The sequence below is a fragment of the Labrenzia sp. R5_0 genome (assembly GCF_017743835.1).
Classification (GTDB): domain Bacteria; phylum Pseudomonadota; class Alphaproteobacteria; order Rhizobiales; family Stappiaceae; genus Roseibium; species Roseibium algicola.
On the sequence record NZ_JAGHRK010000005.1, the window covers coordinates 286,606 to 401,948 of the forward strand.

Annotated in this window: 106 protein-coding genes (2 of these 106 only partly in view); 49 read left to right on the forward strand and 57 right to left on the reverse strand. The window is 59.4% G+C overall.

What is annotated here, in order from left to right; translation table 11 throughout:
- Positions 1-884, forward strand: partial view of a histidinol dehydrogenase gene (gene hisD / locus J7447_RS24680; protein ID WP_209171253.1) — the 3' portion only. Its footprint begins 400 nt before the window's first position; the window shows 884 of its 1,284 coding nt (coding positions 401-1,284); its start codon lies beyond the left edge, outside the window; its stop codon occupies positions 882-884.
- On the opposite strand, the gene J7447_RS24685 is transcribed toward hisD (J7447_RS24680), so the two are convergent.
- Together J7447_RS24685 and J7447_RS24690 are read right to left on the reverse strand one after the other, a co-directional pair.
- Entirely contained in the window at positions 875-2,254 is a 1,380-nt protein-coding gene (locus tag J7447_RS24685; RefSeq protein WP_209171254.1) for an amidase, read from the reverse strand. The two genes, hisD (J7447_RS24680) and J7447_RS24685, sit on opposite strands and share 10 nt — an antisense overlap.
- Entirely contained in the window at positions 2,247-2,387 is a 141-nt protein-coding gene (locus J7447_RS24690; RefSeq protein WP_189640200.1) for a hypothetical protein, read from the reverse strand. The genes J7447_RS24685 and J7447_RS24690 overlap by 8 nt, the downstream gene beginning before the upstream one ends.
- 207 nt (positions 2,388-2,594) lie before the next feature.
- Between J7447_RS24690 and J7447_RS24695 the strand changes: the two genes are divergently transcribed.
- The 15 genes from J7447_RS24695 (at position 2,595) to J7447_RS24765 (ending at position 18,164) form a co-directional block, all read left to right on the forward strand.
- A complete protein-coding gene (locus J7447_RS24695) occupies positions 2,595-3,779 on the forward strand; it encodes an ester cyclase (RefSeq protein WP_209171255.1) in 1,185 nt (394 codons plus the stop codon).
- A gap of 64 nt (positions 3,780-3,843) precedes the next feature.
- Complete coding sequence (locus J7447_RS24700) at positions 3,844-5,079, forward strand: extracellular solute-binding protein (RefSeq protein WP_031269434.1); 1,236 nt, start codon at positions 3,844-3,846, stop codon at positions 5,077-5,079.
- 65 nt (positions 5,080-5,144) lie between these two features.
- The gene (locus J7447_RS24705) at positions 5,145-6,176 is read left to right on the forward strand and encodes a sugar ABC transporter permease (protein ID WP_075283502.1); all 1,032 of its coding nucleotides are present in this window, start codon (positions 5,145-5,147) and stop codon (positions 6,174-6,176) included.
- Positions 6,176-7,054, forward strand: coding sequence for a carbohydrate ABC transporter permease (locus J7447_RS24710; protein ID WP_023001274.1), 879 nt, complete (start codon positions 6,176-6,178; stop codon positions 7,052-7,054). The genes J7447_RS24705 and J7447_RS24710 overlap by 1 nt, the downstream gene beginning before the upstream one ends.
- Positions 7,055-7,057: 3 nt before the next feature.
- Complete coding sequence (gene ugpC, locus J7447_RS24715; RefSeq protein WP_023001275.1) at positions 7,058-8,116, forward strand: sn-glycerol-3-phosphate ABC transporter ATP-binding protein UgpC; 1,059 nt, start codon at positions 7,058-7,060, stop codon at positions 8,114-8,116.
- Positions 8,117-8,168: 52 nt separating this feature from the next.
- The gene (locus tag J7447_RS24720) at positions 8,169-9,173 is read left to right on the forward strand and encodes a LacI family DNA-binding transcriptional regulator (protein ID WP_031269437.1); all 1,005 of its coding nucleotides are present in this window, start codon (positions 8,169-8,171) and stop codon (positions 9,171-9,173) included.
- Positions 9,174-9,574: 401 nt separating this feature from the next.
- A complete protein-coding gene (locus J7447_RS24725; protein ID WP_209171256.1) occupies positions 9,575-10,555 on the forward strand; it encodes a TRAP transporter substrate-binding protein in 981 nt (326 codons plus the stop codon).
- Between the two features lie 25 nt (positions 10,556-10,580).
- A complete protein-coding gene (locus J7447_RS24730; RefSeq protein ID WP_023001279.1) occupies positions 10,581-11,072 on the forward strand; it encodes a TRAP transporter small permease in 492 nt (163 codons plus the stop codon).
- Between the two features lie 3 nt (positions 11,073-11,075).
- Complete coding sequence (locus tag J7447_RS24735) at positions 11,076-12,374, forward strand: TRAP transporter large permease (protein WP_209171257.1); 1,299 nt, start codon at positions 11,076-11,078, stop codon at positions 12,372-12,374.
- Positions 12,375-12,495: 121 nt separating this feature from the next.
- The gene (hisD, locus tag J7447_RS24740) at positions 12,496-13,827 is read left to right on the forward strand and encodes a histidinol dehydrogenase (protein WP_075283498.1); all 1,332 of its coding nucleotides are present in this window, start codon (positions 12,496-12,498) and stop codon (positions 13,825-13,827) included.
- On the forward strand, positions 13,824-14,588 hold the full coding sequence (locus J7447_RS24745) for an SDR family oxidoreductase (protein WP_209171258.1): 765 nt from the start codon (positions 13,824-13,826) through the stop codon (positions 14,586-14,588). The genes hisD (J7447_RS24740) and J7447_RS24745 overlap by 4 nt, the downstream gene beginning before the upstream one ends.
- On the forward strand, positions 14,588-15,607 hold the full coding sequence (locus J7447_RS24750; RefSeq protein ID WP_031269438.1) for a LacI family DNA-binding transcriptional regulator: 1,020 nt from the start codon (positions 14,588-14,590) through the stop codon (positions 15,605-15,607). Before J7447_RS24745 ends, J7447_RS24750 begins: the two co-directional genes overlap by 1 nt.
- Positions 15,608-15,738: 131 nt before the next feature.
- On the forward strand, positions 15,739-16,701 hold the full coding sequence (locus tag J7447_RS24755; RefSeq protein ID WP_152507948.1) for a cupin domain-containing protein: 963 nt from the start codon (positions 15,739-15,741) through the stop codon (positions 16,699-16,701).
- Positions 16,702-16,762: 61 nt separating this feature from the next.
- Positions 16,763-17,461 (forward strand): alpha/beta hydrolase, encoded by a 699-nt coding sequence (locus J7447_RS24760; RefSeq protein WP_209171259.1) that lies wholly within the window; start codon positions 16,763-16,765, stop codon positions 17,459-17,461.
- A 7-nt stretch (positions 17,462-17,468) separates the two neighbouring features.
- Positions 17,469-18,164: an RraA family protein gene (locus J7447_RS24765; RefSeq protein WP_209171260.1), complete on the forward strand. Its 696-nt coding sequence runs from the start codon at positions 17,469-17,471 to the stop codon at positions 18,162-18,164.
- Positions 18,165-18,417: 253 nt separating this feature from the next.
- Here the strand turns inward: J7447_RS24765 and J7447_RS24770 are convergent, their stop codons facing one another.
- A complete protein-coding gene (locus J7447_RS24770; protein WP_209171261.1) occupies positions 18,418-19,347 on the reverse strand; it encodes a LysR family transcriptional regulator in 930 nt (309 codons plus the stop codon).
- A 134-nt stretch (positions 19,348-19,481) separates the two neighbouring features.
- On the opposite strand from J7447_RS24770, the gene J7447_RS24775 reads away from it, so the two are divergent.
- Entirely contained in the window at positions 19,482-19,811 is a 330-nt protein-coding gene (locus J7447_RS24775) for a nuclear transport factor 2 family protein (protein ID WP_209171262.1), read from the forward strand.
- Positions 19,808-20,590: an SDR family oxidoreductase gene (locus J7447_RS24780; protein WP_209171263.1), complete on the forward strand. Its 783-nt coding sequence runs from the start codon at positions 19,808-19,810 to the stop codon at positions 20,588-20,590. Before J7447_RS24775 ends, J7447_RS24780 begins: the two co-directional genes overlap by 4 nt.
- An 18-nt stretch (positions 20,591-20,608) precedes the next feature.
- Here the strand turns inward: J7447_RS24780 and J7447_RS24785 are convergent, their stop codons facing one another.
- Positions 20,609-21,079 carry a MarR family transcriptional regulator gene (locus J7447_RS24785; RefSeq protein WP_209171264.1) on the reverse strand — a complete coding sequence of 157 codons (471 nt, stop codon included), beginning with the start codon at positions 21,077-21,079 and terminating at the stop codon, positions 20,609-20,611.
- A 158-nt stretch (positions 21,080-21,237) separates the two neighbouring features.
- Here J7447_RS24785 and J7447_RS24790 point away from each other — a divergent pair, with 158 nt between their 5' ends.
- Entirely contained in the window at positions 21,238-22,008 is a 771-nt protein-coding gene (locus tag J7447_RS24790) for an alpha/beta hydrolase (RefSeq protein WP_286189590.1), read from the forward strand.
- Between the two features lie 30 nt (positions 22,009-22,038).
- On the forward strand, positions 22,039-23,628 hold the full coding sequence (locus J7447_RS24795) for a GMC family oxidoreductase N-terminal domain-containing protein (protein WP_152507943.1): 1,590 nt from the start codon (positions 22,039-22,041) through the stop codon (positions 23,626-23,628).
- A gap of 307 nt (positions 23,629-23,935) precedes the next feature.
- Here J7447_RS24795 and J7447_RS24800 read toward each other — a convergent pair whose 3' ends face one another.
- Positions 23,936-24,565 (reverse strand): NAD(P)H-dependent oxidoreductase, encoded by a 630-nt coding sequence (locus tag J7447_RS24800; RefSeq protein ID WP_209171266.1) that lies wholly within the window; start codon positions 24,563-24,565, stop codon positions 23,936-23,938.
- 111 nt (positions 24,566-24,676) lie between these two features.
- Here J7447_RS24800 and J7447_RS24805 point away from each other — a divergent pair, with 111 nt between their 5' ends.
- Positions 24,677-25,594, forward strand: a complete 918-nt coding sequence (locus J7447_RS24805) for a LysR family transcriptional regulator (RefSeq protein WP_083660739.1) — start codon at positions 24,677-24,679, stop codon at positions 25,592-25,594.
- A gap of 86 nt (positions 25,595-25,680) precedes the next feature.
- Here the strand turns inward: J7447_RS24805 and J7447_RS24810 are convergent, their stop codons facing one another.
- The 4 genes from J7447_RS24810 to J7447_RS24825 form a co-directional block, all read right to left on the reverse strand.
- Complete coding sequence (locus J7447_RS24810; protein WP_168687600.1) at positions 25,681-25,923, reverse strand: cysteine rich repeat-containing protein; 243 nt, start codon at positions 25,921-25,923, stop codon at positions 25,681-25,683.
- Positions 25,924-26,038: 115 nt separating this feature from the next.
- Positions 26,039-26,617 carry a hypothetical protein gene (locus J7447_RS24815; protein ID WP_209171267.1) on the reverse strand — a complete coding sequence of 193 codons (579 nt, stop codon included), beginning with the start codon at positions 26,615-26,617 and terminating at the stop codon, positions 26,039-26,041.
- Between the two features lie 56 nt (positions 26,618-26,673).
- Complete coding sequence (locus J7447_RS24820; protein ID WP_209171268.1) at positions 26,674-28,011, reverse strand: HAMP domain-containing sensor histidine kinase; 1,338 nt, start codon at positions 28,009-28,011, stop codon at positions 26,674-26,676.
- A gap of 1 nt (position 28,012) precedes the next feature.
- Positions 28,013-28,729, reverse strand: a complete 717-nt coding sequence (locus J7447_RS24825; protein ID WP_023001301.1) for a response regulator transcription factor — start codon at positions 28,727-28,729, stop codon at positions 28,013-28,015.
- Positions 28,730-29,024: 295 nt separating this feature from the next.
- On the opposite strand from J7447_RS24825, the gene J7447_RS24830 reads away from it, so the two are divergent.
- A complete protein-coding gene (locus J7447_RS24830; RefSeq protein ID WP_209171269.1) occupies positions 29,025-29,702 on the forward strand; it encodes an SH3 domain-containing protein in 678 nt (225 codons plus the stop codon).
- Between the two features lie 53 nt (positions 29,703-29,755).
- On the opposite strand, the gene J7447_RS24835 is transcribed toward J7447_RS24830, so the two are convergent.
- From J7447_RS24835 to J7447_RS24850, 4 genes are all read right to left on the reverse strand, one after another.
- Entirely contained in the window at positions 29,756-32,104 is a 2,349-nt protein-coding gene (locus J7447_RS24835) for a cytochrome P450/oxidoreductase (protein WP_209171270.1), read from the reverse strand.
- 117 nt (positions 32,105-32,221) lie between these two features.
- Positions 32,222-33,535 (reverse strand): TRAP transporter large permease, encoded by a 1,314-nt coding sequence (locus J7447_RS24840; RefSeq protein ID WP_023001304.1) that lies wholly within the window; start codon positions 33,533-33,535, stop codon positions 32,222-32,224.
- Positions 33,528-34,025, reverse strand: a complete 498-nt coding sequence (locus J7447_RS24845) for a TRAP transporter small permease subunit (protein ID WP_023001305.1) — start codon at positions 34,023-34,025, stop codon at positions 33,528-33,530. The genes J7447_RS24840 and J7447_RS24845 overlap by 8 nt, the downstream gene beginning before the upstream one ends.
- Positions 34,026-34,079: 54 nt before the next feature.
- Positions 34,080-35,096, reverse strand: coding sequence for a TRAP transporter substrate-binding protein (locus J7447_RS24850; RefSeq protein WP_077294514.1), 1,017 nt, complete (start codon positions 35,094-35,096; stop codon positions 34,080-34,082).
- A gap of 382 nt (positions 35,097-35,478) precedes the next feature.
- Here J7447_RS24850 and J7447_RS24855 point away from each other — a divergent pair, with 382 nt between their 5' ends.
- On the forward strand, positions 35,479-35,907 hold the full coding sequence (locus tag J7447_RS24855) for a thioesterase family protein (RefSeq protein WP_031269446.1): 429 nt from the start codon (positions 35,479-35,481) through the stop codon (positions 35,905-35,907).
- A gap of 218 nt (positions 35,908-36,125) precedes the next feature.
- On the opposite strand, the gene J7447_RS24860 is transcribed toward J7447_RS24855, so the two are convergent.
- Genes J7447_RS24860 through J7447_RS24895 form a run of 8 tightly spaced genes read right to left on the reverse strand, consistent with a single transcriptional unit; the run spans position 36,126 to position 44,399 of the window.
- Positions 36,126-36,851, reverse strand: coding sequence for an SDR family oxidoreductase (locus tag J7447_RS24860; protein ID WP_077294511.1), 726 nt, complete (start codon positions 36,849-36,851; stop codon positions 36,126-36,128).
- Positions 36,848-37,621, reverse strand: a complete 774-nt coding sequence (locus J7447_RS24865; protein WP_209171271.1) for a cyclase family protein — start codon at positions 37,619-37,621, stop codon at positions 36,848-36,850. The genes J7447_RS24860 and J7447_RS24865 overlap by 4 nt, the downstream gene beginning before the upstream one ends.
- Positions 37,618-38,874 (reverse strand): SDR family NAD(P)-dependent oxidoreductase, encoded by a 1,257-nt coding sequence (locus J7447_RS24870; RefSeq protein WP_209171272.1) that lies wholly within the window; start codon positions 38,872-38,874, stop codon positions 37,618-37,620. The genes J7447_RS24865 and J7447_RS24870 overlap by 4 nt, the downstream gene beginning before the upstream one ends.
- Complete coding sequence (locus J7447_RS24875) at positions 38,871-40,046, reverse strand: thiolase family protein (RefSeq protein WP_152507933.1); 1,176 nt, start codon at positions 40,044-40,046, stop codon at positions 38,871-38,873. The genes J7447_RS24870 and J7447_RS24875 overlap by 4 nt, the downstream gene beginning before the upstream one ends.
- Entirely contained in the window at positions 40,046-41,659 is a 1,614-nt protein-coding gene (locus J7447_RS24880) for an AMP-binding protein (RefSeq protein WP_209171273.1), read from the reverse strand. The genes J7447_RS24875 and J7447_RS24880 overlap by 1 nt, the downstream gene beginning before the upstream one ends.
- Positions 41,656-42,129 (reverse strand): aromatic-ring-hydroxylating dioxygenase subunit beta, encoded by a 474-nt coding sequence (locus J7447_RS24885; RefSeq protein ID WP_023001313.1) that lies wholly within the window; start codon positions 42,127-42,129, stop codon positions 41,656-41,658. The genes J7447_RS24880 and J7447_RS24885 overlap by 4 nt, the downstream gene beginning before the upstream one ends.
- Entirely contained in the window at positions 42,129-43,439 is a 1,311-nt protein-coding gene (locus J7447_RS24890) for an aromatic ring-hydroxylating dioxygenase subunit alpha (protein ID WP_023001314.1), read from the reverse strand. Before J7447_RS24890 ends, J7447_RS24885 begins: the two co-directional genes overlap by 1 nt.
- Before the next feature lie 27 nt (positions 43,440-43,466).
- Complete coding sequence (locus J7447_RS24895) at positions 43,467-44,399, reverse strand: PDR/VanB family oxidoreductase (protein WP_209171274.1); 933 nt, start codon at positions 44,397-44,399, stop codon at positions 43,467-43,469.
- 117 nt (positions 44,400-44,516) lie between these two features.
- Between J7447_RS24895 and J7447_RS24900 the strand changes: the two genes are divergently transcribed.
- The 4 genes from J7447_RS24900 to J7447_RS24915 all read left to right on the forward strand — a co-directional run bounded on the left by J7447_RS24900 (position 44,517) and on the right by J7447_RS24915 (position 48,363).
- Entirely contained in the window at positions 44,517-44,978 is a 462-nt protein-coding gene (locus tag J7447_RS24900) for a MarR family transcriptional regulator (RefSeq protein ID WP_286133830.1), read from the forward strand.
- Between the two features lie 518 nt (positions 44,979-45,496).
- A complete protein-coding gene (locus tag J7447_RS24905) occupies positions 45,497-46,063 on the forward strand; it encodes a MaoC family dehydratase (RefSeq protein WP_152507928.1) in 567 nt (188 codons plus the stop codon).
- Between the two features lie 6 nt (positions 46,064-46,069).
- A complete protein-coding gene (locus J7447_RS24910; protein ID WP_209171275.1) occupies positions 46,070-47,230 on the forward strand; it encodes a CaiB/BaiF CoA-transferase family protein in 1,161 nt (386 codons plus the stop codon).
- Positions 47,227-48,363, forward strand: coding sequence for a carbohydrate ABC transporter substrate-binding protein (locus tag J7447_RS24915; RefSeq protein WP_209171276.1), 1,137 nt, complete (start codon positions 47,227-47,229; stop codon positions 48,361-48,363). Before J7447_RS24910 ends, J7447_RS24915 begins: the two co-directional genes overlap by 4 nt.
- A gap of 76 nt (positions 48,364-48,439) precedes the next feature.
- On the opposite strand, the gene J7447_RS24920 is transcribed toward J7447_RS24915, so the two are convergent.
- Positions 48,440-49,276 carry an amidohydrolase gene (locus J7447_RS24920; protein WP_209171277.1) on the reverse strand — a complete coding sequence of 279 codons (837 nt, stop codon included), beginning with the start codon at positions 49,274-49,276 and terminating at the stop codon, positions 48,440-48,442.
- A 65-nt stretch (positions 49,277-49,341) separates the two neighbouring features.
- Positions 49,342-50,124: an IclR family transcriptional regulator gene (locus J7447_RS24925; protein WP_023001321.1), complete on the reverse strand. Its 783-nt coding sequence runs from the start codon at positions 50,122-50,124 to the stop codon at positions 49,342-49,344.
- A gap of 176 nt (positions 50,125-50,300) precedes the next feature.
- Here J7447_RS24925 and J7447_RS24930 point away from each other — a divergent pair, with 176 nt between their 5' ends.
- The 12 genes from J7447_RS24930 to J7447_RS24985 all read left to right on the forward strand — a co-directional run bounded on the left by J7447_RS24930 (position 50,301) and on the right by J7447_RS24985 (position 61,169).
- Entirely contained in the window at positions 50,301-51,617 is a 1,317-nt protein-coding gene (locus tag J7447_RS24930; protein WP_023001322.1) for a sugar ABC transporter substrate-binding protein, read from the forward strand.
- Between the two features lie 108 nt (positions 51,618-51,725).
- Entirely contained in the window at positions 51,726-52,622 is an 897-nt protein-coding gene (locus tag J7447_RS24935) for a sugar ABC transporter permease (protein ID WP_152507923.1), read from the forward strand.
- 2 nt (positions 52,623-52,624) lie between these two features.
- Positions 52,625-53,491, forward strand: coding sequence for a carbohydrate ABC transporter permease (locus J7447_RS24940; protein WP_031269448.1), 867 nt, complete (start codon positions 52,625-52,627; stop codon positions 53,489-53,491).
- A gap of 2 nt (positions 53,492-53,493) precedes the next feature.
- Positions 53,494-54,591, forward strand: a complete 1,098-nt coding sequence (gene ugpC / locus J7447_RS24945) for a sn-glycerol-3-phosphate ABC transporter ATP-binding protein UgpC (RefSeq protein ID WP_023001325.1) — start codon at positions 53,494-53,496, stop codon at positions 54,589-54,591.
- A 4-nt stretch (positions 54,592-54,595) separates the two neighbouring features.
- Positions 54,596-55,717: a mandelate racemase/muconate lactonizing enzyme family protein gene (locus J7447_RS24950; RefSeq protein ID WP_023001326.1), complete on the forward strand. Its 1,122-nt coding sequence runs from the start codon at positions 54,596-54,598 to the stop codon at positions 55,715-55,717.
- Between the two features lie 3 nt (positions 55,718-55,720).
- On the forward strand, positions 55,721-56,050 hold the full coding sequence (locus J7447_RS24955) for an L-rhamnose mutarotase (RefSeq protein ID WP_209171278.1): 330 nt from the start codon (positions 55,721-55,723) through the stop codon (positions 56,048-56,050).
- Complete coding sequence (locus J7447_RS24960) at positions 56,043-57,116, forward strand: Gfo/Idh/MocA family oxidoreductase (RefSeq protein ID WP_209171279.1); 1,074 nt, start codon at positions 56,043-56,045, stop codon at positions 57,114-57,116. The genes J7447_RS24955 and J7447_RS24960 overlap by 8 nt, the downstream gene beginning before the upstream one ends.
- A gap of 3 nt (positions 57,117-57,119) precedes the next feature.
- The gene (locus J7447_RS24965) at positions 57,120-57,572 is read left to right on the forward strand and encodes a MaoC/PaaZ C-terminal domain-containing protein (RefSeq protein WP_055661060.1); all 453 of its coding nucleotides are present in this window, start codon (positions 57,120-57,122) and stop codon (positions 57,570-57,572) included.
- Positions 57,573-57,590: 18 nt separating this feature from the next.
- Positions 57,591-58,325: an SDR family oxidoreductase gene (locus J7447_RS24970; protein WP_023001330.1), complete on the forward strand. Its 735-nt coding sequence runs from the start codon at positions 57,591-57,593 to the stop codon at positions 58,323-58,325.
- A 23-nt stretch (positions 58,326-58,348) separates the two neighbouring features.
- Positions 58,349-59,644: an L-fuconate dehydratase gene (locus J7447_RS24975; protein WP_209171280.1), complete on the forward strand. Its 1,296-nt coding sequence runs from the start codon at positions 58,349-58,351 to the stop codon at positions 59,642-59,644.
- A gap of 36 nt (positions 59,645-59,680) precedes the next feature.
- The gene (locus J7447_RS24980; protein WP_075284566.1) at positions 59,681-60,520 is read left to right on the forward strand and encodes a fumarylacetoacetate hydrolase family protein; all 840 of its coding nucleotides are present in this window, start codon (positions 59,681-59,683) and stop codon (positions 60,518-60,520) included.
- 82 nt (positions 60,521-60,602) lie between these two features.
- Positions 60,603-61,169, forward strand: coding sequence for an AAA family ATPase (locus tag J7447_RS24985; RefSeq protein ID WP_209171281.1), 567 nt, complete (start codon positions 60,603-60,605; stop codon positions 61,167-61,169).
- A gap of 33 nt (positions 61,170-61,202) precedes the next feature.
- Here the strand turns inward: J7447_RS24985 and J7447_RS24990 are convergent, their stop codons facing one another.
- From J7447_RS24990 to J7447_RS25050, 13 genes are all read right to left on the reverse strand, one after another.
- Positions 61,203-63,698 (reverse strand): DNA translocase FtsK, encoded by a 2,496-nt coding sequence (locus tag J7447_RS24990; protein WP_209171282.1) that lies wholly within the window; start codon positions 63,696-63,698, stop codon positions 61,203-61,205.
- A 222-nt stretch (positions 63,699-63,920) separates the two neighbouring features.
- Positions 63,921-65,030 carry a hypothetical protein gene (locus J7447_RS24995; RefSeq protein ID WP_209171283.1) on the reverse strand — a complete coding sequence of 370 codons (1,110 nt, stop codon included), beginning with the start codon at positions 65,028-65,030 and terminating at the stop codon, positions 63,921-63,923.
- Positions 65,031-65,294: 264 nt separating this feature from the next.
- Positions 65,295-65,639: a copper-binding protein gene (locus tag J7447_RS25000; RefSeq protein WP_023001336.1), complete on the reverse strand. Its 345-nt coding sequence runs from the start codon at positions 65,637-65,639 to the stop codon at positions 65,295-65,297.
- 40 nt (positions 65,640-65,679) lie between these two features.
- Positions 65,680-68,862 carry a CusA/CzcA family heavy metal efflux RND transporter gene (locus J7447_RS25005; RefSeq protein WP_209171284.1) on the reverse strand — a complete coding sequence of 1,061 codons (3,183 nt, stop codon included), beginning with the start codon at positions 68,860-68,862 and terminating at the stop codon, positions 65,680-65,682.
- The gene (locus J7447_RS25010; protein ID WP_209171285.1) at positions 68,862-71,063 is read right to left on the reverse strand and encodes an efflux RND transporter periplasmic adaptor subunit; all 2,202 of its coding nucleotides are present in this window, start codon (positions 71,061-71,063) and stop codon (positions 68,862-68,864) included. The genes J7447_RS25005 and J7447_RS25010 overlap by 1 nt, the downstream gene beginning before the upstream one ends.
- 86 nt (positions 71,064-71,149) lie before the next feature.
- Positions 71,150-71,524 carry a hypothetical protein gene (locus tag J7447_RS25015; RefSeq protein ID WP_139314303.1) on the reverse strand — a complete coding sequence of 125 codons (375 nt, stop codon included), beginning with the start codon at positions 71,522-71,524 and terminating at the stop codon, positions 71,150-71,152.
- A 261-nt stretch (positions 71,525-71,785) separates the two neighbouring features.
- Positions 71,786-72,499, reverse strand: a complete 714-nt coding sequence (locus J7447_RS25020) for an ABC transporter permease (RefSeq protein WP_209171286.1) — start codon at positions 72,497-72,499, stop codon at positions 71,786-71,788.
- Positions 72,496-73,830, reverse strand: coding sequence for an MFS transporter (locus J7447_RS25025; RefSeq protein ID WP_209171287.1), 1,335 nt, complete (start codon positions 73,828-73,830; stop codon positions 72,496-72,498). Before J7447_RS25025 ends, J7447_RS25020 begins: the two co-directional genes overlap by 4 nt.
- Before the next feature lie 95 nt (positions 73,831-73,925).
- A complete protein-coding gene (locus J7447_RS25030; protein WP_209171288.1) occupies positions 73,926-74,414 on the reverse strand; it encodes a cytochrome c in 489 nt (162 codons plus the stop codon).
- 20 nt (positions 74,415-74,434) lie between these two features.
- Entirely contained in the window at positions 74,435-75,325 is an 891-nt protein-coding gene (locus J7447_RS25035; protein WP_209171289.1) for a cytochrome c, read from the reverse strand.
- A 3-nt stretch (positions 75,326-75,328) separates the two neighbouring features.
- Positions 75,329-75,946 (reverse strand): cytochrome c, encoded by a 618-nt coding sequence (locus tag J7447_RS25040; protein ID WP_209171290.1) that lies wholly within the window; start codon positions 75,944-75,946, stop codon positions 75,329-75,331.
- A 52-nt stretch (positions 75,947-75,998) separates the two neighbouring features.
- The gene (locus tag J7447_RS25045; RefSeq protein ID WP_055661045.1) at positions 75,999-76,322 is read right to left on the reverse strand and encodes a hypothetical protein; all 324 of its coding nucleotides are present in this window, start codon (positions 76,320-76,322) and stop codon (positions 75,999-76,001) included.
- Between the two features lie 271 nt (positions 76,323-76,593).
- Positions 76,594-79,101, reverse strand: a complete 2,508-nt coding sequence (locus J7447_RS25050) for a heavy metal translocating P-type ATPase (protein WP_209171291.1) — start codon at positions 79,099-79,101, stop codon at positions 76,594-76,596.
- 161 nt (positions 79,102-79,262) lie between these two features.
- Here J7447_RS25050 and J7447_RS25055 point away from each other — a divergent pair, with 161 nt between their 5' ends.
- The 3 genes from J7447_RS25055 (at position 79,263) to J7447_RS25065 (ending at position 82,037) form a co-directional block, all read left to right on the forward strand.
- Complete coding sequence (locus J7447_RS25055; RefSeq protein ID WP_209171292.1) at positions 79,263-79,469, forward strand: heavy-metal-associated domain-containing protein; 207 nt, start codon at positions 79,263-79,265, stop codon at positions 79,467-79,469.
- A 66-nt stretch (positions 79,470-79,535) separates the two neighbouring features.
- Positions 79,536-80,852, forward strand: coding sequence for an APC family permease (locus tag J7447_RS25060; RefSeq protein ID WP_209171293.1), 1,317 nt, complete (start codon positions 79,536-79,538; stop codon positions 80,850-80,852).
- A 51-nt stretch (positions 80,853-80,903) separates the two neighbouring features.
- Positions 80,904-82,037, forward strand: coding sequence for a saccharopine dehydrogenase NADP-binding domain-containing protein (locus J7447_RS25065; RefSeq protein ID WP_209171294.1), 1,134 nt, complete (start codon positions 80,904-80,906; stop codon positions 82,035-82,037).
- Here the strand turns inward: J7447_RS25065 and J7447_RS25070 are convergent.
- Positions 81,958-82,554, reverse strand: a complete 597-nt coding sequence (locus tag J7447_RS25070; protein ID WP_209171295.1) for a hypothetical protein — start codon at positions 82,552-82,554, stop codon at positions 81,958-81,960. The genes J7447_RS25065 and J7447_RS25070 overlap by 80 nt on opposite strands.
- Before the next feature lie 52 nt (positions 82,555-82,606).
- On the opposite strand from J7447_RS25070, the gene J7447_RS25075 reads away from it, so the two are divergent.
- Positions 82,607-83,170: a Crp/Fnr family transcriptional regulator gene (locus J7447_RS25075; protein WP_209171296.1), complete on the forward strand. Its 564-nt coding sequence runs from the start codon at positions 82,607-82,609 to the stop codon at positions 83,168-83,170.
- Between the two features lie 251 nt (positions 83,171-83,421).
- Positions 83,422-83,895, forward strand: coding sequence for a fasciclin domain-containing protein (locus J7447_RS25080; RefSeq protein ID WP_209171297.1), 474 nt, complete (start codon positions 83,422-83,424; stop codon positions 83,893-83,895).
- 91 nt (positions 83,896-83,986) lie between these two features.
- Here the strand turns inward: J7447_RS25080 and J7447_RS25085 are convergent, their stop codons facing one another.
- Positions 83,987-86,680, reverse strand: a complete 2,694-nt coding sequence (locus J7447_RS25085) for a cation-transporting P-type ATPase (protein WP_286189559.1) — start codon at positions 86,678-86,680, stop codon at positions 83,987-83,989.
- A gap of 271 nt (positions 86,681-86,951) precedes the next feature.
- Here J7447_RS25085 and J7447_RS25090 point away from each other — a divergent pair, with 271 nt between their 5' ends.
- Entirely contained in the window at positions 86,952-87,794 is an 843-nt protein-coding gene (locus J7447_RS25090) for a universal stress protein (protein WP_209171298.1), read from the forward strand.
- 149 nt (positions 87,795-87,943) lie between these two features.
- Here the strand turns inward: J7447_RS25090 and J7447_RS25095 are convergent, their stop codons facing one another.
- The gene (locus J7447_RS25095; RefSeq protein ID WP_168687634.1) at positions 87,944-88,729 is read right to left on the reverse strand and encodes a DNA/RNA non-specific endonuclease; all 786 of its coding nucleotides are present in this window, start codon (positions 88,727-88,729) and stop codon (positions 87,944-87,946) included.
- A 565-nt stretch (positions 88,730-89,294) separates the two neighbouring features.
- The gene (locus tag J7447_RS25100; protein WP_187306630.1) at positions 89,295-89,816 is read right to left on the reverse strand and encodes a PRC-barrel domain-containing protein; all 522 of its coding nucleotides are present in this window, start codon (positions 89,814-89,816) and stop codon (positions 89,295-89,297) included.
- Between the two features lie 695 nt (positions 89,817-90,511).
- Here J7447_RS25100 and J7447_RS25105 point away from each other — a divergent pair.
- Positions 90,512-91,213 (forward strand): hypothetical protein, encoded by a 702-nt coding sequence (locus tag J7447_RS25105; protein WP_209171299.1) that lies wholly within the window; start codon positions 90,512-90,514, stop codon positions 91,211-91,213.
- 25 nt (positions 91,214-91,238) lie between these two features.
- Here J7447_RS25105 and J7447_RS25110 read toward each other — a convergent pair whose 3' ends face one another.
- The 17 genes from J7447_RS25110 to J7447_RS25190 all read right to left on the reverse strand — a co-directional run bounded on the left by J7447_RS25110 (position 91,239) and on the right by J7447_RS25190 (position 112,957).
- Positions 91,239-92,789, reverse strand: a complete 1,551-nt coding sequence (locus J7447_RS25110; protein ID WP_209171300.1) for a glucan biosynthesis protein — start codon at positions 92,787-92,789, stop codon at positions 91,239-91,241.
- Between the two features lie 322 nt (positions 92,790-93,111).
- Positions 93,112-94,386, reverse strand: coding sequence for a plasmid replication protein RepC (gene repC / locus J7447_RS25115; RefSeq protein WP_209171301.1), 1,275 nt, complete (start codon positions 94,384-94,386; stop codon positions 93,112-93,114).
- A gap of 373 nt (positions 94,387-94,759) precedes the next feature.
- On the reverse strand, positions 94,760-95,764 hold the full coding sequence (gene repB, locus J7447_RS25120) for a plasmid partitioning protein RepB (RefSeq protein ID WP_168687639.1): 1,005 nt from the start codon (positions 95,762-95,764) through the stop codon (positions 94,760-94,762).
- Between the two features lie 2 nt (positions 95,765-95,766).
- Positions 95,767-97,005, reverse strand: a complete 1,239-nt coding sequence (repA, locus tag J7447_RS25125) for a plasmid partitioning protein RepA (protein WP_023001362.1) — start codon at positions 97,003-97,005, stop codon at positions 95,767-95,769.
- A 491-nt stretch (positions 97,006-97,496) separates the two neighbouring features.
- Positions 97,497-99,737 carry a VWA domain-containing protein gene (locus J7447_RS25130; protein WP_209171302.1) on the reverse strand — a complete coding sequence of 747 codons (2,241 nt, stop codon included), beginning with the start codon at positions 99,735-99,737 and terminating at the stop codon, positions 97,497-97,499.
- A gap of 15 nt (positions 99,738-99,752) precedes the next feature.
- Complete coding sequence (locus tag J7447_RS25135) at positions 99,753-100,580, reverse strand: CbbQ/NirQ/NorQ/GpvN family protein (protein ID WP_209171303.1); 828 nt, start codon at positions 100,578-100,580, stop codon at positions 99,753-99,755.
- 189 nt (positions 100,581-100,769) lie between these two features.
- Complete coding sequence (locus J7447_RS25140) at positions 100,770-101,807, reverse strand: aliphatic amidase (protein WP_023001365.1); 1,038 nt, start codon at positions 101,805-101,807, stop codon at positions 100,770-100,772.
- Between the two features lie 33 nt (positions 101,808-101,840).
- Entirely contained in the window at positions 101,841-102,536 is a 696-nt protein-coding gene (gene urtE, locus J7447_RS25145) for an urea ABC transporter ATP-binding subunit UrtE (RefSeq protein WP_023001366.1), read from the reverse strand.
- Positions 102,529-103,290, reverse strand: a complete 762-nt coding sequence (gene urtD, locus J7447_RS25150) for an urea ABC transporter ATP-binding protein UrtD (RefSeq protein ID WP_075283434.1) — start codon at positions 103,288-103,290, stop codon at positions 102,529-102,531. Before urtD ends, urtE begins: the two co-directional genes overlap by 8 nt.
- Complete coding sequence (gene urtC / locus J7447_RS25155; RefSeq protein WP_209171304.1) at positions 103,287-104,405, reverse strand: urea ABC transporter permease subunit UrtC; 1,119 nt, start codon at positions 104,403-104,405, stop codon at positions 103,287-103,289. Before urtC ends, urtD begins: the two co-directional genes overlap by 4 nt.
- Positions 104,406-104,433: 28 nt before the next feature.
- Positions 104,434-105,303 (reverse strand): urea ABC transporter permease subunit UrtB, encoded by an 870-nt coding sequence (gene urtB, locus J7447_RS25160; RefSeq protein ID WP_209171305.1) that lies wholly within the window; start codon positions 105,301-105,303, stop codon positions 104,434-104,436.
- Between the two features lie 80 nt (positions 105,304-105,383).
- Positions 105,384-106,631 carry a transporter substrate-binding domain-containing protein gene (locus J7447_RS25165; RefSeq protein ID WP_023001370.1) on the reverse strand — a complete coding sequence of 416 codons (1,248 nt, stop codon included), beginning with the start codon at positions 106,629-106,631 and terminating at the stop codon, positions 105,384-105,386.
- 220 nt (positions 106,632-106,851) lie between these two features.
- Positions 106,852-107,505: an ANTAR domain-containing protein gene (locus J7447_RS25170; protein WP_168687642.1), complete on the reverse strand. Its 654-nt coding sequence runs from the start codon at positions 107,503-107,505 to the stop codon at positions 106,852-106,854.
- A gap of 56 nt (positions 107,506-107,561) precedes the next feature.
- Positions 107,562-108,704 carry a transporter substrate-binding domain-containing protein gene (locus J7447_RS25175; protein WP_023014441.1) on the reverse strand — a complete coding sequence of 381 codons (1,143 nt, stop codon included), beginning with the start codon at positions 108,702-108,704 and terminating at the stop codon, positions 107,562-107,564.
- A 65-nt stretch (positions 108,705-108,769) separates the two neighbouring features.
- A complete protein-coding gene (locus tag J7447_RS25180; RefSeq protein ID WP_209171306.1) occupies positions 108,770-109,792 on the reverse strand; it encodes an alpha/beta fold hydrolase in 1,023 nt (340 codons plus the stop codon).
- 57 nt (positions 109,793-109,849) lie between these two features.
- Positions 109,850-111,166: a cytosine permease gene (locus J7447_RS25185; protein WP_077294379.1), complete on the reverse strand. Its 1,317-nt coding sequence runs from the start codon at positions 111,164-111,166 to the stop codon at positions 109,850-109,852.
- A gap of 483 nt (positions 111,167-111,649) precedes the next feature.
- Entirely contained in the window at positions 111,650-112,957 is a 1,308-nt protein-coding gene (locus tag J7447_RS25190; protein WP_209171307.1) for an NtaA/DmoA family FMN-dependent monooxygenase, read from the reverse strand.
- A gap of 112 nt (positions 112,958-113,069) precedes the next feature.
- Here J7447_RS25190 and J7447_RS25195 point away from each other — a divergent pair, with 112 nt between their 5' ends.
- The 3 genes in view from J7447_RS25195 to J7447_RS25205 are tightly spaced (at most 38 nt apart) and all read left to right on the forward strand, a layout consistent with a single transcriptional unit that may run on beyond the window.
- Positions 113,070-113,855: an ABC transporter ATP-binding protein gene (locus tag J7447_RS25195; protein ID WP_286189567.1), complete on the forward strand. Its 786-nt coding sequence runs from the start codon at positions 113,070-113,072 to the stop codon at positions 113,853-113,855.
- Between the two features lie 38 nt (positions 113,856-113,893).
- A complete protein-coding gene (locus J7447_RS25200) occupies positions 113,894-114,868 on the forward strand; it encodes an iron ABC transporter permease (protein ID WP_209171333.1) in 975 nt (324 codons plus the stop codon).
- Positions 114,868-115,343: the 5' end (the start) of an iron ABC transporter permease gene (locus J7447_RS25205; protein WP_209171334.1), read on the forward strand. Its footprint extends 589 nt past the window's final position; 476 of the gene's 1,065 nt are visible here — the first part of the coding sequence; its start codon is at positions 114,868-114,870; its stop codon lies beyond the right edge, outside the window. Before J7447_RS25200 ends, J7447_RS25205 begins: the two co-directional genes overlap by 1 nt.

Sequence of the window (115,343 nt, forward strand, 5' to 3'; positions counted from 1 at the left end):
CGCTCCTGTCCGCGCCGATCATGTCGATCGTCCCGGCGAAGGTGGCCGGTGTCGGCGAAATCATCGCCTGCCTTCCGCCGAACGCCCATGAAGCGATGATTGCGGGCTGCCACCTTTCCGGCGCCGACCGGATTTTTCGGATCGGTGGGGCGCAGGCAATCGCTGCGATGGCGCTCGGCACGCAGTCCGTTCCCCCTGTCGACAAGATCGTCGGCCCAGGCAACGCCTTCGTCAATGAAGCAAAGCGTCAGGTTTTCGGCCCTGTCGGGATCGACCAGCTCGCCGGTCCATCGGAGATCTTCATACTCGCCGATCACACCGGCGACGCTGAGATGATCGCCACCGATCTTCTGGCACAGGCCGAGCATGACACCAGAACCCGGGTGGGCCTCATCACGACAAACGCGGACCTTGCGGAAGCGGTCCTGAGAGAAGTGGACGTTCAGCTGAAGAGCCTGTCGACGGCAGCCACCGCCGGCCAGGCCTGGAGAGACTACGGCGAGATTTCCGTCTGCCCGGACGAGGCGACAATGATCGCCTATTCGGACATCGTCGCCGCCGAACACCTGCAGGTGCACACCGAGGATGCCAAGACCTTCGCCAGGAAGCTGAAGCACTACGGTTCGCTCTTCATCGGCCCCAACGCCAGCGTCGTCTATTCCGACAAGTGCTGCGGCACCAACCACACGCTGCCGACCATGGGCGCCGGACGTTACACCGGCGGGCTTTGGGTAGGGTCGTACATCAAGACCGTAACCCATCAGTGGATGGACGAGGACGGCATCCGCGAGGTCGCGCCGCCGGCAGTCCGCCAGTCCGCCTCGGAAGGGCTTGAAGGCCACCGCCGCGCGGCGCAGCTGCGCCTCGACCGACTTCAGGGATAATCCAGCGATACCGGCTCGGCCCCGATCGCGGGCCGGGCCGAATGGTTGCTGGATTGTTCGAGCTGATAAGCGAGCCGGCAGAGCAACGCTTCCTGCCCGAACCCGCCGACAAGCTGGCAGCCGAGCGGCAAGCCGTTCGCGCCGAACCCGCAGAGAAGCGAAATCGCCGGATGCCCTGACATGTTGAACGGCATGGTGCGCATTGCCGTCCAGACCGCGCCGTCGGCAAAGGCGGTGAACTTCGGTGCGGTGCCGAGCGTGGTCGGCATGAGAAGTGCGCTGTGCTGTGCCAGCAATACGTCGACCTCCTGCCTGAAACGATGCGCAACACCACGGGCATGCACGACGTCCTGTGCGTCCAGAACAGCTCCGGTCAGAAGGTTCCGGCGCGCGTCCTTACCATAGGCATCGAACCGGTTGCGCAGACCCACCAAATGGTTCTGAAGAGCCTCCGCCTGCAGGATGACAGTGGCCGCATCCTCGAGCCTTTGATAGGGCGGCAGCGTCACCAGCTCTATTCTGGCACCGAGCAAGGAAAGGAGCGCGGCGGTGTCGTCCATGGCTTGGACAAGGCCAGGATCCGCCACAGGGTCATCAACGAACCAGTCGCGGGCGTAGGCGATGCGAAGTCCCGTGAGCTCCTGTCCGATGTCAGCTGCAGCACGGCTCGCAGGGGCGAGCGCCTCCAGAATGACGGCAGCGTCTTCGACGCAGGCGGCGAGGGGACCAATGACATCGAGGCTCTGCGACAACGGAAAACACCCTGATGCTGAAACCAGGCCCGTGGTCGGCTTCAACCCAACCACACCGCAATAGGCCGCAGGTGCACGGATCGACCCGCCGGTGTCCGTCCCGAGCGCAACGCGCATAAGCCCGGCCGAAACGGCCGCGGCGGAGCCCGACGAGGAGCCGCCGGTGATCGCGCTGGTGTCCCAGGGATTGCAGGCCGGCGGGTTGGGCTGGTCGAAGGCGGGGCCTGTCAACGCATATTCATAGGTTGCGAGCTTGGCCAGCGGCACCATGCCGGCCTGCCTGAGCGCCGCGACGCTGGCAGCATCAATGTGCCCGGCCTCACCGGGAGCGTGCGGATGGGCATGCGACCCGCAGCGGGTCGGCTGGCCCTGCACATCAATGATGTCCTTCACGCCGAAGCAGAGCCCGGCCAGCGGCGGCCGGTCGTCCGGCAGAACATTGTCCCAGCGAGACGCCTCGGCAACAGCATCCGGCGACAGATGCACAACTGAACGAATGGCATCGTCCCGCCGTTCGATGCGGGCAACCAGAGCCGACGCGATCTCGCAAGCCGACACCTGGCCAGTCGCGATCAGCTCCTGTTGACGGCGCAAGGGGCTGTCCAGAACATCATCCATGGTCGCGGTCATCCTTCAGGGCACGTGCCTGTTCGGCCAGGCGCTGCGCCTGTGCAACGGATGCTTTCAGATCCGCCTCGGGAACAGCCAGCCCCAGATCCGCGAGGCGCTTCTTGTATTCGGTCAGGGTCATCGGCCGCTCTCCTGTCGTCGTCTTCCGGTCGTTCCGGTGCGGTGAGCGCACGTCCTCCGGGAGTGATTTTCAACCGTGATAATTTCATTTTGCATAGGTATGCAGATTTTTATTGATCGGACTGAACATGTTTGGCAATATCAAAATGCAAGCGTATGCAAAATTCTGCAAGATGCGCGAAACAGCTTCGCTAAAAGGTACGATGAAATGGGAACGCAGGAAGTCTCCACCCCAAAGGCAAAGGACGTGAAATCCGCTCCACGCGTGAACGACGCGCCGCACAACGGCAATGTCATGCAAGTCGAGCGCGCCGATTTCACCGACCTGGTCCCGGAGGGGCGCGCCCCGGTTCAGGGCATGGAGGGTTTCGACCCCTGTTATTCCGATATCGTCGACTATATTGTCCGCTGCACGCACAAGATCTGGGATGAGCGCGACGTAGGCCTCATCTATTCGCACTACACGCATAACATCGTCCTCTACCTGCCGATGGGCACGATCTACAATCGTGAGGACGTGGTGCGCGACACCATCCAGAGGCTCGTCTCCCTGCCCGAACGCCGCGGCATGGCAACCCATGTCATCTGGAACGGCGACGACAAGGACGGCTATTACACTTCTCATCTGGTAACCGGCTCTGGGCGCTATACGCAGAACGGCCATTACGGTCCGGCCAACGGCCGCTCCTTCGTGTCCCGCACGGTCGCCGACTGCATGATCCATCGCAACAAGATCTACCGCGAATGGGTGGTTTCCGACCAGATGGCGGTCGTTCGCCAACTCGGCCTCGACGTTGACGCTTATGCGGGCAAGATCGCTGAAACGAAACTGAGCCAGGGCCTCACGCAGCTCGACATCGGCGAGGTCGGCCTCCTTCAGGGTCAGTATCCGCCGGCGGAAAAGGCCGACCTGGACATCGCCAACACAGATCTGGAACGCGAAACGCTTCAGTTCCTGCATGACATCTTCAATCGCAAGATGTTCGGCCGCATCCGCGAGGTCTATGCACCGACCGCCATGTACCATGGGCCGCTGATGAAAGAGCTCTACGGCACCGCGTCGGTCTCTCATCAGACGCTCGGCCTCGTGGGCAGCATGCCGGATGCGGTCTACGCTCCGCAGCACATCTGTTCCACGCCCTGCGTCGAAGGCGGCACGAAAGTCGCCGTTCGCTGGATACTCGAGGGTCATCACCTCGGCTACGGCATTCTGGAAAGTCTTGGTGCGCCCACCGGCAAGCATCTGCGTCTGATGGGCATGTCGCACTATCACTACAAGGACGGCAAGATCGTCGACGAATGGACGGTCTATGACGAACTGTCCCTGCTGGTTCAGGTCAAGCTCGCGCAGCTTGCTGACAAGGCATCCGCGGTGGAGGCCGCCGAAGCCTGAAAGAACGTCAAGAACAAAGAGAAATAGCCCGGGGCAATCGGGCATTCTTCCAATGGAGAATGAGATGAGCAAATTGAAGCTAGCCGTGAGTGCGCTTGCACTCGTTCTCGGGGCCGGCACGGCACACGCCGGGTGCGGCATCGAGGGTGGCAACGTCAAGATCCTTGCAAACGACTTCGATGCCCTCGGAACCGTTATCAAGGAAGCGGAAGCCTGCGCGGGAGACGGCGTCACCGTGGAAGCCAACATGACGACCGAGCACAAGGCACTTCAGGTGCCCGCGCTCACGGTCAACCCGGCCCAATACACGGTGGCGATGGTTGCCAACAATTCCATCGTTCCGCTCATGAACGACGACCTCATCCGCCCGCTGGACGAGCTGGTCGAGAAATACGGCCAGCAGCTTCAGCCGACGCAGCTCATCAAGGTCGACGGAAAGGTCATGGCAATCGCCTTCATGGCCAACGGCCAGAACCTCTACATTCGCGGCGACATCCTGAAGGAAGCCGGCCTCGAACAGCCGACGTCGCTTGAAGAGGTCATCGAGGCTGCCAAGGTGATCCGGGAGAAGGGCATTCTGGAATACCCGCTGGCGGCGGCAGACCAGGCCGGATGGTATCTCGGCAACGAGTTCGTCAACACCTACCTGGGCCTTGGCGGCACCTTCTTCGAACCGGGCAGCGCAGAGCCGGCCATAAGCGGCGAGGAGGGTCTGAAGACCCTGGCGCTGATGAAGGAACTTTCCGAATACATGGAACCCGAGTTCCTGACCTTCACGTCCGATGAAATCAAGGCGATGTACCTTTCAGGTGAAGTCGCGATCATCAACCAGTGGGCCTCCATGGTGAACGGTCACATCGACCCCAACGGCCCGGCACCGGAAATCGGGGAAGCCACCATTCTCGCGCCCGCACCGACCGTCGGTGGCGGCACCACGCCGGCCGCTGCGCTCTGGTGGGACGGCTTCACCATCGCCAAGAACATCTCCGACGAAGATGCAGCAGCCTCCTTCCAGGCGATGATGCACGGTATCCGGCCGCAGGTTGCCCAGGACAATCCGTCCGCAGCTGCCTGGCTGATTGCGGATTTCTCTCCTCCCGCCTCGGCAAAAGCGATCCTTGAAAACGCGAAGCTCGGGGCGAAAGCCTACCCGATGTCACCCTACATGGGGCTTCTGCATACAGCACTCGGTGCAGAACTCTCCGATTTCCTTCAGGGGCGCGAAAGTGCCGAACAGGCGTTGAACGACGTGGAAGCAGCCTACCGCGCCGCAGCCAAGGAAGCCGGCTTCCTCAACTGATACTGCCCTTTGCCACACCCCTGTCATGTCGATGACAGGGGTGTATCCTTTTCGGGGGAGACTTTATGCGCCACCGTGATTTTGCAGCGTTCATATGGCCATCGGCACTCGCCATGCTCTTGTTCATTGCGTTGCCGATCGTGTCCGTTTTCGTGCAGTCCATGTTCGTCGAGCATGAACAGGTTCTCGTGACCGTGGAAAACTGCGGCCCGTTCGGCTGCACCGACGAAACCAAGGTCGACACAGAGGCAACCCGGGTCCTGCGCGAAGAAGAGCCACTCGGGCGCTTCAACGCCTTTGGCACCTATCTCAATCGGTCCCACCTGGCGGTTGAAGAGATCGCCGAGATCCTGGAAAGCAGCAACGGTTTTGTCGATGTCGTTACCAGGATCTACAATCTGCCCTTTTACAAGGCGCTGTCCTTCACCCTGGTCTACACCTTCCTGGTGACACCGCTTGCCATGATTGCCGGCTTTGCCGTCGCTCTCGGCGTCAACAGTGTGCCCAGGCTGTTTCGCGGGCCGATCATCTTCCTGTCGCTGCTGCCCTACATCGTGACACCCCTTCTGGGTTCCCTCATCCTGTTCTGGATGATCAACTCCGACGGCATCATCGGAGCGACACTCCAGTGGCTGTTCAACGATCCGGAACTGTCGCTGAAGGCCAGCCCCGTGCTGTCGTGGCTCACGCTCATCACCTACGGAACGTGGCATATGGCGCCCTTTGCCTTCGTGGTCTTCTATGCCGGTCTGCAGACCCTGCCGATGGACACGCTGGAATCCGCCATGATCGACGGCGCCAACCGCTGGGAACGCATCCGATACGTGGTGATGCCTCACCTGACGCCGCTGGCGACCTTCGTCGGTCTTGTTCTGCTGATGGATAATTTCCGCGTGTTCGAACCGATCATCGGCTTCTCGTCGGAGGCCAACGCAACCTCGCTCTCCTGGCTGATCTACAACGACCTGACAGGGCAGGTGAACCAGCTTTTCGGCTCGGCCGCAGCCACCTCGATCCTGACCATGATCGGCGTGATCATCCTGCTCAGCCCGGTGCTCGTGCGGACCTGGCGCGACTTCAAGAGAAAGGCCCGGTGATGACCAGATCCATCGGCTATTCCCGCCCGCTCGCCATCTTCACCGGGGTCATCCTGGTTGTGTGGCTGATCGTTGCGGCCTTCCCCTTCATCTGGACCGTGTGGGGCTCGTTCAAGGTCCAGGCCGACTTCTTCAGCCGGGTCTCCTTTTGGAACGCCATCACGGGGCCTGCGACCGTGCGCCAGACTGGCGAGGCGCTGACACTCGACGGCTATCGTGGCGCCTGGATCGAGCGAGAGTTCTACCACTCGGTCTGGAACACCACGATCGTCACCATCTGCGTAACCTCCATCTCGCTCTTGTTCGGAACACTCGGCGGATATGCGCTTTCCCGCTCGAGCCGCAACTACACCTTCTGGATCCTGATCGCCGCGCTGGTCTTCCGGGCCATGCCGCACATCACGCTGGTTTCCGGCTTCCTGCTGCCGTTCTTCCAGCTCAACATCTGGGGCTATCTGCCGACAGCGATCATCGTCCTGGTGGCCATCAACCAGCCCTTCACGATCTGGATGCTGCACAGCTTCTTCAAGTCGATCCCGAAAGATCTGGATGAAAGCGCCATGGTTGACGGTTGCACCCGCTTCCAGGCGTTCCGGCTGGCGATCATGCCGGTGATGTGGCCGGGCGTGATCACCACCGGCCTGTTCAGTTTCCTTCTGGCCTACAACGATTTCTCGGTGACCGCGCTGCTGCTGTCCCAGGAAAACCAGACCATGGTTCCGAAGATCAATTCGTTCCTTGGAACCATCCAGACCGAAGGCACCATCATGTATGCGGTTGCCGCGACCGTGAGCGCCACCGTACCGCTATTCATCCTCGTGATGTTCTTCCAACGCCAGATTGTCAGCGGTCTGACCGCAGGCGCCGTCAAGGGATAGTCCATGGCCGAGATCCAACTGAAAAATGTCACCAAGCGCTGGGGCAATGTCTACGGCGTCAACAACTTCAACCTGCATATCGCCGACCGCGAGTTCCTGGTTCTGCTGGGGCCATCCGGCTGCGGCAAGTCCACCACCATGCGCATGATCGCCGGTCTGGAAGACATCTCCGAAGGCGAGATCATCATCGGCGACCGGGTCGTGAACACTCTGGAACCCAAGGATCGCGACATCGCCATGGTGTTCCAGAGCTATGGCCTTTATCCCAACCTGACGGTCTACGAAAACATCCGCTTCCCGCTGAAGGTTCGCAAGGTGCCAAAGGACCAGCATGATGCCCGGGTGATGAAGGCGGCGGAAATGGTCGATCTGACCGACCTGCTCGACCGACGACCCGCGGAGCTATCCGGTGGCCAGAGGCAGCGCGTCGCTCTGGCACGTGCAATCGTCCGCGAGCCGACGGTGTTTCTCATGGACGAGCCCCTGTCCAACCTGGACGCGAAGCTGCGCGTGTCGACCCGCGCCGAAATCAAGAACCTCCAGCACCGGCTGAAGACGACCACGATCTACGTTACCCACGACCAAATCGAGGCGATGACCCTTGCCGACCGGGTGGTGGTGATGAGCGGTGGCGTCATTCAGCAGGTGGCGACACCGACGGAGATCTATGACAACCCGGCCAACACCTTCGTGGCTTCCTTCATCGGCTCTCCGGCGATGAACCTGGTTAAGGGAGAGATTTCCGCCGGCGTATTTACGGCTCAGAACATCCGCGTTGAAGGTCTGCGCGGAGACATCTCCGGGCCGGTGACCCTGGGTTTCCGGGCCGAGGATGTGACCCTTGTGGACGGGGGAGGCGAGCTGTCGTCGACCGTTTTCGCCCTGGAACTTCTCGGCGACGCCTCCATGGTGGCCGTCGAGGCGGGTGGGGAACTGGTCAACCTGAAGGCCGCCAAGGACTTCCGCTCCGAAATCGGTGCGCCGATCAGCGCGCGGATCCCGATCGAATGCTGTCATCTGTTTGATGCGCAGGACGGCCGGCGGCTCACCGTGAAGGGGTGACAAGTTCGCGAAGCACGAGTACTCAGAACATGATAAAATCACGGAGGCCCGCTTGAACAGCAAACCGGTTACATCTGTAGACGTTGCGCGCAAGGCCGGCGTTAGCCAGTCCGCAGTCTCCAGATATTTTACCCCGGGCGCCTCCGTTTCCAAGAAGATGGCCGAGAAGATCCGCATCGCCGCGGACGAACTCGATTACCGGCCGAATGTTCTGGCAAGGGCGATGATCACCGGGAAAAGCCGGATCATCGGCCTGATCGTCTACTACTTCGAGAACCAGTTCTATCCCGAAGCGGTTGAAAAGCTTTCGATCGCGCTTCAGGAAAACGGCTACCATGTCCTCCTGTTCATGGCATCGAACACCATCAATGATGTCGAGCCCGTCATCCAGGAAATCATGGGTTACAGGGTCGACGGCATCATCATGGTGTCCGTGTCCGTTTCCTCGACACTGGCGGAACGATGCCGGGATCTCGACATCCCGGTGCTTCTGTTCAACCGCGATCAGCCGAAGGACAATCTGCGCGCGGTGACCAGCGACAATCGCCTTGGCGGCGAACTGGCGGCAAAAGCGCTTCTGCGCGGACAGCCGAAACGCGTTGCCCTGCTTGCTGGCTTTTCCGGAGCCTCGACGCAGATTGATCGCGAAGCCGGGTTCATGGCTGTGCTGCAGGAAGCAGGTGTCGAACTGCACTCCCGAGCGGACGGAAACTATCACTATACGGATGCCGCCGATGCAGCCCGCCAGCTTTTCGACGTGCCCGATCAGCCCGATGCTGTCTTTGTCGCCGACGACCACATGGCGCTCGCAGCCCTGGACGTAATCCGCTTCGAGTTCAAACTGAAAGTTCCCGAGGACGTGGCCGTGGTCGGATTCGACGACATCCCGCAAGCCGCCTGGCCTTCGTTCAACCTCACCACGATCCGGCAGCCCATCAACCAGATGGTCTCGGCGGCAGTCGCCATGCTGGTCGACGCGATAGAGGAGGGGAATACGGACGTCCGCAAGGTCCGCATTCCGCCGGTCGAGGTAATCCGCGGCACGACCCGAAGCTAGTATTCCCGAACAGAACGCTTACCAGCTGCGACCACTGTGCGGCCGACGCCGGTTCGCCAAGGCCTTCGCGTGTCACTTGTCGGAAAACTCCGCTTGCAAGCGTTTTCACAAATTTTGCAAAAATATTTTTTGCCTGCCTCAAATCGCGAATTTTTCGATCGTTTTCCAACAATTTAGAACGTATTTTGTGGGGTTTTTGCATCTCTGAATTTTTGGGAACGTTTGCAAAATCTCTTGCGAACTGACTCAATCCGGCGTAGGAACCGGGTCAAGGGCCGGGTCGCAGGCATACGGAGGTGCCGCGATCGTGTTCCGGGGAGGAGCCGGTGGGACTGCAGTTTGCAAGCGTTCCCAAATGCCGGTTCTCCCGTTTTCAATTTCGCTTCTCGGGAGGGAACAGAATGAAAGTCGCCGTTTGGGCTGCAGCAGCCGCACTTGCATTTGTCACACAGGCAGCAGCCGATACGACCATCCGCATCGGCCATGCCACGCCTGAGGTCTCGCCTGTCCACCAGGCTCTGAGCTACTTCGAGGAAGAACTCGAAAAGCGTTCAAATGGCACCATCCAGGTAGAGATCTTTCCGGGCGGCCAGCTCGGCAGCGTCAAGGAAATGACCGATCTGGTCCAGTCCGGCAACATCACCATGACCACGGGCGCGTCGGTTCATCTGAGCTCGACTGTCGATCAGCTGGCCGTGCTCGACCAATTCCTTCTCTTCAAGGACGAAGAAACCGCGCGCAGCCTTCTGGACGGCGACGCCGGCAAGACCATCTCTGCAGCCATGGAAGACCGTGGGCTCAAGAACATGGGCTTCATGGAACTCGGGTTCCGCAGCTTCACCAACTCCCGTGCACCGCTCGACAGCTACGAAGCCTTCGAAGGCCTGCGTATGCGCTCGGCAGACAACCCGATCGCCATCAAGGCCTGGCGGTCGGTTGGCGCTGTTCCGGTGCCGCTGGCGTGGGGCGAGATCTATTCCTCATTGCAGCAGGGCCTGATCGATGGCCAGGAAAGCGCCCTGAGCTCGATGATCATCGAGCGTTTCTTCGAGGTGCAGAAATACGTTTCCCTGACCGGTCACATCTATTGGCCGGAACTCTGGATGGCCAATCTTGACTGGTATAACGGCCTGGACGAAGCCGACCGTACGCTCATCGACGAAGTTGCAGTGGAAACCGTCAAGAAGCAGCGCGAGCTGACCGCGGCCGCCAATGCCGAAACCCTGGCCAAACTCAAGGAAGCCGGGCTCGAAGTGAACGAGCTGCCGGAGGCCGACAAGAAGCGCCTCGGCGAAACAATGAACGCCGCCATCGAAGGCGACATTCGCGCCAAGGTCGGCGACTCCTTCTACGACACCTTCATGCAGGCCGTCGCGCAGTAAGCGAACCAGGGGAGGAGAAGGCAAAATGCGGTTTCTCGAAAAATGGTTCGAGCCGGCGGTGATCGTCTCGATGCTTGGCATGATCATCATTCTGGTCTTCGCGGACGTGATTGCGCGGCTTGCCTTCTCCACCTCGATAGCTGTGGCGAACGAACTCGCCCGGTTTTCCTTCGTCTACATGATCTACTTCGGCGTGAGTTACGCAATCCGCGAGCGGCGGCACATGCGTGTCACGGTTCTGATCGATGTCATGCCGAAGGCGCTGCGCCACTGGATGTTCGTGCTCTCCGAGGTGATCTTCCTGATCTATTCCGTCGTCGTTTGCTGGCTCGGTGTCGTGATCACGCAGCAATCCATCGACCGCGGCAAGATCCTGAGCTCCACCGAGTGGCCTCAAGCCGTGCTTTACGCGGCGATCATCTTTTCCGGTGCCCTGAGCAGCCTGCGTCTTTTGCAATCCATCAAGGCTGCCGTCGTTGATGGCGACACGCGCCTCGGCCCCCAGACGGATATCTGAGCCATGACGACAGCCATTCTCTTCGGTAGTTTCCTGCTGCTGTTGCTCATCGGCGTCCCGATCGGCATTGCGCTCGGCGCGGCGAGCATGCTCGCAATCCTCTATATTCCGTTCCTCAGCCTCGACATGTATGCCCTCGGGCTGGTCTCGGCCATCGACAGCTTCACGCTCATCGCGGTGGTGCTGTTCACCCTGGCCGGCAGCCTGATGGCCGAGGGAGGCATTTCCAAACGTCTGATCGCCGTTGCGGACCATGCCTTCGGCGGCATGCCCGGCGATCTGGGCACCGTGACGATCATGTCCTGCCTGTTCTTTGCGGCCATCTCCGGAACAGGATCCGCGACGGTGGCGGCCATCGGCCTCGCCATGATCCCGGCTCTGGTCGATCGCGGCTACGACCGGGCCTATGCAGGCGCCATGGTGGCCTCCGCAGGCGGGCTTGGCGTCATGATCCCGCCGTCGGTGGTGATGATCGTCTATGCGGTCTCTTCCGGCGTCTCGGTGACGGCTCTCTTCATGGCCGGCATCGTTCCGGGCTTCGTGATCGCGCTGACCCTGATCGGCTACAACGTGATACAGCGTCGCTCCGGAAACCAGGGTGCGGGCAACCCGGTACCGCCAACCCGCACCGGCAGTCTCTGGGCCGCCCTTTGGGACGCGAAGCTCGCCCTCGCCATGCCGCCTGTTGTTCTCGGCAGCATCTATTCCGGCATGGTGACACCGACCGAAAGTTCCGCCGTCGCCGTCGTCTATGCCCTGATCGTGAGCTGCTTCGTCTATCGGGAGCTTCCGTTGTCCGCCGTTCCGAAGATGATGCTGGAAGCTGCGTTGCTGGTCTCCGCCGTGCTCGTCATCATCGGTGCGTCCTACGCCTTCGGCCGCATCATCGCTCTGGAGCGTATCCCGTCCGATCTCGCCCAGCTCGTGCTGTCGCTGACCCAGAGCAAGGTGGTGGTGATGCTGGCCGCGATCGTCCTGCTTCTTATCGTCGGAACCTTCCTGGAAACACTGGCGGCAATCGTCATCCTGACACCTGTCCTTCTGCCGATCATGCTGAAAATCGGCGTGGATCCGGTTCACTTCGGCATCGTCATGGTCGTGGCGCTTGCCATCGGCTTCGTGACACCGCCGCTCGGAGCAAACCTGTTCATGGCCGCCGCTGTCGGCAAGATCCGGTTCGAGGACATCGCCCGCAGGATCTTTCCCTGGGTGGTGACGATGATCTTCGCGCTCCTGCTGATCGCTTTCATTCCCGTCCTGTCACTTGGACTGCCAGAACTGTTCCTGGGCTACGGGCGCTAAACCTTCGGCGGTCAACCCGCTGAACCACACAACAGCGGCATTTCGGCCGCATTCGAAAGATGACGACGGACGATGCGGTTTCGCCGCGCAGAAAGTCGCCCGGAAAACTGAGGAACCTGAAATGACTGTCGAGTATCTGAAGAAAGGGAAGCCGGAAGCGGACCGTGTCGAGGACGACGCCAAGGTGCGCGCCGTTGTCGAGGCAACCCTGAAGGATATCGAGGAACGCGGCGATGCTGCCGTGCGCGACCTCAGCGAGAAATTCGACAAGTATTCCCCGGCATCCTACCGCCTGTCGCAAGAGGAGATCGACAGCCTGATCGCCCAGCTGACCGAGCAGGAACTGTCCGATATCAAATTCGCCCAGGCGCAAGTGGTCAATTTCGCAAAGGCCCAACGCGACAGCATGCTGGATATCGAGGTCGAGACGCTGCCGGGCGTCATTCTCGGCCACCGCAACCTGCCGGTTCAGTCCGTCGGCTGCTACGTGCCGGGCGGCAAGTTTCCGATGGTGGCCTCCGCACATATGTCCGTCGCAACAGCGAAGGTCGCCGGCGTTCCGCGCATCGTTGCCTGCACTCCGCCGTTCGACGGCAAGCCCAATCCCGCCGTGATCGCGGCCATGCACCTTGGTGGCGCGGACGAAATCTACGTGCTGGGCGGCATTCAGGCCGTCGGCGCGATGGCCATCGGCACGGAAACCATCGAGCCGGTGCACATGCTGGTTGGTCCGGGCAACGCTTTTGTTGCGGAAGCCAAGCGTCAGCTCTTCGGTCGCGTCGGCATCGATCTTTTTGCCGGACCGACGGAAACCATGGTGATCGCCGATGAAAGCGCCGCAGACGCGGAACTCTGCGCGACGGATCTGCTCGGCCAGGCCGAACACGGCTACAACAGCCCCTGCGTGCTGCTGACCAACAGCCGCAGGCTGGCGGAAGAAACCATGGCCGAAGTCGAACGGCTTCTCGCAATTCTGCCGACAGCGGGCACCGCCCGCGTGAGCTGGGAAGAATACGGCGAGGTGATCGTCTGCGACACCTACGAGGAAATGCTGAAGGTCGCCGACGACATCGCTTCCGAGCATGTTCAGGTCATGACCGACCGCGACGACTGGTTCCTGGAAAACATGACCTGTTATGGCGCGTTGTTCCTCGGCCCGCGGACAAATGTCTCCAACGGTGACAAGGTCATCGGCACCAACCACACGCTGCCGACCAAGAAGGCCGGCCGCTACACCGGCGGACTTTGGGTCGGCAAGTTCCTGAAAACCCACAGCTATCAGAAGGTCATGACCGACGAAGCAGCGGCCAGTATCGGTGCTTATGGCTCGCGCCTGTGCATGCTGGAAGGTTTTGTCGGCCACGCCGAGCAGTGCAACGTCCGCGTTCGCCGCTATGGCGGTGTCAACGTCCCCTATGGTGAGGCTGCACCGGTTCTGGAGAAGGCCGAATGAGCCTTCCGCGCACCCCGTCCTTCCGTCTCGATGGCCGGCGCGCCCTCGTAACAGGTGCGTCCTCCGGCATCGGCAGGGCGTGCGCTGTCGCGCTTGCGGAAGCCGGGGCGGCAGTAACACTGGCGGCCCGGCGGGCCGCGCCGCTTCAGGACCTTCAGGCAGAAATGCAGGCCGAAGGCTTGCAGGCGGACGTATTGGTCCTCGACATGGCAGATCATGAAGCGCTTGAAAAAGCCCTCGCTGACCTGTCGGCCTTTGACGTTGTCGTGAACTCCGCCGGCATGGCGCGCCATGGTCCTGCGCTGGAAACCCGGCCCGAAGACTTCGATGCAGTCATCGACCTGAATTTCCGGGCAGCCTATTTTCTCGCAGCCCTGGCCGCAGGCCGGCTGGCAGCCGAAGGCAAGCCGGGTTCGATCATCAACATCTCGTCCCAGATGGGCCATGTCGGCGGCATCGACCGCGCCGTCTATTCAGCTTCCAAGCACGCAATCGAAGGCATGACCAAATCGATGGCGATCGAGTGGGGCCCGAAGGGGATCCGCATCAATTCCATCTGCCCGACCTTCATTCGCACCCCGCTGACCGAGAAGACCTTCGAGAACCCCGAACGGCGCAAGTGGATCGAGGAGAAGATCAAGCTTGGCAGGGTAGGCGAAGTCGAGGATATCATGGGCGCGGTCGTCTACCTCGCCTCGGACGCATCCTCCCTGGTGACCGGAACGGCATTGCTGGTCGATGGAGGTTGGACGGCGGACTGATGAGCAAGGAAAAGGTCACACTCAGCGAAGTCGCAAAGCTGGCAGGGGTTTCCCAGTCGGCAGTCAGCCGTGCATTCACGCCGGGCTCCAGCGTCTCGCAGAAGACCCGCGACCGCATCGAGGCGGCAGCCGAGGAACTCGGGTACCGACCGAACCCGATCGCGCGGGCGATGATTACCGGCAGAAGCCGCATCATCGGCCTCGTCGTGGCCTACCTTGAAAACCAGTTCTATCCGCTCGCAATCGAGCGTCTCAGCCGGGCCTTGCAGGCCAGGGGCTATCACATCCTGATCTTTCTGGCGGAGAACCAGGAGGACGATGTCACCCGCGTGGTCGACGAATTGCTCGATTACCGCGTCGACGGCATCATCACGGCCTCTGTTGCGATCACCAACGACCTGACCACACGCTGCGAGGACGCAGGCATCCCGATCGTCATGTTCAATCGCGGTCAGGACGACAACCGCCTGTCGTCGGTAACCTCCGACAACCTTGCAGGCGGCCGGACCGTCGCCAACTTCCTGGTCGCCTGCGGACATGAACGGATCGCCCATATTGCCGGTTGGCAAGGATCTTCGACCGGGCGCGACCGCGCACGCGGCTTCACTGAGGCGCTTGCCGAACACGGCCGCGAACCCTGCGCCGTGCTCGACGGCAAATACAGCACCGATGTGGCGCGCCAGCTTGCGCGTGAGCTCTTCGGTTCAGCGGACAGACCGGACGCGGTATTTGTCGGCAACGACCATATGGCACTTCCCGTGATGGACGTTCTGCGTTTCGAACTGGGGCTTTCCGTACCGGGCGACGTCGCTGTGGTCGGCTACGATGATGTGCCCGTTGCAGGCTGGCCGACCTATGACCTGACGACAGTCCGCCAGTCGGTGAACCGCATGGTCGAGGCAACAGTCGAGACATTGCTTGGCCGCGTCGAGGGACACACAGAGCCCACACGCATCCTGATCCCGGGTGATTTGATCCAGCGCGGCTCCACGCGCAAGCTGGACCCGTTCGGCACATGAGGACACCCCTTCAGGCCGAGGAACGGCATCACACCTATCTGCAGAGCTTGAGATCACGGCGGCTGAACAACCACCCGCCGAACCGGCTGCTGGCCGCCCTACACTGACCAGATTTCTCAAGGATATTCGACATGAGTTCGATCAACGATCGCATCGTTCGCTACGGTGAACTGAAGCCGTGCAAGACTGCCTTCATCGACGCCCATACACCTGGCTCGAACCAGAAGGAAAACTTCACCATCATCGGCGGCGGGGTTTCGGAAAGTCCCGACCAGCACGTCCACATCACCGACAAGGTCGGCTTCAATATTGGTGCCGCGGGACAGCCGCCGCATTGCCGCAACTCGCTTCACAACCACACCACAGCCGAAGTCTTCTTCGTGCTGAAGGGACGCTGGCGCTTCTTCTGGGGCCGCTATGGCACGGCCGGCGAATTCGTTGCCGAGGAAGGCGACATCTTCAACATTCCGACCGGGATTTTTCGCGGGTTCGAGAACATCGGCACCGACTACGGAATGATCATGGCGATCCTTGGCGGCGATGATGCCGGCGGCGGCGTGACCTGGGCACCTCAGGTGATCGAGGACGCGCGGGAACACGGTCTCATCCTTGGAGAGAACGGGGTCCTCTACGACAGCAAGAAGGGCCAGACCCTGCCGCACAACGTGTCGCCGATGCCGCTTCTGACCGACGAAGAGCTGAAGGCTTTCCCGGAAACGCCGGTGGAGGACGTGGTCCGCGACTATGTTGCCCGCTACTGGGACCTGATGGCGCTGGCAGCGAAAAAGCCGGCCAAGGTGATCGGCGAGAACGCTCTCCTGAAAGACAAGCCCGGTTTCGAGGTCGAGTTCCTGACGCGCGGCTCACTCTCCAGCGACACCATCACACCGGAGAAGCCGACAGTGCTGATGCCGATGCGTGGCCACTGGGCGCTGAGCTGGAGCGGCGGTCAAACCGTGCTCAACCCGGGCGACACCGCCCTGATGCTCGCCGGAGAGGCTTACTCGCTTGAGCCGTCGATGACCGGCGAGGCATCGCTCTACCGGGTTGTCGCCACAGATGATCCCGCCGGCCTGACCTGGACCGGGAACTGACACCTGGCAGCCGGCGAGGCTATCCGGTCTCGCCGGCTGCCTTCTTGAAAAGGAAGTGGCCATGACGCGTCTCCCGCTAGTCCTGATCCCCGGCATGATGTGCGACGCCCGGCTCTACGGGCCGCAGATCGCTGCCTTTTCCGGGTCGCGTGCACTGCATCTTGCTCCAATCTGCAACGAGGACAATGTCGAGGCCCTGGCAGCGGCGATCCTTTCCGGTGCACCGCAACGCTTTGCGCTCGCGGGCCTTTCCATGGGCGGGATCGTCGCCATGGAGGTCGTGAGGCAGGCGCCCGAACGTGTGGAGCGTCTGGCACTTCTCGACACCAATCCACGTACCGAACTGGACACGGTGAAGGAAAAGCGGGCGCCACAAATGGCGGCGGTCCGCGCAGGTGGGCTCTCGGACGTCATGCGCCTCGAGGTCATTCCAAATTTCGCACATGACAGGTCGACCGCTGCCGACCTCGAGAGCCTTGCGCTTGACATGGCCGAAAGCCTCGGACCCGAGGTCTTCCTGCGCCAGTCGAAAGCGCTGATCGACCGCCCGTCACAGATCGAAACGCTGCGCGCCTACAAGGGCAAGGCTCTGGTCCTGACCGGCGAGAGCGACAGGCTCTGCCCCCTTGATCGGCATACACAGATGGCCGAACTGCTTCAGAACTCGGTTCTGGAAATCATCGAACAAGCCGGTCACCTGACGACACTGGAACAGCCGGCGGCAACGAATGCCGCACTCGCACGATGGCTTGAGGACTAGGATTAGAATGGATCAGGAACTTCTGGAACTGCTGAAACGCGTGGATACGCCGACGGTCTGCAATGCCATCGAGGTTGTCGAGGGCAAGCGCGGCTTCAATGGCTTCACACGAGGTACCATGCTGTGCAGCGCACCGGAGGGTGGCGCCATGGTGGGCTATGCCTCAACGGCCAAGATCGCCGCACTCGAACCACCCACAGAGCCTGCGGACGTCATCCGCGCCCGCCGCATGGAATACTACCGGCGCATGGCCGAGGCCCCCAAACCCTCGATAGCCGTAATCGAGGACGTGGATTACCCGCATTGCATCGGGGCCTACTGGGGCGAGGTGAATACTTCAATCCACAAGGCCTTCGGCATGTCCGGTGCCCTGACCAACGGGGTCATGCGCGACCTCGGCGATATGGCAGAAGGATTTCCGGTCGTCGCGGGTTCCATCGGCCCCAGCCACGGGTTCGTGCATGTTCGCGAGTTGGGCACGCCTGTCAGCATCTTTGGGTTGACTGTCCAGGATGGTGACCTGGTCCACGCCGACCGTCATGGCGCCGTGGTCATTCCAGTGGAGGTCATACCCGGCCTTAAAGAAGGTATTGCCAAGCTCTTTGCCTCGGAAAAGGTCGTTCTGGAAGCCACTGCAAAAGGAGCGATGGACTTTGCCGCCTTCGAGAAGGTCTGGCAGGCTTTCGAAGCTGCCCGCGTCTGAGGACACGGGCACAGCAAAGAGGACACGAAACAGGCTAATTGCTTTAGCTTGAAGTTCATTCTTTGCCTGTTGCCCGGTGGCCCCGGACTGGCTCAGACCGCGCTCGTATTAGCCGTCGAGATCGCGTTCGGACAGAATGCGATCGACCGGTCCAACGCCATCATCAAGGCATGGCCTGATCGTCAGAAACGTTCGGTTGCCGCTGATCGGCTGTCGCTGAAACCGCACGACACTTTCCAGAAACGGCAGTGGCTCATTGCTCAGCCGGAAATAGATCTCTTCGCGTGGCTGCCTTGCCAAGTTCCCGTGCCATATTGACGAAAGCCCGGAAGGCAGCCGAAGGGTTTTTACGCCCGGGATAATAGAGACACAGCGGCGACGTTGGCGGGGTCCAATCCTGCAGGACCCGTTCAAGTCGCCCGGCAGCGATGTCGTCGCGCACGTTGGCTTCCATGAAAAACCCGATCCCGATCCCGTCGAGAACGGCCATTCGTGCAAGCGAAGCTTCATCAAGTGTAATCGGACCCCCCACGTCGATCAGGAGGGCATTGCCATCCTTCTCGAAATGCCAGCGATAAAGTGCACCGTTTGGCAGTCGGACACGGATGCATTGGTGAGCCAGAAGATCGGGGGGTGCGGCCGGCCTCCCATGTTCTTCGAGGTAGGTGGGGGTGGCGACCACAGCAAAGCTGCGAGGCGCCCCCAGCGGCACAGCGATCATGTCACTTGGCACCAGGTCGGCGGTTCGGATTCCCAAATCGAACCCTTCGGCGACGATATCGACGATCCGGCCTTCGGTGACGAGATCGATGTGAACCTGTGGGTAGCGCTGCAGGAACTCCAGAACTAGTGGCGCAAACACTTCCCGGGCAGCTGTTGCGAAAGCATTGATGCGCAATGTCCCCGAAGGCGTGTCCTGTTGCGAGCGCACGGCTGCCATTGCGTCCTGGATGTCACGCAGTGCGGGGGACACCTGTTCGACGAAGGTTCGACCGGCATCCGTCAACGAAACACTTCGCGTGGTGCGATTGAACAGGCGAACGCCGAGTTGCCGTTCTATCTTGCCAATAAGGTTGCTGAGCGCCGTCGTCGACAGCCCGAGTTCGAGCGCCGCTGCACGGAAAGACCCTCGATTGGCGATGGCCAGAACCGCTTCAAGTTCTCCCAGGATCTGACGTGACATTGTTCCGATTTTCGTGACGTTACATCCAGCTTTATCCCAATTATCGCGATTAAGGTCCAGCCATATATTTCGACCATCGACGCCGGAACACACCGCTGATCCGGCTGGACCATCACCAGAAACGGAGATGTCAGATGGATATCCGGTTACCAGGACCGATTGCCGCCTATTTCGAAGCTGACGGAAACAGGAATGCCGATGCCGTCGCTGAATGTTTCAGCGAAGACGCGGTCGTCAAGGACGAGAAAAACGTGCATGCGGGACGCACCGCGATCCGCCGATGGAAGGCGGAAGCTTCAACAAAGTACTCCTACACGGTCGAACCTTTCGCAATCGAGGTGGAAGGAAATCGCAAGGTGGTGACGGGCCACGTTGTCGGGAACTTTCCCGGCAGCCCGGTCGACCTGAGGTATCTTTTCCGCCTGACGGACGAGAAGATTGCTGAACTGGAGATCCTGCCGTGAGCAAGTTCCTCAGTCTTGAAGGCAAACGGGCGCTTGTCACGTCCGGAACGCGAGGCGCAGGGGCTGCGACGGTCAGGCTATTCCGGGACCTCGGGGCCGAGGTGCTGACAAGCGCCCGGACCAGGCCGGACACGCTTGAAGATGGTGTCCAGTTCGTCGCGGCAGACCTGACCACGACCGAAGGCTGCGATGACCTTGTCGCCGCTGTCCGGGAAAGGCTGGGAGGCGTGGACATCATTGTTCATATGCTCGGCGGTTCCTCTGCTCCGGGAGGCGGGTATGTCGCCCTGACGGACGCCGAGTGGCACAACGAGCTCTACCTCAATCTCTTTCCTGCCGTTCGCCTGGACCGGCAACTCGTGCCGGACATGGTTGAACGGGGAAGCGGTGTCGTCATCCACGTTTCGTCGATCCAGAGGGAGCTGCCGCTGCCTGAATCGACAACCGCCTATGCGGCGGCGAAGGCAGCGCTGTCCACCTACAGCAAGGCCCTGTCGAAAGAAGTCTCGCCAAGGGGCGTGCGTGTGCTGCGTGTATCGCCCGGGTGGATTGAGACGGAAGCGTCGGTGCGTCTTGCCGACCGTCTCGCCAAGCAGGCCGGCACCGATTACGAGGGCGGCAAGAAGATGATCATGGATGCGCTTGGCGGAATACCGATCGGTCGTCCGACAAAACCGGAAGAGGTCGCAAACCTGATTGCGTTCGTGGCGTCCGACCGCGCGGCCACGATCACCGGCACCGAATACGTCATTGACGGGGGCACCATACCGACAACGTAGACATGACGAATGCGTGGATCAGGCGGGAGTACCCCACCCGCCGATCTGAGAATAGATCGTGTCACGAAGATTTCGGATGTTCTTGTTGAGACTCGCGAGGTCTTCGGTGCTTTGCATCGAAGCCGTCAGCAGAGCCTCGCCAAGGCATCCTGCCCTGGACTGAAGCGCACGGCCCTTGTCGGTCAAGGCCACGACAACCTGTCGCTCGTTGTTTGGATTTCGGGTTCTTTGCAGCAGTCCCGCCGTTTCGAGACGCTTGAGAAGCGGCGTGAGTGTACTGGATTCCAACGCCAGGGTCTCGGCGATTGCCCCGACTGTCTTCTGGTCGTCGCGCCAGAGAACATTGAGAACGAGATACTGCGGATAGGTCACCCCGAGCTCGTCAAGAAGGGGTTTGTAGACGCGCTGAATGGCAATCCCTGCCGAATAGATCGCGTAGCAGAGTTGATCGTCCAAAGGCGGTGGACTGTTCTTCCGGTCATTCGTCATGCGCTGCTCCTTTGCCCCCGTATATCAAACCACATCACGAGAAACAATATCGCGATAACATTTCTCTTGACCTGAAAATTCGATCCCTGTAATCACTCTTATCGCGATAACTGTTATCGCTACTTGTTTGGAGAAGAGCCATGAAGACCAAGACGAAAATGTTTGTTCTGGCGGCTGCCGCCGCTGCCGTCATCGGACTGAAGTCCGCGAATGCGTCAGACACCATTCCGGCGGATCAGACTGTCAGGAATGTTGTGCTTGTTCACGGCGCTTTTGCGGATGGCTCCGGCTGGCGCGGCGTCTATGACGAACTGACAACGCGTGGATACCGGGTCACCATCGTCCAGAACCCGCTGACATCTCTGGAAGACGATGTTGCGGCCACCAAACGCGCATTGGACCGTCAGGACGGCCCGGCCATTCTTGTCGGGCATTCCTGGGGCGGCACGGTCATTACCGAAGCGGGGATCGACCAGAAGGTTGCCGGGTTGGTCTATGTCTCGGCGCTTTCACCGGATGCCGGCGAAACGACAGCTCAGCAATATGATGGATTTCCAGCGGCTTCCGAGTTCGTCATCGACACTTCGGAAGACGATTTCGCCTATGTCGACCGGGAAAAATTCAAATCCGGCTTTGCCCATGACGTGAGCGACGCGGACGCCGCCTTCATGCGGGATTCTCAAGTTCCCCTCAACTTGGCAGCGTTTGGCACAAAGCTGAAGAATGCTGCGTGGCGCTCCAAGCCGAGTTGGGCGGTGATTGCAACCGAAGACAAGGCATTCGACCAGGCCATGCTGATCCACATGGCGGAACGTATCGGCGCAAAGATCACGAAGGTCTCTGCCAGCCACGCTCTCTTCATGACCCGGCCGAAAGTCGTCGCCGACACGATCGACGAAGCCGCACAAACGGTCTCGAGCCAGCATTAAACAACACAAGCATCGATAGAGGTCGATCACATGGACAAGACCATGCAGCTCGAAAAGACAAATGCCGAATTCGATTTCATCGTATGCGGTGCAGGTTCCAGCGGGTCGGTTGTCGCAGCCAGATTGGCCGAAGACGGCAATGCCAGGGTTCTGCTCCTTGAGGCTGGAGGCGACGATCTCGCCGAAAGTGTCATGGAACCGGCTCAATGGCCGTTGAACCTTGGCAGTGACCGTGATTGGAGCTTCATTGGTGAACCAACACCTGGGCTCGCCGGCCGCCGGCTTCCCTTAAGCATGGGCAAGGGGCTTGGTGGTGGTTCAAGCATCAATGTCATGGTGTGGGCCCGGGGCCACAAGGAAGACTGGAACCATTTCGCCGCAGAATCCGGCGACGAAGCCTGGGGATACCAGTCCGTGCTCGGATATTATCGCCGTATTGAAGACTGGCGCGGAACACCGGATCCTTTGCGAAGGGGATCCGGCGGCCCCGTCCACGTCGCGCAACCTGACAGTCCAAAGCCGGTTGCCAGGGCACTTCTCGACGCGGCGGAGCTGATTGGTGTTCCCGTCTTTGACACGCCCAACGGCGAGATGATGGAAAGTGCCGGCGGTGCATCGATCGCGGAACTGAGGATCCGCAACGGCAAGCGGGAGTCGGTCTTCCGGTCCTACACCCACAAGATGATGGCGCAACCAAACCTCACTGTGCTGACCAATGCATTGGTCACGCGGCTCCTTTTCGAGGGAAAGAAGGTGATCGGCGTCGAAGCTTTGGTCGATGGTGAAGTTCGGCAGTTCCGCGCGCGATATGAAACAGTGCTGTCACTCGGCGCTGTTCACACACCCAAGGTTCTGATGCAGTCCGGTATCGGTCCCGAGGATGAACTGCGGGTTCACGGCATCCCCGTTGTCCAGCATCTCCCCGGCGTTGGCCGCAATCATCAGGATCACATCGCGTTTGGGTGTACCTGGGCGTACCGCAAACCTCAGGAGGTCGGCGGGGGCGGCTGTGAAGCGACCCTCTACTGGAGGAGCAATTCCGGTCTTCAGCAACCCGATATCCTTCAGTGCCAGCTTGAGTTTGCCGTGCCCAGCCCTGTTGAAACGGACCTGGAAACACCTGAGCACGGCTGGACGATGTTTGCCGGGCTTGCACAGCCGAAAAGCCGGGGACGGCTGCGTCTATCCGGGCCGGATGCCCGCGACCCTATGCTCATCGAACCCAACTCCTTGAGTGAGCCGGAAGATCTGACGGCTGCATTGGCGGCAGTGGAACTATGCCGTGAGGCGGGAAACAGTGAAGCGTTCACGCCGCTGGTCAAAACCGAGACGGCACCGCGGTCTCGGAACAAGTCAGGCATGATCGACTTCATCCGGAAATCCGCTGTCACCTACTGGCATCAATCCTGTACGGCCAAGATGGGGCGGGACAGCATGTCGGTGGTTGATAATCAGCTCAAGGTGTATGGCATCGAAGGACTTAGGCTCGCCGACGCCTCGATCATGCCGCGCATCACGACCGGCAATACGATGGCTCCATGTGTCGTCATCGGAGAGCGGGCGGCGGATATGATCCGGCTCCAGCACGGGTTGTCCGATGCGCCCGACACCGACCATTGACACGTCCAAGGGACGTTTAATCTCTGATTGAAACATGGTCTGGACGCGGCGGCTGCCTCCGCCGCGTCCGCCTTTATTGATCACTCGGCCAAACTGAGCCGATCTTCATCTCGGGCAGGGCATGAAGGGACAGGTGTTTCCGAATGTGGATGCAGAAATCCGAACAGGAGAGACCAAACAGGCTTTCAGACGTTCGCTCACAACGGAAACCCCGCCCGCTGACATAGACAGGGGCGGGGGTAGAGGACGACGGTGTTGAAATATGCCAGTTTCGCTATCGCAACCGACGAAATCCGCTGCAAGGATGTCAGGCAGCCACCAGCAGCAAGTCGTCAACCACCTCATTGGCTGCCTTCTTGGCTGCGGCGATGGCCTCTTCCTGGAAAGAGGCACCGAAGGCAAGTTTCTCGGCGCGAATGAAAGTGACGTCCGTGATGCCGATGAAGCCGAGCAAGGTGCGCAGGTGAGGTTCCTGGGCATCCATGAGCTGCGCCGGTCCTTCGCTGTAGAGGCCGCCTCGTGTCAAGACGACGATAGCACGCTTGCCTTTCAGGAGGCCTTCCGGACCTGCGTCGCTATAGGAAAAGGTTACTCCGGCGCGCAGCACGTAGTCGAACCAGGCTTTCAGCGTGGACGGAATGCCGAAGTTGTACATGGGCGCACCGATGACCAGCAGGTCGGCCGCTTTCAACTCGGCAATGAGTTCGTCGGAGAGGGCCTGCGCGTTTGCCTGCACTTCGTTTTCAGCTTCGGGAACACGCAAGGCAATCGTGGAATCCTGTGTCAGATGCGGCACGGGATTGCTTCCCAGATCGCGGGCAATGACCTTGCTTTTGCCGTTCTTGAGACGCAACTGGTTTACGATGTGGGTGGTAAGCTGGTTGGATACGGAGGCATCGCCCAGAACACTGCTTGTCAGTACGAGAACTTTAGACATTGATTGTACGTCCTGCTTTTCATGTAAGAAATTCAGTCGTCAACTTGGTTCCCGGATGCCTTTTCCGGAACCGTCATTTTCCGCACCAGATTGTTGCTCTGAGAGGAACGCATGATTGATCTGGACGATATGCGATGCTTCATCGAAGTCGTGGAATGCGGCAGCCTGAGCGCGGCTGCGACGCGGCTCGGCATCTCGAAATCCATCGTCAGCCGCAGAATTGCGCGGATTGAAGACCTGCTCGGCACCCGTCTACTGGATCGGACGACCCGCGGCATTGCCCCCACGGAGGCTGGTCAGGAATTCAAATCCAGAAGCGAGGATCTTCTTGCCAACTATGAAGACACGCTCGAAGCAATCTCCGAGCACTCGAACGAAATCGTCGGAGAATTGCGACTGTCGGTCCCTCTTGCCTTCGGGACAAGACATCTTGGCCCGATCCTCGGATCTCTGGCCTGTCGTCACCCGCGGTTGAAAGTGGATGCCTCGTTTTCTGACCGTGTTGTCGATCTGATCGGCGAGCGGTTCGATGCTGCGATCCGAATTGGGAAGTTGCGCGATTCCAGCTACGTCGCTCGCAAGATCGCACCGATCAACTCGATCGTCGTCGCCAGCCCGACCTATCTGAAGCAAAACGGTACTCCGCAAACGCCTGAAGACCTGACCGCCCACGAATGCCTCATTTACACAGCTGCGCTTTCACCGGACTGGATCTTCCACAGTGGCAACGGGAACATCTCGGTACGCCCTTCGGGACGTCTGCGCACTGACAACGGAGACATAACCGTAGCCTGGGCGGTTGCGGGGCTTGGAATTGCTCACGCGCCCCTGTTTCTCGTCAACGATGCGGTTGAGCGTGGTGACCTTGTTCCCTTGCTGCTTGACTATCCGACACCGGAAGTCGGCCTTTTCGTACTCCGCCCCCCTGGAGCGAATACACCCCGGAAGGTCAGGGTCCTGATCGACGCGCTCGTCGAAACCTTTTCCGGCAAGCTGGAATGGAAAGGCTGGACCAGTCCGTCCGAATGAAACGACATGGGCCAGAGCCCTGCAAAAGGCAAAGTTGAATTGGCAGCGGCGGCATGGCCGGGAAGGGCCTGCCGCCGCGGCTTTTGTTATTGCGGGGGACGTGACGCCTGAAGTTCAAGAAGCTTGTTCGCGCAACTCGGCGACATGTTTGCCGCATTGGCCTGAAGGCACTGCAGAAGCCTGCCGCCGCCCGGCTGTATGCCGGAGCACAAGCTGCGCACGTCTGCTTCGCAGGCGGTCCTGATTTCCCGCATCTGCTGACGGGTCAGCTCCTGGGCATGAGCCCCGGAGACGCCCAGAAGCAAAAGAGCCGAAATCAAAAATCTCATGAAAATCATCCTATGTCTCGAGGGGGACGACGGGCGCGTGGAACATTGGCGGCCACGCGCCCGTCTTTGCCGATGCGGCGGGAGCACCGGCAATTCTGTCGTATTGAGATGCGGGTTATCTGAGGCTAAGGCGAGGAAACCGGGAGGCCTCAAGCTGTTCTTCCGTTAGCGCTGCGCGCAGGTTCTCGACTGCGGTTTTCAACGCTGCACCCTTTTCGCCATAGACGGAGAGGACGTCCGCCAGAGCTTCAATCCGGCCGAAGGCTTCCGGACCTGCCGGATCTTCGTCAGGCGCTCCTGCAAGGGCGCGCACCGTGCCGGCATCCGGGACCAGAGCGAGCATCGCAGCGGTATAGGCTCGCCATTCGTCCTGCTGGTCGGCCCGGATGCCGATTGCCGTTTCCTGCGAACTCAACGCGCCGGCCAGCCTGAACCTGGCGGCTTTCCCGGTATAGAAATGCCGAAGATGATCGAGGCGCTCCGCAACGTCGTAGATGTCGGGAACGCCCCCGAAGACGATAGGCAATTCGGGTGGATAGGCAGGGCCTTTGATGGCGAAGGGATTGTCCTGCGACACCGCGGCAAAAGGCATGACGGCAGCAAGCGTGACGCCGGCCACAAGTGACAAGGGGATCAGCTTCTTCACGGTACTCTCCAACTCGTTGTCGATGGAGAGATCCTGCAAATTCTGCATATCCGCCAGTTTTCCGGGTAATGGGAAATTGTAGCTTTTTATTTCCCGCCCGGTGGTCAGCTTGACTTGAAGAGGGGCAACGTCACCTTCACCCGACCACCCCGTGGGGTGTTTTCCAGACTGATGGCCCCGTCATGGGCTTCGGTCAGTGACCGGGCTACCGAAAGACCGAGGCCTGCACCGCCAGTTCCCCGGGACCTTGATGGTTCCGCCCGCACAAAGGGCTCGAGCAACAGCGATCTGGCTTCTTCCGAAAAGCCGGGGCCATCATCATCAATCAGGATCGTTATCCGCTCTCCGTCCTGGTCGAAGGTTGCCCGCGCGCGGGTGCCATATTTGATGGCGTTGTCGACCACGTTCAAAATGATGCGCCTGAGCGCGACACGATCGCCGACGATCCATGCCTGCTTCCGCGCGAAATCCTCGCTCGCCTCGGCAGGCAGACCTGCTTCCCTGAACTCGGCAAACTCCGCGCTGACAAGTTCGCAGAGATCAAGCAACTCCTCGTCGAGTACGCCGACGCCGGCCCGGGAAATCAGGAGAGCATTGTCGAGCAGGGAAATCATGTCCGTGATATCGGACGTTGCCCGCTCTCGCTCCGAGGCGTCCGGCAGATTTTCCAGACGCAATCTGAGGCGGGTGGCGAAGCTGCGCACGTCGTGCTGGAGCCCACCGATAAGCGCCATTCGCGAGCGGGTCATGGTGTGAAGCCGCTTTTGCAGCCTGTCGAACGCCCGGACGAGGGCTGAAATTTCCGGCGTACCGGCGCGGGTGTCCGGCAAGGGAACAGGTTCGGTAGACGGATCGATGCGGTCCACCGCCGCCGCCAGCATTGCAAGCGGCCGGATCTCACGGTGGAACAGAAGCAGCGCGATAAACGCGAACACCGTACCAAGCAGACCTGCCCCCAGGCCGACAGGCAAGCCCAGAGGCGTGACCGGGAACGGCAGATGAACCCCGATTGCCAGAGCCTTGCCGTCTCCCGCCGCGATCCAGAACTTGAGCGGGCGCATGGGGCCGAAACGCCACCGGCTGCCGTCCAGTCCGTTCAGCTTGCGAGACTGTGCAGCCAGCAGGCGATCTCCCAGAATTGCCCGGTAGGGTTCAAGCACACCGCTGTCACGCAGTTGGCTGTCGGTGTCGGGAACCTCGGAAACGGCTACCAGTTGAACATCAATCCCCGGCGAGCGGACAGCTTTCAGAACCGTGTCCTGCTGCGCGGGCGGAGTACCAGCAAGAAGCTCTGCAATCGCGGCAAGCTGCGCAGGTTCGGGGTTGGATGTTGCACGCGAAAGACTGCCTTCGCGATAGGCGACGCCCAGCACCAGCAGCCACAAGACCAGAAGCAGGCTCGCGCCGATGGCAACAAGTCTTGCGACCAGGCCGAAGCGCATCTCACGCCACCTGCCGGACTGAGGCCGTCAGAAGATAGCCGCCGTTGCGAACGGTGTTTATCAAGCTGCTGCCGGGGCTGTAGCTTTCCAGTTTCTTGCGGATGCGCGAAACCAGGATATCGACTGTACGGTCGAAAGGGCCGGCACTGCGACCACGGGTCCAGTCCAGGATCTGATCGCGGGAGAGAACCCTGCGCGGGCGGAGAACAAAACACGACAGAAGATCGAATTCGGCACTGGTGACGGACACCAGATCTCCATCGTCGGTCTCGACCTGGCGCGCGTCCAGATCGACAATGAACCGGTCAAAGGCAAACCGTCTCGACATGGGTTGCGAGGGGTTGGAGGCAGCCCTGCGCAACATCGCCCTGACCCGTGCCAGCAGCTCTCGCGGGCCAAAGGGCTTGACGACATAATCATCGGCGCCGAGTTCCAGCCCGACCACACGGTCGGTTTCATCCCCTTTTGCCGTCAGCATGAGAATGGGCGTATTGCCCTGAGCACGCAGCCTGCGGCAGATGGACAGTCCATCTTCGCCCGGCAACATGAGGTCTAGAATGAAAAGGTCCGGCTGGACGCGTTCAAGCGCCGAATCCATGTCCCGGCCATCCTGTGCAGAGACGACTTCGAAGCCTTCCCGGCTTAGAAACTCGCCCACAAGGCGGCGGATTTCATGATCGTCGTCGACGATCAATATTGTTTTTGCATCCGGTTCCATGAGTTCAATTGCACATGAGGACCCTGCGAAATCAAACGAAAACAGGCAGCGATTACAAAATCATACAAACCGGAAATCTAACGAAATGCCTTGGCTGCCAGAGCGCCGCACGGTGCAGAACCACCGCGGCCACGGCATTTGTCTTCCTGTACGCGCCAGCAGGACCAACGCCGGCCGAACGGTCATGTTTTACAAATTGAAACATAACGCAACGCGCCGGAAAGATCCGGTGCAAGCGACAGGGAGAGGGTCTCCGGAGGCCGCTGCCAAGGCGGCGACGCATATGGAGAACACCATGATGAAACGACTGTACCTCGCGCTGGCGATCCTGATCGGCGCACCATCGCTTGCGGCGGCGGCAACGGTTGCCGTCTCCACCGGAAACGTGAACCTGAGAGCTGGCCCGTCGACCGGCTATCCCGTCGTCACTGTTGTTCCCGCCGGAACACGGATCACGACTTACGGCTGCGTTTCCGGCTATTCCTGGTGCGACGTGAGCTTCGGCGCGTATCGCGGCTGGGTGTCGGCCAGCTACATTCAGGTCGTTTACCGCGGCAACCCGGTCATCGTCACGCCAGTGGTCGCACCCGCAGTCGGCCTCACCGTCGTCGCCTATAACCGCGCTTATTGGGACACCTATTACGCCGCTTATCCCTGGTATGGCCGCTGGGGTCATTATTACCGCCCGGGTTATCCGGTCGCGCCGGCGGCACGCGTTACTTCGCATGACAGGGCGGTTACCTGCACAGGAGACAGCTGCACGGCCACGCGGACGACGACGGGTATCTACGGCGGTTCGACCAGCCAGTCCCGCACCTGTGCCAATGGTGAATGCAATGCCACCCGAAACGTGGTCGGCCCTTACGGCGGCACCGCGTCGCGCACTCGCAATTGCAGCACCAACAGTCAGTCCTGCACCGTCAGCCGGACGGGACCTGCCGGCGGCACCAGAACGCGGGTTTTCCAGCGTTGAAACGATTACCGGTCTGCGGACGGTTCGCTCATTGCGAACCGTCGCCCGGCACCCTACAGCGCCAGCTTGACCTTGCCGCCCTTCACAGACCGCGAGCAGCAGGACATCATGCGCCGGTTTTCCGCGCGTTCGGTGCGCGTCAGTACCACGTCGCGATGATCGATTTCTCCCTCAAGAACTTCAACCTCGCAACTGCCGCACAAACCTTCCCGGCAATCGCAGGCAATGTCGATACCTGACGCAAGCAGTGCATCGAGCAACGTTTCATCTGCTGCGACTTCAAGCGTCAGGCCGGAATCCTTCAGTTCGACCTGAAAGGCGTTTTCCTTCGATGGATCGAGAGCGGTCTCCTGCGCGGAAAAATGCTCGAAATGCAAGGTGCCGGCCGGGTGACTTGCAGTAAGGTCTTCCAGCTGGGAAATCATCCGCTGCGGACCGCAAGCATAGATCTGCCCGCCGTCGCGCAAGCCGGCGACAATGGCGGCCAGGTCCGCGCGTGCGCCTTCGTCACCGGCATAGATCGCAAGCTTTCCGGAGTGGTCTGCATGCAACCGGTCCAGAAAGGCCATGCTTTCGCGGGATCGTCCGCAATAGTGGATCGTGTAGTCCCGCCCCAATGCCTTGAGACGGTCTGCCATCGCGAGGATTGGGGTGATGCCGATCCCTCCGGCAATCAGGACGTATGAGCTGGCCTGTTCGTCGAGCCGGAAGAGGTTGCTGGGTCCGCGAAGGCGCAGTTCCAGCCCCTCTGCGGCGACCTCGTGAATTCGGCGGGAACCGCCCCGTCCATCTTCTTCAAGAAGCACGGCGATATCGTAGTCGCTGCCATCGGCTCGGCCGCACAGAGAATATTTGCGATCAAAGCCCTCAAGACACACTTCGATATGTGCCCCGGCACTCCAGCCCGGCAGGGACCGGCCCTTGGCATCCTCGATCGTCAGCCCAAGAATGCCGTCTGCTTCCCTGCGGACATTCTTGACGCGGATCTTGCGCGCGATGTCACGGCGCGCAGGCGCTCCAACCGGGAAATGATGGTTGCCGTTTGCAATCGACGGCGTGGCCCGCTCGGGGTTCTTCACCGGATCCCACTCGACCCAGACGTGATCCGGACCTCTGAAGGACGTATTGGCGAGGTAAGTGAACTGCTGTTCGGCCAGTTGCAGGTGTGGCAGCCGGCGGGTCATTTCTTCCAGGAAGATCCGCATTTCCATACGGGCAATGTTCTTGCCCATGCACTGGTGGCTGCCGTAGCCGAACGTGAGGTGATCGACGGCGTTGTCGCGGTAGATGTCGAACTTGTCGCCATCTTCGAAATGCCGCTCATCCTGGTTACCGGACGCCTGCACGATAAGCAGCTTCGCACCTTCCGGGATCTCGACGCCACCGATGCTGGTCGCCGCCGTCGCCTGCCGCCGCCAGGCGACGATGGAGCCTGAATAGCGCAGGCATTCTTCCACCGCGTTGGGTATCAGGCTTGGATCCTCGCAGATGTCCTGCCAGGCCTGCCTGTGGGTGAGCAGCGTCTTGAACATTCCTGCCGAGGCAAGCGACGTCGTTTCGTGGGCGGCAACGATGATCGCCATCATCATCGAATGTACGTAGCTGTCCGGCACGACATCCGGCATTTCCGCGTTCTTGCGGATCGTCTCATGCATCCAGCCGGTTCCGTCCGGCTCCTTGCGCATCTTTTCGATGATCTTGCCCGCGTAGTTCCAGAACTGCCCGACGTCATGCGCAATGGCGACCTGTTGCTCGTCGGTGGGCTTGCCCCAGGTATTGACCGAGTGGGCGACCGAGAAGTTCTTGAGGACCGCGATGTCGTCCTCCGGAATACCCAGAAAATGCAGGGCGACATTCAGCGGCACTTCGTAAAGCATGGCATCGACCAGATCGACCCGGCCGCTGTCGATGAAGGCGTCGATCTTTTCGCGCGTCAGCCGGCGCACCATCTCCTGCCTGGCTTCCAGATTATCCGGAAGGAAGTGGCCCATCAGGGCGCGCCGCCGTTCCATGTGTACGGGCTCGTCCTCGTTCACCATGGTCCGGTTCATCGCATAGCCGTAGCCCTTCAGAACCTCCACTGCTTCCGGCGTTGCCGGTGTGATTTTTTCCAGGGCGTTCCGGGGCGAGAAGAGGATGTTGTCACGAAAGACCGCCTTGATGTCATCGTACCGACTGACCACCCAATAGCCGAGCTTGGGACTGTAGAAGACGGGCGACTGCTCCCGTGACCAGCGCAGTGCTTCTGCGGGGTCCGCCTGATAGGGTCCGGCGAACGCATCGAATTCGGCAGCCTTCTTGGAAAACGGACACTGGGCTTCGGCAGCGGCCGGGTTGTCCGGTCTGCCCCTTGAAGACTTACCGCCCGCCATCGCGTCTGCAGGGCTCGCAGTGCGTTCCATTTTCTCCTCCTCCCAGAAAAGTAGTCGGACCGCATCCCCCTTTGAAAAGGTACGTCTGCGGTCTGTGTCGGCTCCGATGCCAGAGGCTTGCCGACAGATGCCAGACCAAATCTGATCCTACATCTGGTTTGGCAGCAAGAGCACTAGTCCCGGCAGTGTCAGCAAGATGATCAGACGAATGATATCGACCATCCAGAACGGCGTGACACCTTTGAAGATCGTGGCCGTTGGCACGTCGCCGACGACCGCCCGCAACACGAAGACATTCAGGCCGACGGGAGGTGTGATCAGGCTGATTTCGGTTACCACCACGACGATGATACCAAACCAGATCGGATCATAGCCAAGCCCTGTGACGACCGGAAAGAAAATCGGCACGGTCAACAGCAGCATCGACAGGCTTTCGAACACGCAGCCGAGCGCAATATAGATCAGCAGGATCAGCCCCATGACCATCCAGGGCGGTAGATTGTAGGCGGTCACCATGTCGCTAAGTGCGGTCGGCAGGCCTGCGATATTGACGAAGTTGGAGAAGATCCAGGCACCGATCAGAACTGCAAACAGGCTGGCTGCGGTCATCGCCGTTTCACGCAGGGCTTCCAGGGCATCTGCGAGCGACAGGCGTCTGCGGGCGAGCGCAATCAGAAAAGCCCCCATGGCGCCCATGCCGGCGGCTTCCGTCGGCGAGAAGCTCAGGTTGATCGGCGGCACATCGAAAACACCATAGAGCCCGCCGATCACCAGGAAGAACAGCAACAGGACAGCCCAGACATCCTTCAGGGCGGACAGTCTTCCGCTGAGGTTGATGCGTTCCCCTGCCGGACCGGCTTCCGGATCGCGCCAGACCGTGAACTGGACAGCAACCAGATAGAGCACGACACCCAGAAGGCCGGGAATGATGCCGGCGACAAAAAGCTTGCCGATCGAGGTTTCGGTCAGCAGACCGTAAATGACGAGGATCACCGAAGGCGGTATGAGGATGCCGAGCGTCCCGCCGGCGGCAATCGAAGCCGTCGACAGTTTGTCGGCATAGCCGAACCGACGCATTTCCGGCATGGCCACCTTCGACATGGTGGCAGCGGTTGCAAGGGACGATCCGGATATGGCAGCAAAACCGCCGCAGGCAACGATGGTTGCCATCGCGAGGCCACCGCGGAAATGGCCGAGGAACGCGTTGGAAGCGGCATAGAGCTCCCGGCTGATCCCCGCCTTGTTGACAAACAACCCCATGAGGATGAACAGCGGAACGACCGAGAGGCCGTAATCCTGACTGGTATCGATGATCAGACGGGCCGTCATGGAAATCGAGGCGCGGTAGCCCGATTCAATCATGAAGCCGATCATTCCGACAAAGCCCATGGCGAAGGCGATGGGCACTCGCAGCAGGACCAGTACGAGAACCGCTGCAAATCCGAGAAGTCCTTCAAGCATGCCGGGGGCTCATCAATTTCGGTGCGAAAACATGGCCGAGCCCGCGAACAATGAGGACTGCGGCGGTAATTGCCGTGACGATGGAAATGAACCAACCGACATAGTGCAGGGGCAGGCGCAGATATTCCATGACGTCGCCGTAGGAGCGGCTTCGTTCGGCCAGATCAAATACGCGCATGGCCGGGAGGACCAGCATCAGGCCACAAAAGAGATCTGTGAATGCATTACGCCAGCGGGTCAGTCCGGCGCGCTTGAACATGCCATCCGTCAGGTCGACGCAGATGTGGCCATCCTTTGCGGAGACGACCGGCAGAACGGAGAAAACCATGATTGCCATGAGCAGACGCGTCATGTCGGCGGCAACTTCGATCGGCGCATTGAACACCGACCGGAGCACCACGTCGCAGAACGTCATGACCATGAGGACGAACAAGGCAAACGAGGCAAGCAGCGCCGGCAGACTGGCCGCAAACTTGAGTAGACGGGACACGTCCAGATCCTTCAGCTGCGGGCGGTCCGGACGAACCGGACCGCCCGGACTCGTTTAGTTTCCGGCCATTTCCTGCTTGACCATTTCGTAGGCGGCTTTCGCGTCCACCCCGGCTTCCTGCAATTCCGCCAGAACCTTGTCCGTGACTTCCTTGCTGATTTCCTCGAACTTGGCGATGTCATCATCGCTCGCAGGCGTGATCTTCGTGCCTTCTGCGTTTTTGGTCGCTTCATAGGCAATCGTGTCGGACTCGTCCCAGGATGCACCTGCCATCCGGCTCGCGGGCTCACCAAACACTTGCTCGTCCAGGGCTTTCTGGACATCTTCCGGCAGGCTGTCGAATTTTTCCTGGCTCATGATCACGGCAAAGGAGCCGCGATAGAGACCGCCCGGCATGTCATAAAGATACTTGGCCACTTCGTTCAGCTTGAAGCCGACACGCTCGCCGACATTCATCGCAACGGCGTCGGCCGCACCGGATTCCAGCGTTTCATAAACCTTCGGAGCCGGAACGTTGATGCCGATCAGACCGAGCGCGGACCCCACATCGCCGGCAACACCGCCGCCGATGCGCGTCTTCAGGCCGTTCATGTCGGCAAGACTGCTGACTTCCTTGCTGGAATGGATCTGACCGGGACCATGGGTGTTGAGCGAAATGACCTTGACGCCGCGATGCTCGTTCAGGGCAGCGAGGTATTTTTCATAAACGCGCCAATAGGCGACGGATGCGTCTTCTGCGTTGCCTTCATAACCCGGCAGTTCAATCAGCTTCGTCCCGACGAAACGGCCCGGTTGATACCCGTGGAAGATGATAGCCATGTCTGCGGCACCATCGAGAACCAGATCCATCTGGGCTGGCGGCGGGGCGAGGCCAAAGACCAGCTCACCCGACACTTCGCCGCCTGTAGCTTCTTCCATCATGGTGATCAGATTGGCAAAAATGCCGGTATTCACGCTATGGGTTGGCGGCAGCCAGCTGGAAATCTTGAGAACGGTTTCCGCCGAAAGCGCCGAAACGCTGAGGCTCAGTGAAACTGCGGCAGCGCCAACAATCTTGAATAGCGACTTCATCTTCCTCTCCCTTGAATGATGCGTCTGTCTGGCTGGGCTCCTCCGCAGGCCCGAGACCGTTTTTGAATACTTCCATTGATGAGCATGCCTTGTCAATAAATATGAAACTGCATGTATTTTTTGCAATCGACAATAGAAAACACCGTCGCTCCACAATCATTTTCACGGTGGATCAACGCTTCACGAAACTCCGAATATTCTTCTTGATTTCAGATGTTTATCCAGATTTCTCAGCGCACAGCCCGCGTTACGCAGGCAAGGAGTTTACATCCTGGCGAACAATCCACGTGTTGAAGCCCCTCTGCGATATGTGCAAAATCAAATAAATAAAATTGGGCCACCTTTCCATGGTGAGCCAGCCAGTGGCAGGGAGAAACGCATCTTGGACGTTCCATTCAAAACCACCCGCATGCTCAACTTCGGTGATTGCGACATCTCCGGCACAGCCTATTTTCCATCCTATCTGAACATCCTCAACGGTGTGAACGAGGAATTCTGGCTGAAGCTCGGCTATCCATGGCACAAGATTATCTGGGAGGAACGTTGGGGCACTCCGACTGTCCATCTTTCCAGCGACTTCTCAAGCCCTTCCTTTTTCGGGGAAGAGCTGGAGTTCGAAGTAACCGTGAAGCGGGTCGGCCGGTCGTCGGTCACCATGCATCACGAGATCAGTTGCAAGGGAGAGAAGCGCTGGTCGAGCACCCAGGTGCTGGCCGCCAGCGATCTCGACAAGCATTGCTCCATCCCCTGGCCGGATGACGTGAAGGCAGCCCTGCTGGCCTGCATGCCGCAAGATCAAGAAGACAGCTGACAGCTCAGACGCTTCAGAACAAATCGCGTTGGTTTCCCGTCAAACGCGGCTCCCGCTAGTCACCCGAATCTGAAGTTCGTCTCAATTTCCGGCATGCTCCGAACGAACTTCAGATTCAAAAGGGTGACTAGCAAATATATGTTTCTAGTGTGGTTTTCGAATTTGAAATACGCTCTGGCGGTTGCAGCACCAATGAGGCGTATTTCAAATTCACCACACTAGATCGTCAGGGTTCCGACGCTCGCGCCGCCGCAGACATAAAGCGTCTGTCCGGTCACGAAGCTGTTTTCCGGATCGCAGAAGAACAGGAAGGCATTGGTAACGTCCCGGACGTTGCCGATGCGTCCGACCGGGATGCGTTTGGCGAGGGCTTCCTGTTGCGGGCTGTCCTTTTCGACGATGCCCCAGAAGTTGTCGGTCAGGATCGGGCCGGGGGCGACCACGTTGACGGTGATGCCATGTGGGGCAAGCTCCAGGGCCCAGGTGCGCGCCATACCGATCATGCCGGCCTTGCTGGCACTGTAGGCGGTTCGGGTCGGTGCGCCGAGCGCCGCCCGTGAGGCGTTGAACATGACACGGCCGAACTGGCGCGCCTTCATGTTTGGCAAGGCCGCCTGCAGGAGTGTTAAAGCCGATCCCAGGTGCAACTGCGCAAGGCCGGTGATGTCTTCGGGCTTGGCATCCTCGACAAGGTTGGGCCAGATGAGCCCTGCATTATGGATCAGATGAGTGACGTCGAACTCCGCCGCGATCGTGCCGGCGGCAGCGGCCACGGCTTGTGCATCGAGAAGGTCGGCTTCCACCGAGTGCAGGTTCGGGTGAGACTTTTCCGGTGCGGTTCGTGCGACCGACACCACCGTGTAGCCCTGACCGAGAAGCCTTTCGACCAGATCGGCACCAATCCCCTTGTTGCCGCCGGTAACGACTGCCGTAAATTCACTCATTCCGTCACCATCGCCAGAACCCGAAGCGGGCTGCCGGTTCCATTCTTGATTTTCAGGGGAGCCGCAATCAGCACGGCACCTGTCGCGGGCAGCTGATCCAGATTGGCCAGGCATTGCAGGCCGTATTTTCCCGCACCATGCAGAAAGTAGTGAGCGGGGTAGGGCGGCACGTAGTGCGCGCCCTGGCCTGCATCCGTTCCGACGGTCTCGGTACCGAAGCCGCGGATGTTCCGCTCTTCGATCAGAAACCGGATCGCCTCCGGCGTCGGCCCGGGCGAATGCGGTCCGTCGGCGCGCATGTTCAGATAGTCGGCGCCTCTGCGCTTGGACCAGTCGGTGCGCATCAGCACCCAGGCATCTTCCGGAATGCGGCCATGGTCGCATTCCCAATTTGCGATGATCTCGGGCGTCAGTTCGAAGTCGTCGTTCTCCGAAGCGCCTTTCGAACAATCGATTACCACCACAGGCCCGACAAAAGCCTCGACCGGGATCTCATCGACCGAGCCATTCGGCACGTCCTTTCCGGAAATCCAGTGCGAGGGCGCATCGAAATGGGTGCCTGTGTGCTCGCTCATGGAAATGTTGTGCCATTTCCATGCCGGACCACGGTGATCGTAGGCGCTGATTTCCTCCATCCGGAAACGCGCGCACTGACCGAACTCGGGCGGCAGCACAATCACCGGAAAGTCCGGATCGAGCGTGTGGGTCAGATCCACAATCCTGACGGCTCCGGTGGCAAGGCCGGAGACCAGCTGGTTCAGACCGCTCATGCGCCTTCTCCCCCTTGCGTGAGTTCACGTTCCAGGACTTTCGGGTCCCGACGCCAGCGTTCGCGTATCTCCATGGCAACGTCACCGCACCACACGTCTTCAAGCCCCTGCTGCAACCCCGTGACCACAGACCTTGCCAGAGCCGTTGCATTGACCTTGGGTGGCGGCACCGGCTGGGTCCAGTCGTCTTCGTCCGGTCCGGTGAAGACGGTCATCACACGCAGCCCGGACGCACGGAATTCTCCGCGCAGGGACTGCGACAGCGAATAGGCAGCAGCGTTGGAGGCAGAAAAGCAGCCGAAGTCCGGTGTGTTGGACAGGGCGAAGACTGACAGGATATTCACCCAGGCAACCGCCGAGTTGACGCCATCGTTGGTGCGAGCGCACATGCCCGGTCCGAAGGCCTGCGCAAGACGCATCAGACCAAGATAATTGGTCTCCATTTCCTCACGCGCGAAGGCAGTATCGCCTCTTGCCAGAACACCGCCCGGCCGCAGAAACCGGGCATTGTTGACCAGAATATCCGTCTTGCCGCCAATTTCCCCGGCAAGCCGCTCTACCGAAGCGGTGTCTGTGACGTCAAGCGGCAGCACGCTGACCTTTTCAAGCCCGGACAAGAGATCGCGGTTCGCGTGCGGACGCCAGCTTTCGGCCTCGCCGACAAAGACGGTTGAAGCCCCTGCCTCCAGCAGCGACGTCACCAGAGCCGGCGTGTTCGGGTTTCGCAGGTCCGTGATCAGGATGCGCCTGTGTTTCGGGTCGGCTGAAAGGGCACGTATTTGCGGATCGTCTTCCATATTGCTTGTCCTGTCCTTGGGCACTGCCAGCAAAACGCCCTGGCCCGACGCGTCCAGGCGGTTCAACAGTGTAACTTCCTCGCCGCGCTCGCAGTCGCCATGCACATGGCACAGGACCACGGGACCGGCATCCAGTTGCACCGAGCCCATGCGCCAGGGCGTTCTCTCCCGGAAATAGAGATTGATCGACGTGCGGATCCGGGTCTCTGCCAGCAGTGTGCCCGCCGGCGAGATGTCCTGCCATTCCAGCCCCGCCGACAGGCAGCTTCCGCAAACATCCCGGGGCGGATATTGCACCGTGCCGCAGTCGTCACAGACCTGAAGAGCGAAACGGCCTTCCGCCGCAGCCGCGGTCAGGCCGAGAGCCGCGCGGGATCGGGCCTCCGGAGGACGTAATGGAGACTGCGTGCGCTTTTGCGGATCTTTCTTGAGGGGAGGGGAAAGCGGTGTGCTCATGCCGGGCTCCCTGTTTTCACAATGGCCGCACTCGTGCAGACGCCGCGGTCGTAATTGATCATGCCGAAGCCTGAAACCATCGCGGTCGTCGCATCTGCCACCTGCGTGCCTCCGGCGGTACCCAGTACCTGGCGCAGTGCTTCCACGAGGCCGATGAAACCACCCGCTGCCCCGGCCTGACCGGCAGACAGTTGTCCGCCGGAGGTGTTGTGCGGAAAGTCTCCGGAAATTGTCAGGTCCCGGTTTCTGACGAAATCCGGGCCGCCGCCCTTGTCGCAGAAACCGAGATCCTCGATCTGCATCATCGAAATGACGGGATAATCGTCATAGGTCTGCAGGAGATCGATGTCGTCCGGCGAGCACTCCGCCATGGCGTAGAGTTCTTCGACATCGAGCGTCCAGCCGCCACGCAGTTGCACGGGATCCTCGGCATGGGCGTTGTGGCGCTCGATTGTTCCCCCGATCACGGCATAGGGCAGGTTCCGCCGCTCTGCCTCTTCAATGGACATGACGAGAAAACACTCGGACCCGGCGCAAGGCATGACACAGTCGAACAGGGCAATCGGATCGGCGATCGGGCGGGCGTCGAGATATTGCTCAAGCGTCAGCGGCTTCTTCATCAGCGCGTTCGGATTGCGCAAGGCATTGGCACGCTGCGCAACGCAGATCCTGCCGAAATCCGCGCGTGTCGCGCCATATTCCTGCATGTAACGGTCGGTCAGAAGCGCGAAATTGGCATTCGGCCCCCCAAATCCGTAAGGGTAGGAGGCATCCTGGGCAAAGCGGGAAAAGCTCGACAGCAGATTTCTGAAGCTGTCGATGTGGTTGGTGTCTCCGGCAACACAGGCCACGATGTCCGCGTCGCCCGCCTGGACTGCACGTGCGGCCCTCCGCAGGGCTACCACACCACTGGCACCACCCATCGGAATATTGTCCAGCCACCTGGGGCACAGGCCCAGATGCTGCGTCAGCCCGACAGCGGTATCCGGAAACAGGGTGAAGCTTGCAACCGAAAACCCGTCAATATCCGCAGGCCTCAAACCAGCGGCCCGAAGGGATCCGCGCAACGCGCTTGCGATCCACCAATGGGCCGTTTCGATGGAGTAACGCTGATAGGGAATTGAAACCGGTGCGGTGACCGCAACGCCCTCATAGCTCTGTCGTTTCCCCATCAACTGGCCTGCCGCTTTTTCATGTGACCGGTGGCGATTGTATCGGGATCGTCCAGAAGCTGCAGGGCCAATTCCTTCAAGGCGGCCCGCTGGATCTTCTGGGTCGGCGTCAACGGCAGCTTGTCGACAAAGGCGATGTAGCCCGGCGCCTTGTAATAGGCCATCTGCTCCAGGCACCAGCGCGTGATCGCCTCGGCCTTGTCTCGGCTCGGGTTCTTCACTTTCAGGCAGGCAAACACCTCGTCGCCGCGCACCGGGTCGGGCACAGGGGCAATACCGGCCGCCTCGATGTCGGGATGGCGCATCAGGATCGATTCCACCTCCACGGCGGCGATGTTCTCGCCCGACCGCCGGATGACGTTTTTCTTGCGGTCGACAAAAAACAGGTTGCCGTCTTTGCCCTGGCGGACGATGTCGCCGGTATGGAACCAGCCGTCTTTCCAGGCCTCATCCGTCGCGGCCGCGTCCTTGTAGTATTCCGAGAAGAAACCGTAGCGCGGATCCGGCCCCGCGTGGCGTACCAGCAATTCACCCTGAACCGCCTCCTTGCCATTGTCGTCGACAAGCCGGCATTCGACGCCCGCGCCTGGCTTGCCGATGCTTGCCTGGGCCACCAGCCGGTCTTCACCCGAGGCGGCGATTACTGCCCCGGCACCGGTTTCCGTCATCGCCCAGGCTTCAACCAGCGGAAAGCCGAAACGGTCCTCGAAGGCAATCTGCAGCTTCGGGTCGACGCCTGCGCCAAAGCCGAAGCGAACCTGATGCGCACGTTCTTCAGGGGAAGGGTCGAACCCCATCAGCATGGACGGCATCACGCCCAGGTAATGCAGACAGGTTGCCCGGGACGCGGCAACGTCCTGCCACCACGCACGCGGGTGAAAGCGATCCAGAACGGTAAGACACCCGCCAACCATGACCATCGCCATAAAGGAATAGGCCATTGCGTTCATATGGAAGACGGGCAGGGGCGTGATCATGCGCTCGCCGTCCTCCGTCAGCGTTGCCAGTCCGCCGACACCGGCATACCAGCGGCCCGCAAGCAGGAAATACGTGTTGGGAAGGACGCAGCCCTTCGGTTTGCCGGTCGTGCCCGAGGTGTAGAGGATAGCCGCCTCGCGGGCCTCGCCTTCCAGCGGCCGGGCGGTGACTGCCTGGTCGCGCGGCCCGGGGACCGGGTCGCCGGGGGCAATCACGGCCGCCTTGATGCCGGCAGCGGCAACGGCGGCCTCAAGTTCCTTGTGGCGGTCTTCGATCGATATGACCAACGCCGGTTCGGAGTGGCCGATGAGATATTCAAGCTCCGCAGCTCTCAGGTCCGGATTGACCGGCACAACGGAGCCGCCGATCCGGTTTACCGCGAGCCAATGCAGGAAGAACGTGGGCCGGTTTTCCAGAAGCAGGGCAACACGCATGCCTTCACCATAGCCAGCCTGCATCAAGTCCCGCGCAAGCGCGTCGACTTCCTGGCGCGCGGTGCCATATGTCAACTCGCCGGGCGGTATGCCGTAGATGTCTGCAGTGCCGAGCAAAACGTTCAGAAACGGCCGGTCCGGAAATTTCTCCGCTGTTGCAGCAAAGGCCTCATAAACTGTTTCAACTGTCATGGCTGTCATGGCAGCAACTGAATATTGCCGAAGGCGGCGTCGCAATTGAGGATGTCGACCCGCTTGTTGGCGATCCTGATCTCGCCATCGACCACCTTCAGTTCGTGCGTTGCCGTCAGCGCCAGCAGGAACTGCTCGTCCAGGCGCGTTTCGACATAATGCATGGATGTGTTGGTGACGATCCTATCCCCGTCCATCTTGTCGATGAAGGGCCGCTGGATGACATGGTGACAACGGCTCTTGGGCTTCTGGCTGAAGGTTCTGGCCCCGTTCAGCCGTTCCACGCGCAAGCGCAGCATGAACATGTCCTCGTAGAGCAGGGATGTCACCAGATGCGGATCGGTCTGCTTGTAGTCGAGCGGCATCCAGTAGTGGCCGTCTTCCAGCCACAACGACAGCCATTCACTGTAGCGGCCCTCGTCCAGCATTCTTGCTTCGTCATAGATGAAGTCGATGACCTCTTCCCTGGAAACCGCCATCACGCATTCTCCATCGTAGCTGTCATGAATTTCACCCAGGCATCGAACTGGTTGCGCATCTGCCGTTCCGTGGTGCCGTTTTCCACGGCCTCCTCGCCAAAGTCTTCCTCTTCGGTTCTGAGGCGCTGAACGTTGACCCATTCCATGCCGTTGGACATGAGGCCCTCCTGCGCGCGTTCGTACATTTCCAGATCGTCGTGGCCGACCATCGATGTCGGAGCGTTGATCATCCGGTTGTACATGGCGGTGCGCGCCAGAAGTTCGTCCGGCGCCCCGACCAGACGGTAGATGTAGCTTTCGACCAGTGTCTTGTCGGGCCCCAGCGGAATGAAATTGCGCAGCTGCTGGATCGGGCCCTTGATCATGATATTCGGGAAATAGACGGTGTTATGCCGGTTCTCGCCGAGAATTTCCTTCGCGCGCTCCTCGCCGTGGGTTTCGCTCAAGGCCTCGAAATAGCCAGGTATCGCGGAATAGTCGGAATGGATCGAGTGATGCACGCCGGTATGCCCGTGCCCGTTCGGCCAGGTACGAATGCCCATGTTCTCGAAGAACTCGTAGGGCGACATGAAGGGCGCGATGATCTCCATCGCGGGCGGACGCGGTTCTGGGTTGCCCATCTCCTTCCAGATGTTCACAGCGGTTCCGGCGGAGCTTTCGTGGGCGACCATCGGGTGGCAAGTGTCGGTCTGGTTTTCGACCAGCATCTTCCAATTGCACTTGTGCATGTAGCGCAGCGGCGGACCGGCGATCTCAAGCCGTCCTTCCGGCGAGCGGTCGACCATGTTGTCGATGGAACTCAGGCTGTCGCCGAAGTAATCCTCGAAGCTGATGCCTTCGGCAGCCAGGCGGGCAAAGACGAAACCGCGATAGTTCCGCACCGCTCCGACAGCCGTCATGCCCTTGGCATTCTCGGTGTTTTCGAAGCCGGTGTTCTCGTACCCCTTCTTCAGCGGGATCGCGAGCAGGCAGCCGTCCGTCTTGAACGACCAGGCGTGATAAGGGCACCGGAAGAACTTGCCCGTGTTGCCTTCCCGGTCGATCGCGATCTTGGTGCCCTTGTGCGGGCAGCGATTGTAAAGAACGTGAATTTCGCCATCGGAGTGACGCACCTGGATGACAGGCTGGTCGCCGATCTGCGTGGTGAAATAGTCACCCTTGTTTGGGGTCTGGCTGTCATGGCCGACAAACACCCAAGTGTTTGCGAACAGATGCTGCATTTCCAGCTTGTAGATTTCCGGGCTCGTGTAGACGTCCCGATGCACCTGCGGCCCCGTGAACAGAGCGGCGATTTGGCTGGCCGTTTGCATGCTGGCTCCTCCCTGGAATGCGAAACCCTAAAGATCGAGGACAAGTCGCGCGGATTTCGCGCGGCTGACACAAATCTGCATGACCTTTCCCGATGCCTTTTCGGCATCCGACAGCACGACGTCGCGGTGATCGGGTGTACCGCTGATCACATCCGTCTGGCAGATGCCGCAGTCGCCGCGCTGACAGTCATACATGACGTCGAGGCCGGCATCTTCCAGTGCCTGGATGATGGTCTGGTCCGGGGCGACTGTCACAACCTGTCCCGTGCTGTGTACCTCCACCTCGAATGCCGCATCGCCGGACTGCGCCTGGGGGGCGGTGAAGAGTTCAACATGAACGGCCTCTTCCGCCAGTCCGGCTGCGGTCGCGGCAGCGCGTGCGGCATCGATCATTCCCTTCGGGCCGCAGATATAAAGATGCGTTCCGGAGGGCTGGGCTTTCATCAGTGCGGCCAGATCGAGTGGGTCCGTGTCGTCAAGGTAAAAACGGGCACTGTCACCGAAAGCGTTCTTCAGCTTGTCGGCAAAACCCATCCGCGCAGCCGAACGTGCAGAATAATGCAGCTCGAAAGACCGGTCCTGCGATTTTAGCCGGGTCGCCATCGAAATGAGCGGCGTGATGCCGATGCCCCCGGCCAGAAGCAGGACGTGCGGAGCATCTTCGGCAAGCGGGAAGTCGTTCTTCGGTTCTCTGACGGAGATTGTTTGGCCTGCGCTCAGGGCATGCATGGCCTTGGAGCCCCCCTGGCCGCTCTCTTCCCGCTGAACCGCGACCGTATAGAGGTCATCAGTCTCCGGCCAGTCGATCAGGGAGTACTCCCGTTCGCCCAGAGGGCCGAGATCGAATTTGACATGCGCACCGGGCTCATAGCCCGGCAATGACCCGCCGGCTTCCGCCCGAAACCTGAAAACACGAATCTGATCGGTTTCCGGTTCTACACCTTCAAGAACAAGTTTCACCGCAATGCCTCCTCCTGTAAAAAATATGAAATTTCATATAAAATGAGTCAAGCCTCTTTTTTTCCCGATCTGTCCGGGATAAATGACACTTTGAAAACAGGTGCATAGTTGGAGGGGGTGTTGACCCTGACGCCGGAAAAATTCGTTTCTTCTTACCTGCTGTACCTGCTGGCAGCATCAAGCGAAGCGGCAAGCCACCAGTTTCACCTCCGTGTGCGCGAGTTGGGCCTGCGCGTTCCGGAATGGCGGGTTCTTGCCTGCCTTTACGATCAGGACGGACTGATGATCACGCAGCTGGCGAAATACTCCCTTCTGGAGCAATCCAGAATGACGCGTATTGTCGATCAGATGGAAAAGCGTGGTCTGGTCGTGCGCAAGAGCGACAAGGGCGACGGCCGCCGCGTCCGCGTTCACCTGACCGACGCCGGGCAGAAGCTGAGCTCCGAAGTGGTCGAAGAGGCAAGGGAACACGAAAGAACCCTGCTGTCTGCCTTGAACCAATCGGATGCGGACCGGATCAAGCCGTCCCTGGAACGGCTGCTGGCTTCCCTCAACAGCTGGAACAGCGCCAACGAATAGGCGTCTGGCACTGGTTGTTCTTGTTGTGACGGACGACGGCAAAGCACATCAGGATCGCTGGCAGTCTCGCGGTGCGTCTTCTTCAGCCCCGCCAGCGCCTTGACGCCAATGGCCGCAATAGCCGTCTTGCCTGGCTGTCATTCTGCCCATTGCCCACTTAACCCACCGCAATCGCCTGGCTCTGCGTGCACTGCAGTTCCGGTTGCGGTTGGCTGCTGCTGCACAACAGTCCATTTTATCCTTGAGTTGATGGCCGGCTGAAAGCTCGGCCCGAACGACAGATGCCGCGCTTCCGGTTCAATTCCCGACGAACCCCGCACGCACCCGAACAATTCCCTGAATGGATCGGCACACCCAGCTCGCTGCAGCTTCTTTGCTGTTGGCTCATTGTCTGCAGGGCCTGCGGGGCCTGCGGGGCCTGCGCTAGCGCCTTCCAGCCATACACCGGGAAGAACAGAGCTCTTGCTTCTAAAAATCATATGTGAATATAGTATTCACATAAGAAATTGGGAGGAGCCATGGAAACGTCATTCGCACCGACGGTCGGGATCGACAGCACGCTGCCGAAGGATATGCCGGCGGCGCATGCGGCCATCCCGGTCTGGAATTCGGAAAACTGGTTTTACGAAGACTGGCAGCCGGGGCATTGCATACGCTCCCTGCGTCGGACCATCGCCGAAGGCGAAAGCCACCTCTTCAACACGCTGGTCGTCGACATTCACCCTTATGTGCAGGACCAGATGTTCGCAGAAACGGAAGGGGTCTTCGGCAAGAGACTGGTTGCCGGAGCGTTCGTCTTCTCCGCAGGCCTCGGCCTTGTCGCCACGAACTGCGTCAACGCGTTTTCCTATGGCTACGACAAGCTGCGCTTCATCAAGCCGGTCTTCATTGGCGACACGATCTATACGGTCCGGACAAACCTCGACAAGAAGCCGAAATACGAAGAGATGGGCCTCATTCGGGCGTCCTACGAAGTCTTCAAGGGGGCAGGGGAACTCGTCCTCTACTGCGAGCATCTGCAAACCGTGAAATACCGCAATCCGGCCGCCCATGCGGACCGGACAGAACCTGAAAACCGGGCCTGAACCGACATGAACTCCACTTCAGAACTACCGCTCGCCGGGATCACCGTGCTCGACATGAGCCAGTTTCTCTCCGGTCCCTATGCCACCTTGCGCCTGCAGGATCTTGGCGCGCGCGTTATCAAGATCGAACGGCCGGGCTCCGGAGACCTGTCGCGCAGCCTCTATCTGAGCGACACGGAAATCGGCGGGGATTCGACCATCTTTCACGCCATCAACCGCGGCAAGGAAAGCCTCGCCGTCGACTTGAAGAAGCCGGAGGACATAGACCGTCTCAAGCGCCTGATCGCCAAGGCCGACGTGCTGGTCCAGAATTTCCGGCCGGGCGTGATCGAACGACTGGGCCTCGACTTCGAGACCGTACGGGCAATCAATCCGGGTCTGGTCTACGGCTCGATCAGCGGTTACGGGGAAGACGGCCCATGGGTTGCCCGCCCAGGGCAGGACCTGCTTGCCCAGGCCCGCTCGGGCCTCATGTGGCTCAGCGGCAACGATGGTGACGGCCCGGTACCGATGGGACTTGCCGTCGGCGACATGTTCGCAGGGGCTGCCCTGGCGCAAGGCCTTCTTGCAGGCCTCGTGCGACGCGGTGTTACCGGCAAGGGCAGCCATGTCCAGACCAGCCTTCTCGAAGCGCTGGTCGATTTCCAGTTCGAGGTTCTGACCACTTATCTCAACGACGGAAGGCGCATGCCGAAACGGTCCGGTTTCCGCAACGCCCATGCCTATCTCTCCGCGCCTTACGGGGTGTATGAGGCAAAGGACGGGTACATTGCGGTTGCCATGACGCCGATCCCGAAACTGCGTGACCTGATGGAACTGCAAGCTCTCGAGCCCTATTGCGGCGATCCGGCGGTCTGGTTTTCCGAACGCGAGACGATAAAAAAGCTGATCGCAGGTGCGATTGCCGAACGAACGGTCGACGACTGGATGTCCGTTTTCGAACCCGCCGACATCTGGTGTGCGCCGGTGCTCGATTGGGACAGCCTGCTGGAAAGCGAAGGGTTCAACGGACTGGACCTGCTGCAGCGCGTCGAGCGTGAAGACAATGTCTCGATCCTGACAACCCGCTCCCCGTTGAGAGTGAACGGCGCCCGTCCGAAAATTGCCCGGGCTGCACCGCGTGTGGGCGAACACACGGCTGCGATCGAAAAGGAGTTCGGCCTATGAGCGCCGTTCGCCTGAAAGGAATGACCTGGAGCCACCCGCGCGGCTACGAGCCCATGGTTGCCTGCTCGAAGCTCTGGGAAGAGCAGACGGGCGTCGGGATAGACTGGGGCAAGCGCTCGCTTCAGGACTTCGAATCCTACCCGGTCGAAGATCTCGCGCGCCAGTATGATCTGATCGTCATCGACCATCCGCACGTTGGCGAAATCACCACGCAGAACTGTCTCGCTCCACTCGACAGACACGGGGACCCGCAAAACCGGCAGGCCGTCGCCAATGGCAGTGTCGGCGGTTCTTATGAAAGCTATTTCTGGGAGGGCCACCAGTGGGCCTATCCGATCGACGCCGCCGCGCAGATCCAGGCCTATCGGTCAGACCTCGTCCGCGCGGCACCCACACGCTTCGATGAAGTCCTTGAACTGGCGGAAGCGGGCAAGGTGCTGATCCCGATGCGCCCGCCCCATTCGCTGATGACCTTCTTCACCCTGTCGGCAAACCTTGGAACACCCTGCACGACGACAGGACCGGGCGAGCTTGTTTCGGTTGAGAACGGCGCACCGGTCTATGAGCTGATCTCGCACCTGATGCGACACGTTCCTGACCGGTGCTATGGCATGGATCCGATCGCGGTCTTTGAGGAGATGTGCAAGACGGACAGCCCGATTACCTGTGTTCCCCTGATCTACGGCTACGTCAACTACGGTATCGAAGGCTTCAGGCCGAAACGCCTGTCCTTTGCCGATATCCCTGCTGCCGGCGACAACGGCCCGACGGGCTCCGCACTTGGCGGCACCGGCATTGCCGTTTCCGCGTTTTCGAACCATGTCTCGAAGGCTGCGGACTTCGCTCTCTGGATTGCAAGTGGCCCAGTGCAGCGCGGGCCTTTTGCAGCTGCCGGTGGCCAGCCTGGTCATGCGGACGGCTGGTCTGACGAGACCGTCAATGAAGCGACAAATGGCTTTTACCGCAACACCCGCCGGACCCTGGACAACGCCTGGGTCCGTCCGCGCCACAAGGGCTACATGGCCTTTCAGGCAGCAGCATCAGAACGGCTGAACCTGGGCCTGCAAGGTGGTGAGACAGCGCAATCCGTCATCGGCGACATCAATGCGCTTTTCGCCGGGAGTTTTGAGTAAGCCCTTCCAAGACAATACGTCTGCGGACAACCGTCCAAACGCGCCTCCAATCACATTGGGGGCGCGGTTCAGTTGGTCAAAGCTGCCAGATACGTTTTGCGTTTCCGGACAGCAGCTTTGTACGCTCATCCTCGCTGACGTCTTCCAGCAGGGCGTGGGTCGCAGCAACCCATGCCAGCAAGCCGCCACCGAGCGTGCAGACCGGCCAGTCACTGCCCCAGACAACACGGTCCCAGCCGAATGCCTGAATGGTGTGCTCGGCCCAGGGGCGCAGGGTCTCGGCAATCCAGCTTTCAGGATCGGCATAGGCTACGATCCCGGAGACCTTGGCGCAGACATTGGGGCGTTTTGCGAGTTCCGCAACCCGCTCCTGCCAGGGCTGGCGTTCGTCGGCGGCGATATCCGGTACACCGCAATGATCCAGTATGAAGGTGACGTCGGGAGCCAGATCGACAAGCTCCATTGCCCGCTCAAGCTGGCGGGGCAGGACGCAGAGGTCGAAGGTGAAGCGCGTGCCGCCAAGGCGCTTCAGGTTTTCCCGGAATAAAGGCTGATCGGACAACTCGTCCGGCATGACGTGCAACACACGCCGGAAACCCTTCACAAGCTCATTTGCCTGCTGCCGCTCCAGATAGGCTGCAAAGTCTTCGCCCTCGGGACGACAAGAGGCAATTGCCCCCTTGATGAGGCTGTCGGGCCGGTTTGCCAGAGTGCCGACATACCCTGTCTCAGCTTCGATGAGGGGTTCAGCGACATCGACCTCCATATGAAGCGTGGTCGAAATGCCTGCGCGCCGCGCATCACGGGCATAGGTCTCATATGTCCAGTCCCGATTGAGCGGTTCGACACCCGCCAGCCACGGATAGTCCAGAGCCGACCGGTCTATGACATGAAGATGGGTGTCGACGATCATGCTGCTCCTCCTCGCAAATAGCCGGACAATCCTTCCACAGGAAAATAGATTATTCAAATAAGAATTTATTCGGCCGATTTGCCGTCCGTTCCGGTCAGTTCCGACAACTGTCGCGCGGTCCTGGTCAGAAGTTCCAACGTCCCGGTGATGTCGGGGGCCTGCGGGGTGTTCACAAGCGTGATGAAAGGAACAGTCAGCGCCGCGATGGCCCGTCCGTCCGGGCTCAGGATCGGAGCGGACAGGTTGTAGACACCGGCAGTCTGGAGGCTCGGCATCATTTCGTAGCCGCGTTCCGAAATCTGGTCGAGCCGGTCGAAGAACTCCTTCTCGACGGTCGGATGTTCGGTGCTACGGGAATATTCGTTGATCATCATCAGACGTTCCTCTTGTGGCCTGAAGGCCAGAAGAACGTGACCGGATCCGGTGTCGTAGAGCGAAATATTCGAGCCGACGCGGATTGAGATCCCCCAGTAGCTCGGCGCCTCCTGCTGCGCGACGACGACAACCGATCCACGGTCGAAGACGGAGAGCTGGTTTGCCTGGAGCGTCTTTTCCGCAAGGTCTCGCATGAAGGGCGTTGCAAAGGAAACAAGACGGCGGACTGGCGCATGGGACTGCGCCAGACCGAAGAGCTTGAGCGTCAGCGAGTAGCGGTCACCGTCGATCCTTGTGACGTAACCCCGACGCACCAACCGGTCCAGCATGCGGTAGAATTCGTTGGGGCTGCGGCCGAGATGCTTGGCGATCTCCGCCTGGGTCAATCCGCCGTCAATGCCTGCAAGAAGTTCAAGAATATCGAGCCCCTTGTCGAGGGCGGGCGCCCGGTATCGATCCTCTTCCTGTTCCATACTTTTCTCCGTGAAGTGCAATATTCATATACGCACACCCTTCTCGAAAAACAAACAAGAATGCGCTGGAGCAGCTTGACCATAAATGAAGAGCATGTTTGTATATAAATGAACCACTCATTAGTGAGTTGTTTGGGCGGGCACCCGCCTTCTTTGAAAGTCTCGGGAGGAGGCTCATGAAAAATCTATTGGCCGGCGCGTCCGCCGGCGTTATCGCTCTTTTTGCCGTTGGCTCTGCGCTCGCGCAGGATCTGCCGGGCAAGTTTGACGGGGTCACGATCGATGCCAAGCTGATCGGTGGCCAGCAGTACGAAAAGCTCTATGCGCGCATCGGCGAATGGGAGGCGGCGACGGGGGCCAAGGTCAACGTCATCTCCAAGAAGAACCACTTCGACCTCGACAAGGAGATCAAGTCGGACATCGCCGTGGGTGCGTTGAACTGGTGTGTGGGTTCGAACCACTCATCCTTCGCGCCCCAGTATCCGGGCATCTACACCGACCTTGCAGCACTGCTGCCGAAGGAAGAAATCGACGCCTTCGTCGATGCCAACATCTCCGCCTCGACGCTTGACGGCAAGCTGGTGATGCTGCCGCGCGCCCAGTTCGATGTTTCCGCGCTCTATTACCAGAAGAGCCTTTATGCGGACGAAGACAACAAGGCGAAGTTCAAGGAAAAATACGGCTACGACCTGACGCCGCCGGACACCTGGCAGCAGGTGACCGATCAGGCCGAGTTCTTCGCCAATCCGCCGGACTTCTACGGCACGCAATTTGCTGGCAAGGAAGAGGCCATCAACGGCCGTTTCTATGAAATGCTGCGCGCGGAAGGTGGCGAATACCTGGATGCCGATGGCAAGCCTGCGTTCAATTCGGAAGCCGGTGTGCGTGCGCTCAACTGGTTCGTGGATCTCTACAAAGCGAAAGCCGTTCCCGCCGGTACGACCAACTATCTCTGGGACGACCTGGGCCAGGGCTTTGCTTCCGGCACGGTTGCCATCAACCTGGACTGGCCGGGCTGGGCAGGCTTCTTCAACGATCCGGGTGCTTCCAAGGTGGCCGGGGATGTCGGTGTCGTTGCACCGCCCAAGGGCTCCTCGGGTGCCCGGACCGGATGGTCGGGACATCACGGTTTCTCCGTCACCGAAAACTGCGAGAACAAGGAAGCCGCAGCTTCCCTCGTCTGGTTCCTGACCAATGAGGACAGCCAGAAGCAGGAAGCAGCCGGCGGACCGTTGCCGACGCGCGACGCCGTCTGGGACTGGGTAATCGCGGAAGCCTCCGACGACCCGTTCCGCAAGGAAGTTCTGCAGGCCTTCCAGGAAGCCGCCAAAGGCGCTTACCCGGTTCCTCAGTCTCCCTCCTGGATCGAGATCTCCAACGCGGTCTATCCGCAGCTTCAGGCTGCCATTCTCGGCGACAAGACGCCCCAGCAGGCACTTGACGATGCAGCGGCCGAGGCCACCGAAATCCTGCAGGATGCCGGAGAGCTCTAAGCTCGCTCAAGGACAGGCGCGGCCCTGCCGCGCCTGATCCCGCCGGGTTTCCCGCGCGCGACATTCGCGGGTCGGCTAGCTCCTTTCGTAAAACGATATGAGGATAGAATGAGAGGCTGGAAGCCCGCGCCGCATGTGCTTCTGCTGCTGCCGGCGTTTATCGTCCTGGCGGCAGTGGTGGTCGTGCCACTCCTGTTGTCACTGTATTCAAGTTTCACGCCGTTCCGCCTGACCCGGCCGGACACGATCTATACGTTCATCGGCTTCCGCAACTACGTGCGGCTTCTGACGGACATGGATTTCTGGATCGCCTTCGGCCGCACGGTGCTGCTGCTGACCTTCGCGCTCAACCTGGAAATGCTGCTCGGCCTCGGCCTGGCGCTGCTTGTTGAAAAGGCCACACGCGGACAGCGGATCCTGCGCACCATCATGATGTTTCCCATGATGTTCTCGCCGGTTCTGGTCGGCTTCCAGTTCAAGTTCATGTTCAACGACAACATTGGCGTCGTGAACAACGCCCTGCAATCGCTCGGGCTCACGGATATCGCCATTCCCTGGCTGATCGACGGCCAGCTTGCCTTCATTTCCATCCTGATCGCGGAAATCTGGTCGTCCACCGCGGTCTTCGCGATCTTCATTCTGGCGGGCCTGATGGCCATGCCGCGCGAGCCGCTGGAAGCGGCCAAGGTGGACGGGTGCACCTCGTGGCAGAGCTTCCGCTATGTCACCTGGCCCTTCATCATGCCCTTTGCCTATATCGCCATGACCATCCGCTCACTCGACATCGCGCGCGCCTATGACATCGTCAAGATCATGACCGATGGCGGCCCTGCCGGGCGTACCGAGATCCTCTGGACAATGATTGCCCGCACCGCCTATTCCGACGCGCGCATGGGGCTGGCCAATGCCATGGCCTACATCGCCATTCTTCTTTCAATCCTGTTCACGGCGGTGTTCTTCCGGCAACTCGCGAAGGCCCGCCAGCAGATCGGCGCGGAGTGGTGATCATGGACGAGAATACCGCACATCGCCTCAAGGGCCGTTTCCTGAAGGCCGGCCACCTGATCGGACTGTTCCTCGCCATGACGATCATCTGTCTGCCGGGGGTCTGGATCGTTCTTTCCTCGCTCCGCCCGACGGTCGAGATCATGGCCAAACCGCCGGTCTGGATCCCGCGCGAGCTGTCGTTCGACGCCTATGTGGCAATGTTCTCCGGCGTTGGCCAGGGCGGCATTCCGGTGCTGGAGTATTTCCGCAATTCACTGATCATCTCGGTCACCTCGACCGTGATTGCCCTGGCGGTCGGCATGGCCGGTGGTTACGCGTTTGCGCGCTACCGGTTCCGCGGCAAGTCGGCCATTTTCCTCGGCTTCATGCTTACGCGGACCGTACCAGGCATTGCGCTGTCACTGCCGCTGTTCTTCGTCTATGCCAAGATCGGCATCATCGACACCCACTTCGGTCTGATCCTTGCCTATGTGGCACTCAACGTGCCCTTCACGGTCTGGCTGATCGACGGTTTCTTCCGACAGGTCCCCCGGGATCTTGCGGAAGCGGCCCAGATCGACGGCTGCACCCGGTGGCAAGCCTTCTGGCAGGTTGAATTTCCGCTGGCGCGTTCAGGCATCGCCTCCGCCGGCATCTTCGCCTTCCTGATTTCCTGGAACGAATTCGCGCTGGCATCCCAGCTCACCCGGTCGACCAATTCCAAGACGCTGCCGGTCGGTCTGCTGGATTACACCGCCGAATTCACCATCGACTGGCGGGGCATGTGCGCGCTGGCCGTGGTCATGATCATTCCGGCACTCACCCTGACATTCATCGTACAAAAACACCTCGTCTCCGGCCTCACCTCCGGCGCAGTGAAGGGATAGACATGGCTACCGTCTCTTTGAAAAACCTGGTCAAGAAATACGGGCAACTGGAGGTCGTTCATTCCATCAACCTTGAGGTCAAGGACCGGGAGTTCATCGCGCTGGTCGGCCCGTCCGGCTGTGGCAAGTCGACCTCGCTCCGCATGATCGCCGGGCTGGAGGACATCTCGGGTGGCGAAATTCACATCGGTGACCGGGTGGTCAACGACCTGCCGCCGCGCCAACGCAACATCTCCATGGTCTTCCAGTCCTATGCGCTCTACCCGCATATGACGGTTGCAGAGAATATGGGATTTTCACTCAAGATCGCCGGAAAATCCCAGGCGGAGATCGATGCGGCGGTTGCGGAAGCGGCGCGCACGCTCAGCCTCGAGGCCCTTCTGGAACGACGGCCGTCCCAACTTTCCGGCGGCCAGCGCCAGCGTGTTGCCATGGGCCGCGCCATCGTGCGCAATCCGGATGTGTTCCTGTTTGACGAACCGCTTTCCAACCTTGATGCCAAGCTGCGCATGCAGATGCGCACGGAGATCAAGAAACTGCATTCCAAGGTCCAGTCGACGGTCATCTACGTGACCCACGACCAGGTGGAAGCCATGACCCTGTCCGACCGGATCGTGATCATGCGCGACGGCCATATCGAACAGGTCGGCACGCCGGAGGAAGTCTTCCAGCGTCCAAGGACCCGCTTTGTCGCCGGGTTCATCGGTTCGCCGACCATGAACCTGCGCGAAGCGGTCATCGACGATGGCAAGCTCGCCTTCGCAAATGGCGCCAGCCTTCCGCTGCCGATGCAATTCCGGAACGCGGTCAGCGTTGGCCAGAAAGTCGTGTTCGGCCTGAGACCGGACGATTTGTATCCGGCGGGACATGGCCTGCATTCCGGCGAGGCCCATGATGTGCACACGACGCAGGTGCCTGTCTCGATCACCGAACCGCTCGGCAACGAGACCCTGGTCTTTGCAGAGTTCGCTGGTGAGGACTGGATTGCGCGCATGCTCAACCCGAAGGCGCTGCACACCGGTGACAAGATCGATCTCAGTTTCGACCTCAGCCAGGCACATCTCTTCGATGCCGCCACCGAACAGACCTTGAGGAGCTGAACGCATGGCACGGATTGAAAAAGTCGAACTGCGCATGGTCGACCTCGTTCCGAAGGTCAAGCGAACCGATGCGATCCAGAGTTTCGTCAGCCAGGAAACTCCGATCGTCACGATCACCGATGCGGACGGTGCGACGGGCACAGGCTACAGCTATACGATCGGCACCGGTGGATCGTCGGTCATGCGGCTTCTTGCGGACCATCTCGCCCCGGTTCTGATCGGCCGTGACGCAGACATGATCGAGGGCATCTGGCACGAACTGGAGTTCTTCACCCACGCCACCACGATCGGCGCCATTTCCTCCATTGCGCTTGCCGCCATCGACACGGCCCTCTGGGACCTGCGCGCGCGCAAGATGGGGCTGCCGCTCTGGAAGCTGGCGGGTGGAGCCAAGGACCGTTGCCCGTTGTATACGACCGAAGGCGGCTGGCTGCACATCGAAACCGAAGCCCTGGTCGAGGATGCTCTTGCGGCCAAGGCAAAGGGCTTTACCGGATCGAAGGTAAAGATCGGCCGCCCGCATGTCTCCGAGGACTACGAGCGGCTCGCCGCCGTGCGTGCCGCCGTCGGTGACGGTTATGAGATCATGACCGACTGCAATCAGGGCTTCACCGTCGATGAAGCCATCCGGCGCGCCGACCGCCTGCGGGACCTGGACCTTGCCTGGTTCGAGGAACCGCTACCCGCCGACGACATCGGTGGCCATGTGCGCCTGTCGCAGAGAACCTCGACGCCGGTCGCTGTCGGCGAGTCGCTCTATTCGATCCGGCATTTCCGGGAATACATGCAGGCCGGAGCGTGCTCTGTGGTGCAGGTCGATGCCGGACGCATCGGCGGCATCACCCCCTGGCTGAAGGTTGCCCATGCTGCGGAAGCCTTCGACATGCCGATCTGTCCGCACTTCCTGATGGAGCTGCACGTCAGCCTGACCTGTGCCGTGCAGAACGGCAAATACGTCGAGTACATTCCGCAGCTCGACGAACTGACCAATAGCCGCATGACAATTGAAAACGGCCATGCGCTCGCACCCGTCGAACCGGGCATCGGTATCGATTGGGACTGGGACGCAGTGCGCGGAAAGAGCATTCCCGAGTTCACCAGCACAATCACCCGGCAGGAGGCGTAGGTCATGCAGCGCATGGGCATGGTGATCGGTCTCGAGCCGGAGAAAGTTGCCGAATACAAGCGGCTGCACGCTGCGGTCTGGCCGGAGATCCTCGACATGATCTCCAATTGCAACATCCGGAATTATTCCATCTTCCTGAAGGAGCCGGAAAATCTGCTCTTCGGCTACTGGGAATATCACGGCACGGACTTTGAGGCCGACGCGGCGAAGATGGCCGCCGATCCGAAAACGCAGGAATGGTGGGACGTCTGCATGCCCTGCCAGAAGCCGCTCGACACCCGAAAGGACGGCGAGTGGTGGGCGATGATGGAAGAGGTCTTCCATCATGACTGAAGCTTTCGATCCGGCCAGCCTTTCCCAGGACTGGCCAAGGCCCGCCAATCCACGCCCCATCGTGACTTTCGGCGCAGGCTCCATCGTCGGTGATGCCCATTTCCCCGCTTACAGGAAAGGCGGCTTTCCGATTGCGGGACTTTATGACCCGGATGCCGGCAAAGCGCAGGCTCTGGCGGATCAATGGGGCATCAAGGCCTTTGCCAGCGCGGAGGAAGCAGCCAGTGTGCCGGGCGCGGTCTTCGACCTTGCCACCCCGCCGCAGGTACATGCAGATATCCTCGGCCTGCTTCCGGAAGGGGCCCCGGTGCTGATCCAGAAGCCCATGGGCAGCGACCTGGACCAGGCAACGGATATTCTCAGGATCTGCCGCGACCGCAAACTGATCGCCGCCGTCAACTTCCAGCTCCGCTTCGCACCGATGATGCTCGCCCTCAAGGACGCCATCGCCAAGGGCTGGCTTGGAGAAGTTGTCGATTTCGATGCCTGGCTGGCTCTCGCCACGCCCTGGGAGCTCTGGGCCTTCTTGAAAGGACTGCCCCGGATCGAGATCACCATGCATTCGATCCATTATCTCGACCTGATCCGGCAGGTGCTTGGGGACCCGAAAGGCGTGCACGCGAAATCGCTCGGCCATCCGTCCCATGAAATGGCCCAGACCCGCACCAGCGCCATCCTCGACTACGGCGACAAGGTGCGTTGTGCGCTCTCCATCAATCACGATCACAAGTTCGGCCGCCGGCACCAGGCTTGCGAGTTCCGAGTGTGTGGCACGGAAGGCGCTGCCTATCTGCAGCTTGGTGTCAATCTCGACTATCCGAACGGCGAACCGGACATCCTGGAGATCCGCCCCAAGGGTGGAGACGAGTGGATCCCCGTCCCCCTGAAAGGGGCCTGGTTCCCGGACGCTTTTGTCGGCCGCATGGCAAATCTCCAGCGCTTTGCGTCCGGCGAGGACGCCGAGCTGGTGAGTTCGGTCGAAGACGCCTGGAACACGATGGCTCTGGTGGAAGCGGCCTATGCCTCCTCCACGTCCCCTGCAACTCCACTCGCACAAAGACCATAAGTCATGGAACAAACGACCTATTTCGAAGACTATGAGCTCGGCCATGAGCGCATCACCTATGGCCGCACGATTACCGAAACCGACTTCGTGGTTCACGCAGGCCATACCGGAGACTTCTTTCCGCATCACATGGACGCAGAGTTCATGAAGACCCAGCCCTTCGGTCAGCGGATTGCCCACGGCACCATGGTGTTCGCCATCGGCGTCGGCCTGACCGCCAGCGTCATAAACCCGGTTGCCTTCTCCTATGGCTACGACCGGATGCGCTTCGTGAAGCCGGTTTTCATCGGAGACACCATCCGTTCGCGCGTGACCATCGTTGCCAAGGACGATGACCCGAAACGCCCGGCATTCGGCCGCGTGGTCGAACGGACGGAAGTTCTCAATCAAAGCGACGAAGTGGTTCTCGTCGCCGATCACATCCACATCGTTGAACGAAAGAACAAGCCCGCCTGAGGGGCAGATGGAGCCGACATGACAGACTGGGTGAAGGACAAGACCGTTCTGGTGACAGCCGCGGGACAGGGGATCGGACGCGCGACGGCGCTCGCCTTTGCCGCCAGGGGCGCGAAGGTTGTGGCAACGGACATCAACGAAACGGCCCTTTCCGAACTCGAAGGATCAGCAGGGATCGAAACCCGTCGCCTCGACGTTTTGAAGGATATGGACGTACAGACCGTCGTTGCCGAAACCGGCCCGGTGGACGTCCTCTTCAACGGGGCGGGTTTCGTTCATGCAGGCTCGATCCTTGACATGAAAGACGAGGACTTCGACTTTGCGGTCGACCTCAACGTGCGCTCCATGATCCGGACCATTCGGGCGGTGCTGCCTGCAATGCTGGAACGGGGAGGCGGCGCCATCATCAACATGGCATCCGTCGCAAGTTCCATGAAAGGCGTGCCGAACCGCTTCGTCTACACCACCACGAAAGCGGCCGTGATCGGCCTGACCAAGGCGGTTGCCGCCGATTTTGTGGCGCAGAACATCCGTTGCAACGCGATCTGCCCGGGCACGGTGGAAAGCCCTTCGCTGCAGGACCGTCTGCGCGCCCAGGGCGACTATGAAGCCGCCCGGGCCGCCTTCATTGCACGCCAGCCGATCGGCAGGATCGGTACGCCGGAAGAGATCGCTGATCTCGCGGTTCATCTTGCCAACGCGACCTATACCACCGGGCAGGCCTATGCCATCGACGGCGGCTGGACCATCTGACATTTCATCGAGGACGTGAACCCGTGACGACAATCACCGGTCTGAAGACATACGATCTCCGCTTCCCAACGTCCGAAACCCTGGACGGTTCGGACGCCATGAACCCCGATCCGGACTATTCCGCGGCCTATGTCGTCCTTCAAACCGACGAGGACGGCCTTGAAGGCCATGGCCTGACCTTCACCATCGGGCGCGGGAATGACATCTGTGTTGCCGCAATCGAGGCCATGGGCCACCTGGTGACAGGGCTTGATCTTGCCTGGATCTCCGAAAACCCCGGCCGCTTCTGGCGTCACGTGACCTCGGACAGCCAGTTGCGCTGGATCGGACCGGACAAGGGCGCCATGCATCTCGCCACCGGCGCCGTCGTCAATGCCGTCTGGGACCTCTTGGCCAAACAGGCCGGCAAACCGGTCTGGCGTCTTGTCGCGGACATGAGCCCGGAAGAGATCGTTTCCATTATTGATTTCCGCTACCTGACCGATGCGATCACGCCGGAAGAGGCACTTGCCATCCTGAAAGCGGCGGAACCGGGCAAGGCGGAACGGATCGCGCAGCTCGAAGCACATGGCTATCCCTGTTACACCACCTCGGCGGGCTGGCTCGGCTATCCCGACGACAAGCTGCGCCGGCTGTGCCGGGAAGCGGTCGAGGCAGGCTACACCCATGTGAAGCTGAAGGTCGGACGTGATCTCGCCGATGACATCCGCCGGCTGAGGATCGCCCGGGAGGAGCTCGGGCCCGACCGGTTCCTCATGATCGATGCCAACCAGGTGTGGGACGTCGGACAGGCCATCGACTGGGTACAGCAACTCGCGTTCGCCAAACCCTACTTCATCGAAGAACCAACCAGCCCGGATGACATCGCCGGCCACCGCGCGATCCGCGAAGCGGTGGCGCCGGTGAAGGTGGCAACCGGTGAAATGTGCCAGAACCGGATCGTCTTCAAGCAGATGATCGCAGGCGGTGCCATCGACATCGTGCAGATCGACGCCTGCCGGATGGGCGGTCTCAACGAGGTTCTCAGCGTTCTGCTGATGGCGGCCAAATTCGGCACTCCCGTCTGGCCGCATGCCGGCGGCGTCGGCCTTTGCGAGTATGTCCAGCATCTGTCGATGATCGACTTCGTTGCGGTTTCCGGAACCAGGGAGGGGCGCGTGATCGAATTTGTCGATCATCTCCACGAACATTTCGTCGACCCCTGCACCATCCGCAATGCCGCCTATATGCCGCCGCAGATGCCGGGTTTTTCCGTGGAGATGAAACCGGCCTCCATCGAACATCACATCTTTCGAGACGGTGGCGCAGACGCCGCCTGATGTCACAAGCCACACATCAAAACCAAGGATAACCCCATGAAACTTCTCCGCATTGGAGACGCCGGACGGGAAAAGCCCGCCATTCTGGACAGTGATAACCGGCCGCGGGATCTCTCCGCTCTCGTTTCCGACATTGCCGGCGACACGCTGACGCCGGACGGGCTGGCGAAAATCGCATCCGTCGATCCGGCCACCCTGCCGTTGCTCGAGGAAGGCCGTATCGGTCCCTGCGTGGGTCATGTCGGCAAGTTCATCTGCATCGGCCTCAACTATTCCGACCATGCCGCTGAAACCGGTGCGGAAGTGCCCAAGGAACCGGTGATCTTCCTGAAGGCGACAAGCGCGATCTGCGGCCCCAATGACGACGTGAAGATCCCGCGCGGATCGGTCAAGACCGACTGGGAAGTCGAACTTGGTGTCGTGATCGGCAAGGGTGGCAGCTACATCGAGGAAGCCGAAGCCCTTGACCACGTCGCGGGATATTGCGTCATCAACGATGTTTCCGAACGCGAATTCCAGATCGAACGCGGTGGCACCTGGGACAAGGGCAAGGGCTGCGACACCTTCGGCCCGACAGGGCCCTGGCTGGTGACCCGGGACGAGGTTTCCGATCCGCAGAACCTGAAGATGTGGCTGGAAGTAGACGGCAAGCGCTATCAGGACGGGTCGACGGAGACCATGGTCTTCGGTGTCGCCCACCTGGTCAGCTATGTCAGCCGGTTCATGAGCCTGCAGCCGGGCGACATCATTTCCACCGGCACGCCTCCGGGCGTCGGCATGGGACAGAAACCACCAATCTATCTGAAGGGCGGAGAGGTGATCGAGCTGGGCATTGAAGGACTTGGTGTCCAGCGGCAAAACGTGGGCAAGGCTTAACGTAGCTTTTGCCGTGATGGCGACACTCTCCAACAAAGGGTGTCGCCTGACAGTCCAGATGCCCGCATCTGATAAGGAAATCATGATGCGAAACGATACCTACCGCCGGCACGTCATCTTGTCCGGATGTTCGGGTGGCGGAAAGTCAACGCTTTTGGCGGAACTGGAACGACGGGGTTTCGAAACCGTGCCGGAACCCGGCAGGAGGATCGTCGCCGAAGAGCAACAAGCTGAGGGGAGGGCGCTTCCCTGGGTCAATCTCGAAGCCTTCGCCAGAAGAGCGATCGACATGTCAGTCCGTGACAGGGAGCGATTGAACAGCGCTGAAGGATGGGTCTTCTTCGACCGGGGCCTGATCGACGCAGCTGTTGCCCTGGAATTCACGACCGGCGTAGCCGTGTCAGACACCCTCGGCAAAACAAGCCGATTTCATTTTCAGGTCTTTCTGACACCGCCCTGGCCGGAGATTTACGCCATAGACGCCGACCGGCAGCACGGCCTGGATGAAGCTATCGGTGAATACCAGCGATTGCTCGATGCCTACGGCCAACTTGGCTACGAGAAAATCATCTTGCCGAAGACGGATGTCGGGAAGCGAGCGGATTTCTTGCTGGATTGTCTTTCCAGGCACCAGGAGACGCAGCACTAGATCGACATCACCACTCTGGTGCGTACTGCGTACCTATTCTTCGCTCGGCTGCTCTCTCTTGCCGGCCAGGATCTCGCGCTTCCCAACGTGGTTGGGCGCGCCGACAAGGCCTTCGTTTTCCATTTTCTCGACCAGGGTAGCGGCACGGTTGTACCCGATGCCGAGGCGGCGCTGGATATACGAGGTTGAGCAGCGCTTGTCGCGCAGGACGATCTTCACCGCCTTGTCGTAGAGGTCATCACCGTCTTCGGACGCGATGGCACCCTTGTCGAAGACAGCTTCTTCTTCTTCCAGCTCTTCCTCTTCTTCCGCAGTCACGGTTTCAAGGTACGCGGGCCGGCCCTGGCTTTTCAGGTGGGCGACAACCTGTTCGACTTCCTCGTCCGAGACGAAGGCGCCATGGACACGGTTGATACGTCCGCCACCCGACATATGCAGCATGTCGCCCATGCCGAGCAGCTGTTCCGCACCCTGCTCGCCGAGGATCGTGCGGCTGTCGATCTTCGAGGTGACCTGGAAGGAAATCCGGGTCGGGAAGTTTGCCTTGATCGTGCCGGTGATCACGTCGACCGAAGGACGCTGTGTCGCCATGATGAGATGAATGCCTGCGGCACGGGCCATCTGCGCCAGACGCTGGATAGCGCCTTCGATCTCCTTGCCGGCGACCATCATCAGATCCGCCATCTCGTCAACGATGATGACGATGTACGGCATCGGAGCGAGGTCCATTTCCTGCTGCTCGTAGACCGGTTCCCCCGTATCGCGGTCGAACCCGGTTTGCACGGACACGATAACCGGTTCACCCTTCTGACTCGCAGCAGCGGCACGCTGGTTGAAACCGTTGATGTTGCGCACGCCAAGCCGTGCCATCTTCCTGTAGCGATCCTCCATTTCGCGCACAGCCCATTTGAGAGCTGTCACGGCCTTTTTCGGATCGGTGACGACAGGCGTCAGCAGGTGCGGAATGTCGTCGTAGATGGACAGTTCCAGCATCTTCGGATCTACCATGATCAAGCGGCACTCTTCCGGCTTCAGGCGGTAGAGCAGCGACAGGATCATCGTGTTGATTGCAACCGACTTGCCCGAGCCGGTCGTTCCGGCGACCAGCAGATGCGGCATCTTCGCAAGATCGGCAACAACCGGCTCCCCGCCAATCGTCTTGCCGAGGCTAAGCGCAAGCTTGCAGCTGGTCGCGCGGAAGTTGGTCGAATCGATCAATTCGCGGAAGTAGACGGTTTCACGCTCCGTATTCGGCAGCTCGATCCCGATGACGTTCCGGCCCGGAACGACCGCAACACGAGCGGAGATGGCCGACATGGAACGGGCAATGTCATCGGCGAGGTTGACGATGCGTGAGGACTTGATGCCCGGGGCCGGTTCGAACTCGTAAAGGGTGACCACAGGCCCGGGGCGCACGTGGATGATCTCGCCGCGCACCTTGAAGTCTTCCAGAACGCTTTCCAGAAGCCCCGCATTCCGTTCCAGTTGCTCCTGCGTCATCTGGAAGCCCGGACCATCCTGCGGCAGTTGCAGCAGATCGCCGGACGGAAACTCGTAGCTGCCGAACAGCGACTGTTGACCTGATCCCGCACCGATCGGCGGCAGAGCATGCGTACTCGAGGACAAGGACCGGGGTGTGGGGCTTGGCATCGAAATCGACACTCGTGACCGACCGGTAGCGTCCTGATTGCCTTCCGGGTTTTGCTGTGCTGCCGGCCTTTGGCCGGCCGGCTGCGGAGACGGGTTTGCTGGCCTTGCGGCAATCGGTCTGGAAAAGGAAGGCGCAGGCGTGGGGGATGCAGAACCGTTGCATTCCACGACCTTGTACAGCGACACGATTCCCTCCGGTGGCCGCGCCACCTGTCCCGCGACGGGCACCTCCTCGTAAACCGTCCTCACGGCTCGTACCGGCTCCACGACCCTCTGCGCAGGCACTTCTGCAGCCGGCTGAGGAGTGATGGCATCGTCGGACATGAATTCAAAGAAGGCGTGATCGGACAGGAAACCAAGGTGCGCCGTGGAAGAATGCGCGTCATTGGCAGGCGCCTGCACATTCACCGGCCCACCATCGGCGGGCGGACCAATCACCTGTGCAACTGGCATGGTTGCGGGCATAACAGGGGAGGGGTTTGGCGTGACCAGCGGCTGCTGTGCAACGGGCTCTACCTCGACCGGGGATACAGTTTCACCGGCGCTGACTTCGCTTGCGTTTTCTACCGGTGCAGATCGCTGCTTTGAACCGCGGTCTGGCGTCCGGGTGAAGCGAACGTTGGGTGCAAGGTAGAAATAGCTCTGGCAGGATTCGTCCGAAGGGGTTTCCACCCCCCGGTTTCCATCTCCTGTCTGCTGCTGCGGATTGCCTGCAACATGTGGCAACCGGCGCGTCTCAGGCACCCGTTCACCATCTGTGGCGGCAGGTTGCCCGAGCGGGTTTTCGCCCTGCGCTTTCCGACTGGAATCATCGGTTGAAGCTGGCTGGCCGGCATCGTTCGAATTCGAAAGTGAGAAATTCTTCCGGGAAATACGCATGGACAAAGAAGACTAGTGTTTCGGGTTGAACGCCTTTGGGAGAGATGTAGGAAAATAAGGTTAACAGTCTCTATCCAAACCCTGTCATTCTCCACCTTAGAGCCACCTCCGATCGACCGTCAGGCGTGCAAATTTCGGCGAAAATGCGCTGAAAACAACACCTTGATGCCAGTTCAACAATGTCGCGTTTATGTGATGAGCCCTTTTGTCGGGCTCACCCTCCTAGCCGATGCAAAAACGGAAGCTGGCGGCGATGATCTTGCGGTCCATGTCGCTCAGATCGATCGCCCCGCGCACCTCGCCACCGGACGACATTCCAAGAAACAGGCTGAACTCGATCCGCTCGGTAACCGACAGCAGTTCAACAACCTTGTCGTTGATTTCGACCTCGACGCTGCTGTCACCGACAACCCGAAGGATATCCTTGGTGGCTGTCGCCGTGATGCCACGTCCTTTTGAGAACATGTTTATGCTTGTCGTCGGCAAGTTATCAGGGTTCAGAATACCACCATCGGTCGTGATCAGGACGTAGGGTTTGTTCTTGCGGCAATAGCTGGAAAACTGGCTCGCGAGATCATAAAGGCGCGTGGCGCCCTTGCGCTTGCTTGCTGCCACCAGACCCTGCTTGTAGGGCTCCAGAAAGAACGCCCCGAACCCTTCCGGCGTGACAAGGGCAAATTCCTCAAGCTGCGCCGCGTCGGGAACGAACATGTCGTCCGGCTTCGCACCCGTGCCAAGAACGAAGATGCGAGCATCGATTCCCATTTCCAGAAGGTAACGTACAATCCGGCTGGACAATTCCTGCGCGGACATCAGCGCCTGGTCCAGCTGGCTGGACGGGACCTGGCCCGTCCTCTCTCCGGACAGGTAGAACTGGTGGAAGCCCAGACGGTTGCCGTCTGGAATACGTCTGACTTCACCCCCCAGGAACGCGTAGGAACAGGCGCTCATGCAGTAGCCGCCGTCCACTGTGTCCCCGAATGTGCCCTCGGACTTCCAGATGCCGATTTCCGTCTCCATTCCTCTGGCACGGATCAGCTCTCCCAGTTCCAGGCCGGCAATCAGACTGCCGCCGGGGCTGTGCAGCAGAACCTTGTTGCCGTCTGAATGCTCATTCTTCAGGTAGCTTGAAAAGAGCGCGGGCGTTTCCGCGGTAATCTGCCCTTCGGCTCGCACATAACAGGACGCCGCGTTGTTGCCCTTGCAGACGTTTTCGAACGTCATGCTTTCTGCCTGGGCTGCACCTGAAGACAATGCAATACAGGCAACAACCGCGAACGCCGCCACCCGCCAATCACGTGCGGCAAAAATCCGTCCCAAAGACTTTTTCATTTCGTTTTCCTGAACCGGTAAGACCTGAACGTCGGTCAAACGAGAAAACAACAAAGCCATTAAAGAGAGCCTGAAAAATCAGGACAAGAGAACGATCGCTCTCTTGTCCCAGTCTCATCAAGCCCGATGTCTTTATTGCGTTCTGAACCGGCATCAGGGGAAAACGGAATTGCGTAATTCACCAACCCCTATTTGGGGAAGGCGGAAAGGTATTGGCAGCAGCCCGAGGCAGGTGTCATGGGCTGCTGCCGTTTGTCTGAAATCTTACTTCGGCATCATTCCGCCGATGGCATACATGCCGTCGTCGCCTTTCACCAGCATCAGGATCACGCTGTCGCCCGGGGTGAGATCATCCGACATCTCTGCGCCTTCCAGAAGGGGCAGATCCATCGTCATGGCCGGCCAGCCGATTTCCGGAATCGGATCGTGGCTGACGTTTGCAGTCCCGTCGCCGATGGAGTTGACGACGGCATTGGCGTGGACCGCCCCGTCCATCTGTTCGGCGGTCATGGGCATGTTGGAATGATCCATGCCGCTATGCGACGACTGGGCAAGGACAGCCGGGGTGGCCGCCATGGACAGGAACGCTGCGAGGATGAGGGTCTTCATTTCAGTTGCCTTTCTTGGGGTTTGTTTGTGAGTTGCAAAATCATTCGGCCGGCTGCACCGCACCTTTGATGTCCGGGGTGGCTATGCTCAGCTCACGGTTGACCCGCGAGAGAGCAAGCCGCTTCCAGATCGTGAAAATGGCGGGAATGACGAAGAGGGTCAGAAGGGTGGCGGTTGCCATGCCACCGACCATGGGGGCCGCGATCCGCTGCATGATTTCCGAGCCCGTACCGTCGCCGTACATGATCGGGATCAGCCCGGCAAAGATCGTCGCAACGGTCATCACCTTTGGCCGCACGCGCAAAAGCGCACCTTCGAAAACCACTTCCTCTACGTCGACAACCGTCAGGGAGCGGGCCTCCGCGGCCGCAAGCTTCTTGCGTTTTTCCCAGGCCAGGTTGAGGTAGAGCAACATCACGATGGCTGTCTCGACCGCAACGCCTGCGAGGGCGATAAAGCCGACGATCACCGCAACCGACATGTCGAAATCCAGGTACCAGAGGAACCACACACCTCCGGCCAGTGCCACGGGAAGCGCGGCAAGGATGATGCCGACTTCAATGACCCGGTTGAACGCCATGAACAGCATGAGCGTGATGATCAGCAAGGTCGCCGGAGCCACCAGCTTCAGGCGTTCCTGCATGCGTTCGATGTACTCATACTGGCCCGACCAGGCGATCGAATAGCCGGGCGGCAATTGCACCTTCTCCGCTACCGTCCTGCGAGCTTCATCAACGTAGCCGCCCAGGTCTCGGCCGGTGATGTCGATGAAGACGAACCCGGTACGCCGGGCGTTTTCAGACCGGATCATGCCTGGTCCGTCGACAACGCTGACCTCTGCCAGGGCACCGAGCGGAATATGGGCACCGGACGGCGTGACCACCGGAAGTTCCCGCAAGCGCTCTGGACTGTTGCGCCAGTCCTGCGGATAGCGGAGGTTGATGGGAAAGCGCTCCAGACCTTCGACGGACTCCGATACCTGCATGCCGCCAATCGCGGTCTGCACGACGTCCTGGATGTCCCGCACGCTCATCATGAAGCGGGCAGCCGCCTCCCGGTCGACGTCGATCTCGATGAAGCGTCCCCCGACGGGCCGCTCGGCGTAGGCCGATGCCGTGCCGTCAATTCCTGCGACCGCGTTTTCGACTTCAATGCCGATCTTTTCGATGACGCCAAGATCGGCCCCGGTGATCTTGACCCCGACAGGGGTCTTGATGCCGGTTGCCAGCATGTCGATGCGGTTCTTGATCGGCTGGATCCACACGTTGGTGACGCCCGGTATCTGGACGGCCTGATCCAGCTCATCCCGGATCCGGTCCATCGTCATGCCCTCCCGCCACTCGGCGCGCGGCTTCAGCTGGATGGTCGTCTCGATCATCGTCAGCGGGGCAGGGTCTGTCGCCGTATCGGCACGGCCCAGCTTGCCGTGGACCGTCTTTACTTCCGGTACGGTGGCGATGAGACGGTCGGACTGCTGAAGAACCTCACGCGCCTTGCCGATGGAAACGCCGGGATAAAGCGTCGGCATGTAAAGGAAGTCACCTTCGTTGAGGGCTGGCATGAATTCCGTGCCGATCCTCTGAAGGGGCCACCACATGGAGGCGACCAGGACACCCGCCAGAATGGTCGTTGCCCAGGGCCAGGCAACGGCTGCATCCAGAAAAGGGCGGTAAAACCAGATGACAATCCGGTTGAGCGGGTTCTTGTTCTCCGCAAGAATTCGCCCGCGGACAAAGTACCCCATCAGCACCGGAACCAGCGTGATGGAGAGTATGGCCGCGGCCGCCATGGCGTAGGTCTTGGTAAAGGCCAACGGCTTGAAGAGCCTGCCTTCCTGGCTTTCCAGAACGAACACCGGCAGGAAGCTGACGGTGATGATCGCCAGGGAGAAGAAGAGGGCAGGGCCCACTTCCGAGGCACATTCCCCCACGATCCGCCAGCGGTTCTCCGCTGTCAGTTTTTCATGTTCCAGCCGACGGTGCATCGCCTCGATCATGACGATCGCCGCATCCACCATCGCGCCGATGGCGATGGCGATGCCGCCAAGCGACATGATGTTCGCATTCACGCCCTGCAGCTTCATGATGATGAAGGCAGCCGCAATGCCGAGAGGCAGGGAAAACAGGATGACGAGCGACGAGCGCAAGTGCAGAAGGAACGCCGCGCAGACCAGAACGACAACAATGAATTCTTCGGTCAGCTTTGTCTGAAGATTGTCGATCGCACGTTCGATAACGCCGGAGCGGTCGTAGGTCGTGACGATCTCCACTCCTTCGGGCAGGCTGCTGCGCAGTTCGCCGATCCGTGCTTCGACTGCCTTGATGGCTGCCAGCGCGTTGCCGCCCCAGCGCAGGATCACAACCCCGCCGACGGCATCGCCTTCGCCGCCGAATTCACCGACACCACGGCGCATTTCCGGCCCGAGTCGAATGTCGGCAACGTCTCCGAGCGTCAACGGCGCACCGCGGTCGTTGACCATCAACGGCGCCTTGGCAAGATCGGCAAGCTCATCGACGTAACCGGTCGAGCGCACCATGAATTCGGCTTCGCCCATCTCGATCACGCTGCCGCCGGTTTCCCGGTTCGCGGCTTGGATGGCGCCTCGGATCTGCGCCAGCGTTATGTCGTAGGCCCTGAGTTTGTTGGGGTCCACGACCACCTGGTATTGCTTCACCATGCCGCCGATCGTGGCGACTTCCGACACACCGTCGACGGTCTGAAGTTCGTATTTCAGGAACCAGTCCTGAAGGGCACGCAGTTGGGCAAGGTCATGGTTGCCGGTGCGGTCTATCAGGGCGTACTGGTAAATCCAGCCGACACCCGTCGCATCGGGGCCAAGCTGTGGTGAAACATCTTCAGGCAGGTTTGCAGCAATCTGACCGAGGTATTCCAGAACACGGGTTCTGGCCCAGTAAAGATCGGTGCCGTCCTCGAAAACGATGTAGACGTAGCTGTCGCCAAAGAAGGAAAAACCGCGCACATCACTGGCACCTGGCACGGCAAGCATCGCCGTGGCGATGGGGAATGTGACCTGGTCCTCCACCACCTGAGGCGCCTGGCCGGCGTAGGGCGTGCGCACGATGACCTGAACGTCCGAAAGATCCGGGATTGCATCGACAGGCGTTTCACGAATTGCCCAGATACCGGCCACGGCGATCATGGCGGCGATTGCCAGCATGATCACCCGGTTGGCGATGGAGGCACGAATGATTGCGGCAATCATCACAAGCCCTCCTCACGCCGAACGCCGACCAATGTCATGGAGAAATCCGGATTGCGCTGGAGCAAAAGTGTTACCTCCTGATCCAGTGGCAAATCACCAACGGCAACGGCCTGATCAACGGCAAAATCCATGGTCATGCCCGGCATGCCTATCTCTGCCATCGGTCCGTGAGTGATGTTGGCCGTGCCTGCATCCTGATCAAGTGCATTGATGGTGCCGCGGACTTCCATCGGCGGGGTGATCGGCTCTGCCTTTGCCAGGACCATCGTCATTCCGTCCGGCCTTGAAAAGGTGAGCGTGGTTTCCGTGCCGACTGGCAGGGCATCCAGCTCCAGGGTCTCGTCCACCGCGAATGCCATGGTCATGCCAGGCATGCCGATTTCGGCAATGGGGCCATGGGTGATTGTAGCCTTCGCGTTTTCGGTATCGATCGAGTTGATCGTTCCCGACACCACGATGGGTGCGGCTTCTGCTTGCGCGTCGTCGGCAACGTCCTCGGCCTGCTCTGCCGACGGATCCTCGGCAACGCCCGGCTGCCTTACTGCCACGATCGAAAAGAGACCGCCGTCGCCCTTGGCGAGGTCGAATTCGACCGGAACATTCACCGGAACCGACTGCGGATCGAAGCCCGAGACATCCAGGTCCATTTGCATGGCAGGCCAGCCGAGATCCGGGATCGGACCATGTTCCATCGTCAGTTTGCCGTCGCTTGTAACAGCAAGAACGGTTCCCGACCCCGTGGCTGCAATGCCGTCGTCTAACCCGAGCTCGATCAACCCCAGCAGGCCATCAGCGCCGCGCGCTGCCTTGAAGGAAACCTGCTGGCCCTCGCTCAACCGGTCGAGAGGGATGGACGCCGCAACAGGAAAACGTGTTGTCATCGCGGGCCAGTCGAGACTTTCCAGACTGTCGTGGCGGATGGTTGCAAGTCGGGCTTCGCGGTCGAGCGCGACCAGTTCACCGGTCCCGCGCGCAGGAACTTCGTTCGTCGGCGCCATGCGCATCAAGCCCGCATTGAGCGCGCTTTCGCTGTCGATCAGGAACTGGGCCGAAGCAACAACCTCCTCACCGGGCTCAAGCCCCTGAACAACCTCCGTGCGCCCGTTTTCTCCAAAATTGTCACGCAATCCGGTGGTGATCAGCCTTGGCTTGAAGGTGCCTTCGCCGACCTTGATGACAACACGCTCCGCTGTCCCCGTCCGGATGACGGCTTCGGAGGGAATGGTGACTGCAGTGCGGGTCTCGTTTGGAAACAGCCTGACGTTGCCGAACATGTTCGGCCGCAACAGACCTTCGGCGTTGTCGAACAGGAGCCTGACAGGCAGGGTTCGCGTTTTTGGATCGAGTTCCGGGTAAATGTAATCGATCTGGCCTTCGAATGTCCGTCCCGGCAGATGTTCGAAGCGGGCGACCGCACGCATGTCTTCCGTCAAACGCGCGATATCGCGCTCGAAGACATCCACAATCAGCCACACCTTGTCGAGATCCGTGATGGACATGGCCTGTGCGCCGGGCTGCAGGAACATGCCGTCGGCAGCCGCAAGGGCAATGACGACCCCGTCGCGCGGCGCGACAACCTTGATCCTTCGGGCGACCTTGCCGTCTGCCTCGATCTCGGCAATCTGCTCCTCGGAAGCCCCATGGCTGCGCAGCTTGTTGCGGGCAGCCTCCAGGGACAGACCGTTGCCGTTCGAAAGCGATCGCAGGAAATCGAAGCTGGCAATGCCGAATTCGGGTGAAAACAGCTCGAAGAGCACTTCGCCCTTTTTCACTTGGTCGCCAACGGCGCGAATGTTCAGCGTCTCGATCCAGCCGTCCACCCGGGTGTGAACATGACTGGTCAGATGTTCGTCGTAACCGACGAAACCGACGGTTTCGATTTGCCGGGAGATTTCACCGACACGGGCCAAAGCGGTACGTACGCCGATGGCATTGACCTCGGCCGCCGACAGGTTGACTTCAGCCGGATCAGCGGAAGGTTCCTGTCCGGCATAAACCGGTATCAGATCCATTCCCATCGGCGACTTGCCGGGCCCGGGCTGGCGGAAGTTCGGGTCCATGGGGGCGACCCAATAGAGAATTTCTGGTCCCCCCGACGCATTGCCGTCGCCCGGGTTCAGATAAAGGCGCTCAAGAAACACCCCGCCTGCCACACCTGCGGCAAGGGCGATGATGCTGAGCGCGGTATAACGTCCACGCATAGTAACCTCTGAGTTGCCAGCGGCTATTTGCCGAAGGCATGTCCATCACTTCTGGCTCCGCGAAAATCTGCGGAGGAACGATGTTTTCAGAGGAGGCGGGGAGGTCGTTCGGGAAGGGTGATGTCCGAGACGTGCAGGGCATCAGGCGGCAACTGCGTGAAGGCGAGGGCCTGGGCAAAACCCAGTGCCATTTCCTGGCTATCGCGAACCGTATCGGCAGCGCACAACGCACCGCCGCAGCACAGATCGAATTTCACCTGTCCGTCGTCCGGCATTTCATCGCCCATCATTGCCGAGGCATGACCCATCATCGTTTCACACGGCATGCCGGCGTTGGCCGCAACATGTTCTCCAGGAGCCATCATCGCCTGGTGCGCAGGTGCAAACCCGGCAAACAGCAGGGCAATCGCGAACAGGATCGTCGCGGCCAGTCTGCTGATGTGATGCACGGGTCGGGTCATGTTGCGCGATATAATCCAGTCCAGCACAAATACAAGTGCCTGATAGGTGCTGTTGAGCAAGCCTTCGAAGGGCGGTTAATAAATTTCCGTTCTTGATTTGGAACCGTGAAACGCCCGGTTCTGCGATAGTTCATCCGATCACAAGACAACCTGAGACCTAAATACGCCTGGCGGGGCCGAAGCAGAAGCGAATATGAGCGTCGGCCCTTCAATTTTTCGTTTGCGTCAGGGAGATTGATGCGGATCTGAACAGGGTCGCGTCTATTCAAGCAATTGGATACCGGCGAAAAGGATAATGAGAATTCCGGCAGTCGCATCGAGCGCTCGGGAAACCACGCTGAGGGTCGCGCCGTTCCTGAGAGCGACATCGAGAAAAAGGCGCTGGCCGGCAACCGCCAATCCTGCCACTGCACAAAGCGTGAAGGCGATGCCGACAAGCATCGATGCCGCGAACATCAGACCCGCCCCCGGTTCGCCTTGCGACAGGGCTGCCACCACGACAAACAATGTCAAAGGACACGGTACGAGACCGGCTGTAAGGGCTACCCAGAAGCCTTCGGCTCGCTTCCTGCCCGGCCTTGAGCGGATTGCCCGGACAAAGAGCCATGCGCCGATACCTATCAGTGTGACGCGGCTGATCAACTCGAGAGCCGGGGCCCGGCCGCCACCAACAAAGGATCTTTCCACAAGCTGGGAGGCAAAGAAGGCGATCAGAACGGCTGTGAGCACATGTGTTGCCGCCAGAAGTGTCGAGACCGAAAATGCACGGGCGAAGCTGCTTCTGGCTCCGGCGACATAGCTGGCCAGGATCGTCTTTCCGTGCCCGGGCGTCAAAGCGTGAATGGCGCCGAACAGCACCCCTGTCCCGATCATGCTCGCAAGAAGCCAGAAATCCCCCGACTGGCTGAATTCCAGCAACGAAGCTCGCACACCGCCATAGATCCAGCGTTGCCAGCAGATGAGAAGATCCATCATGGCTGACGATCCGGCCAGGTGTGGTGAAGGCTGTCGATCACGAACGCATGTGCGTGTCGTTTTCCATGCGCTTTGGCAAGATGCGGGTGGTTTGCCGGCAGGTCGGGGTGAGCATGGTCGAGAATACTGTGATCGTCTGCAGGCCAGGACTTGCCGGCCACAACCCAGCCAAGCACAGCCAAACCGGCGAGAACGACCATTGTCACAGACATCGAGGAATTTGCTCCAAGCCAGCCGGCAAGCGGATAGGCAATCAGCCAGCAACCGTGCGAAAGAGCAAATTGTGCCGCAAAAACCAATGAACGGTCCTGGGGATGGGCGGAATTTTTGAGAAGCCGTCCAGAGGGCACGAGCACCGCTGACATGCCCGCCCCCATGGCAAACCAGACCAGCAGCAGGGCTGGCCAAACGAAAGGCACCGGCAGGACCGCCAACAGGCCGGCGAATATCAGCAATGAAACGGGAAGCAGTGCCCCGCCGGCGAGCATGACGAACCGTTCGGAACGGCTTGCTAGAAGCTTTGGCAGCGTCAACGCGACAACCATGGAGCCTCCGCCATAGGCCGCCATCGACAAGGCCAGGTCGGTGTCGTCGAGACCAAGGTACGATTTCACGATGACGACACCGTTGACGATCACCATGGCTCCCGAGGCGGCAACCGCGAGATTGAGGGCCAGCAATCCTCTCAGGCGTGGTGTCTTCAGATAGATCTGCAGGCCCTTGACGGTTCTTCGGAACGCGGGCTCTTCCGCGTCGGCCTGCGGCGAGACGAGCCGAATGGTCAGGATCAACCCGGCAGAGAAAAGGAAGCCGGCAACGGTACCACCGAACAACCAGTGGAAGCCGACAAGGCCAACCAGGACGGCTGCAATCATCGGGCTGAGAAGGTTTTCAAGATCATACGCCATGCGCGATAGCGACAAGGCACTCGTGTAGTCCTTTTCATCCGGAAGGATATCGGGAATGCTGGCCTGGAAGGCAGGGGTGAAGGCCGCGGACGCGGTTTGCAACAGGGCGATCAGAAAGTAGATCTGCCAAATCTCGTCAACGAAGGGCAGGGCCACCGCGGTCAGAGCCCGGACGATATCCAACGTGACGAGAAACATCCGACGCGGAAACCGGCTCGCATAAGCGGCAGCAATCGGGCTGATGCCGACGTAGACAATCATCTTGATCGCAAGGGCTGTTCCCAGAACGGCGCCAGCCTCATCACCTGCAAGATCGAAGGCCAGCAGCGCCAGGCCAACCGTCATCAGACCTGTGCCGAACAACGCGATGACCTGCGCGAAAAAAAGATGGCGGTAGGTTTGATTGGCAAGTACCGAAATCACTTAACTCTCCAGCCGTCCAGCTTCACCGCGCCTTGCGATCGAACCTGTGCCGCAACCGCAATGCTTCATAGCCGTATGGCGAAAACGCACGGCCTTCAAGACGATGGGGCCCCTCCTTGCGCATTGATGAGGTCATGCCTTTCACGGATTTCCTGCGGCCACTGTGCCTTGATCCAGGACAGAACGGCGATGATTTCGGTATCTGTCAGCACTCCTTCGAACGCCGGCATGTTCGAATTGAAATTCTCAAGGCCAACCGCCTTCGCGGTGCCATGTTTCGTGATACGGAACAGCAGGTCGTCCTGATGATGCCAGGTGTGCCCGGTTTCGTCGTGCGGCGGGGCCTTCAGGGAACCGTCCGGATTGGCGTCCATCCAGTCGCGCTCGCCTTTCAGGTCGTCTCCGTGGCAAGCTGCGCAATTCTGCGCGTAAATGTCTGCTCCCAAACGCACAAGCTTGAGGTCGCCCGGCTTCAGCCGGACGACACCTTCGTCAACATCGGGGGGTGCCAGGAGGAAAATGGCACTGGCGACGACGATCACCACTGCCGCAGAAAGTGCGCCGAGCAAGATGCGGCTTCTCATGGCTTCTCTCCTTCAGATGGTCAGCCGTCCCTCTCCAGGAGATAGGTTGCTATTGCTTCCCGGTCCTCTTCAGACAGGAAAGCAGTGCCGTCGCGCACGACCTCGCCCATGGAGCCGCCAAAGACATCCCCATCGGGCATAATCCCGGTTTTCAGCGCATACTGAAGAGAACTTATCGTCCAGCCCTGTCTCTTCAGCGCGGCACTCGTGATGGGTGGCGACTTGCCGCCGTCAGGCAGTTCGCTGGCGCCATGCAGAGCCAATTCCGCCTGACGTGCACCAGCGGCATTTCTAGGGGTGTGGCAAGCGCCGCAATGAGCCGGTCCCTCAACAATGAACTTGCCCCTGTTCCAGAGATCAGAGCGCGCAGGATCCGGGTCGAATGTCTCCGGCACGTAAAACAGTCCGCGCCAGAGTTTCAGGCCCATTCTGAGATTGAATGGCGGCAACATGTCATGTGGTGTCGATGCTTCAGCAACGGAGGGAACCGTCTTGAAGGCTGCCCACAGGTCCGCGATATCCTGGTCGCTCAAGGAACCGTAAAACGGATAGGGAAACGACGGATAGTAGGGCTCCCCTTCCGGCGAAATACCCTGTCGCACCGCCGCTGCAAAATCCTGCAAGTTCCAGTTTCCGATGCCGTGATCCGGATCCGTCGTCAGGTTGGGCGAATAGAACGTGCCGAAGTCCGTCGGCAGCCTGACACCGCCAGCCAGAGGTTTCCCGCCACCTTCCGTATTGGTATGGCAGGCGATACATCCCGACATCCTGGCAAGATAGGCGCCGCGGCCCGGATCGCCGGCAAGGACTTCGATCCGTTCGGGCTTGTCGACAGGCCAGAGGTAAAGCACGGCGAACGCCGCTCCCGCCAACGCGGGAGCAACGATCGCAACAATGAGCCAGAGGCGCATCGATCAGTTTTTCTCGACCCTGAATTTTGAGTGACAGGCCGAACAGGTCTGCGCGACCATGTTGAAAAGCCCGTCCGCAGGCATCTGGGCCAACATTTCGGGATCGGCCATGTGACCGGCGTTCCCCATCATGCCACCCGACCCCATCATACCACCCTGGGACATCATGGAATTTCCACCCATCATGGTGTCTTGCCCCATCATGCCCGACTGACCCGTCATACCTGCACCGCCCTTGCCGTGTGCCAGGCCGTTTTCGGCCGCTGCGCCAAGTCCTGCTGCAAAAACGTCCAGCTGTTTTGCGAGCTCAGAGAATTCTTCCCAGTCGGTCCAGATTTCCGGTTTCGCCTCCGATGGGCCTTCGATGCTGTGTTCCGGGAACAGCTTGGTCAGGGCCTCGCCGGAATGGGACTGGATAACCGCAGCGCCCTCACGCACTGCGTCCGCATCATAGTCCTTTTCTCCACGCATGATGGCGGTCAGCGACTTCATCACGTCGCCCATCTCATCCATCGCGTCCATGCGTTCCTTGACGATTCCGGACGCCCCACCATGTGCAAAGGCGCCAGCAACGCCTGCAAGCAACAGCGCGCCAGTCACTGATATAACCGTAAGTTTCATTGATCTTGTCCTGTATCCAGATTGCGTGGCGGATATTCCGCCTCAAGCGATTTCAAACGGATAAAGGAGCCGGTCGCGGGGGAGGCGGATCAATCTTCCACACCCGGGACACATTGGACACCACGGTGTCACGGACGCTGTCTTCGATGAGGTCAGGGATGCTCAGATGCTCGTCATCCGTCAACGCCAGCAAATAGGCCCCACAATGCACGGTTTCATGATCTGCCACATTGTGATCGGAATGGTTTGAAGCATGATCGTGGGGAATATCGCCGCCGGAGGCGGCAGCGGTTTCATGTGAATGTTCGTGGGCAGTTCCGGCAAGCGAATGACTGAACGATCCTCCGGCAGCAACGAAGGCCGCCACGAGGAGCATTTTCAAAGTCGTCCAAAAGCAAGACTGCAACCGCATCAACAATGACCTACTGGATCCTGTTTGCCAGCAACGAACCCGAACCTGTGTCACAATCCGGTGAACCTGCGCCCCGGTCAACCCTTCTCTGGCCGGCATATTGCCGATCCGCACCATTAAAGCTTGATCGAGGCCGTCTTGTGGGCACTCAGGCCAATGTCCTCAAAGCAGCGTATGATCTTGGTCGGTAGCCCGGAATGGCGCGAAGGTTCTCCAATGTTCAAGTCACCCCCTCCTATTCAGCAGGCGGGGCTTCGGCACTTGGCGTAAAAGCGACCCTGGACCTTGCTTCATCCATCACTGGCGCGATCCGGCGAAGTCGCAAGGCATTGGTGAGGACGAACACAGACGACAACGCCATGGCGCCTGCTGCAAGAACGGGTGACAGCAACAGGCCAAAGGCTGGATAAAGCGCTCCGGCGGCCACCGGGATCAGGGCCGTGTTGTAGGCAAATGCCCAGAACAGGTTTTCCTTGATGTTGCGCATGGTGCGGCGCGACACTTCGTAAGCGTTCACGACGCCTCTCAGATCGCCCGACATCAGCACGACATCGGCGGATTCAATCGCCACATCGGTACCTGTGCCGATCGCGATACCGACATCGGCATGGGCGAGGGCAGGGGCATCATTGATGCCATCTCCAACGAAGGCGATACGGCCCTCGTCACCCTTGAGTTCAGTCAGGGCGTCAACCTTGCCGTCGGGCAGAACACCCGCGATGACGATGTCGATCCCGGTTTCCGCGGCAATTGCCTCGGCGGTTTCCCGTTTGTCGCCGGTGATCATCGCGACCTTCAACCCCAGCTCATGAAGCGCTGCAATTGCGGCCCGGCTCGATGGTTTGACCGGGTCGGCAACTCCGACAACAGCAGCAATTCTGCCGTCAATGGCTGCATAGAGAGCTGTGCGCCCACGGGTCGCCAGCCTGACCTCCTCGTCCACCAGCGCATCGGTCGCAATACCTTCGCGCTTCATCAGCCGGTCAGCGCCGACGAGCACCCGTTGACCGTTCACAATAGCGGAAACACCATGACCGGTGATGGAGTTGAACTCACTGACCGCGAACCTTTCCACGCTCTCCTTGCCCGCTGCCCGCACGATGGCCTCGGCAACAGGATGTTCAGAGCGAGCCTCAACCGCGGCAATGCGCGACAGAACGAAAGAGCGTTCAAAACCGTCCGCCAGGACGAGGTCGGTCAGTTCCGGCCGGCCCTCCGTTACGGTGCCCGTCTTGTCCAGCGCAACAATGTCCACGTCGGCAAGCTGCTGCAGAGCGTCCCCCTTGCGGAACAGGACGCCCATCTCGGCTGCCCTGCCGGTGCCCACCATGATCGATGTCGGCGTTGCAAGGCCCATGGCACACGGACACGCGATGATGAGCACCGACACACCGGCCACAAGGGCCAGCGTCAATGCCGGGTCCGGACCGAATGTCAGCCACACCAGGACCGTGGCCACGGCAACGGCCATGACGGCGGGAACGAACCACAGCGTGATGCGGTCCACCAGACCCTGGATCGGCAGCTTGGCGCCCTGGGCTTCCTCGACCATGCGGATGATCTGCGAAAGGGTCGTATCGGCACCGACACGCGTTGCCTTGAACTGAAGTCCTCCAGTGCCATTCACCGTGCCCCCAGTCACCGCGCTGCCTGCCGATTTCGCGACAGGCACGGGCTCGCCGGTGATCATGCTTTCATCGACGTGGGAGAACCCTTCGACCACTTCACCGTCAACCGCGAGACGCTCTCCTGGGCGCACCACGACGATGTCGCCAATAGCCAGCGTTTCGATAGGCACTTCCACCATCTCTTCGTCCCGCAGCACGCGGGCCGACTTGACCTGAAGGCCGAGGAGGCTCTGGATGGCCGCGCCGGTGCGCCCCTTTGCCCTGGCCTCCAGGAAACGGCCCAACAGGATCAGAACGACAATCACGGCGGCTGCCTCGAAATAAACGGCGCGAACCTCGGCGGGCACCAGATCCGGCAGGAAGGTGGCAACCACCGAATAGAGATAGGCGGCTCCGGTTCCCACGGCCACCAGGCTGTTCATGTCGGGCGCCCCTTTCAAGAGCGCCGGAAACCCCTTCAGATAGAAAGATCGGCCCGGACCGAAAAGCACCACGCTCGTCAGCACGAACTGCAGGATCCAGCTCATTTGCTGACCAATGGTCACCGCGATCAGGTGGTGAAAAGCGGGGATCAAATGCCCGCCCATTTCGATCAGGAACACGGGCAAGGCAAAGGCTGCGGCAATCGCCATCTTGCGCGCCAGCTCACGGGCTTCTTCCGCCTTGCGTTCACTGCGATCCTGAGACGTTCCTGCGTCTGCCAGACTTGCAGGATAGCCGGCATCCGTGCTGGCCTTCACCAGCTCCTGAACGGTTGTGGCACCTTCTGCAAAGACGATCGTTGCCGTTTCGGCCGCAAGATTGACGCTGGCACTGAGGACCCCGGGCACCGCCAGCAACGCCTTGTCGACACGTCCGACACAAGAGGCACAGGACATGGACTGAATAGTCAGCGTGACCGTCTGCGTTCGCGCCGGATAGCCGAGATCATCCAGTTTGGCGACAACGGCGGTGATCTTGTCAGGAGTGGCCGTAAACTGCGCGCTTTCAGTTGCCAGGTTCACACCGACATCTTCAAGCCCTTCGACAGCCGCCAGGCCGCGCTCGACGCGTCCGACACACGATGCGCATGACATTCCCTGAACCGACAAGGAGAATTTCTGTTGCCCAGACATGGGTCCAACTCCGGCATGGATTGTTCGATTTCCCTCAAATGAGGCTTCCAGTCACTGGAAGGTCAAGGATCGTTCAAGATATTTTTCAAACTTTTTTCTTCTTGACCCTCCAGCCGCTGGAACCGGGAAAAACAGAAAATCGATCAACTACGGAGCCAATCATGAAGTTCAGCGTTCCAGATTTGAGCTGTGGTCACTGCAAGGCAACCATCGGCAAGTCCATTGAGCAGGCGGACGGATCTGCCCAAGTCGAATTCGACATGGCGAACAGGACCGTGACCGTGACGAGCGCCCGGTCCGCACAGGAAATCGCAGGCGTTCTCAAGGAGGCCGGCTACAGTTCCGAACTGTTGCAGCAAACCCCGTAAGGGAGTGAACGTCATTCCGGATCGCTTGACCGGAGCGTTCGGCAACCTGTTTTGACGGAGATCGGTATGTCATCCGACTACAAGAAAAACAGCCTGACACTCTTCGATGCGATCGCCATGGGGACCGGTGTCATGATCGGTGCGGGCATTCTCGCCCTCACCGGTCAGATTGCCGAACTGGCCGGTCCTCTTTTCCCTTTCGTCTTCATATCCGGCGCCGTCGTTACCGCCTTCAGCGCCTACACCTACATCAAGATGTCCAATGCCTATCCGTCTGCGGGTGGCATCGGCATGATCCTGCAGAAAGCCTATGGCCCGACCGCAATAACCGCAGGGGCTGCGCTTCTGATGGCTCTTTCCATGGTCATCAATGAAAGTCTGGTCGCGCGTACCTTCGCAAGCTACCTCCTGCGCGGCCTCGACCTGCCGCCTTCCGGCTGGCTTCTTCCCGCCATCAGCGTCGGCGTCATCCTGTTCGCCTTTCTCATCAACATTTCTGGCAACAGGTCGATAGGGCTCTTTTCAACCATCATGGCTGCGTTGAAGGTCGGTGGTATCGCGCTGTTCGGTTTCGCCGCACTTTGGGCTGGCGGATTTTCGTTTGAAGCGACCGGGGAGGGGACAGATCTCGGAGGATTGTCAGGGTTCATTGCCTCGACCGCGCTGGCAATACTTGCCTTCAAGGGCTTCACGACGATTACCAACAGCGGTGCAGAAATCACGGATCCGCATCACAATGTGGGCAGGGCAATCGTGGCGACAATCAGCATCTGTATCCTTGTCTACCTGCTGGTGGCCTTCGCGGTTGGTTCAAGTCTGCCGCTGGAGAAAATCATCGAGGCAAAGGACTACGCGCTGGCAGAAGCTGCCAAGCCCACCCTGGGATCGGTCGGCTTCTACCTGACGGTAGCCCTGGCACTCGTGGCAACCAGTTCCGGCCTGATCGCCAGCATGTTTGCAGTGTCCCGGATGCTTGCCATGCTGACCAAAATGAAACTGATCCCCCATAGCCATTTCGGCATGCCGGGCGTGATCCGGGATCATACGCTGGTCTACACCGTGTTTGTCGCCGCCTTGCTGGCCGTCTTCTTCGATCTCAGCCAGATCGCATCACTTGGTGCGTTCTTCTATCTCGTCATGGACATCATCATCCATTGGGGAGTGTTCAGGCATTTGCGTTCAGATGTTGATGCCCGAGGCTGGATTCTACTGATCGCAATCGGTCTGGATGCCGTCGTCCTCGCCGCTTTCGCGATGCTGAAGTTGCAGCACGACCCGGCGATAGTCGCCTATGCCGTCGCCGGCATTAGCGTTGTGTTCCTGTTCGTGAAGGCATTTCTGCATTTCAACCCGCCGGGCGCCGAGGAAGAGCATTCGCACTAACCGGAAAGCCTCTCATACCAACACCGGCACCCATTTTCAGGATATCGCGCGATGTTTTCATCCATTGTTCTGCTGGGCGGCACCGGCGACGTAGGTCGCCGGGTGGTCAACCTCTTGAACGAACACACGGATTGCCGGATTTATCTGGTCTCAAGGAACGGCGGCACGGATACCGAGCGGGTCCGGCACCTGAAGATGGACCTCGGTGCGAAGGAGGCAGAGGACAGGCTCCCGAAAGGCGCCGCGGTCGTGAACCTCACGGAAACGACCTCTCCCACTCTTGCTGCCGCGGTTGTCCGGAAAGGCGGCCTTTTCCTCGATACATCCGCGTCTCCCGAATATGTTTCGGCTCTTGAAAAGACAATATCGGCGGCGGGAGGTCCCGGCACAGGAATTCTGTGCGTCGGAACAGCACCGGGCCTCAGCACGCTCCTGGCGGCTGATCAGGCAGCAAGAACAGGTGCGGCCTCGGTTGATATCGGAATTGAATTGGGCATGGGCCGCCACTACGGCCGTGCCGCAACCGAATGGTTCTTCCAGACGCTCGGGACACCTTATCGCGTCGCCAGGGCCGACCACACAAACACTCAACTACCCGGACGCGTCCGGCGAACATTCCAGTTCGGAACATCCCGCAAGCAGCAACTTGCGATCCGAATTGGTTTCCCCGACCAGGGGATCCCGGTGTCCGGCGCCACAATAGATGTTCGAACTTTTCTTGCCGTCGATCCGCCGATTGTGACGCGGCTAGTGGCCCGGCTGCTGCGATTGGGTCTTGGGCCCTCTCTCGCCCGCCAGGCAAGCACATGGACCAGCATTACCCTGGCCATGCCTGCCCTGGGTGGCTCAAGATCCCGGATTGCCGTTGAAGGGTTTTCAGCGGACGGCAGCAGTATCGGCACGATCCGCATGACTGGAGGCGACCAGGCCGACCTGACGGCCGCGACGGTTGTCGCAACCTTGCTGCAAGCCAGGTTCAGTGACGCTCGCCACAAGGGCGTGACCACCATTTCCGACCACATGTCAATTGAAACTGCGCTGGCAAGTTTACGCAAGCTGCTGCCGGACATGACCATCGACACTCAAACCCAAATCACGACCGGGGTCAGTGATGGGGCGATTGGCCGGACGCCAGTGCGAGATGGTGTTCCTGATGATGCGCTCCCAGTGTCATCACGCCGATAAACCCGAGCCCCGAGAGCTTCTGCAGGTCTGAGGGCTTACTGACGTAAACCGACAGAATTGCGCCGCCGGGCACTTCCGCCACTTCATAGCGGAAACCACGGGTTCCGGTCATGGTGGCGGCATGGGCCGTCAACATCCGCCTGATCGAGTTGGTGACATCGCCGTCTCCCGTAACGGTGAACCGGTAACCATCCTCGACCGGCAAGGTTTTTACATCTGCCCGCAAGGTGACGTTGTCCATGTCGGCAAGATGGTTCCGCAGTGCTTCGATATCGACCCTCGACCAGTCTGTTTCAGGATCTGCTTCAAGGATCGCCACGATTTCCTGAATTGCCGCGAAAGCGGACTGTCCCGGTTCACGCGGAACCGCCTTAGCGGATGATGGTTTGGTGCCATGTGCCGCATGCTGCTCGGCAGAATGGTCATGATGCTGGGTTGTCTGGGTCTCGGTCTGGGCCAGGACCGGAGCGCTGCACACGATGATGGCGGCGGTCAGGGCAAGAATGTACCGGCTCATGGTTTCTCCTTTGCTTTGCGTCCCATCTTGCCTGAGGAACTAAAATCAGAACATGATAGCTATCATGTCGATGGATATTCCCGCCTTCTTTAAAACGTCTGGAACCTTTGAGCGCCGGGTGCCGGCGGGAGCGTATCTGTTCCATCAGAACAGCATGGTGGAGAACCTGTTTCTGGTGACCGCTGGTGAAATACAACTTGTCCGCCACCAGACAGGGGGAGCCGCACTCGTTCTACAACGCGCTTTTCCAGGTGCAGTCGTGGCTGAAGCCTCTGCTTTTGCCGCAACTTATCACTGCGACGCGATCGTCCGATCAGATGCCTGCCTACGTGGGATCTCGAGGCGGCGCTTCCTCGACCTGTTTCGCACTGACCCGAAACTGTCAGAAGCCTGGGCGGCACGGCTTGCCCGCGAGGTACAGACAACTCGCCTGAGGAGCGAAATTCTGGCCCTCAGAACAGTTACGGAACGTCTGGATGCCTGGCTCGCCTGGCACGGCACATTGCCGCCGAAAGGTGAATGGCATCAGATTGCCCGACAGATTGCTGTCAGTCCGGAAGCCCTCTATCGCGAAATCGCGCGACGCCGAAGGGCCAAGGGCCTCTCGTTCGAATGAAATCCCAATTGGTTCGACGGAAAAAGCCCGCTTTTGTGTGAAAAAAGCGCAGATCGCGGGCACCGATGTCGTCAGGCCTTGCTCTTTTTTGTGATTGCGCAGACCGGCTTCCGGATCACTTTTGGATCATCAAATCGTCCTGAAATTAATGTGTTCAATGACCGCTCTTTTGAGCAGATCCCCTTTCAGGGCGTCCGCGTACTGGGGTGGCTGGCGCAAAGCCAGCTTCAGAATGTGACAAGGAGGATCAGATGAAATTCGCCAAGTATCTTGCAATCGGCATCATTGCTTCCGTGATGTCTCTTCCGGCGAAAGCCGCCGATATTGTCGACACGGCTGTCGGCGCAGGCTCGTTCGGCACTCTCGTTGCCGCCGTTCAGGCCGCAGGCCTTGTTGACACCCTGAAAGGGGACGGTCCCTTCACCGTTTTTGCGCCCACCGACGAAGCCTTTGCCGCATTGCCGGCCGGTACCGTTGACGACCTTCTGAAGCCCGAAAACAAGGACAAGCTTGTCGCCATCCTGACTTACCATGTGGTTCCAGGCAAAGTTCTCTCGACAGATCTTTCGGATGGAATGATGGCGAAGACCGTGGAAGGCAGTGAAATCACGGTAGACCTCGACAATGGCGTGATGATCAACGACGCCAATGTCGTGACAGCAGATGTAGCAGCCGACAACGGCGTCATTCACGTGATCGACAAGGTCATTATGCCGCCGATGTAATCCGGTCGTGGAACGCAGGGTTTGCAGGTGCACAACCAAGCTCCGGCAAACCCTGCTTCCGAAAGGCAAACAAACTCGAACAGCGAAAACTTTACTTCGAACCGCTGTTGCGGGCCGCAAGGCTTATCCAGGCCTGTCCGAGAACCAACGGCAGAAAACTCATCGTGCCAGCGACCAGGAGACCCGTAAGTCCTGGCCATGGCAATGCCAGAAGCGCTGACAGATCCGTATTCAGAAGGGCCATTGCGACAAGTGAGAGGCACAACGAGATAGCGCCCCAGACATAACCATTGCGAAGGACATCGCTTTTCCAGAACGGGCCTGTTGCGGCACGCATGTTGAAGACGTTCCAGAGCTGTGACAGTGCCAGCGTCAGAAAGGTAACCGTGATGGCTCTCTCCGTTTCCAGACCAAGCAGAAACAACGCGATGACAAATGCAGCAAGCGTCGAAAACGTAATCGTGCAACCGATATAACCGATCAACATCCAGCGGGACCCGTCGACGATAGGCTCACCGGGGTCCCGCGGCGGGCGCTGCATTACCCCGTCTTCCCCCTTTCCGAGCCCCAGGGCAAAAGCGGGGAAGACATCGGTCACCAGGTTGAGGAACAGGATCTGAAGTGGCAGGAGTGGGACAGGCAGGCCAACACCAACCGCAATGCCGACAATCAACACCTCGCTGACGTTGCAGGACATCAGATAAACGACGAACTTGCGGATATTCTCGAAAATGATCCTGCCCTGGCGCATTGCGGCGATGATCGTCGCGAAGTCGTCGTCCTTCAGGACAATGTCGGAAGCTTCACGGGCAACCTGTGTGCCGCGCTTACCCATGGCAATTCCGATATCCGCTTTCTTGAGCGCCGGAGCGTCATTGACGCCGTCGCCAGTCATGGCGACCACATGTCCGCCATCCTGAAAGAGTGAAACCAGGTTCAGCTTGGTGTCGGGTGCCACCCTTGCAAAGACATCGGTCGCCATGAGCTGTTCGCGCTGCTCTGCCGTCGCCTGTGCCAGGTCGATCCCGTTTAACTCATGGCCGGACAGCACTTTCAGGCCGGATGTTCCGATGCCTGCGTCCTGTGCGATCTTCGCCGCGGTCTCGGCATGGTCACCGGTCATCATCACAACCCGGACACCCGCCTGCTGACTGGCCCTGATCGCTCCTGGAACGTCTTCCCGTATCGGATCAAGAAAGCAGACCAGTGCGACCAGCGTCAGACCTTCATAAGGATCTTCGGAAGGTGTTGCTGCCGTCTTGAAGGCAAGGGCGAGGAGACGCTGGCCGCATCGGGCTGCCTCTTCCTGACGGCCGCGCCACGCGGCACGGTCCGCATCCGTGAAGGCGCGGGTACCTTCGGTTCCAAGAACCTCTGATGCCGCGTTCAGGACGGCTTCCGGAGCGCCCTTGACGGCATAAAGAAAGTGCCCGTCACCATGATGGACCGTCGCCATCATCTTGCGTTGTGGAGTGAAAGCAAACTTTTCTGCCGGCTTCATTGTCTGCAGCAGGCGAGATCTCGCAAGACCCGCGGCAGATGCAGTGGCCAGCAACGATATCTCCATCGGATCACCGATCCGCACTTCATCCGGACCATCTGAATATTCCGCCGAATTGCACAGCGCACCAATCCTGAGAGCGACGGAAAGGCCCTCCGTGGAAGCTGGTTCGATGTCCCGGCCTTCTGAACAAAAGCGAATGCCGTTGCCTTCATGCAAAATGGCGATATCCGCGCTGTCGAGAAGATAACGGACGGCCGTCATCCGGTTTTCCGTCAAGGTTCCGGTCTTGTCGGTCAGGATCAGTGTCGTCGCCCCTAGCGTCTCTACAGCCGAAAGTTCGGTGACGAGCGCGTTGCGGGCCGCCATGCGCCACATGCCTCTGGCCAGGCACAACGTCGCCACGATCGGCAGACCTTCCGGAATGGCGGCAACCGCAAGCGCAATTCCGGTTTTCAGCATCTCTGACAGAGGATGACCCCAGAGAATGCCTGCCATGATCGTGAGCGCGGCAAGCACCAGCGTCAGCCAGACCAACTTCTGCCCCAGCCTGTCCAGTCTCCTTTCGAGGGGAGAGATTTCGGCGTCGGCCTGCTGCGCAAGAGCGCTGATCCGGCCAAGTTCCGTCGACATGCCGGTGGCAACAACGATGCCTTCGCCAAGCCCCTGGGTGACCGCCGTTCCGCTGAAAGCCATGTTGAAGCGTTCGGCAAGCACCGTGTCTTCGGCCATCGTGGAAGTCTGCTTTTCAACCGGAGCGCTTTCCCCGGTCAGCAGGGACTCATCGCAATGAAGATCGGAAGCGGCCGTGAGCCGAAGGTCAGCCGTGACGACGTCTCCTGCCTCAAGGATCACGATGTCTCCAGGAACCAGCGCCGTTGCCTCGATCTCAAGCACCTTGCCGCCTCGGCGCACACGGGAGTGCGTCGTGGTGATCCGCAACAGGGCTTCCATCGACCGGGCCGCGCGCAACTCGGTGAAGAATCCGATGGCACCGTTCAGAACCAGAACGATGGAAATCGCGATCGCGTCGGCGAAGTCGCCCAGAAGCAGAGACATGAAAACGGCGGCTGCAAGAAGCCAGACGATGATGCTCGCAAATTGATGGGCAAGGATTGCGAATGCACTCTTGGTTTTCAGCTCGCGAAACCTGTTGGTGCCGTAACGCCGTCGACGCCTGACAACTTCATCCTCCCCGAGCCCCGCCATGGGGTGAACCGAAAGCTCCTGAGCAACCACTTCAGGGTCGATTGCGAAGGGAGTGTCGATGCTGGTTTGGTGCAAACGGTTCAGGGCTGATGGATCCGTCGAGGAAGCGGCAACTTGGCCGTTCAGGATAAGATGAGAATGCTGAATACACTTGTATCACGGACGAATTCTCGCGGGTGGAACGCGGTACGCCAAGTCGGGACCAATGCTTATTCCACCCGGAACACCCTGCCGACTGGCTACGTAGTCACCACCAGTTTGCCTCTCAATCGTTTTCCCGGACAATGCAGATGAAGCTCTGTACGGCGCGCGCCCACGCAGGCGAACAGGGGAGGGAGCCGGTACGATGACCTACAAAACGATACTCGCAATAACGGAACTAGATGTCTCCACGGAAACCGTCAGCAAGGCTGTCACGGTAGCGAGGGCTTTTGATGCTCATCTCACGGTGTTACCGATCGGTGAAGTCCCGCAGCTGCCGTTCTACGGATCTGGCGGGCACGGATACATCGAAATCTGGGCGAAGGAATTCGACCAGCGAAAGATCGAGCTGACATCCCTTGCATCCCGAATAGAAGCACAGCTTGCAAGGGAAGGTATCTCGTTCGACGTCCGGCCAAGTCTGTCTTCTACCGCTCGCCAAGACAATCTTGTTGCCCGCCATGCCATCTATTGTGATCTTGCTGTTGTCCTGCGCTCCGTGGAGCAAGAGCTCAATTCCGTCGAAAAGAATGCGATCGATGGAGCGCTGTTCGATTCCGGCCGGCCCGTGCTTTATGTTCCCAATTCCTTCAAGGCCGACCGCATTGGCACAAAAGTGGCCATCGCCTGGAATTCACGGCGGGAAGCTGCCCGTGCCGTATCCGAGTCGCTGCCGTTTCTGAAGTCAGCCGAGGACAACACGCTGCTGCTGGTTGACCCGGTCGTCGGCGACAATGATCACGGGGAAGACCCTGGCAGCGATATCGCAACGGTCCTTGCCCGCCACGGACTCGGCATTTCCGTTCAAAGCGTAGCGTCCGCCGACAGGCCCGTGTCCGAAGCCTTGCTGGACAGTGTGCGCGAATTGGGAGCCGACCTTCTGGTAATGGGTGCCTACGGACATTCACGCCTGCGGGAGAACATTCTGGGAGGCACAACACGGGAATTGCTGGAGCAAACCGTCATCCCCCTGTTGCTGTCGCGCTGAACGACGCAGCTTCCGGCCCCTGGATTTGTCAGGGGCCAGAGGCCCGCGAAAGGCTCAATGCTGACCTTTACCGCGCACGCCGTTACGTTCGCCACGAATACACCGTTGGATTTTCGGCTTGTTCCTCGCTGAGTTCTGCACTCTGCTCCTTAGCTCTGATCCATGTATTCATCCTCGTCATCAATGTGACGATTGGCAAAATCGAACCAGTTCATGCCGTTTTGCCGCTGGGTCATTACCGGTTGTGCGCCGGGGAAGCTGGGGCTGGGCGTAATGGGGGGAGGCATGCCGATCGGATCTACCTCGTCCATTTTCGAATCCAGTGGGTCCGCAATGCGCCAGAACATTTGGTCATCGACGGAGCTGTGGGTGTTGTCGATCTGGTAGCGTTTGAGCAGCGAGTTCGTGTCGTTCAAGGTCAGGTCTACCTGGAATCCCGAGGGGCAAAGCCCGCGGGTGTGCGACAGAGAACCATTGTAATAAAGATGCACGGTCATCTTCACCAGATTGTCGTGCGCTTCTTGCTGCTGCGCGATCTCATGAACCTCGACTTCCATTCGCCGCCATTCGCCGTTCCGTTGGAATTGCGACCATTGCGGACAGATATTGGCCGGGACATCGGGCCCACCCAACTCCAGAGCAATGATGTGTCCCTTGTCCATGTCGACCTTGCCGCTATTGCGTGGGCTGATCAGTTTGGCCTTCTTGGGAATGCGCTTGGTCGCGCCAATCCGGAAACCCGAAAACGGCTCCGGCGCCGACTTACGGCCCGACGTGGTGTCAAGAGGATAGACATATCCATAGACCGAGGTCTGCCGCTCGTACTGATGATGGGTTCCAGGGGCAATGATTTCAGTCAATACAGTCACCGCACCGTATTCGTCGGGACGTTTTTCTTTTCGATCGTACAAAGTGTTGAAGGTGTAGACAGGCATCCGGCAGACCCCTTGATAGCTGATCAAGTCATTGGTTGTGAAAATATGTCAATAAACGCGAATGTTGCAGACAGAGAAGATCCGTTCAAGTAACGGATGCAGTTTGATCGTTTTTAGAAGGATTGAACATCCCGTCTGCATTCTTTGGAACGCAGGTTACTCCGGGCCAGGAGACCGACGGCGGAAAGGTCCAGCGTACCGCCATCACGAACGACACTTGGAGCTAGGAGCTTCGCCGCTGAACATGGCATCAAAAGCCACAGTCGGTGTCATTTCCAGATAAATCGTCGATCAGTGTCGTCCAGGGATCATCACAATTCGGCAAAGTGACAATTTCGCCTGACACCAGCGTTCAATCTTGCGGCGCACATGCAACGTCAGGGTGACTGTATTTTGATCCCATGACACAATCCTCCTGTTTGATAACCTATTGGCTTCAAACAGAAGTCGCACTTGGGAATAGCGCGCACCCAGCTACAAGCGAGAATCGCGTAATTTGGATTATGGAATATTTTTAGCGCGGGCGACATTTCGGAATGCAGCCCGCGCTTTTCTGGTCGTGATGTCAGTTTGCAGGCGTAACGTTTCTATCCGCTTCGGAATCAATCAGCTCCTCAGGAGCTTTCTCGACCGGCGCATTGTTCAGATCTTGAGCGGTTGCCGGCCTGGTTTCATTCACGCTTTCATCAGCTGGAACAGGCCGATATGCAGCTTCCTCGAAGGGCTCCAGCGCATCCAGCTTTTCTGCGGTCGTTTCAACCACCAGCACTTCGCTATCGTTGCGATCTTCGAACTTCACAAGGCCATACTCGATCGCGACGTTTTTCTCGCCCAGGCCAAGAAAGCCTCCGACTCCGATCACGATTGCCTGAATCTGACCGTCAGGACCCACAGTGAAGTCGTTGACGTCGCCAATTGCTTCAGACTCTTCGCTCGTACCATTGTAGACCGTTCGGCCAAGGAGGTCCGTGGCTAGGTGTCCTTCTGCCTTTTTCACCATTTGAACGGGCTCAGGGGTGGCAGGAGTTGCCGGCACGGTAGTCGTAGGTACTTCAGTCGAGCTTTGCGCATACGCACCGCCGACCATGAACAGTCCGATTGCGGACGCAGTGACAAGTTCACGTAGCATTGTGACTCTCCCAGATTGAAGTCGCCGGTATCTGACAGGGATGAGGCGACGATATGGGAGTAACGCTCCGGAAATCGCCGAGTTCCGCCGCATTTCAAGATTGAAACAGAATGTGAATGTACTGCTCTCGTTTGCAGCCATAAATTGAAACTGAGATCGGGAGTACTGAGCTTCCCGAGAACGCGTAGCTGTACCTGCAAGGCATTCTCTGTGAGCCGATCTTCAGTTTCCGAAGATTCTTCAGCGCCGTGAACGTATTTCAAGACCAACGCAATTCCGGCGGAAAACGTGCTCGTTAACTTGCCGACAAGCCTGGGTTTGCAGAACAACCGAATGCCTCGAGCCGGATCCACAAAAGATAGCCACGTTGCAAGTCCGCGAGACGCGGTTCTTATCAACCCGGCGGTTATGAAGTCAGTGTATTTCCACAGCAAAAGTGGAACTCATTCCATATGCATATCCATGTTCGCATGATCAGCGGAAGAGATATTAATTCAATCAACTCTGATACTTAGAGAGATATTTTTCGAAACCTAGGTAACTTTCGCAAGGTATCATTGGGCACTGTTGCATTAACCTTTTCGGAATCAAGTTCACTCAGTTTCATCACGTCAGACCGACAGCAAGCGACCTCAAGCTCTCGATAATAGAACATGCGCACACCGAGTTACCTACTGGCAGTTTCCGTAATCAAGGGCATAATCACAGGCACTGCGGCAGCGGCCTCCGCAACAGTCACGCCTGTTCACGCTGAGAATATCAAACCTTACGTCTGGTCTTTTTCAAAGCCATCTGAAAGTTCCTACAACATGACGGTAGGCGCTCAGCTTCCTGTTCCGGGCCGGCCTGCATTCGGATCGGATATCAACATGCCAGCAGCATTGCCCAGGCATGTGCTCAATGCGCCACGCAGCTACGTACCGAGTGGAACGCTATGGACACGACTGCGTTTCGAAGACGACTACAAATTGGCAGGAATGGACGAGACGGACCTGACCTTGCGCTTTGACCCGGACAGCGACCTTGCATCAACCAGATTCACTGCAGGAAAGAAAATCAAACTCACAAGGCACGCCAACCTGATCTTGCGAGATTCCTATTCTTTCCGGACGCCCGGTTTCGAGACGAATGATATTGACTGGAATACCACCAAGAGCGTGGAAGTCTCTCTGGGCCGGACCGCGACAGTCCTGGCAGCGGAATTCAACAACTCAAAAGACGACGCCGTGTGGCACTCGAGCGTTTCGTTGCAACAACCCTTGACCAAAGCCTTCACACTTCGGGCAAGCATCAGCGAAATACAGACACAAAATCCCAGTTCGGTTTTCAAGGCTCGGTATTCCCGTACCTGGTAACTGTGCCCTTTGCGACACCGGGGATTTATTCCAATTCCAGGTGCTCCGCTATCAATTGCCCGAGCCAGGTTTCACTCAGGACATCATCGCCGCCTTTCAGAAAAGCGCGCGCCTCAACCGGATCATGGCCCTCGACCTTGACATCGAACGTCAAGCGCCAACGATCCGTACCGACGACAGGTTGAACGAAAAGATTTATTGGCTCGCCCTTGGAAAGCTCCACAACGGCCTCAACCTCGTCCTTCTTCTTCATCCCGTTCAAGGATTTGCCCTGGAATTCGACCACGACTTTCATCTGGTCCTTCGGTCGAGGTTGTCCTGGAATTCCTCCCTGGCCGATACGGGTTGCGAAAACCCGAGCACCGGACTGAGGCAGCGGATGCTGATCACGCCAGGTCATCTGGTAGGAAAACGTACGTTCGTCACCCGCTTGCGGCAGTTCGTCCGGTAAAAAATAAGCGACTATGTTGTCATAGATCTCGTCGTCAGTCGGGATCTCCACCAGTTGAACCACGCCCTTTCCAAAAGGTTCGCCAGGTTCGATCCAGACGGACGGTCGACGATCATAAAACACTCCGTCATCCTGAAAGTTCTCAAACTCCCGGTCTCGTTGTGCGAGGCCAAATCCTCTCACATTGTCTGCTCGAAAGGTGGACGTGCGAACCTCGGACGGGTTGTTGAGCGGCCGCCATATCATCTCTCCCGACTGGCTAATCATCGCAAGACCATCGGTATCGTGTACTTCCGGGCGCCAATCCCGGCCTTTCAGGCGATTGGACTCAGAGTACCAGTACATGCTTGTGAGTGGCGCTATTCCCAGTCTTTCGACCGACTTTCGGAAGAATAGGTGGCTTGTCACATCCATGACCTGCCCACTCCCCTCCTCATTTTTCATGTGCATTCGATAGGCGCCGGCGACAGATGGGCTATCAAGAAGTGCATAGACAACCAAACCGTCATCTGTCGATGCGGATGGTTCGAACCAGAATTCCGTAAATCTGGGAAATTCCTCCGGCATCGAAAGTCCGGTGTTAAGGGCAAGTCCGCGCGCCGACTGCCCATACTGGCGAGACTGGCCATCTGTCCTGAAATAGGATGCGCCCAGGAAGGAAACCCAGTCGGTTTTCAAATCCTCCCGCATGACGCGGAACCCGGCAAATCCAAGATTTTCGGGCAACTTTCGCGCCGGACTGTCATGCGGCATGTCGAAATAGTCAGGTGAATAGAGAATTTCCCGGGAAACGCCATCACCGACTTCGTTCAGCTTGACCGGTTGTTTGAAGAAACGGCCCAGGTGAAAGAACTGAATTGGGACGCCTGGTACCAGCTCCAGGGTGGCCGACTTGCGAAAGCTGATCTTCCAATGCGCGTCGTAGTCAATTTCCTCCAGGAGATCTTCAGATCGCACTTTTTGCGCTTCATACGGTCTTGTCCCGAGTTCCCGAGCCTTCGCGATCACCGTCGCAAAACTGAATTCTTCAGGGTCTCCCCGGTGGTTCTTAAGGTCACTGGATTTCGCATAAGCGCTTTGGACAAATGCCATGAAAAAAAGTGCAATGAAAACAGATCTGCTCATGAAGTTTCCAGTCGGTCTTGCTTCGTTGTCGTTGAAAGACGAACGAACGGACAAATTAGTTCATGGTGCAAAACACCGGGCTTCCAGGTTGGGAACAGGATCGCAGGAATGAGGCGTCGTTTTGACAAAAGTCGGCCATGCGTAAGGCAAGTTTATGAAGCCTCGAAACCAGCGCCACCGACGTGCGCTACAGCGATTATCCGTGTTCGTGCAGGATCAGCACTCCCGGGAAGACCGCAAAGTTTCAAGATCCCTTCATTTTGGCGCCCCCTGCCCGGAAGCAGTACTCGCACAAGAGGATCCCGCTCCCCGCGGCGCCTGATCAGCGCGCAGCGAGGCCGAACAGGGATTTTGCCAGCGCAAGTTTGCCTTCGGTCGCCCGTTCACAACATGCCCGGAAGTAACCGCCCGGCGAGCTGATTTTTTCCGGATCCCGCAAGGCCTTTTCGGCCACCATCGCAAGAATCGCCGCCGCAACATGCCGCCCCAGCCTTCCGCAGGCTTCGGTAAAGCCTTTTTCACTTAATCCGATACCGATCCTCAGCACGTCGGTTGCGGCAATGAGGTCCGGCCAGCTTTTGAGAGATAGCCCAAAATCGCCCTGGATCGACGTACATGCGTTTTCCAGCAAAGAGATCGAAACAGCGTCCAGGGTTTCCGATCGGACAAAATCCGCCTTACCGGAGCCTTTCTGCAGGGTATATCCTCTGTTGGAGCCCCCACCCCGCTCCGCTTGCTCCCTTTCTGGAGCTATTTCGGCGCCGTAGGCGACGTTAGACTTATTATTGATTTCATCTGCGTGAGCAGATGTCCGGTTATTTGAACAAGAGTTTGGTGAGTTTGTATTAAATATAAGGGTGACATTGATGTCATCTTCGCATGACGAATCCCCATTTTTATGTGCTGTTGACTGTGTATTGGAGGCCTCCTTCAGAGCTTCCATCACCAGGTCATAAAGGTCCAGCAACGCCTGCGCTTTTGCCTGAACATCAGTCTCCGCGTCCAGAATGCCTGCCATCTGATCCAGGAAGTCTGTCAGGTCGACGTCTTTCGTTGCATCGACGATGTCGACAATCGCCCTGGAGATCCTCATGACCGTCCGTTTGGCTTCCCGGACGGCATTGAGATGAGCCTGCCATTCGTCGGCCAGGCGCTTGATTTCGCGGTATCGCACTCTTGCCGGCGTGAAATCGAGACCATAGGCAAAGGTAATGTCGCCACTGTCGTTGCGGTGCACCCACCTGCGGCCGGTAGAACTGTCCCTGTAGGCGAGAATACGTGCCTCGACCAGCTGCTTGATGGCGCGAATGACCGTTCGTTCACTCTTGCCGACATAGGAGGCAAGCTTCTCGTTGGAGATGGCAACGACAGGCCTGTTGTCCCCTTTCCAGTCGTCCGGCTTTGACAGGCCAAGCAGGATGTCCAGGACATGGTAGGCAGTCGACGTGAGACCGATCGGCTGGGCCGCACGTTTCAAGGCAATCGCGACTTCGGATTTTCCAATATCGGGAATGTCGTTCGACATTGCCAGACGCTGGGACGCAAGTATCCCCGGCGTCACCTTCCGGAAGGAAGAGACGTTCGAAACAGCAGGCATGACAACCTCCGTTCACCGACACGAGCCAACGTGCGGCGTTATGCGTTTCAGGAGGTTCAACTTCGGGAAATCGGCAGAAATCCACCGTTCACACAAGATGGATCTTGCGCGTGATTCGGAATTCGCCTAAAACAGGGAAGTGTTGAGGTTCCTGTTTGGACGTTCCAAGTTGAACCGTGATTAAAGAGACTGAACGGTTGCCGCCGTTTCGGTCTCTTTTCATTTGGTCTCTATTTCTCTCGCACCGTCTCCTTCCTCACGGGGCCTGGCCGAAATCCGGCCTCTTGCCGATATGGCCCGGGACGACACCTGAACACCTGCCCCGGATCATTGTGCGCCCGGCATACCCTTTCGAGGTATGCCGCGACCATCTTCAGCCCTTCGTACGTCCCGTTTCCTGCCGTTGCCGCAGATAATCGCGATAGACGTCCGGAAGGTTCTCCTCCAGCCAGTGACTGAATTCAGCTTCGGATTTCGGTATCGAGAACACGGTTGCCGCCGATGTTCTCTTCAGTTTTGCCAGTACCGTTCCGTTCGATGTGATTTCTGCTGCAGCCTGAGTTGCCGGTGCAGCCTTCTTTTGTTTGCCTCTTGCGGCCTGCGTTACCATGGACATTCTGTCCTGCGCAGCAGCCAGCCTGAAATCCTCACCATCTATGACGGATCGAACGCGCTGTTCGGCGGCAGGGTCTTCAAACAGCTTCGCCAGTTCCATCCACGCCGGCCGGCCAACATTCCTGGCACGGCCAATCGCGCGAATGATGTCGTGCGGGATGCTGTCGGCGATCTTCCGCATATTGGAAATGACCGTTTGAACCTGGCCGAGCACCGGCTGCATCTCGCGCTGCTTGAGCCCTGCTTCGCGCAGCTGCACAGCCCACAGGACCATCTCTGCGAAGGTCAGGTTTTCGCGGACGCCGTTTTCAAGCGACTGTTCCTTGATCAGCTCGGCGTCGCTCAGCTTGCGAACGTACGCCTTGACCTTGAACGTCTCCGGTTTGCCGGCTTCCGCCATCAATGTCTGAATGGCAAACAACCTGCGGTGTCCATAGGCCAGCTGATAGCGGTCCCGTTCCGTGGGGTGCGGGCGCACCAGAACGGGGATCCTCTGCCCCTCATCCTGGATCGAAAGCTTGAGTTCCTCCAGGGCCTCCTGCGCTTCGAGGTCTGTTTCGAAGCGATCGGAAAACGGACTTGGGTCGATTTTCGACGGATCAAGGGCAACGATGCTGTCCTCGCGCATATGCGACAAGGCGCGCCCCATGGAATTCACGACGGGTGCGGTTACCTTCTGGCCCGCAACCGGCTTGGGCGGCTCCTTCTTGTCGGCAGCTGCAGCCGCCGCATCGGACATCATTTTGACGATCGACTTTTTCATCGTCAAACCTCCCTGCCCCATACACTCTTGATCAGATCGAGAATTTCGGCGTTGACGCGGTCTGCGCTTTCCAGCGCACGCTTCAGGGTTTCCCGGCCGACTTCACCGGATTCGATCTCGTAGAGACTTTTCTTGGCAACGCCGGCAGATGCGATGGCGGTCGACTCAATCGCCTCGGCCACAAGGACGTCGGTCCCGAACAAGTCCCGCATGGTGCCCGACATGATCTTCTGCGGCCCGTCGTTGGGGTTGACCCTGGTCAGCAGGAACTTGGTGAAGTCATGTTCGAAAACCGCACCGCCTTCGGACAACGTGTGGGTCACATCCGAAATCATCTTCAGGAACTGGGAGCAAGACGAGACGTCGAGCATGGCCGGGTGAACGGTGATGATCAGGCCTGTTGCCGCATAAAGGGCCGCCATCGTCGTGTAGCCGAGCGAAGGTGGCGTATCGAGGACAACGACGTCATAGTGCTCTTCAACCGACTGGATCACGGCATCGAGGCGCTGGAAGAACAGGCCAAGCTCGTCGGTCGTCCTTTCGGCAAGCGCGGTCGGCGTATCGTATTCGAAATCCATCAGTCGCAGGTTGCCGCAGGCAAGGTGAATGCCCGGGAAGTAGGTCTCTCGTATGACCTCGGAGAACGGCACGCGGTAATTGTCATACCGCAAAGCGTCGTAGGTCGTGTCGGTCCGTTCGTCATCGTCTTCGCCGGACCGAAGATCACGATCCGGCTGAATGCCGAAGGTCGTGGTCATGGAGGCCTGGGGATCCAGGTCGACACACAGCACCCGGTAGCCCTGGATAGCCAGGTAATGGGCCAGATGAACGGACGTGGTCGTCTTAGAGCTGCCACCCTTGAAGTTCGCAGCAGCAACGACCTGCAGTTTTTCTCCCGGTCGGCGATGAGGAACGAGGCGATGCGCATCGTCAGGCCTGAGTTCCGCGAGGAATGCCCTCAGTTCCCAAACCTGATCGACCGTGTAGATCCGGCGGTTGTTTTCGGCGCGATGCGGCTGCGGGCCCTTGCCTTCCAGCGTCAGGGTGCGAAGCGTGCTTTCCGGCACACCCAGCAGACGAACCAGATCCGTCGTGGAAAACGTCCGGCCGAAAACCTTGCGGGCTTCCGGCGGGTAGGTCATTTCGCGCATCGTCTGCAAACGGTCCGAAAGCTTCTGCGTGAAACTTTCGATTTTTGCGGTCGTATCGCGTCCACCGGAAAATTGTTCGGTAACGGCCATTAATGCCCTCTGACGGTTTCGTGCCCGATATGAGCGGTAACTCCGTCATGGATGCAGGATTCCAGCAGATGGTGCAAGGAAATTTAAGTTAACGAAACCCTAACCCGGCCTGGTTGAACCGGCATTCCAGATGCCTCTACGAAACTTTCCGACCCGACGGGTGTGCCAATCTTTGCCAGTTCCATAGCATCATTCTAGCCGATCCTATTTTTTCCTTTTTTATTTCAATTACTTAATTTGCCCTTGAATCCTACCGCGAGGTCTTCGGCGACGGACCGGCCACATTTTCAGAACCCTGGCTGAAGTTCAACCCACGCAAAATCTTCCTTGAAACTTTTCCGGGTGTTTTGCCGGTTACAGGCAGATTTTCTGATGTTTCAACAGAATCGGTACGGTCGGAACAGGCGATCAGAGCTCGCTCAGGACTGGCGCAAGGTTCACCACAGAACTGGCAATCCGGCAAAATGAGAGCAGCTCACCAGAGGCAGTTCCTACTTTTTCAACTCTCCATAGAGCCCAAGCAGAGCGCCAGGAAGCCTGGAAAGGTCCGCGAGCTTTCTGACATTCTTGCTGGCAAAAATCCTGCCGGAATAATCGTTGCGGTTGTCGCCGAGCGAGAAACAGAAAACATCGATGCCGGCCATCGCCAATTCGCGCAAGGCGAAACGGGCGTCTTCCAGGAGATAATCCGGATCATCGACATCAATATCGGACGGCTCGCCGTCAGTCACCACCAGCAATACCTTTCGATATGCCGTCCTTTCGGCAAGCTCACGCCCACCGTGACGCATAACCGGGCCCAGCCGGGTCGAGAATGCACTTTCCAGACCGGCCAAGCGTTCATACACGCCTTGGTCGACCGGTTGGCCGAAGTCCTTGATCCGCGCATATCGGACCGTCTCCCGAGTGTCCGAGCAAAACCCTGCAAGTGCGCAATTGTCGCCGGTCGTCTCCATCGCCCCGGCCATTATCGCGGCAGACAGGCGTTCAAGATCGAGAACGCTGGCGCCCCCCTCGCCTGCCGTCTCGCCGGTGGAGTGTGACTGGTCGATCAGCAACAGAATGTCCAGGTCCCGTCCCTTGCAACTCTTCCGGCCGAAGATCCTCGGATCGGGGATCTCCCGGTTGCGGCGACTTGCCTGGGCATCGATGCATGCATCCAGATCGAGAAAGTCACCGGTTTCCAGCCGGCCCTCCCGCTGAAACGCATTCACATTGGCACCGGAGATCAGAGAGATGAGAGAACTCTGTATCCTGGTTTCTTGCCTGAGGCTCCGCAACAGACCGTTTGCCGCCTTTCGCGGTGCCTCAGTGACATGAACAGTGCACCAGTCCGGACGCATGCGGCGGCTGACATGATCGTATTCGGGGTAGGAGATCAGCCGGGTTACCGCGTCCTCATCTCGAAGCCTTAGCTTTTCCGCAGCCGCGGCCTCTTCCTCGCGCTTTTCTTCCTCTTCGGGCTCCTGCCGCTCGGCCTCGTCGCGTTCTTGTTGCTCCAGGCGCACACCTTCCGTTTCAACCGCAACATCCATCTCGATCAGGTCCGGTTCCTCGTCGAAGGTCCAGATACCGAGGTTGTCGTCCCTGTAGGCCGGCTGCACCACATAGGTACGGGCGTCGAACTGCAGCCGCATCTGACCCAGATCGTTGGCTAGCAGTCCGCCAATTCTTCGGCAGAAGGTCTGGTCGTTGGGGGTCGCCGCAAAGGCTTCCTCGAACAGGCGTTTTCCTTTCTCCACCCAACCGTTGGTATCGCTGTATTCCGGATCTATCAGCGTGCGCGACAACCGTGCCATCAAGGTTGTCGCCAGGTCTGCGGAGCGTGCATCCATGGTGTGGAAGCTGCTCCAGAGAGACCTCAGTCCCGGCATCTTTTGCAGAGCGAGCCGTTCGACCCGCGCGTCTTCAAGCAAGGAGATAACTGCGACTTGCAAGGGTTTCAGGGACTTTCGCTCAAACACCTGCCGGGTGAAGGCAATGTGAGCGCCGACATGGGCAAGAGCCGCATGATAAAGCTTCAGGCTGTCCGCGCGGTCAAAACCCGGGAATCCCGACGGCAGACGAATGCCATCCCGTCCGAACCCGGCCCTGCGACGCATTTGCTCCGGAGCTGTGGCCGGGGTTTCGACAATGGGCGGAAGCTGACCCCACAAGGCGGCATGAAACGTCTTCAACCGAAGCTCTTCGTCGTCAAATCGCAAGACTGACGACTGCCGGTCAAGAAAGTGCCGCGCTTCCGGATCTTCACCAGCGAGAAACAATCGCGCTTTTTCGCGGTTCGTCAGTCTGAGTGCCAAACCCATGCCGACGAATGTCCTGAAGCCGGACAAGCCGATTTCTGCCAAGGATCTGTCAGACGTCTCAAGCAGTGCTTCAACGGCTTCCGGCAAGTCGCGTCCGGTCCGTTCCAAAAGAGCGCACCACTCCGAAAAAGCAGGAAATGTCTTCAAGTGCTGCGCTGCGCGAGCCGCTGTATGCGGCACCCTTGCCGATGCGCGCCGGCCGGAACGAATGGCAATCCAGGAAACCAGGCGTCCGAGATCGGCTGCGGCTTCTTCCGAAACCGCCTCCGCAACCATCGGGCCACAAGTACGATAGGCTTGCGTTACGGTTTCGCCGTAACCGGCCTGGGCAATCCGGGACAGGGCTTTAGTCCAGACGGCAGACAATTGCCGTTCATATTCGCGCGTCTCAACGGTGTTCGTCTTTGCCGTGGCAGCCTCGGTCATCGTCGCCGCCATGTCTTACAGGCAGGCAGAAACAGCGGAGGACATCGCAGCGCGGATCTCCGGCTCATCTACGAGCGGCAGCACGATGGCAATCTGACAGGCCTCTTCCAGCGGCACGCCTTGCGCTGTCAGCTGACCGGCTGCAATCAACATGCGCGTCGATGCACCTTCGCGCAGTCCGTGACCCTTGAGGTTCCGGGATCTTTCCGCAACCCGGACAAGAACCCTTGCTGTTTCAGGCTCGACACCGGCTTCGCGCGCCACGATTTCCGCTTCGATTGCCGCATCAGGATAGTCGAAGGAAATCGCGCAGAACCGCTGCCGGGTGGATTCCTTCAGATCTTTAAGCACACTCTGATAGCCGGGGTTGTAGGAGATCACGAGCTGGAAGTCCGGATGCGCCTGGACCAGTTCATTCTTCTTTTCCAGCGGCAAATGGCGGCGATGGTCGGTCAGGGAATGGATGACGACCGTCGTGTCCTGCCGCGCTTCCACCACTTCGTCGAGATAACAGATCGCACCGTTCCGGACGGCCGCCGTCAGCGGGCCGTCGTGCCAGACGGTACCGTCGGCATCCAGCAGAAACCGTCCGACCAGATCCGACGCCGTCATGTCCTCATGACAGGACACCGTGACGAGAGGACGCTTCAGCCGCCAGGCCATGTGCTCGACAAACCGCGTTTTGCCGCATCCCGTCGGCCCCTTCAGAAGGATCGGCAACCGTGCGGCATAGGCGGCTTCATAATGGCCGACCTCCTGTGCAAAGGGGCGATAAAAGGGTTCGCTGACAATGCGATAGGCGTCAATCGGGTCCTCAACCGGACCAGCTATCGGTGCATTCATTCCTGGACTTCCTGTTGAAGACGCTGCAGCGGGGGAAATCGCTGCAGCGCCAGGAGGATGCGGCGCTGCGAACCGCATCGCTCGGGAGGATCGCTGGATCAGCGCGTGCCGCCAGGTTGCTGGCCTGCGGCAAGAGCTGATCGATTTCGAACCGGGCGAGAGACTTCCCGCCCGGATTGGACCTGAGCCCTAGCGGTGGGTGCTTGCGCCGTTCGGGATGCCTTCCATCGGACATTCTTCGGTGCCGACCGTCGTGCGGGTCATGGCCTCGACCATCTCCCGCGTTCCTTCCGGATCGTTCACCCAGTTGGCGTAGAAATTATAGGGGCAGGCTGCCTGGCCCTTGTCACCGTCGCCGGAGTTGATCGTGCCGGTGTAGCCACGGTGCAGCAGTTTGAAGAGGTGGTTCTGCGACTGCATGTTCTTGCGGGCATCGCGGATCCCCGACACCGACATCTGGGCATATTGAATGCCGTTTTCTTCGGTGCCGCATTCCCCCAGCGTCCGGCCGTCGAAACCGATCAGGGCCGAATGGCCGAAATAGGAATAGACGCCATCGAAGCCGGCGGCGTTTGCAACCGCCACATAGCAGTTGTTCGCCCAGGCCATGGATTTGGAAATCTGGATCTGCTGCTCCTTGGCCGGATACATGTAGCCCTGGCAGCGGATGATGAGTTCCGCCCCGCGCATGGCGCAGTCACGCCAGATTTCCGGATAGTTGCCGTCGTCACAGATGATCAGGCTGATCTTCATCCCCTTCGGGCCTTCCGAGACGTAGGTGCAATCGCCCGGATACCAGCCTTCGATCGGAACCCAGGGCATGATCTTGCGGTATTTCTGGACGATCTCGCCCTTGTTGTTCATCAGGATGAGCGTGTTGTAAGGCGCCTTGTTTGGGTGATCCTCGTGTCGCTCGCCTGTCAGGGAGAACACGCCCCAGACGTTCGCCTTCTTGCAGGCTTCGGCGAAGATGGCCGTTTCCTCTCCAGGCACCTGGGAAGCGGTTTCGTACATCTCCTTGGGGTCATACATGATCCCGTGGGTGGAATATTCCGGGAAGATCACCAGGTCCATGCCCGGAAGGCCGACCTTCATTCCCGCGATCATGTCCGCGATGTTGCGGGCATTGGCCAGCACTTCCTCGCGGGTATGCAGACGCGGCATCTTGTAGTTGACCACCGCCACGCCGACGGTGTCGTTGCTGCTGGAAATATCACCGTGATACATCAATTCCTCCTTCTAGGAACGGGTTGCCGCGCCTCAGACCACGAGGTGTTCGTGGACAAGGTCGTCGGACAGTTGGGCAATGCCGGAAGTGACCGCGACGGTGCCGCGGTCGAGGATCGCGAACCGGTTCGAGGCCCGGCGTGCGAAAGTGAGGTTCTGCTCCACCAGAACGATGGTGAGGCCCCTGGTTCGGTTCAGGTCGATCAGGACATCCTCGATCTGCTCGACGATGTTGGGCTGGATGCCTTCCGTCGGTTCATCGAGCAGAAGCACCTTGGGCTGGGAAAGAAGCGCCCGACCGATTGCAAGCTGCTGCTGCTGACCTCCGGAAAGGTTGCCGCCCCGCCTGTTCAGGAACTCCTTCAGGATCGGAAACAGCTCCAGCACCCAGTCGGCGATCTCACCCTGCCCCGACTGGGCGGCAAAGGTGCCGATCATCAGGTTCTCGCGCACGGTGAAGGCCGGCAGGATGCCGCGGCCTTGCGGGACATAGCCGATGCCGGCGAGCGCTCTTGCGTGCGTCGGCAGGCTGTTCAATTCCATTCCGTCCAGCTTGACCGAACCGGACGTGCGGCTCATCAACCCGAGGACACTGCGAAGAAGCGTCGTCTTGCCCACGCCATTGCGGCCGAGAACGGAGAAAAAATCACCCTCGTCAATGTCCATGGAAACGGACTGGAGCGCACGGCTTCGGCCGTAGAAACCATCGAGACCGTTCAGCTCAAGCATGGCCGGCCTCCTTCGTTCCAAGATATGCTTCCTTCACCCGCGGGTCGCTGGAGACTTCCTCCAGCGAACCTTCGGCAAGCAGCTTGCCCTGGTGCATGACCGAAATGGTTTCAGCGATGTCGCGCACGAATCCCATGTCGTGCTCGACGACAATCAGCGTGTGCTCGCCCCGCAGCCTGTTGAACAGCTCGGCCGTCTTGCCGGTTTCCTGCGCGGTCATGCCTGCTGTCGGCTCGTCCATCAGGATGAGTGTCGGGTTCTGGGCCAGGATCAGCGCGATCTCCAGCCATTGCGTCTGACCGTGAGACAGATGTCCGGCAGCAAGATCGAGATCGTCCTGAAGGCCGACCAGAACCGCAAGACGTTCGATTTCCTCGTCGTCGTGACTTGCACCGAAACGCACGAGGTTGGCCAGAACGCCGGTGTTTCGTGATTGACCGATATTCAGGTTTTCCCGAACGGTCAGTTCGCGGAAGACACTCGGCACCTGGAACTTGCGTCCGATACCGACGCGGGCGATCTGATATTCCTTCAAGGTATGGATCGCCTCGCCCTTGAAGCGGATCTCGCCGGAGGTCACACGGGTCTTGCCGCAGATCAGGTCGAGCGCCGTGGTCTTGCCAGCACCGTTCGGTCCGATCAGGCAACGCAGTTCGCCGCTGTTCACATCCAGCGACAGTCCTGAGATCGCCTGGAAACCGCCGAAGGACACACTGACGTCCCGAAGGCTGAGGTGATCGGTTGCCGTCTTCATGACGCCGCCTCCGTGGTTTTCATGACATTGCTCGCGGATTTCCTGGCGCTGCCGGCGAAAAAGGGCAGCCGGTCGACGGCCATCGAGACGGCACCTGCAATGCCTTTCGGCAGAAACAGGACAGCGAGGACGAACAGCCCCCCCATGATCAGCATCCAGCTTTCCAGGAAGACTTCGGATTCCGACAGGGCACCCTGGACGCCGGTCACGATCAGGGCTCCTATGGCAGCCCCCAGAAGGCTCTGCCGGCCGCCCACGGCGACCCAGATCACCACGGAAAGGCTGAGCGGCACGCTCAGGAATGTCGGCGAGGCGAATTCCATCACGATCGTGTAGAGCATGCCTGCCAGACCGGCGATGCCGGCCGACAGCGAGAAGACGAAGATCTGATAGAGCGCGACGTCGTAGCCGAAGAAGCGGACCCGGTTTTCCTGATCCCGGATCGCTTGCAGGATCATGCCGGTCTTGCTGCGGGTAACCGCGAGCGACAGGAGCAGCACGACACACAGGCACAGCGCGACAAGGTAATAGGTTGTCGCGGAATAGGCGTCGAAGAAGAAACCGGCCACCTCGAACTGGGCGAGATCCGTGATGCCGTTGAAGCCGCCGGTGTAGCGCTGCTGATCGATGATCAGGAGATTGACCACCACCAGAACGGCCAGCGTGATGATAGACGCATAGACACCGGTGATGCGCCCGCGAAACATGAACCAGCCGAGCAGCGCAGCAAAGGCGGCAGGGATCAGGAGGCCCGCCAGAATGGCGAAGGTCATGGAGTGAAACGGCGCCCAGAACCAGGGCAGTTCGGTGACATTGTTCCAGACCATGAAGTCCGGAAGCCCTTCGCTGCCGGTATGTACCGGCACGGTGCGAAGCTTGAGGCCCATGGCCATGGCATAGGACCCCAGGCCAAAGGTGGCTGCCTGGCCGAGATTGAGAATTCCGGCGTAGCCCCAGGAGAGGCTGAGCGAGACTGCCAGGATGGCGAAGACCAGGTAGCGGGAATATTTGTTCAGGAGAAACGCATCGTCCAGCACGGACGGCACGAGCAAGATGGCTGCACAGAACGCCAGATAGAGCACCAGCCGTGCTGTTGATTTTCCAGTCAGGTTCATTGAATTGCGATCCTTTTTCCGGCCGTGATCACGAGCGCACACGGGTCGAGAACAGGCCTTCGGGCCGAAAGCGGATGAGGATGACGATCGCCAGCAGGACCAGCGCCTTGGCCAGGGTGTCGTTGCTGTGGAAGGCCAGGAAACCCGAAAGTTCACCCAGGATCCCGGAGCTTGCGACAGTGCCGAGCAGGCTCTGGGCACCACCAAGGACAACCACCATGAAGGCGTCGACAACGTAGGTCGTCCCCATTTCCGGAGAGACGCTCTTCAGCGGCGACACGAGCGCACCGGCGAGACCGGCGATGCCGGCGCCATAGGCGAAGGTCGACCGGTAGATGCGGGCGGAATTGATGCCGAAGCTGGAGGCGATCTCCCGGTTCTGGGTAATCGCGCGCAGTTTCAGCCCGAAGCTGGTGCGCCGGTAGATGACCCAGGTGAGCCCGAAGAGGACAAGCGCAAGACCGAGGATGAACAGCCGGTAGGCGGACTCGCTCGCGCCAAACAGGGACACGCTGCCATTGAGGAACGCCGGGATCTCGACATAACGCAGCTCACCACCGGCAATCAGCCGGATCGCCTGCTGCGCCATCACGCCAATACCCCAGGTCGCCAGGATGGTGTCGAGCGGCCGGTCGTAGAGATGGCGGATGACCAGGGCTTCCACGGCCCAACCGAACACCGCAAGAATGAAAAAGATCGGGATCAGGCTTTCCAGCAATCCCATGCCAAGCTGGGACTGCAGGAACCAGGCGCAATAGGCGCCCAGCATGACGAATTCGCCATGCGCGAGATTGATGACCCCGGTCACGCCGTAGATGACGGCGAGGCCAAGGGCGACCAGCATCAGGATCGAAGCGATACTGAGACCGGTCAGGAGTTGGGAGATGACAAGTTCCATCTGCAAGCCTTCAAGGTCTGGAAAACATCAGGTCACGGAAAAGCCGGGCGGCGTGACGACACACCGCCCGATTGCGCGCGTCAGCTGCTCTTCAGACCGTCAGCGGTGCAGACCTGGCCGTCGTAGGCCTTGTAGGGAATGGGCTCGAGCCAGTCGGCGGATTGTTGCAGGATCTCGAACTGGCCATCCGACTTGCACTGGCCGATCTTCGGTCTCAGCCAGGTATGAAGGTTCTCGCCCTCGATCTTGACCAGTCCCTGCGGCGCGTTGAACTGCTCGCCCTTGACGGCCTCGCGGATGGTGGTGGGATCGATATCGTCCGGCGACAGTTTCTCGACGGCCTGCTTGAACAGATGCACCTGGAAATAGGACGGCTCGGAGACGAAATGTGTAACCTTGTCGCCGCCCCAGCGGGATTTGTAGGCCTCGACGAATTTCTGGTTTTCCGGTGAATCCCAGACCATGAAATATGGTGCGGAGGTAAAATGTCCCGCGGCAGCGGCACCGCCCATCGCCGCCACTTCGTTTTCCGAGGTGGTCAGGCTGGCCATCGGCATCTTTTCCGGGTCGAGACCGGCCGCATGATATTGCCGGTGCAGGGCGACAACGGAATCGCCGACCACAGTCGAGAAGATCACATCCGGCTTTTCCGCCTTCAGCTTGTTGATGACGGACGAGAATTCCGAATGGCCAAGCGGCACATATTCCTCATGAACCACCTCGGCTCCAAGTTCGGCCAGCAGCTTCTTGCAGTAGTTGTTCTCTTCCTTCGGATAGATGTAATTCGACCCGATCAGGTACCAGCGCTTGCCGAAATTCTTCACCAGCCAGGGCACGAACTCGTCCTGCTGCTGATTGGGAACAGCGCCTGTGTAAATGACATTCTTCGAGCATTCGCGGCCCTCGTAGAGGGTCGGATACCAATAGAGATTGTCCCGCTTTTCGAACACGGGCAGCACGGCCTTCCGGCTGGCCGAGGTATAGGAGCCGAAGACCGAAACGCATTTGTCCTGGAGGACAAGCTTGCGCGCCTTTTCCGCGAAAGTCGCCGGATCAGAAGCCGGGTCCTCAACCACCGGAACGATCTCCATGCCGTTGACACCGCCGGCGGCGTTGATTTCCTCGATCGCCATGATCGTCGCCTTGTTGAGCGACTCTTCGATAATCGCAGTCGTCCCGGTCAGGGAAAACAGAACCCCCACCTTGATCTGGCCGCCGGCGGCGCGCGCCAGCCCGCTGTTCTTGCTCCAGATATGCGGGAAGGTGCCGAGACCGGCTGCCCCGAAAGCCGCCGACCCGAGAAGAAAATTGCGCCTGTTGGTTTTCACGTTGCTGCTCCATAAACAAAAAAAGCCCCGTCCGCCCTGCCTTGCGGCAGCTCGTTCGGGGCATCGTCGCCTCTGATTTTTGTGAACGCGGCTATGGTGCCGCTGAGGGAAATGTCTGAATTTCAGACAACAAAAAACCCCACGTTCCGCCAAGACGAAAACCGTGGGGCTCTTTTACCCGGATGTACGTGGCGCCGTTGCCACGAATAACTCTGAAAGATTAGCTAAGAAGTTCGTGCGAGTCAATTATCGCATTTGCAACTGCGCCAATAGTTACACGCCGTTCCATCGCCTGTCGGCGCAAATAGTTGTAAGCTTCCTCTTCGCTTACATTCTTGACGCGAACCAACAGAGACTTTGCACGCTCAACAAGGCGCATTGTTCTGAGATTTTCATCAAGTTTATCGATCCGGTTTCTTAGTCGACGCTCGTAAAGAAAGTGCTCGCGCGCCAGAGCGACACAAGTCTGGACCGCGCGCTGGACGACCGGATAGTGCAGCACGCCATGGGCGGCGCAATTATGGATCAGCTTGAGATCCAGATTGCTGACACCGCGATCCACCAACACCAGACCGGCTTCCGGCTCTCCCGGCAACCAGGGGATACGTTTGGGCATGTCCTCGACCAGCGTGCAGAACACAAGATCGCAATCGACAGGCAACTGCGGCGGGATCGGCCAGATATGGCGCACCTCGCAACGCAGGCGCTGCAACTCCCGGATCAAGCGTTCGCCATCCGCATCGGGTTCGACGATTACTACGATCCTGAGGTTCTGATGCGGAGTTGTCGCGGTGGCGTTCTTGCGCATGGCAGCCGCTGCCGACGTTCGTTGCGAAAGCGGACGCTTGGTCTTGGCCGCCGCGGTTGTGTCCATTTCCAGTGTCTCCCCGGTTGTCTGCTTGTTTGTCCAGGTTCTTCGGGAGGTTTGTGTCAGCTGTATTCGAGGCATCGGCCGTACCCAATCAAGTAAGGATCCGCCTTCACGCTGGAGGGCGATTCAAAAACGATATCGAACTGGCCGCTGCGGTTCGCGCGGCCGATGCGGGTCCACAGGTCGGCATGGCCCCACACGGGGTTGATGGAAACTTCGCCCTGCGGGGCATCGAATTCCGATCCCATGACCGACTGGCGGATCATCGAGGTGTCCATGGAGTTGGTCTCGGCAAGGGTCTTGGCGAAGACATTCACCTGGAAATAGGACGCCTCCAGACACATGTTGGTCGGCTCGTCCTCGCCGTAGCGCTTCTTGTAACGGTCGATGAAGGTCGCATTGCGGTCGTTGCCGACACCCTGGAAATAGGAAGCGGCGGTCAGATGGCCGTCTCCGACATCATATCCCATCGCCCGGATCTCGGCCTCGGTGGTCGTCAGGCTGGCGATCGGCATCACTCTCGGGTCGATGCCGAGATCGGCATAGGCCTGATAGAGATATGTGGTCGTGTTGCCGACCACCGTGGAAAAGATCACGTCCGGCTGCACCTGCCGGATTTCGCGCATGATCGGTACGAAGGAATTTCTGTCCGCTCCCAGCCGGACATAACTCTCGCCGACGACACTGCCGCCATTGTTGCGGATCAGCTCCCGCATGATGCGATTGGATTCGCGCGGATAGATGTAGTCCGACCCCACGAAATAGAACCGCGTTCCGTAGAGCTCCATCAGGATCCGGCACAGCTGGACACTGTTCTGGTTGGGTGTTGCTCCCGTGTAGATCACGTTGGAGGAAAACTCGAAGCCTTCGTAAAGCGTCGGATACCACAACAGGCCGTTCAGTCGCTCAACCACGGGCAGAACGGCCTTGCGGCTGGACGAGGTGTAACAGCCGAATATCGTGCTGCAGCCGTCCTCGACCATAAGCTTCTTTGCAAGAAGCCCGTAGTTGCGCGAGTCCGAACCCGGGTCATAGATAATCGGCTCGATGGGCCGTCCGTTGATCCCGCCGCTATCATTGATTTCATCGATCGCCGTCAACGTCCCGCGCAACTGGGTTTCCTCGATCACCGACATGTAGCCGGACTGCGAGAACAGCACACCGACGCGCCACGGTTCGGAAGTTTTGCATGAACTGGTCAACCCAAACTCTCCCCTTTCAGTCCTGCGCCGGCCGCCAAAGCGGCCGGCCGGGCTGGCCTTGCCTGTCAGGCACTACCCGCAAGTATTTCCTTCAGCTTCCCGTCCAGAAACGCCACATCAGCCAGGCTGGTGCCCGGCCCACCTGCAAAATGTCCCCATATGGATTCAATCGGAATCAACGTCGCATTCGGCATGTTCGCGACTTCGATTTCGCTGTCTTCCGGCGGGAAGTATAGATCCGTTCGGCCGGGCATCACATATGCCTTCGATTGTATTGCCCCCAGCGCCTTCTTGTAATCGCCATGGTAGATGTCGTTGGCGCTGATATCGCCATTCTGCCAGGTCCAGAGCATGGCCAGCAGGTTGTTGGCGTCCTTGGGAAGGAAAAATCCCTCCCAGAACGCAACCAGGAAATCCTCCAGCGAGGAATATCCAAGCGTCTTCAGGTCGAGTTCTTCCCGATAGAAGGATTGCGAGAACCCCCAACCGGCATAGACACGCGCCATCGCCCGAAGCCCTCGTTCCGGCTTCTTCTCGTACCAGCCTTCCAAAAAGGCGGCATCGGCTGTCAAGGCCGCTTTCACCCCTTCCAGGAACACGAAGTTGTGCCGGGAGCATTTGGCGGACCCGCAAAACGGTACGATCCTCTCGACCATGTCGGGATACATCGCGCCCCAGTGGAAGGTCTGCAGGGCCCCCATGGACCAGCCCGTGACCATCTTGATGCGCTCGACACCGAACTTCTGTGTCATGAGTTGGTGCTGTGCGCGGACGTTGTCATAGGCAGTCACTTTCGGAAACCGCGCCGCGTTGTAGGGCTCGGGCGTGTTGGACGGCGATGATGACAAGCCGTTGCCGAACATGTTCGGAATCACGATGAAATACTCATCGGGATCCAGCGCCATGCCCTTGCCGACCAACCATTCGTTGTCGACGTGCTGGCCGGAATACCAGGTCGGGTAAACGATGACGTTGTCCTTGGCCGCATTGAGCTTGCCGAAGGTCTTGTAGGCGAGCTTGCACTCGCGAAGCGTTGCGCCACTCTGAAAGGTGAAGTCGCCCAGTTCGTAAATTTCGTAGTCCGCCATGGAAGGCTATCCTCTGGTTTCTGGTATTGTCCGGCGGCCTAAGCCGCCGGAAATGGGTCAGGCACCGGCCCTTGCGGCCTCTGGCATCCGGTTGAACAGGAGGTAGGCAACCCCACCGGCAAGCCCTGCGGAAATTGCCGTCGAAAACTGCGGCGCATAGAACTCGACGATCACCGCAACGATGGAACCTGCCGCCCAGGCAGCGAATGCGGTTGGGCGCCAGTCACGGTCGATCGTGGCGTTGCGGCGCTGCAGATACTGGTCGACCAGAATGATCGCGCCGATCGGCGGAACCAGGATGCCGAGCAGGGAAAGCCACTGAATGAAGAACGCCCAGACGTTGCCGGCGGCAATGACGATGCCGATGACACCCAGGACAACCGCCATCAACCGCATGCGACTGTTGAGAATACGCGACCAGCCGGTTGCGGCATTGTAAAGGCAATGAGCGCAGACAGAGCCGAGATTGCAGTAGAGAAAGAGGAAGGCAAGGACACTGAGAAAGGTCAGCTGCTTGCCGTTCATGTAGCCGAACATGTTGTCCGTGCCGAAGGGATTGGCATCGGGAACCGCAAGGGCTGCCGTCATGATCCCTCCGACCAGCATGGCGCACATGTTGGCGAACGGAAAGGCGCTGAACGTTGCGATGACGGATGCCTTGGTATCCTTTGCCCAACGGTTGAAGTCCGCCGTCACTGTCCCGGCATCGATGAACAGGGCGATGACCACTGTCAGTCCGACACCCATCGACATGGTCGCCGCGCCGTTGTTGCCGGGATAAGCCGCGATTTCCGCCCAGCTTGTCGTCGACAGGCTGTCGGCAACCACCCAGCCGCCAAGCAGCACGAACAAGGGCACCGACACCAGCCCGATCAGGTGAAGCCCGTGTACGCCGACGAAGGTGATGCCGATGTAAAGCAGGCCGGCGATCACGGTCATCGCGACATAGTTCAGCTCGTAGGCCGAGCTGATCAAGGATCCCGTGATGCCGGTTTGCACAGCGTACCAGCCGAGCAGCAAGGTCGACAGCAGGCCGGAGGCAAGCATGTATCCCTTCCGTCCGAAGACCACGCTGGCGAGAAGTGCGAAATTCATGCCCCTGCGCGTGCCCAGAACTCCCAGCAGGCCGACATAGGCAAACATGATCAGGTTGCCCAGGAGCATGGCCCAGACCGCATTTGTGAAGCCCATGCCCAGAACCAGGAGGGACCCGGTCATGGCGCCGGTGATGATCATTGGAAAACCGATCCAGACGGTCGTGACCGAAAAGGTGCTCCTGCGGGCCGACATCGGGACCGGCGTGTGTTCATATTCTTCTCCGAGAACATGATCCACTTCGTCCAAGGCTTCCGCCTCGCCGTGTAACTTGCTCATTTTTACCCCTCATTTTTATTGTTCTGCCGCGCCCCGGCAGTTGTTCGGGGTTTCTCTCGCGGCACATCGCTGAGCGCAAAAGAAAAGGCCTCCCTACAGCTTCGTTTCCGAAGACATAGAGAGGCCTTTTCGCCTGCGAATTTTAAAGTGGCCCCGTTGCCACGTTCCAATCACTTGGAGATTGAAACGTTATCGAGAGGTTTTACTTCTGTCAACAAAATCGGCACACGGCTTCTGCCGAATTTTTGACCAGCCACCTAAAAGATTTTTCTTATTAATTTCAATTAATTACGGAACATTCATCGCATAAGCGCCCGTCAGACAAACATCAAAGCACTCTATTCGGGCTGCTGTTTCGCGATGTCAGGGGTTGGAATTTTCTTTCGCCAAGCCCCGACACCGGTTTTCGAAAATGGCGCAACCTCGGCCTCTGCAACTGCCTAGTCCGCCTGCCGTGTCGCGCTTCTGCGTTTGTCTCGATGCCTATTCCTGGGTCAGATGCTCGAAGAAGGTCGAGCCTGAATAGTCCTTCCGGAAAAGGCCCAGATCACCCAATGCAGGAACCACCTGTTCCAGGAGCAGGCGCACCGCGTCCAGAGATCCACCCGGAAAGGCGACGAAACCGTCGATCGCACCTGCCGCCGCCCAATCCTTGATTTGTGCAACCGCATCGGAAGGTGTGCCGACGACGAGCCAGTGGGCCGAGCCGATAACTTCCGGCCGGCGCAACAGGTCTTCGACGGCCGGTTCGTCCCGCTCGATCATCCGCCGCAGAAGTTGCGAATGGGTGCGGCTGCGCACCGTTTCCGGTGGCGGGGGCAGGTCCGTGGCTTTCACCTGTCGTTCTGCCGGCCAGTCGCAAAGATCGAGCCCGGTCATTTCCAGAACTGTTGCCAGGCACCGGTCGCGGCTCACGCGTGCGTTGGTTTCGGCAAAGAGCTCCTCTGCCTCCGCCCTGGTCGGCGCAAGGTAAAGGCTCAACCCCGGCAAAACCCGGATATCGTCACCCTTTCGTCCGCGCTGTTCGGCCCGTTTGCGCAAATCGGCCCGCAAGTCCATGGCTGCAGCCTTGTCCGGTGTCGAGGCGAAGATCGCGTCCGCCACCGAAGAGGCAAAGTCACGGCCTGCGCCCGATGCCCCTGCCTGCACAAGCGGTATCCGTGTCTTGCCGAAGCGCGGCAAGTTGAGCGGACCCTTCACGTTGAAGAACGAACCTTCGTGGTCGACCGGTTTGACGAGTTCCGCATCGGCGAACAGCCCGCTTTCCCTGTCGAGTTTGAGAGCTTCATAAGGAAAGCTCTCCCAAAGCAGCCGGACAACTTCGGTAAATTCGGCGGCCCGTGCGTAGCGTTCCTCCGGGCTCGGCATTTCGGACAGGCCGAAATTCGCGTTGCCGTCCAGCGCGGTGACGATGTTCCAGCCGGCCCGTCCGTTGCTGAGCCAGTTCAGCGACTGGATCTGCCGGGCGACGATATAGGGTGGAAAGAAGGTCGTCGACGCTGTCGACAAGAGCCCGATCTTCGACGTCTCGCCCGCGATCGAGGCCAGCAGCAATGTCGGGTCAAGGCTGGCAAACCCGGTGCCGGATGCCAGCAGCCCGGTGTTCAGAAACAGCGAGTCCGGCAGAAACGCAAAGTCCAGTTTGGCCTGCTCCGCGCGCAGTGCGACGTCGAGATAAAAATCACTGCCGTAAAGGCCTTCCACGCCACTGTCCGCACGACGCCACGCGTCGCCGCTGAGCCATGTCGGGGCGAGCGACATGCCGATATGCAATTTCTTTGAGGGGGTCATCAAATCCGCTCTTGATTGGATTGGAAACGAGTTGGAGGGCTGGCTTTGGGTTTGCTGGCTCGTTTCGGATAGTATAAAGACTTCTGCATTGCAGAAGGTCAAGAGGTCGAAATTGCTGGAGACAAGACACGTAAGCGCGGCTTACGGACCCTTGAATGTGCTCAGTGATGTCTCCGTCCGGTTCAGCAAAGGCCGGCTTACGGCGATCGTCGGGCCGAACGGGTGCGGCAAGTCCAGCCTGTTGAAAGCCATCATGAGCTTCCTGCCGATCAGCGCCGGCGACATTCTGCTGGAAGGCGCACCTCTCCATGGCATCGACCGGAAAGCTCTTGCCCGCCGGATTGCCTATCTGCCTCAGGATTGCTTCTGCCCGGATTACATGACACTTGGCGAGCTGATCGAGCTTGCCGGCTATTCGCGGTATTCGTTGACGGGCGGTCCGTCGGCGCAGGATCGTGATCTCTTCAAACAGGTTCTGGAGACTGTCGGCCTGAGCGACCGGGCCGGCTTTCCCGTGAACAAACTGTCCGGTGGTCAGCGTCAGCGCGCCTGGATCGCAATGGTTCTGGCACAGGATACCGATGTCATCCTGATGGACGAGCCAGTCAATCATCTGGACATGAAATACCAGTTCGCCGTTCTCGAACTTGTCAGGGAGCTGATCGAAACCCACGGCAAGACGGTGATTGCCGTTCTGCACGACCTGAACCTGACCACCGCCTTCGCCGACGAGGTCGTGCTGATGCAGTCTGGCCGGTGCATTACGGCAGGACCGGTCGCGGACACGGTCACCAGTGACAACATCGAACAGGTCTTCGGTCTCAGGACCCAGATCTTTCCGCGCGATGGGCGCCTCGTCTGCTTCCCGGAGCGCATTGGGCACGCATCGGTAGCCTGATGGACCGGCGTAGTCTCTACCTTCTGCTCATCCTTGCAATGCTTGTCATCGTACTGGTGGTGCATTTGTTCTTCGGTTTCCACGCGGCCGATCTGCCGAACCTGATTGCCGCGCTCCAGCGTTTCGAAGCTCAAAGTTACGAAGAAGCGGTCCTTCTCTTCCAGCGGTTGCCGCGCACCCTGATTGCGATTTACGCCGGCGGCATTGCCGCGGCCAGCGGCTTCGTCCTGCAGAGCCTGGTGCGCAATCCCTTGGCCTCCCCTGCCACACTGGGCGTCAATTCAGGTGCGGCTCTCTTTCTCGTTGCCAGTGCACTGCTATTCGGTGCTGGTGCCGAGCTGCAGGGCATTGCGGCGCTTGCCGGAGCACTTGCCGGTTTTCTTTCCAGCCTTGCAGTTGCCCGGCTCGCAGGGCGCCGGAACGACCCGCGCGGATTGTCTCTTATTCTGTCCGGCGCCCTGGTTTCCATACTGTTCACCGGCATGACCAACGCCTTGCTGTTGTCCGACCCGGCCCGGCGAGCCGATTTCCTGAGTTGGGTTACCGGCAACATCAACCACGTCTATATCGATCGCCTTGCCATGTTCTGGTGGATCGGGGCCCTTTCCGTCGCAATCCTGCTGCTGTTTGCCCGGCCGCTGACCCTGATCCTGCTGGGCGCCGACAAGGCCGCCTCTACCGGTGTCAACGTTCCTCTTGTCTCACGTCTCGCCATCGGAGCAGCCGTTCTCGGGTCCGGCTCCGCGGTTGCGGTGTGCGGTCCGATCGGCTTTGTCGGGCTGGTCGTGCCGCATATCGTGCGCCCCTTCATGGGCAACAATCTTGTTCACGCCCTGCCGGCCTCCCTGATCGTGGGCGCGATTGTCGGTCTGGCTGCGGACCTCATCGCACGGGAAGCCTTTTACCCCTACGTCGTGAACACCGGCCTGGTTACGGATCTGATCGGTGGCATCGTATTCATCGTGATCGTCAAACGCTTCTATCTCTCCCCCGGCAGCCGGGAGGCCTCATGATCAGAGGCGGTAGAGCAATCGACGGCAAACGGGTGCTGCGTCTGGCCGGCGGACTTCAGATGAGGACCGGCAATCTGCTTGCCGGAGCCTGTCTTGTGGCTGCTGCGCTTGCACTTGCAGCTCTTGCCACCGGCCTCGGGCTGACGGACACCGGGCTAGCCGATCTTTTCCGAACGCTTGCCGGTGAAAGTTTGCCGGGTGCGGAGAACTATGCCCTCTGGACGGTCCGCCTGCCGCGGATCCTGCTCGGGTTCATGGTCGGCTGGGCGGTTGCACTTGCCGGGGCAATGCTGCAGTCGGTTGCCAGGAACCCGCTGGCTGACCCGGGACTTTTCGGCTTCAGCCAGGGGTCGATGACGATGATCATGTTGCTGCTGGTCTTCCTGCCGGCGGCTCCCAAGAGCCTTGTGGTTCTTGCTGCGCTCGCCGGTGGGCTGACGGTTGCCGGTCTGCTTTTATGGCTTGTGGGCAGCGA

Bases quoted from the DNA above. Each gene is read 5' to 3' on its own strand.
- J7447_RS25040 (WP_209171290.1), bottom strand. From the start codon at position 75,946: ATGAAACTTACGGTTATATCAGTGACTGGCGCGCTGTTGCTTGCAGGC.
- J7447_RS24965 (WP_055661060.1), top strand. From the start codon at position 57,120: ATGGAACAAACGACCTATTTCGAAGACTATGAGCTCGGCCATGAGCGC.
- J7447_RS25075 (WP_209171296.1), top strand. From the start codon at position 82,607: ATGATAGCTATCATGTCGATGGATATTCCCGCCTTCTTTAAAACGTCT.
- J7447_RS24990 (WP_209171282.1), bottom strand. From the start codon at position 63,698: ATGCGTATTTCCCGGAAGAATTTCTCACTTTCGAATTCGAACGATGCC.
- J7447_RS25070 (WP_209171295.1), bottom strand. From the start codon at position 82,554: ATGAGCCGGTACATTCTTGCCCTGACCGCCGCCATCATCGTGTGCAGC.
- J7447_RS25030 (WP_209171288.1), bottom strand. From the start codon at position 74,414: ATGAGAAGCCGCATCTTGCTCGGCGCACTTTCTGCGGCAGTGGTGATC.
- J7447_RS24750 (WP_031269438.1), top strand. From the start codon at position 14,588: ATGAGCAAGGAAAAGGTCACACTCAGCGAAGTCGCAAAGCTGGCAGGG.
- J7447_RS24725 (WP_209171256.1), top strand. From the start codon at position 9,575: ATGAAAGTCGCCGTTTGGGCTGCAGCAGCCGCACTTGCATTTGTCACA.
- ugpC (WP_023001275.1), top strand. From the start codon at position 7,058: ATGGCCGAGATCCAACTGAAAAATGTCACCAAGCGCTGGGGCAATGTC.
- J7447_RS24915 (WP_209171276.1), top strand. From the start codon at position 47,227: ATGAGCGCCGTTCGCCTGAAAGGAATGACCTGGAGCCACCCGCGCGGC.
- J7447_RS24690 (WP_189640200.1), bottom strand. From the start codon at position 2,387: ATGACCCTGACCGAATACAAGAAGCGCCTCGCGGATCTGGGGCTGGCT.
- J7447_RS25000 (WP_023001336.1), bottom strand. From the start codon at position 65,639: ATGAAGACCCTCATCCTCGCAGCGTTCCTGTCCATGGCGGCCACCCCG.
- urtD (WP_075283434.1), bottom strand. From the start codon at position 103,290: ATGAAGACGGCAACCGATCACCTCAGCCTTCGGGACGTCAGTGTGTCC.
- J7447_RS24955 (WP_209171278.1), top strand. From the start codon at position 55,721: ATGCAGCGCATGGGCATGGTGATCGGTCTCGAGCCGGAGAAAGTTGCC.
- J7447_RS24705 (WP_075283502.1), top strand. From the start codon at position 5,145: ATGCGCCACCGTGATTTTGCAGCGTTCATATGGCCATCGGCACTCGCC.
- J7447_RS24890 (WP_023001314.1), bottom strand. From the start codon at position 43,439: ATGCAAACGGCCAGCCAAATCGCCGCTCTGTTCACGGGGCCGCAGGTG.
- J7447_RS24760 (WP_209171259.1), top strand. From the start codon at position 16,763: ATGACGCGTCTCCCGCTAGTCCTGATCCCCGGCATGATGTGCGACGCC.
- J7447_RS24800 (WP_209171266.1), bottom strand. From the start codon at position 24,565: ATGTCTAAAGTTCTCGTACTGACAAGCAGTGTTCTGGGCGATGCCTCC.
- urtB (WP_209171305.1), bottom strand. From the start codon at position 105,303: ATGGAACTTGTCATCTCCCAACTCCTGACCGGTCTCAGTATCGCTTCG.
- J7447_RS25180 (WP_209171306.1), bottom strand. From the start codon at position 109,792: ATGGCGGACTACGAAATTTACGAACTGGGCGACTTCACCTTTCAGAGT.
- J7447_RS25020 (WP_209171286.1), bottom strand. From the start codon at position 72,499: ATGATGGATCTTCTCATCTGCTGGCAACGCTGGATCTATGGCGGTGTG.
- J7447_RS25185 (WP_077294379.1), bottom strand. From the start codon at position 111,166: ATGAGCAAGTTACACGGCGAGGCGGAAGCCTTGGACGAAGTGGATCAT.
- J7447_RS24950 (WP_023001326.1), top strand. From the start codon at position 54,596: ATGGCACGGATTGAAAAAGTCGAACTGCGCATGGTCGACCTCGTTCCG.
- urtC (WP_209171304.1), bottom strand. From the start codon at position 104,405: ATGAACCTGACTGGAAAATCAACAGCACGGCTGGTGCTCTATCTGGCG.
- repA (WP_023001362.1), bottom strand. From the start codon at position 97,005: ATGGCCGTTACCGAACAATTTTCCGGTGGACGCGATACGACCGCAAAA.
- J7447_RS24755 (WP_152507948.1), top strand. From the start codon at position 15,739: ATGAGTTCGATCAACGATCGCATCGTTCGCTACGGTGAACTGAAGCCG.
- J7447_RS25090 (WP_209171298.1), top strand. From the start codon at position 86,952: ATGACCTACAAAACGATACTCGCAATAACGGAACTAGATGTCTCCACG.
- J7447_RS25065 (WP_209171294.1), top strand. From the start codon at position 80,904: ATGTTTTCATCCATTGTTCTGCTGGGCGGCACCGGCGACGTAGGTCGC.
- J7447_RS24820 (WP_209171268.1), bottom strand. From the start codon at position 28,011: ATGCGCTTCGGCCTGGTCGCAAGACTTGTTGCCATCGGCGCGAGCCTG.
- J7447_RS24745 (WP_209171258.1), top strand. From the start codon at position 13,824: ATGAGCCTTCCGCGCACCCCGTCCTTCCGTCTCGATGGCCGGCGCGCC.
- J7447_RS24920 (WP_209171277.1), bottom strand. From the start codon at position 49,276: ATGATCGTCGACACCCATCTTCATGTCATAGACCGGTCGGCTCTGGAC.
- J7447_RS25050 (WP_209171291.1), bottom strand. From the start codon at position 79,101: ATGTCTGGGCAACAGAAATTCTCCTTGTCGGTTCAGGGAATGTCATGC.
- J7447_RS24795 (WP_152507943.1), top strand. From the start codon at position 22,039: ATGGACAAGACCATGCAGCTCGAAAAGACAAATGCCGAATTCGATTTC.
- J7447_RS25130 (WP_209171302.1), bottom strand. From the start codon at position 99,737: ATGACCGAGGCTGCCACGGCAAAGACGAACACCGTTGAGACGCGCGAA.
- J7447_RS24775 (WP_209171262.1), top strand. From the start codon at position 19,482: ATGGATATCCGGTTACCAGGACCGATTGCCGCCTATTTCGAAGCTGAC.
- J7447_RS24935 (WP_152507923.1), top strand. From the start codon at position 51,726: ATGAGAGGCTGGAAGCCCGCGCCGCATGTGCTTCTGCTGCTGCCGGCG.
- J7447_RS24840 (WP_023001304.1), bottom strand. From the start codon at position 33,535: ATGCTTGAAGGACTTCTCGGATTTGCAGCGGTTCTCGTACTGGTCCTG.
- J7447_RS24825 (WP_023001301.1), bottom strand. From the start codon at position 28,729: ATGGAACCGGATGCAAAAACAATATTGATCGTCGACGACGATCATGAA.
- J7447_RS25100 (WP_187306630.1), bottom strand. From the start codon at position 89,816: ATGGTCGGCGGTGCGTATGCGCAAAGCTCGACTGAAGTACCTACGACT.
- J7447_RS24765 (WP_209171260.1), top strand. From the start codon at position 17,469: ATGGATCAGGAACTTCTGGAACTGCTGAAACGCGTGGATACGCCGACG.
- repC (WP_209171301.1), bottom strand. From the start codon at position 94,386: ATGCCTGCTGTTTCGAACGTCTCTTCCTTCCGGAAGGTGACGCCGGGG.
- J7447_RS25190 (WP_209171307.1), bottom strand. From the start codon at position 112,957: ATGACCCCCTCAAAGAAATTGCATATCGGCATGTCGCTCGCCCCGACA.
- J7447_RS24980 (WP_075284566.1), top strand. From the start codon at position 59,681: ATGAAACTTCTCCGCATTGGAGACGCCGGACGGGAAAAGCCCGCCATT.
- J7447_RS25080 (WP_209171297.1), top strand. From the start codon at position 83,422: ATGAAATTCGCCAAGTATCTTGCAATCGGCATCATTGCTTCCGTGATG.
- J7447_RS25005 (WP_209171284.1), bottom strand. From the start codon at position 68,862: ATGATTGCCGCAATCATTCGTGCCTCCATCGCCAACCGGGTGATCATG.
- J7447_RS24905 (WP_152507928.1), top strand. From the start codon at position 45,497: ATGGAAACGTCATTCGCACCGACGGTCGGGATCGACAGCACGCTGCCG.
- J7447_RS24860 (WP_077294511.1), bottom strand. From the start codon at position 36,851: ATGAGTGAATTTACGGCAGTCGTTACCGGCGGCAACAAGGGGATTGGT.
- J7447_RS24885 (WP_023001313.1), bottom strand. From the start codon at position 42,129: ATGGCGGTTTCCAGGGAAGAGGTCATCGACTTCATCTATGACGAAGCA.
- J7447_RS25140 (WP_023001365.1), bottom strand. From the start codon at position 101,807: ATGTATCACGGTGATATTTCCAGCAGCAACGACACCGTCGGCGTGGCG.
- J7447_RS24910 (WP_209171275.1), top strand. From the start codon at position 46,070: ATGAACTCCACTTCAGAACTACCGCTCGCCGGGATCACCGTGCTCGAC.
- J7447_RS24685 (WP_209171254.1), bottom strand. From the start codon at position 2,254: ATGGATGATGTTCTGGACAGCCCCTTGCGCCGTCAACAGGAGCTGATC.
- J7447_RS25060 (WP_209171293.1), top strand. From the start codon at position 79,536: ATGTCATCCGACTACAAGAAAAACAGCCTGACACTCTTCGATGCGATC.
- J7447_RS24710 (WP_023001274.1), top strand. From the start codon at position 6,176: ATGACCAGATCCATCGGCTATTCCCGCCCGCTCGCCATCTTCACCGGG.
- J7447_RS25010 (WP_209171285.1), bottom strand. From the start codon at position 71,063: ATGCGTGGACGTTATACCGCGCTCAGCATCATCGCCCTTGCCGCAGGT.
- J7447_RS24995 (WP_209171283.1), bottom strand. From the start codon at position 65,030: ATGAAAAAGTCTTTGGGACGGATTTTTGCCGCACGTGATTGGCGGGTG.
- J7447_RS25105 (WP_209171299.1), top strand. From the start codon at position 90,512: ATGCGCACACCGAGTTACCTACTGGCAGTTTCCGTAATCAAGGGCATA.
- J7447_RS25045 (WP_055661045.1), bottom strand. From the start codon at position 76,322: ATGCTCCTCGTGGCGGCCTTCGTTGCTGCCGGAGGATCGTTCAGTCAT.
- J7447_RS24770 (WP_209171261.1), bottom strand. From the start codon at position 19,347: ATGTCACGTCAGATCCTGGGAGAACTTGAAGCGGTTCTGGCCATCGCC.
- J7447_RS24875 (WP_152507933.1), bottom strand. From the start codon at position 40,046: ATGGGGAAACGACAGAGCTATGAGGGCGTTGCGGTCACCGCACCGGTT.
- J7447_RS24700 (WP_031269434.1), top strand. From the start codon at position 3,844: ATGAGCAAATTGAAGCTAGCCGTGAGTGCGCTTGCACTCGTTCTCGGG.
- J7447_RS25200 (WP_209171333.1), top strand. From the start codon at position 113,894: ATGCTTGTCATCGTACTGGTGGTGCATTTGTTCTTCGGTTTCCACGCG.
- J7447_RS25170 (WP_168687642.1), bottom strand. From the start codon at position 107,505: ATGGACACAACCGCGGCGGCCAAGACCAAGCGTCCGCTTTCGCAACGA.
- repB (WP_168687639.1), bottom strand. From the start codon at position 95,764: ATGAAAAAGTCGATCGTCAAAATGATGTCCGATGCGGCGGCTGCAGCT.
- J7447_RS24870 (WP_209171272.1), bottom strand. From the start codon at position 38,874: ATGAGCACACCGCTTTCCCCTCCCCTCAAGAAAGATCCGCAAAAGCGC.
- J7447_RS25095 (WP_168687634.1), bottom strand. From the start codon at position 88,729: ATGCCTGTCTACACCTTCAACACTTTGTACGATCGAAAAGAAAAACGT.
- J7447_RS24815 (WP_209171267.1), bottom strand. From the start codon at position 26,617: ATGCAGAATTTGCAGGATCTCTCCATCGACAACGAGTTGGAGAGTACC.
- J7447_RS24790 (WP_286189590.1), top strand. From the start codon at position 21,238: ATGTTTGTTCTGGCGGCTGCCGCCGCTGCCGTCATCGGACTGAAGTCC.
- J7447_RS24880 (WP_209171273.1), bottom strand. From the start codon at position 41,659: ATGACAGCCATGACAGTTGAAACAGTTTATGAGGCCTTTGCTGCAACA.
- J7447_RS25015 (WP_139314303.1), bottom strand. From the start codon at position 71,524: ATGACCCGACCCGTGCATCACATCAGCAGACTGGCCGCGACGATCCTG.
- J7447_RS24830 (WP_209171269.1), top strand. From the start codon at position 29,025: ATGATGAAACGACTGTACCTCGCGCTGGCGATCCTGATCGGCGCACCA.
- J7447_RS24925 (WP_023001321.1), bottom strand. From the start codon at position 50,124: ATGGAACAGGAAGAGGATCGATACCGGGCGCCCGCCCTCGACAAGGGG.
- J7447_RS24835 (WP_209171270.1), bottom strand. From the start codon at position 32,104: ATGGAACGCACTGCGAGCCCTGCAGACGCGATGGCGGGCGGTAAGTCT.
- J7447_RS24970 (WP_023001330.1), top strand. From the start codon at position 57,591: ATGACAGACTGGGTGAAGGACAAGACCGTTCTGGTGACAGCCGCGGGA.
- J7447_RS25135 (WP_209171303.1), bottom strand. From the start codon at position 100,580: ATGAATGCACCGATAGCTGGTCCGGTTGAGGACCCGATTGACGCCTAT.
- J7447_RS24785 (WP_209171264.1), bottom strand. From the start codon at position 21,079: ATGACGAATGACCGGAAGAACAGTCCACCGCCTTTGGACGATCAACTC.
- J7447_RS24735 (WP_209171257.1), top strand. From the start codon at position 11,076: ATGACGACAGCCATTCTCTTCGGTAGTTTCCTGCTGCTGTTGCTCATC.
- J7447_RS24865 (WP_209171271.1), bottom strand. From the start codon at position 37,621: ATGAGCGGTCTGAACCAGCTGGTCTCCGGCCTTGCCACCGGAGCCGTC.
- urtE (WP_023001366.1), bottom strand. From the start codon at position 102,536: ATGCTTGAGCTGAACGGTCTCGATGGTTTCTACGGCCGAAGCCGTGCG.
- J7447_RS24730 (WP_023001279.1), top strand. From the start codon at position 10,581: ATGCGGTTTCTCGAAAAATGGTTCGAGCCGGCGGTGATCGTCTCGATG.
- J7447_RS24810 (WP_168687600.1), bottom strand. From the start codon at position 25,923: ATGAGATTTTTGATTTCGGCTCTTTTGCTTCTGGGCGTCTCCGGGGCT.
- J7447_RS24695 (WP_209171255.1), top strand. From the start codon at position 2,595: ATGGGAACGCAGGAAGTCTCCACCCCAAAGGCAAAGGACGTGAAATCC.
- J7447_RS25055 (WP_209171292.1), top strand. From the start codon at position 79,263: ATGAAGTTCAGCGTTCCAGATTTGAGCTGTGGTCACTGCAAGGCAACC.
- J7447_RS25110 (WP_209171300.1), bottom strand. From the start codon at position 92,789: ATGAGCAGATCTGTTTTCATTGCACTTTTTTTCATGGCATTTGTCCAA.
- J7447_RS25035 (WP_209171289.1), bottom strand. From the start codon at position 75,325: ATGCGCCTCTGGCTCATTGTTGCGATCGTTGCTCCCGCGTTGGCGGGA.
- J7447_RS24850 (WP_077294514.1), bottom strand. From the start codon at position 35,096: ATGAAGTCGCTATTCAAGATTGTTGGCGCTGCCGCAGTTTCACTGAGC.
- J7447_RS24940 (WP_031269448.1), top strand. From the start codon at position 52,625: ATGGACGAGAATACCGCACATCGCCTCAAGGGCCGTTTCCTGAAGGCC.
- J7447_RS24930 (WP_023001322.1), top strand. From the start codon at position 50,301: ATGAAAAATCTATTGGCCGGCGCGTCCGCCGGCGTTATCGCTCTTTTT.
- hisD (WP_075283498.1), top strand. From the start codon at position 12,496: ATGACTGTCGAGTATCTGAAGAAAGGGAAGCCGGAAGCGGACCGTGTC.
- J7447_RS24805 (WP_083660739.1), top strand. From the start codon at position 24,677: ATGATTGATCTGGACGATATGCGATGCTTCATCGAAGTCGTGGAATGC.
- J7447_RS24985 (WP_209171281.1), top strand. From the start codon at position 60,603: ATGATGCGAAACGATACCTACCGCCGGCACGTCATCTTGTCCGGATGT.
- J7447_RS24960 (WP_209171279.1), top strand. From the start codon at position 56,043: ATGACTGAAGCTTTCGATCCGGCCAGCCTTTCCCAGGACTGGCCAAGG.
- ugpC (WP_023001325.1), top strand. From the start codon at position 53,494: ATGGCTACCGTCTCTTTGAAAAACCTGGTCAAGAAATACGGGCAACTG.